Below are 115,343 nucleotides of genomic sequence, written 5' to 3'. Positions count from 1 at the left end.
CCGGGCGTCTCACCCACCCGGCGCTTGCACCAGTGAATAACGCCTTAATCTGCCATAGGTAGGTTAAGGCTGTTTAATCGTCAGCTAAAAACAGCGGCCCCATCGTAGGCCGGGGTAATGCAAACGGCTCCGGATAATCGACGGCCACCAGATACAGCCCTTCTGCCCGCGCCGTAGCGGCCGCCAGATTGCGATCTTTCAACGCCAGCAGCTCGGCCATCCAGTTCTCATCCTGATTGCCACAGCCAATCTCCATCAGGCTGCCTACGATATTGCGCACCATGTGGTGGACAAAAGCGTTGGCCTTAATATCCACCACGATATATTCACCAAGGCGCGAAACCTTAACGTGTTTAACGTTACGCCAAGGCGTGCGCGATTGGCACTGCACGGCACGGAATGAGGTGAAATCGTTTTCCCCCAGCAACGCCTGTGCGGCGCGATGCATACGATCGGCATCCAGCGGGTGATAAAAATGGGTCACCCCTTGCTGCAATACGGCCGGACGATAGCGATGGTTATAAATGATGTATCGGTAACGCCGCGCGGTAGCACTAAAGCGAGCATGGAAATCGCTGCTCACCTCTTTCACCCAGCGCACGGCAATATCCGGTGGCAAATGGGTATTGACCCCCATCGTCCAGGCGGCATCTTTACGACGTGCGGTGGTTTCAAAATGCACAACCTGGCCAGTAGCATGCACCCCGGCATCGGTACGCCCGGCACAGAGTACGCCGATTGGCGCATCTGCCACCTTACTCAGCGCCTTTTCCAGACAAGCCTGCACGCTGGCCACTTCCTGCTGGCGCTGCCAGCCATAATAGCGGCTACCGTCATACTCGATCCCCAGCGCAATTTTCATGGTTGGCTGGGTTGGTAAATCCACCTCGGACATCAGTACATCTGCTCCTGCAACAGGCGTTCAGCGGTTTCGATCGCCATCAGCGCGCCACCAAAACGCACGTTATCGGCGACCGACCAGAACTGCAGCATTTCGGGAATGCCATAATCATTGCGCAAGCAGCCTATGCTCAGCATATCACTGCCGGAAGCCTCCGTTACCTGAGTCGGGTAGTCGTCTTCTTCACTCAGTTGAATATCTTCTGCCTGCTCCAGTTCGCTACGCGCCTCTTCTGCGGCGATAGGGCGTAACGCCTCCAGATGCACCACCTGCGCGTGACCGTAAAATACCGGCGACTGGACGCAGCTTACCGAGATCGGCAGCCCCTCGTCCTGCAACACTTTACGCACCTGATCGACGATCAGACGTTCTTCGCGCACGCTGCCCTGCTCGTCTGTCATCAACGGTAACAGGTTAAAGGCCAACTGTTTGGCAAACACGCCCGCTTCGGCAGGAATGCCGTTCAGCAAACGCGCACTTTGGCCAGCCAGATCATCCACCGCCACTTTGCCGCGTGCCGAAACCGACATCAGGGTAGTGACGTGCAAGCGGGAGAGCCCTGCCTGCTCCGTCAGGGGTTTGATGGCCGTTAACAACTGGCTCACCATGCTGTCGGCCACCGCCACAATATTACGATTGCGGTAATCCGCCAGCACCTGTGGATTGACGCCAGGCACCACCAACGGCACGTCAGGTTCCAAGGCAAACAGACCGCTGGTGTCGATGACCAGGCACCCCATATTGCCGGCATCTTCCGCATAGCGGGCTGCGGCCTCGGTACCCGCAACAAAGAAGGCTAATTGCGCCTGAGACCAATCAAATTCCTGTGCATTCTGCACTAACAGAGATTTGCCGTTAAACCGCACCGTCGCTCCAGCGCTGCGTTCACTGGCCAGAGGAAAGAGCTCACCCACCGGGAATTGACGTTCCTGCAACAAATCCAGTAACGCTTCACCTACTGCGCCAGTGGCACCGAGAAGAGCGATATTCCAGCCGTCAGACATTGGGGTTTCTCCAGAGTATTTCATTCAAATGCAGACGGGCGCTGCACTCACCGCCCGATAAACTGTGCCGCTCACTATACCTTATTACTTGAAGTTGCCGCGTTGCTGGCGGCGGGAGCGACCCCCAATCACTTACCTTGGTAAGCGCCGAGGGTTACTTCTGTTGCCGTCTGGCTGCGTCGTACCAGGATGTACATATGCCGCGCACGCATGAATGCGCAAGAGCGGCCAACGCCAATGACTTTAGGTTTATAGCAGCGATTGCTTAAGGCAACCTTACGTTTACAGAACGCAGAAGCCCAGTTTGTGGAGTAGCTCCGCGCTGGTGCTGTTATCACACTGCACCCGTAGCGAAGACCATTCACGACGTTCCTGATAATGCTTGCGCAGACGATCAAACTCTCCCGGTCGCCCGGCGACCTGACGTAATGGCGCATCATCGCGGCGCACATCATACACCAAGTGCATCAATCGTTTTAATCGGCCTTCATCCAGCGGCCCATTGATGCGGATTTCACTGAACTCCGGCACAGGCAGCAGTGAGGCCAGCTCGATCTTTTGCGGCTGCCCGAGATGTTGGGCAAAGGCTTCAAACACCTGCGTGGTGCCGCGCGCTTTACCTTCCAGCGTATAACCGGCGATATGGGCGGTGCCGATATCCACCAGATCCAGCAACGGCACGCAAAGGTCTGGCTCCGGCTCCCATACGTCCAGCACCGTACTCAACCTTTTCCCTTGTTCCAGGACCTTAAGCAGCGCGGCGTTATTTACCACTGCGCCACGGCAGGCATTGATCAGGATACGGTCGTCTGGCAAGGCTTCCAATAGCTCTGCGTTGGCCAGATGCAGTGATTTATACGGGCCGCTTTTGTTTAACGGCGTATGGAAAGTCAGTACGTCCGCTTCCGCCACCAGCTTCTCCAGTGGCCAGAACTCCCCGGCATCACCCCGATCGGCACGCGGTGGATCGCACAAAAGCGTGCGAACACCCAAGGCCTTCAAGCGCGCATCAAGACGGGAGCCGACGTTGCCGACGCCAATAATCCCCACGGTTTTATCACGCAGATGGAAACCGTCACGTTCCGCCAACAGCAGTAATGCAGAAAACACGTACTCTACCACCGCAATGGCGTTACAACCGGGCGCGGCAGAAAAACCAATACCGGCCTGTTGCAGCCACCCTTCATCGACATGATCGGTACCCGCCGTTGCGGTGCCTACAAAACCGATCCCCGTCCCCGCTAACAGTTCCTGATTCACTTTGGTCACGGAACGCACCATCAGCGCGTCAGCATCGGCCAGCGCATCGCGTGGAATTGGGCGGCCAGGAACGGCCTGTACTTCACCCAGACGGCTAAATAGTTCCACCGCATAGGGCATGTTTTCATCAACCAGGATTTTCACGTTACTCTCCGAGGATATGCCCGCCGCCTTGCAAGCTGTGGCCAGTTGCCCGGCTGCGACTTGAAATTCATAGGCCATAAGTATGCTATATCTGCAAAATAGTTTGCCACCGACTGGCCTGAAACCCAACGTTGTTTTACACCGCGAAAACGTTCTGGCCTGGTGCCTGCGATCTGCTGGCACATCACAAATGATTATTTTCCCCTAAGTTTTGTTGCCATTTCTCCGATAAAGCATAAAGCACGGCAACAGTTCCTGGCGTTAACTCCTGGCTCCCGACGTTATCTGGTTATACCTGAGCCAGCAGAAATAACAGAGCGTGCCATATTTAACGAACGAAAAATCGAAAATCAAAGGCGTTTTCCATGAAAAAAGTGAAAGTTGCTCTATTGATGATTTCAATATTCACAGCAGTGGGCAGCGCCCATGCCGAAGAGAACACTGCACAAGCATTAGCCACCTGGTCCGCAACTGCGGTGAAAGACACAAGAAGCAAGCTGGTGATTACGCCAGTTGGCAGCCTGTATTTCCACTATGCCAAAGGCACTAAGAGCTTCAACAGCCAGCAAGGCCTGTTCAATGTCGCTATCGAAGGCGGAGAAACCCCAACCGACTTTAAACTGACCTCCAAGCTGGTCACCAATACGCTGACGCAGTTGGATCCCCCGGTTCGACCCTGGAAGTGGGGGTTAAGTATCATGGCGCCAAGGTAACAAAAACTGCTGAAACCGTCATGATCGATACCCCAGCCAACATTGCACGCGGCAATCTGAAGTCGCTATCCAAGGATGACAAGCAGCCTGGCCGCAACAGCGCGCAGGACCAGTTCGATTTCAGCATCATTGGCGCGACGATGGATGGCACGACCGCCGTGACCGACTTCAGCACCCTGCCTGAAGGTATGTGGAGTGGCGATGTGAGCGTTCGGTTTGACGTCTACTGGACCAGTTGATGATCGCGTCATACCCGGCGAAAGCGTTCGGGCGTGGTGCCAGCAATCTGCTGAAACATCACAATAAACGCCGAAGCTGAGCTGTAGCCTACATCGAGCGCTACATCCTGCACGGTTTTACCTTGCTCCAGCAAAGAAAGCGCATGCAAAAACGCAGGCGCTGCCGCCATTCACTGAAAGACATCCCCAGTTCCTGCTGGCAACGGCGCGACAGGGTTCTTTCTGTGGTGTACACCCGCCCGGCCCAAACCGCCAGTGAAGTGTTATCTGAAGGGCATCGCTCCAGCGCCTGCAATACCGGCCCCAGGAATTTATCTTGCGAAGTCGGCAAATAAGTCTGCTGGATCGGTGAGATACGCAGTTGGTCGATCAACACCCGGCACAAACGCAGATCCTCTTCGGTGTGCGGTTCCAGCATCTTGCGCGCCAGGCAGTCTTCAACAATGGCATTAAACACCGCTGACACATTGACCAGGCAAGCCTCTTCCGGCAAGCCTGCGCATAATGATTTGGCGATATTAATGGTACGGAACAACGCCGGTTTACGGTTATGGCTGGAATGCTCCATACCGGTGGGCAACCAGACGGCAAATTCTGGCGGAGCCAGAAATCGCTGGCCGGCAATATTCAGGGCGATCACCCCGGTTTTGACACAAATCAGTTGCCCCCAGTCATGGCTATGCGGCAGATACTCGGTATCCGCGTTGGTCTCTTCGCAGCGAAAAAACAGCGTGCGCGGTGCAGCGACATCGTCAGTGGGATAATTACGGGTTTCAGCCATAGAAAGTTGTCTTGAATTCGCGAAATGCTGTCTGATTATCACTATATATAATAAACCGGACACAGGTAGACTAGCCATCTGTAATAAGTTGTTGAGAATAATTATCATGAACGCACTTTTCCCTCTGCTGGCAGTTCTGATCTGGTCGATTAACGCCGTGGTCAGTAAAGTTTCGGCCACCGCCATCGATCCTGCCGCCATCTCGTTTTATCGCTGGCTACTGGCGCTGATCGTCCTGACCCCGTTCGCGCTACCGGGCGTGATCCGCAACTGGCCAACCGTGCGCGCCAATTGGTGGAAACTGATGATCCTGGGCCTGCTGGGCATGGTGCTTTACCAGAGCCTGGCCTATTACGCCGCCCACAGCGTCAGCGCGCTGTTTATGGGGATCCTCAACTCCCTGATCCCACTACTGACGGTTCTGATCAGCATTGTCGTTCTGCGTGTGGCCCCGACCGTTGGCATTGCATTGGGCAGCATTTTGTCTCTTGGCGGGCTGGTATGGCTGGTCAGTGCCGGGCAACCGGGGCTGTTATTGCAGCACGGTATCGGCAAAGGCGAGCTGATGATGTTTGGCGCTTCGGCGTCTTATGCCTTGTACGGCGTGCTGACCAAGCGCTGGGCGATCGCACTGCCTAACTGGCAATCGTTGTATGTGCAGATTGTATTTGGTGTGGCTTTGTTGCTACCTAACTTCCTGATGGCACCCGATGTGCAGCTTAATAGCCAGAACATCCCGCTGGTGCTGTTTGCCGGTATTCCTGCCTCTATCCTCGCCCCTTTCCTGTGGATCCTCGGGGTTATGCGCCTAGGAGCCAATACCGCCTCAATCTTTATGAACCTGGCGCCGGTATTTACGGCAATCATTGCCGTGCTGTTCCTGCATGAACACTTGCAGAGTTACCACCTGATTGGCGGTGGCATTACCCTGTTGGGGGTGATTCTTTCACAGCGTCTGCGCACGCCATTGGGGCGAAGAACAGCGGTTGAGCCTGCGCCAGCTGCGTGTAAAGAGTCATAATCCAGCGATATCTCCCCCTCACTCTACTCTCCCCTTGGGGGAGATCAGGGTGAGGGAGAGCGTCTCCCTTTCATCGCCTTATTGTCAAGCAAGCAGCTTAAAACGCACCCGCACCAGCAACCCACCCAACTCGCAGGCATTCAGCAACTCCGGGCGGGTGCCATGATAGGCAGAGATATCTTTCACCAGCGCCAGCCCCAGGCCCGCGCCGGGCTGTTCGCCCACGTTATCTAACCGGCGAAACGGTTGCAGCGCGGCCACCGCCAGCTCCTGAGCAATACCAGGCCCGCTGTCTTCGATTTCCAGCAACCCCAGCTCCGCCGTCATAAGCAAACGCGCGGTTACCACCCCGCCTCGGGGCGTATATTTCAGGGCGTTATCCAGCAGATTGGCACAAAGCTCGGCCAGCAGCAGCCCCTCACCGGACACCCAGCAAACCCCCACTCCTTCATAGCCAAGATCGATCTGCTTGCTGCGCGCCTGAGGCAAACGCGAAAAACAGGCATCCCGTAACACCTGAGCCAGATTAACCGGCTGCAGTTTACGATCGGCATTATGCTCATGCGCCTTCAGTCGCGAAAGATACAAAAGGCGGTCGGTTAACGCCACGGTGCTGTCCAATGTGGTGCTCATCCCTTCCAGGCTTTCACGCCATTGCTCTGGTCGATCGCTGGCCAGCGCCACCCCGACCTGGGTTTTCAGTACCGTCAACGGCGTTCGCAGTTGATGAGAGGCATCGGCGCTGAAACGTTCCTGGCGTGCCACCATCAACCGCAGCCGTTCGATATAACGGTTGAATGCCAGCAGCAGCGGCTGCATTTCAGACCAGGGCAATACCATCGGCAGCGGCGTTAACTCCCCCGGATCGCGTCGCAGCATCATACCGGAGAGCTTGCGCAGCGGTTTGAGCAGTTTTTTCAGCAGGATAAAAGCCAAAACCAGCGTCAGAACCACCACGGTGCCCTGGCTGAGCAGTGCCGCCAGCAGCATCTGCCGCGCCAAATAACGGCGTGACTCCAGCGTCTCCGCCACCAGAATAGTCGCCATCCCCATTACGCCAGCCTCATTGACCGGCTGAAACAGCGCTGCCACACGAATCGGGTGGCCCCGGTAATGCGCATCATAAAAATGCACCAACGCCGGGTAGAGATTGGAGCGAGGAATATAGGGCGGCATTGCAGGCAGATCGCTATAGCCTGAGATATTTTTCCCCTCCGGGGAGATCACCTGATAATACAGCCGATCGTTCATATTACGTTCAAAGCTGTCCAGCACCACGTAAGGTACGTCCACCTCCAAGCGCTGATTGCGCACCACCAGCCTTTCTGCCACCGTGCGCGCCGAAGCCAGTAAGGTGCGATCGTAGGCCAACGTGGCCGCACTCATGGCGCTGAAATAGTGGGTGTAGATCGAGATCCCTCCCAGCGCCAACAGCGGCAAGCCAAAGAACAGCAGCAACTGATAAAACAATGATCGCGGAGCCTTAAACCACTTCATTGCATAATTCCAGGCTGTAACCCAGGCCACGCAGCGTGATGATTGCCACATTGCTGCCCTGCAGTTTCTTGCGTACACGATGGACGTAAAGCTCGATGCTTTCCGGGTTTGCCTCATCAGACAGCGTAAACACCTGCTCAAAGAGCTGCTGTTTGGCCACCGGGCGACCACGACGATGGATAAGCGTTGTCAGCACCGCAAGTTCACGCGGCGTCAGTTGCAGTGGTTTGCCCTCCAACTGGAAATAGCCTTCGTCATGGTAGGTCAGCGCACCGTATTCCAGCGCCTGTTGCGTAATGCCGACGCTGCGGCGCAGCAGAGCCCGGATACGGGCCTCCAGCTCGTCGAGTTCAAAAGGTTTAGTGAGGTAATCATCAGCCCCCAGATTCAGCCCCTTCACCCGATCGGCCACGTCCGTTCGTGCTGTCAGCAGCAGCACCGGCAACGTCTGCCCCCGCTTGCGCAAACGGGCCAACAGTTCCAGGCCATTCAACCGTGGCAACGCCACGTCCAGCAACACCAAAGCATATTTTTCGTTTAATAACAGATGATCCGCCGCCAGGCCATCTATCGCGATATCCACGGCAAACCCCAGCCCGGTAAGCGCTTTTTGTAACCAATGAGATAACTCGGGGTGATCTTCCACTAACAAGAGACGCATATCACATCCTGTAAACTTTCCCACGCACTGAAAGGTAAATGAAAGGTTGTTGTTTTAACAATTCAGCAACCCCTTGTCAGCGGAGGGTCTCACAAACTGAAATAAAATCGATGGGGAAGGCCATGAAAAAAATAATTACCCGTACGCTTACCGCAACCGCCCTGCTGCTCGCCGCCAACCAGGCATTTGCCATAGATGCACCAGGCCGCACCGAATGTATCGCCCCGGCCAAACCCGGTGGCGGCTTCGATCTCACCTGCAAACTGATCCAGGTTTCCCTGCAAGAAACCAACGCCATCGACAAACCGATGCGTGTTACCTATATGCCCGGCGGCGTGGGTGCCGTGGCCTATAACGCCATCGTCGCCCAGCGGCCAGCCGAATTTGGCACCGTAGTCGCGTTCTCGGGGGGTCATTGCTCAATCTGTCGCAAGGCAAATTTGGCCGCTACAACGTGGATGATGTGAAATGGCTGGCGGCAGTCGGTACCGATTACGGCATGATTGCGGTCCGTTCCGACTCGCCTTACAAAACGCTGAAAGACCTGATGGACGCCTTCCAAAAGGATCCTAACAGCGTGGTATTTGGTGCCGGGGCCTCCATTGGTAGCCAGGATTGGATGAAAACCGCCTTGCTGGCCCGTGAAGTCGGCGTCGATCCTCACAAAATGCGCTACGTAGCGTTTGAGGGCGGCGGTGAGCCGGTTACTGCGCTGCTGGGCAACCACATTCAGGCGGTGTCCGGCGATCTGAGCGAGATGGTGCCGTATCTGAAAGGCGACAAGCTGCGGGTATTGGCCGTGTATGCCGAAGAGCGCCTGCCGGGCGAACTTGCCAGCGTACCCACCGCCAAAGAACAGGGCTTCAATCTGGTCTGGCCGATCATCCGTGGCTTCTACGTTGGCCCTAAAGTGAGCGAAGCAGAGTATCAATGGTGGATCGACACCTTCAAAACCATGATGGCGAGCGATGAGTTCAAACACCAGCGTGACCTGCGCGGCCTGTTTGAATTTAACCTGAGCGGAAAAGAACTGGATGCCTATGTGAAAAACCAGGTGACTCAGTACCGCGAGCAGGCAAAAGCGTTCGGTCTGGCCAAATAACCCAGGGGCTTACATGAGCGATCGTATTTTTGCTGGCTTATGGCTACTGCTGTGCCTCGGCGGCCTGTTTATCGGCTGGGGCATCCAGAGCGAGTACAGCTACGAACCGTTGGGGCCACGCCCCTTTCCACTGACCATTCTGAGCCTGATGGCCCTGTGTGCCGCATTGCTGCTGTTGCGTCGGCCACAGTTGATCGAATGGCCACATCGAAAAGTGCTGCAACGCCTGCTGGTATTGGTGATCACGCTGGTGCTGTACGCCTGGGGATTTGAGTGGCTTGGCTTCCCGCTGGCTACCGCCCTGTTGACGTTCAGCATTGGTCTGCTGTTCCAGGCAAGTATCCTGGCAGCTTCAGTCTCGGGTCTGGTGATGGGCGTTGCGCTGTTTTACGCCTTTGACTATTTACTTGATGTCACACTGCCACTCGGCGTTTGGCTGAGCTAACGGGGGCGATAATGGAAACCTGGATGTATTTATCTCAAGGGTTCGAGGTGGCGCTGGTGCCGCAGAACCTGATGATCGCCCTGATCGGCTGCTTCGTAGGCACCATCGTCGGGCTGCTGCCCGGCCTGGGCCCGATCAACGGCGTAGCAATCTTGCTACCGCTGGCTTTCGCCCTGAAATTACCCGCCGAATCTGCACTGATCCTGCTGGCTACAGTCTATATCGGCTGTGAATACGGCGGACGTATCTCCTCAATCCTGCTTAACGTTCCGGGGGATGCCGCCGCGATCATGACTGCGTTGGATGGCTATCCGATGGCCCAGCAAGGGCGTGCCGGAGTTGCGCTGTCAATCTCCGCAGTCAGTTCCTTTACTGGCTCGCTGATTGCCATTATCGGCATTATTCTGTTCGCCCCGATGCTGGCCCGCTGGTCACTGGCGTTTGGCCCGGCAGAATACTTCGCGCTGATGGTGTTCGCCATCGCCTGCCTTGGCAGCATGATGAGCCAAAACCCCGTAAAATCCCTGTTAGCCGCCTTGATCGGCCTGGGGTTGGCTACGGTGGGGGTCGATGCCAATACCGGTGTTTACCGTTTTACCTTCGACAGCGTACATCTCTCCGACGGTATCCAGTTTATCGTGGTGGTGATTGGCCTGTTCTCGGTCAGTGAGATCCTGCTGATGCTGGAAAGCACCAGCGGGGGCCAGAAGTTGATCCGCAAAACCGGCCGCATGCTGTTCAACCGCAAAGAGGCCGCCGAGTGCGTTGGCCCAACCCTGCGTTCATCATTCGTCGGTTTTTTTGTGGGGATTTTACCGGGTGCCGGTGCAACCATCGCCAGCGCGCTGACCTATATGACCGAGAAACGGATCAGCGGCAACAGCGAATCCTTTGGTAAAGGGGATATCCGGGGCGTTGCCGCACCGGAGGCCGCCAATAACGCTTCGGCCTGCGGTTCGTTTATTCCGATGCTGACGTTAGGGGTGCCGGGTTCGGGGACCACTGCGGTAATGATGGGGGCCTTGACGCTGTATAACATCACGCCTGGCCCGGCGATGTTTACCGAGCAGCCGGATATCGTCTGGGGGCTGATTGCCGCGTTGCTGATCGCCAACGTGATGCTGTTGATCATGAACATCCCGTTGATCGGCCTGTTCACCCGCATGTTGACCGTGCCGCTGTGGTTCCTGGTCCCAGCGATTGCCGCCGTCTCCGCCGTGGGGGTTTATGCAGTTCACAGCACTACCTTCGATTTAATGTTGATGGTCGGGCTGGGGGTATTTGGCTACATCCTGCGGAAAATGCACTTCCCGATGTCACCGTTGATCCTGGGTTTTGTGTTGGGGGAGATGCTGGAGCAGAACCTGCGTAGAGCGCTGTCTATCAGCAACGGGGAGTTCAGTATCCTATGGAGCAGCAGCATCGCACAGTGCCTGCTGGTGCTGGCGGTTGCCGTGCTGGTGTTGCCGCCGTTGCTGCGTAAACTTCGCAAACGCCGCCGCATTACCGTGGAGGCAACAGAAAACAAGTGATAACAGACCACCTCCAGAAGAGGTGGTTTTCCACGGTATAGATCCGCGTAACCTGGGTATTTCACGCTGCAAGGAGTGAAAAAGAACAGGTAATCAGTTTTAGTAATTTTACTGTCGAAAAGTCTGCTGGCTTTATTAAAGATAGCGTTGAGATAAAAATAACGCTGAAGCATCATCCATATCTGACTATTGAGAATTTCAAGTAATTTTGTCACATCCCGGTATCAACAAAGAAAACACGCACAGGTGAAACCGGGTGGGGTTATCCCACCCGGTTTATGATTAACGCATCATTGCAATAGCCTGCTCCAGAGCCGCAATGTCATCGTTGGTCAGTAAAGGTTGAATACCGGCAAACGCCTCGGCAGGTAGATCATAAATCTGCAACCTAAGCAAACGCGCGATCGTTTCTGGAGTGAACCGCCGTTTAATTATCCGCGCCGGGTTGCCGCCGACGATAGCATAAGGCTCAACATCCGCAGTCACTACGCTACCGGCAGCAACTATCGCCCCTTCACCAATTTTCACCCCCGGCATCAGCATTGCCCGCATCCCTATCCAGCAGCCATCGCCAAGGTAGGTATCCCCTTTCGGCTGATAGGCGGCCTGAATGCTTTCCATAAAGGCATACAAACTCAACCAATCGATGCGGTGCGTATGGTTGCCGCCCATCAGGATCACCACTTCGGCGGCGATGCAGACATAATCGCCAATCCGCAATTGGTCTACTTTCCCCAAGGGTTGCCACTGTTGGCTAACCGCATCGCCATGCAAGTAACGCACCACGGAACGTTCAAAACCTTCATCCCAGCAATGGCTGTAATAGCTGTGGGTTCCTTTAACCAGAATATTGGGGTTGGTCACCGTCTGGTGGAGTAATTCTGTTTTTGACCAGTGTTTATCTGTCATGGCACATACCTTATTCACTGTAAGAGCCACGGAACGTATTGTCTGTGGCAGTATTTTCCGTTCAAAAAACACTGCCCGATCAAGCGATAACCGCTCGTTTTAACCGTATATTGATCGCCATTGCTTCCACCTTTTATTTCGGCGCACAGGGTAACAAACCCACAGCAAAAGCCAAGCCTAAGTGGTTTTTCTCAGCATCAGGACCCCGCCCATCACCAGCGCACTGCCCAGCAGTTGTAGCTGATTCATATTCTCCCCCAGCAAGAAGTAGGCAACCACCGCCGTAAACACCAATTCCAACGACAGGATCAGGTTGGCGACGGCCAGCGGCAGGGTTTTCAGGCTAATGTTGTACAGGCCAAAGCCCAACAGCGTAGGTCCGGCGGCCAACGTCAGCAACAGCAACCAACCACTCCACTGAATGCCTTGGACCCCCTGCGAAAGGAACCACAGGCTGCCGGTCATCCCCTGAAATGCCTGTATAGGGAAAAACGCCAGTAGGGAGTTAAACAGCCATTGGTATACGGCAGAAAAACCAAACACGTACAAAATGGTGTTCCACACCGGGTAGCGCCGCTCGGTGGCAATGCGCCCGCCGAGGGTATAAAGGGTGTAGCCGATGCCGGAGAGCATGCCGACCAGCAGCCCCAGCATATCAAAGCGGCTATTGCCCATGCTGTCACCGTTACTGACCAGGAAACAGCCACCCAGGCTGATCACAATCACCAGCAGTTCACGCAGGCTCAGGCGCTCGCTATACATCACCCAACCGAGGAAAACGGTAAAACCGACCGAGCAATAGGTCAGAATGGTGGCCACCGAAGCGCCATTCAGCGCTACCGACAGCGTCCACAGGCCGTTAAACAGCGCCAGTAGCAAGCCGTATCCGGCATAAAACGCCACCTGCTCCCTGCGCAGGCTGGCCCATTCTGGTTTGAACAACAGCAGCAACGGTAACAGCACCAAGGCCACCAGAGCCGCACGCCAAAAGGCCAATACGAAGGTTGGCAGGTGATAATACTCGGTCAAGGCCCGGATAATGATGGCGGTAAATGCCAGCAGTATCGCGCTGAGAATGGCGATCACATAGCCCTGGCTACTGCCTTGTAAAATGCCTGTGCTGGCAACGACCGTTCCAGATGGTAATGACATGATGCCCTCAGAATCCCGTAGCCAAATAGTCTGACGGCGATTCTAACAAGGCCAGATTTTGCCACCATAGCCACTTTCCCCCGATGTTATGCAGGCCACTTTTATTCATGCAACACCCCGCTATCATGGGGTAAAGTGAAAACCTAACTCTGTGAGCAGGCCAATTCCATGCATATTCCGTTGGATCGCCAACAGGACATTCCTCTCTATCTGCAAATCGAGGAGGCACTGCGCCGTGCCATCCTCGCAGGCGCTTTTGCCGATGGCGACAAATTACCTTCAACGCGCAGCCTGGCGGCGGAACTTTCTGTCAGCCGCCTGACGGTGGAAAATGCCTACGCCGAACTGACGGCCAAAGGGTTTCTGCAACAGCGCCGGGGCAGCGGTGCCTATGTACGCCACCAGCAACCCGTACCCGCACAGCTTCGGCCACAATCCAACGCCCCCTTTCCTGCCGACCGCTTCACCACCATCACGTCGCGGCTGGACGGTTACCCGGATATTCCGCTCCCCGAGCACACCATCAATTTTGCCGCCGGTGTCGGCAGCCCCAAGGTGTTCCCTCTGGAGGAGTTTCGCAAAATTCTGCTGTCAATCCTCAGCCGTCATGCGGAAGAAGCTTTCAGCTACGGTGATTATTGCGGTTACTACCCGTTGCGCGACACCCTGGGGCGCATCCTGACTGCGCAAGGCATCCCCACCCGTGCCGAGCAGGTGCTGATCACCAACGGTTCACAGCATGCCATCAGTCTGATTTTCCAAACGCTGCTGCAGCCGGGCGATACGGTGATTGTCGAAGAGCCCACCTATGCCGAAGCATTGGGGCTGCTACGCCTGTACCAGATCAACATCGTCGCGGTTCCCAGTGATCGCTACGGAATGTGTGTAGACCTGCTGCCGGAATTGCTTGCACGGCATCAACCGAAAATGATCTACACCATTCCCAATTTCAACAATCCCACCGGGCGTTGTATGAGCGAGGCCCGCCGCCGCCGCTTGCTGGCTTTGGCACAGCAGGCAGGCGTGACCATCCTGGAGGATGATTTTGTAGGCGATCTGCGTTACAACGGCAAAAGTCTGCCTTCGCTGCGCGCGATGGCCCCGGCAGGCACGGTGATCTATGCCAGCACCTTTTCCAAAATGTTGCTGCCCAGCATGCGCATCGGCTACCTGGTAGCCGACAGCGAGCACTATTTGCGCCTCTCCAGGCGCAAACATGTCGATAGCCTCACCAGTTCCAGCCTGATCCAGCGCGCACTGGACGCTTTTGTTACCGTTGGCCGCTACGACAAACAGCTACGCCGGGCGGGAAGGGTTTATCGCCAGCACCGCGATGCCATGGTGGCGGCATTACACCAGCACCTGCCGCCGGATTGCCAATTTGAGACGCCCGAGGGCGGGTTGTTTATCTGGCTGCAATTACCAGCAACGCTCAGCACCGCAGCCTTGATGCCAGCCGCCTGGCAGCAGGGTGTCACCTTTGCCCGGGGCGAATGCTTTTATGCCGATGAACATCGGGGAGCGCACGGCCTGCGGCTGAATTTTGCCGCCAATACGCCGGAGCTGATTGAAGAAGGGATCGCCCGGCTATGCCGGGCGATTGTAGAAGTGACTGCGAGTGATACCCAAAGTCATCGGCGTTGACCGCTCAAGCGCATCCCTGCGCCTGCGGTATTTATCCATCCTGGTACGGCACAGCCAGACGGCAAGAGGATTAATCCCCTGGCGCCTACTCCGGTAAGCGACAGGGGCTCACTCTCACCGCCGATAACGCGGCAACTTCACGTCAGAAGAGGTAAAGGCTGGCCCACCAGAGCCGTAGCTTCATCCCCCAATAGCTGGTCCAGCCGGTGGTACTCTGTACCACCTCTCCTTTGGCGATCACTACAATGGTCGGGGTTACGCCAATCTGCCACTGCGCCGCAAGTGCGCCCCGCTCATCGTTAACTACCGGCAACCGCAGCTTTTTATGCGCCAGCCACTGCTCGACCTGCTGGTTATTACCCGAGCGCAGCGCCACGGTCAGCACATTGCCACCATTGGCGGCCAGTCTGGCAACGTAAGGCGTGGTGAAACGGCATACGCCACACCAGCTCGCCCAGAAATAGACCAGCAGAGGTTTATCCTGGCTGAGCTGTGCCAGCGATACCGGCTCCCCATCCAGGAGCTCCAGCATCTGCTGGCTGAAAGCAGCCGGTGCCTGCGGTGCTCGCCACCAATCCATGACAAAGGTTGCTGCCAGCAAGATCAACAGCAAAACCGACAGCTCGCGCGCCCAGCGCTTCAATCTAGCCATTTTTTACCTTTGCCAGCTGTTGCTTCACCACCGCGTCCAGATCGTCATAGGATACCGCCCCTGGCAGCATCTGATCGCCGATCAGGGTTGCCGGTGTCCCCTGCACACCAAACTGTTCCGCTAACATCATATTAGTACGCAGCGTGGTCATACTCTGTTCGCTGGGAGCGACCTGTTTGACTCCGGTTTTATCCTGAGCGGCGGCAATGCTGGCATTGTCATGGTTGCCCTTTTTAGCCATCAGGCGTTGATGCAGCGGCCAGAACTGATCCGGGTGCTGTTCCCAGGTGGTGAGAGCCACGCGTGCGGAACTGACAGAGCTTTCCCCCGGAACGGCAGCAGTTTCACCACCACGGCGACGTCCGGATATTGCTGGACTACCTTCTCAAGCAGCGGATCAAACTGCTTGCAGTAAGGACAGTTGTAATCCGTGAAGCTCACCAGCGTCAGCTTGGCATTCCTGGCCCCTAACCTAGGGCTGGCCGGGTCTTCGAACAGGATTTTACTGTTCTGTTTGATCGCCTGGCCAATTTGCTGGCCAGAGGTCTGCTGCTGCCAGGCGTCGACGGCTTGTGCCAGAATATCCGGGTTAGACACCAGGGTTTCGCGGATAATCTCTTTTATGCGGGCTTCCTGCTCAGCGGTAAACGGGGCGGCGGCCCAAACGGGGGTAACTATCAGCATCAGTAAGATTAATAACTTTTTCATTGTTCGTTTCCTTTGGCTGCGGACAGGGCTTTAAGTACCGCTTCACGGGTTAACAGCGGTGACAACACCTCGCCGTCTGGGGTGCCGGGGCCATAAATCTGGTTGAAGGGGACGGCTACGCTGCCACGTCGCAGCAGGAAAGCAGAGATTTCCGCAGACGGGCGGCTCCAATCGCCGCGCAGTGCAACCACATCATCGGCACTGAGGGCCTTTTGCACGTCATCACGCAGCAATACGTTGAATTTATTAGCCTTGCAGGTTACGCACCAATCGGCAGTCACATCGACAAAGACCCGTTTATGTTGCGCCAACGCCTGCGTGATTGCCTGCTCAGAGAGCGGTTGCCAAGCGATATTGTCATGTAAGGGTTTGCGCCACTGGTCGGCAGTCAGCGAACTTATCAGTAACGCCAAGCCCCCCACCAGCAGCACGCTGGCAGCAGCGATACCCGCAGTGCGTCCCCCTCGTTGTTTCCATAGCGCCAGCAACAGGCCTACCAGCAGAATGGCCCCAACGATCAGGGTCGGTTTCGTGCCGATATGGTTGGTCATCAGGCTAAGCAGCCAAAGCGAAGAAACCAGCATCAGCAGGCCCAACACCAGCCTCATGCTGTTCATCCAGCGGCCCGGGCGCGGCAAGCGCAAGGCCAGTGCTGGCCAGGCGGCGATCAGCAGCCATGGCAAACTCATGCCAATTCCCAACGCCACAAACATCGCCCACAACACCGGCAATGAAGCGGCCAGCGCAAACGCTACGGCGGTTCCCAGGAAAGGCGCCGAGCAAGGCGTTGCCAACAACGTGGCAAATGCCCCTTGCCAGAAATGGCCGCTGAGCCCCCGGCCATTGTGGGTAGCCAGCCTGGTGTTCAATGAGGAAGAGAGTTGCAGGTGGAACAAACCAAACAGGTTGGCGCTAAACAACAGCGTCACCAGCACCATAAAGCCGATAAACCACGGGTTCTGGAACTGAATACCCCAGCCTAGCGCCTGGTTGCTCAGGCGCAGCAACGTCATCAGCAAGGCCAGAACCATAAACGACACAACGATGCCTGATGACGATGCCAGAAACTGCCATCGCACGCTGCGCCGATCGCGCTGTTCAACCTGTAGAATGGAACCTAGCTTCATCCCCAACACCGGCAACACACAAGGCATCAGGTTAAGAATAAAACCCCCGGCCAACGCCATCAGCACCGCCTGCCATAACGGGAAACCTGAGTCGGCAGGCAGGTTGAGCGGCCCGCCGATGGTCAGCGTGGTTTCCTGCGCCAGGCCACCATCGCTGACAACCAGCCGCAACTGTTTGCCTCGCAGATCCGGGGCAGCGTCACCCCAACCATCGCTGACCGGGATGCGTGCCTGCATGCGTTCACCGTCGCGCTTGACCGAGGGCTTGCCCAAATCGGCGCCCGCCAGCGTATCAAAGAACAACTCCGGCTGTTGCCAACCCGCCGTACGTTCGGCACTGATCTGCAACTCGCCATTGTGATAACCGGCACGGATGCTATCCACCAGCCCACTGGCTATAGGCACCTGCCCCATTGCCTGAGCAAAGTCATGATTGAACTGCGGATTGCTGGGAGAACTGAGATCCAGCGTGAACGGATAGTCGGTCAGGACGCAGACGTTACTGCAGGTAGATAAGGTAAGCGTCCCCGCCAATTGGCGTGCCGCCCCTTTCAACACCATGGGCAGGGCCACCTTGTCGTGATAGCCCTGTGTGGAAATGCCGGCAACGTCGAAACGCTGCGGTGTCGGCCAGAACCAGGTAGCCACCGGTGGCGGGTTGCCCTGCCAGACGATAGTTGGCGCAATGCCGCCTTCTCCCGGCGAGCGCCAATAGGTTTTCCAGCCCTTTTCCAGCTCGACAGTTAACAGCACGCGGGTTTCGTCACCTTTGCTGGTGTCGGCGCGTAGCCTGATTTTAGCGTGATCGTTTTGCGGGCTTTGCAGCCAGCCGCTGTCCGCGGCCTGTGAAGCAGGAAGCCACAGCAGTAACAGGCAAGCAAAGGTCTGCCTGATGAAATTCAACATGTTTTTTCTCCATAAAAAAATTAATCACCCAATTCGACGCGGGATTAACTCATTCACGGAAAACGCATAATCGTAGATGCACCCTCAGGGTGGGCGGGGAAACAACTCGCAGAGGGGGAAAGCGTAAGCGCGGAGCGATGACCGGAGCCAGCAGCGCCAGCAGCATGCCCAGGCCAAACAGCACGGTTTCAAACATCACGGGGGGAGCCGCCAGCAGCGATTTGGCACTCAGTTCACACGGGGTGGAGGCGCTTTCCGGTTCATCATCGCTGGCCGCAGGTTGGCTGAAACTGACATTCGGCAAACCAAGCGCCAGTTGCAATGCATGCAAACCCGCCATGCGCTGCGTGATGCAGGTCAGCATCACCAGGCAAGCCAGGTATAAAAACCATTTTGCAATCCGCTGCCGATTGATCATCACGTCCCCAATACCGTATCTGCGCTTATCTTAGCGGCGCAAACAGGATAAGCAACGATTAGCCTGTAAAGAAATGTCTGGCAGGCGGTATTGATGGCGCAAAATTACAGGTATCATGCGCGATTAAGCCTGTGCTTTTCGCCGGGTATGCCCACTTTCTACGTAGCGAAGGACTGGTGAAATGCAACCTTTGAGTGGACCAGGCGCTCCCAGCGCCCTCGAGAGCACCCCGACCACGGGCAAAAATCCGCTCCCCGACCACCAGCCGCTCTCCCCGGCCCAGCGAACCCAGTTGGAAAAACTGATCGTAAAAATCATGGCGCTCAGCCCGGCCAAATCCGCAGAGATATGGGCCACGCTACGCCATGAGCTTGGAGCGGAAAATAACAGCGAACTCCTGGCACGCCATTTCCAACCGGCTGAACAGTTGCTGCAAGGCCGCCTGGCGGTGGCGCAACAGAGCCATGCCAGCCGTCAACTGCTGCAACAGCTTACCGAGCTATTACCGCAGGGCAACAATCGCCAGGCCGTCAGCGATTTTATTCGCCAGCAGTTTGGCCACACGGTATTGAGCCAATTGAGCCACCCACAGTTGCAGCAGGTGTTGAACCTGTTGCAGACCGGCGCATTGACCATTCCTCCCCCACTGCAAAGCACCACCAGCGATCGCCCGTTGCTGCCTGCCGAACATCAGCATTTGCAGCAACAGGTGACCAAACTCAGTGCGGCTACCGGTGAAACCCCAGCCAAGATCTGGCAGGCACTGTTCGATCTGGTCGGCGTTAAAGTCAACGATCCCCTGCCTGCACGCCATTTTCAGTTACTCAGCCAGTTCCTGCAGGTGAAAGTAGCGCTCAGTCCGCAAACTGCGCCGACCCTGCATAACCTGCTGGCGGTGTTGAAACAACCGGCAGACCAACAAGAGCAGCAACAGCTTGGCGACTATTGCCAGACGCGCTTTAACGGCAGCCTCACTACCCCTTTGACCCATGCGCAGTTGAACGATGTTATCCAGCAGTTGTTCGCCCGCCGTCTTGACAAGGCTGGCCATGCGCCACCACTTTATGGTGAAAACCGGGAGCCTGCGCCGCTGCTCAATCCGCTGATTGCCGCCCTGCCGCAATCATTGCAGACCACGCTCAGTAAACCTCTGGTATGGGTTGCTCTGGTTATCACGCTGGTCTTGCTGCTGCTGTGGCTGTTTTAACAACCGCACTCCGGCGTGTTTTCCTGCCCCAGCATCGAACCTCTTTCCTCGCCGATGGCCAGTGGATGGCCATCGCGCTGCCAGAAATCTAACCCGCCGATCAGCTCTTTAACCCGGAAACCCAGTTTTGCCAGCTTATAAGCTCCCCGGGTGGAGCCATTGCAGCCGATACCGTCGCAGTAGGTCACATAGACTTTGTCACGTTCAAGCTCTCTGGTGCTGCTTTCATTCATCAGGCGATGGGGAAACTCACCGCCCCCGGAATATGTCCGGCAGCGTACCCGGCTTCAGCACGGGTATCGATCACCACAATGTCCTGGATACCGTTGCGCAGATCTTCTGCCAGATCTGCAGAATCGGTGTAATAGCTCAGTTTTGCTGCCAGATACGCCAGACTTTGCTCCGCCTCTGCTGGCGGAAAAGCCAAAACCAATGAAGATACGCCCATCCTGATACTCCTGTTCATTTAACGTCTGAAGACAGCATCCCACCTTTTCACCGTTGCATTAGCGCAATAACAGCCAGCCAACCAACGCCGCCCAAGCCAGAAACGGCAGTGAATAGTAATGGAAACGTAGCCAAATCATGCGCTCGCCCGCCATGCGCAAGGCAATCAGGTTGGCCAATGAACCTATCGCCAGCCCGAAGCCACCCGCATTCACCGCATAAGCCACCATCGCGCTGGAGGGGACATAGTTGAGCAATAAAATCGTGGCGGGTACGTTGCTGATCACCTGCGACAAACCGATACCTAACACATACACGCTATTATCTGGCAGCGAAGCAATCCCGGTCAGCAACGGCTGGACTGCCGGTAATTCGGTCAGCAGCCCGATATTGATAAACATGGCGAGAAAGACAAAGATCAAGCTCCAGTCGATCTGCAGCAAGACCTGCCGGGCCAATAGCAGAAAACAGGCAAATACCAGCAACATACCGTATAGCGGTATATCAAACTCCAGGCAGATCAGAAATGCCACATACAGCACTACACAGCTCAGCAGCAGACGCATCTGATAGGGATAAGCCTGGGTGTTAGGCATTTTGATAATGTCGTGAGCCGGAAAACTGAACCAGGTCACAATCAACAGGCTTAACATCATCACCGCCCCAAAGGGGGCCATCTGACCGATAAACTCCAGAAACGTCAGCGATGACTTGCTCCACAGCAGAATATTTTGTGGGTTACCGATTGGCGTCAGTAACGAGCCGGCGTTAACCGCCAGCGCCTGGAAAATAATCAACCGCCCCACCGGCAGTGAAGAGAGCTTTTTCAGGGTGATGGTCAGCGGTATTACGATAAATAGCGCGACATCATTAGTGAGAAACGATGAGAGCAACGCGGCGGAAAACACCAGAAACAGCGCCAACCTGCGCTCGCTGTGTAAGGTGTTAATGATCTGGCGGCCAATAAAATCGAAATAGCCGCTCACCTCGACACCCTTGGTCAACAGCATCAATCCCAATAGCGTCATGATGGTACGCCAGTCGACAAAATCAGCAATAACGCCCAGCGGTTGTGGCTCAAGGGCAAACAACAGCATGCCGATCAATAACAGCATATGCAGAAAGCGGTCATGCAGGAATGGCCTCAACAGACCGGTTACAGCATTTGAACCCATGTTATTACTCTCATTACCAATAACGGCTTGAATTGAGCCAGGAATACTGGCAAATGACGTTAGCTGAAGCTCTCAATTAACGCCAGCAAAATAGCATTTGTTAACTATTAGCCCTTTTCATTTGGCGTACTTTGCTCTATTTGTAGCGCCTGTTTTTATTTCTAAGGATTTTCCATGGCTCATTTTATTGCCAAAGGGTTGTTACTGATCACCACATTGATGCTGCTGGCTGGCTGCAACGATAATGAAACCCGCCCGCAGATCGATATTGAAGGCAAAACCATGGGCACCTACTACAGCGTGAAGATCAGCGGCGCTATCTCGCAAAGCAAGCAACAATTGCAGCAAGAAATTGATGTGCTGATGGAGCAGGCCAACGACGATATCTCGACTTACCGCCCCCATTCGGTGTTATCGCGTTTTAACCAGAACCACAGCAGTGAACCACAACCCATCCCGCGCGGTATGGCAGATATTATCCTCACCGCCCAACGCATTGGTCGTGATACCGCCGGAGCGATGGATATCACCGTTGGCCCGCTGGTTAATCTGTGGGGGTTCGGCCCGGATAAACATGCCGCAAAAATCCCGAGCCAGCAGGAGATCGATGCGGCCCGCGCCAATACCGGATTGCAGCATCTGAAATTGCTCAGCGACAGCCGGGGGGAATGGCTACAAAAAGATTTGCCAGAATTGTATGTGGATCTTTCCACTCTGGGGGAGGGCTATGGCGTGGATCAGTTGGTGCAACTGATGGAACGCAAAGGTATTACCAACTACCTGGTTTCGGTGGGTGGCGCTGTCTCTTCACGTGGCGTTAACGGCCATAACAAGCCTTGGCGGGTGGCCATTCAAAAACCCACTGACAAGGAAAATGCGGTACAGGCGTTGGTTGACTTGCAAGGCTATGGGGTCAGCACCGCTGGCAGTTACCGCAATTATTTCGAACTGGATGGCCCGCATTATTCCCATGTGATCGATCCCACTACCGGGCGGCCAATCACCCATAAGCTGGTTTCTGCCACGGTGATTGCCCCTACGGCCTTGGAAGCTGATGGCTGGGACACCGGGCTGATGGTGCTGGGTGCCGAAAAAGCGCTGAAACTGGCGGAGGAGAAAAACCTGGCGGTGTATCTGATCACCCAAACCGACAACGGTTTTATCGCCGTGATGACACCGCAATTTAAAGCTTTTCTGGTTAAGTAATTAATGCGCTTCCCCTCTTCCCAAGGGAGAGGGGAAGCCGTTAAAAAATGATTAGCCTTCCTTTTCATCCTTGCGATGCAGCAGTGAATATACCGCAGGGATCACCAGCATCGAAAGCAATGGCGCACTGACCATACCACCAATCATAGGCGCGGCAATACGCTGCATTACTTCAGATCCCGCGCCCCCGCCCCACATAATCGGCAGTAACCCCCATAATGGTCGCCACAGTCATCACCTTTGGCCGCACACGAAGCACTGCACCTTCGCTAATTGCCGCCATTAATTGTTGATGGCTCAACGGCTGGCCGGGTTGCCGGTGTTTCGCCAGCGCCTGGTTAAGATACAGCACCATAATGACGCCAAACTCGGCCGCCACCCCGGCAAGAGCAATGAACCCCACGGCACCCGCCACCGACAGGTTGTAATTGAGCAGATACAGCAGCCACACCCCGCCGATCAACGCAAACGGCAGCGTCGCCATAATCAGGAGCGCATCACGCACGCTGCTGAAAGTGACAAACAGCAATACGAAGATGATCCCCAACGTCACCGGCAATACGATCTTCAACTGGGCGCTGGCGCGTTCCAGATATTCAAACTGCCCCGACCAACTGACGGACACCCCGGCAGGCAGTTTCACCTGCTGAGCAACCATTTGCTGCATCTCCTCCACTGCCGATTTCAAATCGCGCCCGCGCAGATCGACGTAGATCCAATCAGAAAGCCGGGCATTCTCACTTTTTAGCATCGGTGGCCCTTCGGTGATACGGATATCCGCCAGTTCTGCCAGTGGCACCTGGCCCCCTGCGGCGGTCAGTACCGGCAACTCACGCAACTTCTGCACCGAATCACGGATCTCGCGTGGATAGCGAACGTTGATCGGGTAACGTGCGCGCCCTTCAATCGTCTCACCAATGTTCTCTCCTCCCACCAACGTGGCGACCATGGATTGCAGTTCTTTCACCGAAACGCCATAACGCGCCGCCCGCTGGCGATCGATATCAATATCCACGTAGCGCCCACCGGCAAGGCGCTCCGCCAGGGCAGATGTCACACCGGGTACCTGTTTAACCACCTGTTCGATCTGGCTGGCCGCACGCTCGATATCGGCAATATTGCTGCCGTTGACCTTGATACCGACCGGGCTTTTGATGCCGGTGGCCAGCATATCCAGCCGGTTGCGGATCGGCGGTACCCAGACATTGGCAATCCCTGGCACGTTAACTACGCTGTCCAACTCAGCCACCAGCTTGTCCATCGTCATCCCTGGCCGCCACTGTTCACGCGGTTTGAAGCGGATGGTGGTTTCCAGCATGGTCAGCGGCGCGGGATCGGTCGCCGTCTCCGCACGCCCGGCTTTACCGAATACCGTGTCTACCTCCGGCACGGTTTTGATCAACCGGTCAGTCAGTTGCAGCAAACGGGCCGCCTCACGGGCAGAAATCCCCGGCAAGGTCGAAGGCATATACAGCAGATCCCCCTCGTCCAATGGCGGCATAAACTCGCTGCCCAGACGGCTGAGTGGGAACAGGGTCAGCACCAGCAGCAGGGCCGAAATCCCCAGAGTGGTTTTAGGGCGCGCCAGCACCGCCGCCAGCAGCGGCTGATACATACGGATCAACCAGCGGTTGAGCGGGTTGGCATGTTCATCCGGAATGCGGCCACGGATGAAATACCCCATCAGCACCGGCACCAGCGTGATCCCCAATCCGGCGGAGACCGCCATGGCATAGGTTTTGGTAAATGCCAGTGGCGCAAACATCCGCCCTTCCTGCGCCTGTAGGGAAAATACCGGGATAAACGACAGCGTAATGATCAGCAGGCTGCAAAACAGTGCCGGGCCAACTTCAACCGCCGCCTGCTCTGAAATGCGCCAGTAATCTGTAGAGGTGGGCTGTTGGCCGGGGTGGCGCTGGCGCCACTGCTCCAGCACCTTGTGCATGTTTTCGATCATCACGATCGCCGCATCCACCATCGCGCCAATAGCGATAGCGATGCCCCCCAACGACATAATGTTGGCATTCACGCCCTGGTAATGCATCACCACAAAGGCCCCCAGGATCCCCAGCGGCAAGGTGACTATCGCCACCAGCGCCGAGCGGAAGTGGGACAGGAACAATGCACACACCACCGCCACCACCAGAAACTCTTCCAGCAGCTTGAATGACAGGGTATCAATGGCGTGCTCAATCAGTTGCGAGCGATCATAAACCGGGACAATCTCCACTCCCGGCGGCAGAGTTTGCTGGAGCTGTTGCAGTTTAATCTTCAACGCATTGATGGTTTCCAGCGCGTTCTTGCCATAGCGCATCACCACAATGCCACCGGCAACTTCGCCTTCACCGTTCAGCTCTGCCATGCCACGGCGGATTTCTGGCCCTTCGCGGATTTCCGCTACCTGTGAAAGCAGGATCGGTACGCCTTCCCGGGCGGTGATCACCACGTTATTGAAGTCGGCCAGCTTCTTCAGATAGCCGGAGGTGCGCACCATATACTCCGCTTCCCCCATCTCCAATAACGAACCGCCGCCTTCCTGGTTGGCATCCTGAATGGCACTCACCACCTGCTGATGGGTGATATTCAGCGCCCGCATACTCTGCGGGTTCAGCACCACCTGATATTGACGCACCATGCCACCAACGCTAGCCACTTCCGCTACGTTGGGGACGGTTTTCAACTCAAACTTGAGCGTCCAATCCTGCAAGGCACGCAGATCTGCCAGGCTGTGCTTACCAGAGCGATCTACCAGCGCATACTCGTAAACCCAGCCAACACCGGTCGCATCCGGCCCCAGCGCCACCTTCACCTGCGGCGGCAACGAGGATTGCACCTGGCTGAGCGATTCCAACACCCTTGAGCGGGCCCAGTATGGATCGGTGCCATCTTCAAACAGAATGTAGACATAGGCATCGCCAAACATTGAGAAGCCACGCACCGTGCTGGCCCCTGGCACCGTCAGCATGGTGGTGGTCAGTGGATAGGTGACCTGATCTTCGATCACCTGCGGTGCTTTGCCTGGGTAAGTGGCACGCACGATCACCTGCACATCGGAGAGATCGGGCAACGCATCCAGCGGCGCCTTCTGCAACGCCCAGATGCCCCACCCCGCCAGCATGATCGAAGCCAGTAACACCAGCAGGCGGTTACGTATCGACCAGCGGATCACGGAGGCGATCATGGGTGGCCTCCATGTTCTGCGGCCTGCGGCATGATCTGGCTGATGTGTGAGCCATTTTCATCCACGCTAAAGTGGAAAGTGACCTTGCTGCCAACGCTTATCCCTGCCGGTAATCCGCCCGGTGGCAAGGTGAAATCCATGGTCATCGCTGGCCACTGCAACTCAGGAACCGGTTCGTGCGTCAGCGTCACGCTTTTGTCGTCCAGCGCCTCTACCACGCCCTGAGTGAGATACTGTTTTACCCCCGCTTCTGCTGCCAGCTGTGGCAAGGCACTGCGCATACTGGCTTCGGAATCAATCAGGAACTGGCCGGACGTCACCACCTGCTGCCCGGCTTGCAGCCCCTGTCTGATCTCTACCCAGCCGTTCTGCGAAAGGCCAGCCACCACCTCGACCGGGCTAAAGTGACCGTTACCTTCTGCCACCAGCACCCGGTTGCGATCGCCACTGTCGATCAACGCCTCCTGCGGGATGGCCAGCACCGGCCTGGCCCTGCCAGCCTGGGCCAGCTGCACCTGCAGGTACATACCCGGTTTCAGGCGCTGCTGTGGATTTTTCAGCACGATGCGCGCTTTGAAAGTGCGGGTTAGCGGATCAACATTCGGCAGCAGCTCACTCACCTCGCCGGTAAAACGTTCCCCAGGCCAACTGGCCGAACTGGCCGCTACCGCGTCACCTGCCTGCAACAGACCGGCCTGGGCCTGCGGGTAATCAATCACCATCCACACCGGATCGAGACTTGCCAGTTCAAACAGGCCCTGCGTAGCGGTGACCTGCATCCCTTCGCGCACATCCAGCTTATTAACAAAGCCGTTCTCTGGGGCGGTAACAGTAATGCGGGTTTGGGGTTTACCACTGCGCTCAACCTGGCGGATGATGGCTTCCGGCATAAATTGCAGGGCCAATCGCTGACGGGCGGCGGAGGTTAATGCCCCGTCACCGAGTTTGCGGATCGCCAGATATTCCTGCTGTGCCGCACTCCAGTCCGGGATCCACAGCTGCGCCAGCGCTTCTCCCTTTTTCACCTGCTGCTGGCTGGCACGGACAAACAGCGTCTCCACCAACCCATTAGCCCGTGCGGCAATCACCTGCACGCTTCGTTCATCGGTTGCCACGCTGCCATAGGCATCCAGTTGCAGATTCAGTTCACGCAGTTGCGCGGCTGCCGTGCGTACCCCAAGGTTTTGCTGCTGGCGGGCGCTGATGGTGACGCCACCATCCTCCTGCTGCTCATCCGCGTAACGCGGCACCAGTTCCATATCCATAAAAGGCGACTTGCCCGGTTTATCAAACCGCTGGCCGGGCACCATCGGATCGTACCAATACAGCACCTGCCGTTCACTGGTGTCCGCCGTCTGTGCGACGGCAGGTTGTTGTTTCACGGCAAACCAATAACCGCCCATAGCGCCACCTAATAGCGCAGCTAACAGCGTCAGGCTGAAACGCATGTTCATAATGCAGTCTCCTGCGGGGAGAGATAACGGATGGCGGCCCATAACTGCGCCAGGTCGCGCGCGGCTTTACCGGCACTCAGGCGGCTATCGAGCAAAGCCCGGCGAGCCTCCAGTACGGAGGAAAGATCGCTTTTGCCACTGCGGTATTGCGCCAGTTGCAGCGTTACCCGTTGCTGTTGCAGCGGGATCGCCTGTTGCTGCTGGCGCTCCCACTGCGCCTGCGCGGCCTGATACTGTGCCAGCAACGTGTCCAACTGGGCCTGGTGATCGCGGATCAGCAGCGTCAGTTGATCATTGGCCTCCATCGAGCGGGAAACATCGGCGGCATAGTTTTTATCCTGGCGTTGCGCCCGGAACAGCGGCAGATCGACAGTAAACATCACCCCTGCCATATCTTCGTAACCATCGGCTCGTTTGCCGTAATACACCTCAACGCCCACGTCAGGGATGGCGGCGATTTCCGATTGTGCCGAACGGGCTTTGGCCACATCGGCCTCACGGCTGGCCTGCACCACTTCCGGGTGCTGCCTGATGGCTTGTTGCAAGATGCCCGTTTCCGCAGGCAGGCGTTCAAAGCGCGGTAGCGAGCCGCGGATCCCTTTAACCTGCTGCCCGGTTAACTGCGTCAAGCGGGCCTGAGCGATGGCGACATCACGCTGCGCTTCACTGAGCCGATCCTGCATGCTCAGCAGCGTCAGACGTGCATCGATGACGTTAGCCGCAGGAGAACTGCCGCTGGCAACCCCGGCATGTTGAGCCGCGATCTGACGCTCACTCTCACTGAGCAAGGCCTGCGCATCTTTTAACGTCTGTTGGCTTAAGGCCAGTTCCAGCCAGGCCTGCGCCGTTTGCTGCTGCAGGCGGGCGCGGATGGTCGCACTCCCCGCTTCGGTTTTACTTGCCTCGGCACGCAGAGTGTCGGCCTTGCGCTGGCGTTTGGTGCTGCTGACGTAATCCTGCATGATGCCCACCCGCTCCATTGTCATTCCCTCGCGGGTCAAACGCCGGGCGTTGCTGCCCTGCACTGGAACGTTTTCGATGCCGAACTTCAACTTGGGATCGGGCAATTCCATCGCCGAATCCGCCATGCTTTGCAAGGCATTCACCTGGTGCTGATTGGCCGAAAGCTCGGCGGAATAGCGCTCCGCCGCTGCCAGCGATTGCTCCAGCGTCAAGCCCGCCGCCTGCGTGTTAGCCGCCCAACAGGCGAGCAGCAGCCAACTCACCCGTAATGGGTGAGAAAGTAATCTGGACATAAAGCCCCCGTTAGTCTTGGCTGGCGCTGATGGCGGTCAGTTGATAGCCACCGTCAACCTGACGGAAACTGAAATCCACCTTGGTGCCAGCGGCCAGTGCAGGCAACGGCGGTTGGGGCTGAAGGAAATTCATGGTCATTGGAGGCCAGCTCAGCGCGGCAATAGCCGGGTGTGACAGCGAGACTTTCTGCTCACCCCAGGCTTTTACCACGCCTTTGGTGTGATAGACGGTGGCGCTTGGCATGGCATGTTGATGGTGTTGCATCTCCTCGGCGGAGACGAAAGAAGAGAAAAACAGAGAAATGAAAATGGCAGTGATCAGATTACGCATAACGATAGCTCCATGAGCCCGTCGCCTTTCAAGCTACAGCGTTGGTAGCAGCAACTTGAAATTCGCAGGACAGAAATTAGACCATATACCCTATGAGTTTCCAGTTGCAGCCAGGCGACCAGCTCGTTCATCCCCTGGCACTTACTTCAGTCAGTGACGGGATAAACGAGTGCAGGTAACAGCGCTGCAGCTTGAAAGACGACGGGTATAAACAACACGAGTCGCCGTTCTCGACGGCAAAGCGGTTGGTTTGGCTATTCACGGAAGCGGCAAAAGACGATCTCTGCCGGAGGGCCTGCTATCGGAGGGGTTTGCCAATCAAGGCGGGAAATCTGGGCCTGGGGCTGAGGAGCCGCCACCAGCAGCTCACTGTTGGCAGGCAATACCGCCGCCAACACCAGGTTGCCATGATCCTGCTGTGCCGTGTCGGGAACACAGTGCTTTTCACACAGCGGCCCTTCGGCCTGCATTGAGTGGGCTGGCGTATCGCTTGCCTGCCTATGCATCATATGCTGCGCAGTTGGCGCTGCCGCAGTCAGTTGCAGATTACAACCGTGGCTGGCGATAGCCAGTTGGCTGTTTAGCAGTAGCCAGCAGACGGCCAATAGCCACGCCCCGGCCCGCTTCTTGGCGAAGCGCAGCTGATGCATGGATAAAGAGATGGACGCCAAAGCCGACATGCAACGATCCCGGTGAAATTAACTGTGCCGAGTATATCGGCAGAAAATCACCGCAGGAACCAGATTTACATCCGCTGACAAAGCAAATCAAGAACAGTCCTGCCAACAGAAAATACTTTGATTTCAGTCAACTACTCTCACTAAAAAAACAGAGATTGGTGCTCAGGCCGAGCGGTTCATAACGTTAGGATGAGGGGAAATGTGGTGGGATTGAGCCTGCAAAAAAATCGGGCACGGCAAGCCGTACCCGATTATTAGCCATGTGTCTGCGAAGCTTACTTTTGCAGCTTGCGCATCACCAGCGTGGCGTTGGTGCCGCCAAAGCCGAAGCTGTTGGACATTACGGTGGTCAGCTCACGCTTGGTTGGCTCGGTCACGATATTCATGCCCACCGCCTTCTCATCGAGGTTATCGATGTTGATACTTGGCGCAATAAAGCCGTGCTCAACCATCAACAGGCTGTAGATCGCTTCCTGCACGCCCGCAGCACCCAGTGAGTGGCCGGTCATGGCTTTGGTGGAAGAGATTGCCGGGGTGTTATCGCCGAACACTTCACGAATGGCACCCAGCTCTTTCACATCGCCCACTGGCGTGGACGTGCCGTGCACGTTCATGTAGTCGATCGGGGTATCGACGCCCTGCATTGCCATCTTCATACAGCGCACTGCGCCTTCACCGGATGGCGCAACCATGTCGGCACCGTCAGAAGTGGCGCCGTAGCCGATGATTTCCGCATAGATATGTGCGCCACGAGCCAGAGCATGCTCCAGTTCTTCAACCACAACCATACCGCCGCCGCCAGCGATAACGAAACCGTCACGCGCTGCGTCATAGGTACGGGAAGCTTTTTCCGGGGTGTCATTGTAGCTGGTAGACAGCGCCCCCATGGCATCGAACTCACAGGCCATTTCCCAGCACAGCTCTTCGCCGCCGCCAGCAAACACCACGTCCTGCTTGCCCAGTTGGATCAGTTCAACCGCGTGACCGATGCAGTGTGCAGAGGTTGCGCAGGCAGAGCTGATAGAATAGTTCACACCACGAATTTTGAATGGGGTCGCCAGGCAGGCTGAAACGCCGGAGGCCATCGCCTTGGTCACCATATAAGGGCCAACGCCACGCAGGCCTTTGGCACGCATACCGTCAGAACCCGCAACCTGATTGCGCGGGGAGCCGCCACCGGAACCGACTACCAGGCCGGTACGATCGTTGGAAACCTGCTCGGCTTGCAGGCCGGAATCTTGAATCGCCTGTTCCATGGAGAGATAGGCATAAACCGAGGCATCGCTCATAAAGCGCATCACTTTGCGGTCAATCAGACCCGTGGTGTCCAGTTTAACATCGCCCCATACGTGACTACGCATGCCGGAATCTTTCAGCTCCTGAGAGAAGGTGATCCCAGAGCGGCCTTCCTGCAGGCTTGCCAGGACCTCCTGTTGGTTGTTACCAATGCTGGAGACGATTCCCAGGCCAGTAATCACTGCACGTTTCATTCAAGTACCTCTTCCACAATTTTACATTCGGGATTTTGCAACGCACTTTAGCGTACAGATGTACGCCGAACAAGTCCGATCAGAATAATTCCACATAATCTTCATCTTGTTTGCACCACGGGGGCACCCCCGTTAAAATCGCCTCACCCCTTGAGTTACGAGCATTTCACCTTGAGCCATACCCCCATCCAAACCGCAGCGTTAAGCTGGAATGAACAGGGTACACCTGTTTCGAAACAGTTTGATGACGTCTATTTTTCCAACCAGGATGGGCTGGAAGAAACCCGCTACGTATTTCTTGGCGGTAACCGATTACCGCAACGTTTTGCTGAACATCCTCGCCCACTGTTTATTGTGGCAGAAACCGGCTTCGGGACCGGGTTGAATTTTCTTACCCTGTGGCAGGCTTTTGCCCGCTTTCGCCATGAGGCTCCGGTGGCTAACCTGCAACGCCTGCACTTTATCAGCTTCGAAAAATTTCCTTTGCAGCAGGCCGATATGGCGGCGGCTCATGCACAATGGCCGGAACTGGCCCCATTTGCCGAGCAATTACGTGCCCAGTGGCCACTCCCGCTGCCAGGCTGCCACCGGCTGCTGCTTGACGAAGGGCGCATTACACTCGATCTGTGGTTCGGTGATGTCAATGCCTTGCTGCCGCATTTTGACGCCAGCATGGATGGCCAGATCGACGCCTGGTTCCTTGATGGTTTCGCACCGTCGAAAAACCCTGATATGTGGAGTGAGGAGTTGTTTGCCGCCATGGCTCGCTTTGCCCGCCCGCAAGGGAGCTTTGCCACTTTCACTGCCGCAGGCTTTGTGCGCCGTGGGTTGCAGCAGGCTGGCTTTGAGGTCACCAGATGCAAAGGCTTTGGTCAGAAACGCGAAATGCTCACCGGCCAGTTGCCCGCCAACGCCCCGCAGCCCGAGCATGCGGCCCCTTGGTTCCTGCGCCCGGCGGCAAAAAACACCGATGACATCGCCATTATCGGCGGTGGTGTAGCCAGCGCCCTCACCGCTCTGGCCTTATTGCGACGCGGTGCCAAGGTGACGCTGTATTGCGCGGATGCCCAGCCCGCAGAAGGCGCCTCGGGCAACCGCCAAGGTGCGCTGTACCCGTTGCTGAATGGCCGTGGCGATGCGCTGGAAAATTTTTTCAGCGCCGCCTTCCCGTTTGCCCGCCGCCAATACGACGCGCTGTTGCAGCAAGGGGCTGAATTTGATCATCAATGGTGCGGCGTTAGCCAGTTGGCCTATGACGAGAAAAGCGCAGGCAAAATTGCCAAAATCCTGGCCGTTGACTGGCCATTACCCCTGGTGCAGGCATTCGATCGCGCCTCGTTAAGCGCCTTATGTGGCGTAGATAGCGGTTTTGGTGGCGTTAATTACCCACTCGGGGGCTGGCTATGCCCCGCAGATCTGACGCGAGCCGCGATTACGCTTGCCGAGGGCCAGGGGTTGGTGTGTCACTATCACCATAGGCTTGCCGATCTGGCGCATCAGGCTGGAAGCTGGAAGCTGCAATTTGCCACCGGGGAAACCCGGCAGCATGCGACGGTGATCCTGGCCAACGGACATCAGCTCGCGGATTTGGCACCCGGCGCGGCGCTACCGGTGTATGCAGTGCGTGGGCAGGTTTCGCATATTCCCACCACCCCGGTGTTAAGTGAACTGAAACAGGTGCTGTGTTACGACGGTTATCTGACGCCAGTAAATCCCCATAATCAGCAGCACTGCATCGGTGCCAGCTATCAGCGCGGGGAATCCGGCACGGAATATCGCGAAGAAGAACAACAGGAAAACCGTGCGCGCCTGCTACGCTGCCTGCCAGAACAGAGTTGGCCGTTGCAGGTGGATATCAGTGGTCAGCAGGCTCGCTGTGGTGTGCGTAGCGCTACACGCGATCATATGCCAATGGTTGGGGCAGTAGCGGATTATCAAGCCACCCTGGTGCAATACAGCGATTTGCAGCAGCGGCGGCAGCGGGGTGAACCGATTGCCGATGCGCCGGTATGGCCGGAGTTGTTTATGATCGGTGCATTGGGTTCGCGCGGCCTATGCTCGGCACCGTTGGCCGCAGAAATTCTGGCCGCTCAACTGTTTGGCGAACCCCTGCCGGGGGATGCACAAATGCTGGCTGCGCTGAACCCGAACCGCATGTGGGTCAGGAAATTGCTGAAAGGACGAGAGGTTTAACGCTTGGTTGCAAGGGCGAAACCATTCGCCCTTGCCAGAACAGAGACAGGCAATTACTCGGCAGTTAACGCAGCCTGGAACAGATTTTCCCACATGCCCAGCACCAATACCTGGTCTGGCGGAGATAACTCACCGGCGTGGATGGCTTTATTCAGGCTGTTCTCCACCCGCGCTTTAAGCTGCTCGGCGCTGTGTTCACCGTTTTCCTGCGCTTCAGCCACCGCTAAAGTCAGATGACCGCACAGGTAGCCACTGGCAAACAGCTCATCATCGCTGGCGTGCTCTACCATGTTATCAATCAGCGCCAGAATGTGCGCCTCGAATTCTGCGATCATCAAATTTCCTCGTTATAAACAGACTGTGGCGTCAGTTGAGATCTTCCGGGTAGGGGAAGTGCTCAGCCGCCAGTGGGGGCGTATTGTAAAACGATCGTAACGCCTGAATAAAGCGCGCAGGTCGTGTGGGTATTCCCTTCTCCAACAATTCCAGTACTCTGGCGCGAACTTTACGCTGGAAACCAATACGATCCGGCTCGCAATCGCCACTGAGATTGTCGCAGCTTACGTTGAATGGGAAACCGGCCGCCACGCAGAACATCCACTCCAGAGCCTGTGGATTGATCTCAACCACTTCAAACTCACTCTGCGTTTGAGCATCGCGGCCGTCCGGGCAATACCAGTAACCAAAGTCCACCCGCTTGCGGCGCTCAGCGCCAGCAATGCACCAGTGAGAAATCTCATGCATCCCACTGGCGTAATAGCCGTGCGCAAAGATGATGCGATGATAGGAAAATTGTTCATCAGCGGGCAGGTAGATTGGCTCATCCTCGCCTTTTACCAGGCGGGTATTAAAATCATCGCTGAAGCACTGATTAAAAATTTCAATCAGTTGCGGATATTGATGCGTGTCTGTCATAGCTGGCATAGAAAAGAAACTCAAATAACCACAAAATTAAGGCGGCAATTATACCCGATATCTTCCGGCTTGCCGCCCCTAAGCTCATTAAAAATGCAGCGACAGCCATTGGTGGATTTCCACCCCGTGATTGTCGTACAACAGTTTGCCGCTCATGATCAACGACACCACGACGATCATTGGCCGGATCAGCTTCTGGCCCTTGGTCAGCACCATGTGCGCACCAACGCGGGCACCAATGACCTGCCCCACCAACATCACCAGGCCAAGGCTCCAGATCACTTTTCCGCCAAGCGTAAACAGCACCAGGCTGCCCAGATTGGAGGTGAAATTCAACACCTTGGCGTGTGCCGTCGCTTTGGCGAGGTTGAAACCGCATAAAGTCACAAATGCCAGTGCGTAAAATGAACCGGCACCTGGGCCAAAGAAACCGTCGTAGAAGCCTACGCAGCCCCCGGCCACCAGGCCAAACGGCAGCGCGCTTAACCGGCGCTGGCGGTCATTTTCCCCCAGCTTGGGCGTCAGCAGGAAATAAACACCGATGCCAATAATCAGCAGTGGCAGCATCTGGCGCAGCAGATCGGCACGTATATGCTGAACCAGAATGGCGCCGATCACCGACCCTATCAGCGTCAGGAAAATGGTCAGTTTCTGGGTATTCAGATCAACGGCCCGGCGGCGGATAAAATAGAGGCTGGCAGAAAACGATCCTCCAACCGACTGTAACTTGTTGGTGGCCAGCGCCTGGGTAGGAGGAACACCGACAGCCAGCAGCGCCGGTACGGTCAAAAGCCCGCCCCCACCCGCAATCGAATCAATAAACCCAGCCAACATGGCCACAAAAAACAATATCCCAAGTAACTCGGGACCCAATACCAGACCATCCATATTCGCGTGCCTGCAAGAGAGGAGCTATCTCCGGTGAATTTCGTATTTCCCACCAGCAACCACGCCGGGGCATGAAAACGACGGACATATCAATTTTTTATTTGCCGCACAGACTACGCTTTGTGACACAAAAAATAAACGCCTCATCAGAGGCGTTAGCATTTGGCGATTAGCGGTTGGCGAAATGATCGTCCAACAGTGCCTGGCAGGTTGGCGGGAGCGGTGGTGGCGCCTTCTTGACCGGATTGGCATTAGGCTGATGAGGCTTGAACCAACTGGCCAACTCGGCACCACAGCCGTCGCCTGCTGGCGGTGAGTCCTGATCCAGGCATTCCAGGCTACCCGCTGGGCAACGCAGGCGGACATGCATATGCGCCCGGTGCCCGAACCAGGGACGAACCTTATGCAACCAGCCACGATCGGCCCCCGCATCCTGGCACAAACGCTGTTTGATCGCCGGGTTGACGAAGATGCGCGTCACTTCGCTATCCTGCGCGGCGATCTTGATCAGCGATTCAATCTGCGGCTGCCACTGGCGATCCACCACTTGCTTGCCGTCGCCAGAAACCAGATCGATCGGTTGTGGCTTGAGCAACTGTTGTGCCGTCCAGCGTTGGCGCGGCAGCTGAAGCCAGATATCCACATCCAGCCCAGATTGGTGGCTGGCGTGGCCGCTGCTGAAACGCCCGCCGGCTGGCATGGCCATATCACCGATCAACACCGTACCCAGCGCTTTCTGGTTGGCCTGGCTGCTCAGACGTTTGATAAACGCCAGCAGATCCGGGTGGCCAAAATAGCGCCGCTGGTCGGTGCGCATCACCTGGTAGTCTGGTGAATTCAAAGGCAGCGGTTGCGCTCCGATAACACAGCCATTGGCAAAACCACCGATAGCGCTGGGCGTGCCGCTGACCGGATGATCGATTTTCTGCCAGGGGGTTAACGCCGTGGCTGAGCCCGAAGCGATCAGGGCAACGATGCCTAACATCCATTTTTTCATCGTAAATACCCTTACCAGCGTGGAACGTCAGAAATCACATCACCGTTTTGCGCGCGCTGACGCAGCAGATGATCCATCAGCACAATCGCCATCATTGCCTCGGCGATCGGCACCGCACGGATCCCCACGCAGGGATCGTGGCGGCCACGGGTGATCATCTCTACCGCTTCGCCCTGACGGTTGATTGTACGGCCCGGCACCATGATGCTGGAGGTGGGTTTCAGCGCCAGATGCGCGATCACCGGCTGGCCGCTGCTGATCCCGCCCAGAATGCCGCCAGCATGATTGCTCTGGAAACCTTCCGGCGTGATCTCGTCACGGTTTTCACTACCACGCTTGGTGACTACGGCAAAACCATCGCCGATCTCCACGCCCTTCACCGCATTAATGCTCATCAGCGCATGCGCCAAATCAGCATCCAGGCGATCAAACACCGGTTCGCCAAGGCCTACCGGGACGTTTTCAGCCACCACGGTCACTTTGGCACCGATGGAATCGCCTTCTTTCTTCAGCGCACGCATCAGCTCATCTAATGCTTCCAGCTTGCCTGGGTCCGGGCAGAAGAACGGGTTTTGCTCAACCTGCTCCCAATCTTTGAGCTCGCAGCTTACGTCACCCATCTGCGCCAGATAGCCACGCACGATAACGCCGAATTTTTGTGCCAGGTATTTTTTGGCGATAGCGCCTGCAGCCACGCGCATTGCGGTTTCACGCGCAGAGGAACGGCCACCGCCACGGTAATCGCGCACACCGTATTTCTGCTCGTAGGTATAATCTGCATGGCCCGGGCGAAACACGTCTTTGATCGCGCTGTAATCTTGCGAGCGCTGATCGGTATTTTCAATCATCAGACCGATGCTGGTCCCGGTGGTCACGCCTTCAAATACACCGGAGAGGATGCGCACCTGATCCGGCTCGCGGCGCTGCGTGGTATAGCGTGAGGTGCCTGGGCGGCGGCGATCTAAATCGTGCTGCAAATCGGCTTCCGTCAACGGAATACCCGGTGGCACACCGTCGACAATACACCCCAACGCCACACCGTGAGATTCACCAAATGTGGTGACGCGGAAAAACTGCCCAATACTGTTCCCTGCCATCACGGCTCCTTACCGTTGGTTGTCATCCCGTTCGGCGAGCAAACGGGGCTATGCAAGGCCCGACATTGCGGGCCTGGGTGGGTGGTTAGCTGCGGTAAATACTAAAGTGTTGTTTACAGTCAATCAGTTGCTGTTTCGTCAGCATAAATACGCCGTCACCGCCGTTTTCGAACTCCAGCCAGGTGAATGGAATATCCGGATACTGCTCCATCAGATGTACCATGCTGTTGCCCACTTCACAAATCAGCACGCCTTCATCACTCAGGTAGTCAGGCGCACAGGCCAGAATGCGGCGAACCAGTTTCAGGCCGTCGCTACCGGCGGCCAGGCCCAGCTCCGGTTCAAAGCGGAACTCTTGCGGCAGGTCGGACATGTCTTCCGCATCCACATAAGGCGGGTTGGTGACGATCAGATCGTATTGGATCGCCGGGACTTCGCGGAACAGATCGGAACGGATCGGGATCACCTGATGTTCAACACCGTGCGCCTGAATATTGCGCTCTGTCACTGCCAGCACGTCGGTTGAAATATCCACCGCGTCTACTTCCGCCTCTGGGAAGGCGTAGCCACAGGCGATGGCAATACAGCCACTGCCGGTACACATATCCAGGATATGGCGCGGAGGGTGCGGGATCAGCGCCCTGAAACGATCGTTGATCAGCTCTGCAATTGGCGAACGTGGCACCAGCACGCGTTCATCAACATAGAACTCCATACCGCAGAACCAGGCTTTATTGGTCAGGTAGGCAACCGGAATACGCTCGTTAACGCGGCGGATGACCCGCTCCACAATGCGGTGACGCTCGCTGGAGGTCAGGCGTGCGGTGTGCATGTCTTCCGGAATATCCAATGGCAGGAACAGGCTGGGCAAAACCAATTGTACCGCTTCGTCCCACGGATTATCGGTTCCGTGACCATAGTAGATATTGGCCGCGTTAAAACGGCTTACTGTCCAGCGCAGCATATCCTGAATGGTGTGCAGCTCATTCACTGCTTCTTCGACGAAAATTTTGTCCAATTTGCCCTCCGGCAGGCGCGATGATTCATGATTTAGCGGCATAGTTTGCCATGAAGCCGGTGACAAATCAGCAGCAATAGTGGTGTAGACCCTATGAATTTCACGTTGCAGCCAGACAGCCCAGCGATCTCATCCCCTGGAGCTGACTTCAGTCAGTGACTGGGTTGGGATAGTGCAGGCAACAACGCTGCAACCTGAAAGACGACCGGTGCAGAGACCATTCGGACTCAGTTTTACTTCGACAGAACCTTTTGAGCAGGTAAACTAGGCGCGGTCCTACAACCCTAGGGCATTTTCCTGCAGTGTACACCCGTGGTTTTTCAAGCTGCCAGGCTATTGTCTGCAACGTGAAATTCATAGGGTAAAAATAATATCCGGTGAGAGAATAATGAAGAATAAGCACCCGCTGAGCAAAGATGAATTACAGCTCTTCAGGGAGACGGTGGCCGGAGCAAAGAAGTTGCGGCAGGACACAATCGTCCACCCAAAACCTAAAATGAAAGCCAGGCAGATAGCGCCGCAGCGCTTGCTCCAAGAACAGGTCGACGCCAGTTTTTATTTTTCCGACGAATTTCAGCCACAGTTGGATGATGAAGGGCCGACGCGCTATGTGCGCCCCGGCTATAGCCATTATGAACTGAAAAAGTTGCGCCGTGGGGATTACGTTCCGGATCTGTTTCTCGATCTTCACGGTTTGACCCAGTTGCAAGCCAAGCAAGAATTGGGGGCGATGATCGCTGCCTGCAAGCGCGAACACGTTCATTGCGCCTGCGTGATGCACGGCCACGGCAAACATATCCTCAAGCAGCAAACCCCTCTTTGGCTGGCGCAGCATCCGGACGTGCTGGCATTTCACCAGGCCCCTAAAGAATGGGGTGGCAACGCGGCGATATTATTGCTGGTAGACCTGCCGGAGTAGAAATGACAAAGGGCGATGATCGACATCGCCCTTTTGTTCAGTCTGACCTGCTTTAAACCTTGGCCATCACCTGCGATGGGCCGACCTGCCATTCAAACTTGCCGCTGCTGCCATCTTCAGCCAGGCTGACATTGGCGATGGCAGAGGTCGCAAACATTGGCGGGCACTCGCCCGGGCACAGTTCAGCCACCAGGTAGCCGACCAACGGCAGATGAGAAACCACCAGCACCGCCCCGACCCCCTCTTTTGCCAGCGCCTGCAGATAGCAGCTCACCAGCCCGGCATCACCGCCCGGTGTCAGTTCAGGCAATACTTCTTCGCCTTCCGGCAGCGTTAACGCTTCGCGCACCGTATCCAGCGTCTGTTCGGCCCGCAGATAGGGGCTGACCAGCACTCGTTCAATATCCACTGACTTGGTATTCAACCAGGCCGCCATCTGACGCGACTCATCACGGCCACAAACAGTAAGAGGCCTTACCGAATCGCTAGCGGCCTCTAGTGCCGCCTCTCCGTGACGCATAATCAAAACTTGCATATTGCACCGCTGTTGTTGACAAAATAACGCTATACAGAAACGCCGAGCGTGCTGTATCGCCGAGTTGTACTCAAGAGCACAGGCCAGCTTCATACGATAACGCGCCGTCTCTTTATGGCGGCCGGGCATTTTGCCTGAAAGTTCGCGTAAAGAAAACGCTGTTTTTTACATCAGCTGCGCCCTGACACAAATCCATCGCTTACATAACAATCGATTCAATGGGTTAAACTTTAACCAGATTGCCACGAAATTTTTGGTAGCACTGCCAATTCGCTACGTTACCCCTCACCTACCTTCCTGTACAGACTCCAGGATTGCCCTTATTGCAAGGAGTGATGGCGATCACAATGCGGCCCTGATCAAACTGTAGCGTAAACCGGGCCGCCATGCTGGCTAACTGCCCTGCGGATAGAAGCGTTCCCCTTGCTGAGCCATACGCAGCAAGCGTTCACAGGGGGCGAAATTTTCACCATATTGCTGTTGCAGATATTGCAGGGTTTTCACCACTTTCTCTGCGCCAAGCTCATCCATATAACGGAATGGGCCACCGAGGAACGGCGGGAAGCCGATGCCAAACACCGCGCCGATATCCCCATCACGCGCACTGCGGATCACACCTTCATCCAGGCAACGAGCCGCCTCATTGAGCATCATCATCACGCAACGTTGGGTTATTACCGCCGGTTGGAGATGCGCTTTGGCGGTAATGCCCAGCAATGGATAAATACTGCTGTCCGCATTTTTGCGCTTCTGCCGTGATTTGCCTTCTGCCGGGTACAGGTAGAAACCACGGCCATTCTTGCGCCCTTTACGGCCATCGTTCAGCACCGCGTCGAAGGCTGCCGGGGCGGCAAAACGCGGCCCCAACTCCGCCGTCAGGATCGGGATAATCTTGGTACCAACGTCGATCCCCACCTCATCCAGCAGCATGATCGGGCCGACCGGGAAACCAAAATCAACCAACGCCTTATCCAGCGATTCGATCGGTTCCCCTTCCAGCAGGCAGCGCGCTGCCTCATTAATATAAGGAGCAAGAATGCGGTTAACATAAAAACCGGCGCGGTCGGCCACCACTATCGCCGTCTTGCCCTGCTTATGCGCCAAGGCAACGGTGGTAGCGATGGTTTCCTCACTGGTGGTAGCATGCGGGATCACTTCCACCAACGGCATTTTATCCACCGGGCTAAAATAATGCAGGCCGATCACCTGCTGCGGCCGCGCCGCTTTGGCCGCAATCTGGCCGATCGGCAACGATGAGGTGTTGGAGGCAAACACGGTATGCGGCGCGGCATATTGCTCAATATCCGCCACCATCTGCTGCTTGAGCGTAATCTCTTCGAATACCGCTTCAACCACGATATCTACGCGCTCAAAACCGCTGTAATCGGTTGAGCCGGAGATCAGCATCATTTGCTTTTGGCGCTCTGCTGGGCGCATACGCTTGCTGCGTACCCGCTTGCCCAGCAGATCCCAGGTGTATTTCAGCGCATGGTTGATACCCTGCTCATTGACATCTTTTATCCGCACCGGCAACCCGCCGCGGGTAGCAGTAACACAAGCGATACCGCCGCCCATCAGCCCACCGCCAAGAACACCCACCCGGCGCAGTTCGCGCGGCGGGGCATCCCCTCCGCGCTCTTTCTTCAAAGCAGTTGAAGCAAAGAACAGGCTACGTAATGCCCCAGACTGGGGTGACATCGCTAACTCACCAAAAGCGCGGGCTTCAGCTTCATAACCACTGCCACTCCCTTGATCCAGCCCGGTGCGCACTACCTGAATGATGCGCTCCGCAGCCGGATAGTTGCCGTGGGTTTTCTCCAGGGTTTTCTTGCGTACGATGCTGAACAGCAGGCTTCTGCCCAACGGGCCGTTGAGCAGGCGCTCCTGCCACGGCAGCGTACGGCGCGATTTCCAGCCTTGCTTAACCCGCTCAATGGCGGTTTGCAGCAGAATGGATTGCGGAACGGCATCGTCCACCAACCCCATTCGCAAAGCCTGACGGGCGCGAATATGCCGACCTGTCAGGATCATATCCAGCGCTTTGCTGGCGCCTATCAAGCGTGGCAAACGCTGGGTTCCGCCAGAGCCTGGCAGCAAACCGAGCTGCACTTCCGGCAGGCCAAGCGCCGTTTTATCATCCAGTGAACAGACGCGGCTATGGCACGCCAGCGCCAATTCCAACCCGCCCCCCAGGCAAGCACCGTGAATAGCCGCCACCACAGGCACAGGGAAAGCGGCAATCTGCGCCAGGGTACTCTGCCCTTTCTTCGCCAGCGTCTCGGCCTCTTTGGCACTTTTGCAGGCAGCAATCATGGTGATATCTGCCCCGGCAATAAAAGAATCGGGCTTGCCGGAGAGGATCACCAGGCCTTCCAGGGTGGTGAGTTGCTGCGCCTTCAGCAGAACGTCGTTGATCTGCTCGATAAACTCGGCCTTCAGCGTGTTGACCTTCTCCCCCGGCACGTCGATGGTGATAACACCAATATTGTCCGGGCGAAGCTCCAGATGAAATGCGGAAGGTTTGGCACGTTGCTCATGTAATGCGTTCTCAAAGCTCATTATCCACCTCCACGATCATCGCCGCGCCCAATCCGCCGGCAGCACAAGCCGTGGTCAGCCCAAGGCCACCGCCGCGCCGCTTAAGCTCATGCAGCGTCTGGATGATCATACGCGCTCCGGTAGCGGCGAACGGATGGCCGTAAGCAATCGAGCCCCCCAACACGTTGAATTTTTCCATATCGACTTCACCAATCGCCTGCGAACGGCCCAGTTTCTGTTGGGCAAATTCAGTGCTGGCAAACATTTTCAGGTTGGCCAGCGTTTGTGCCGCAAAGGCTTCGTGCATATCAATCAAGGTAAGATCGGCCAGAGTGATACCTGCGCGATCCAGCGCCAGCGGAGTGGCATAGGCAGGGCCAAGCAGCATATCCTCCCAGACATCAATGGCGGCAAAGGCAAAGCTGCGCAGGTAACCCAGCGGCTCCAGGCCCAGCGCTTTAGCACGCGATTCGCTCATCATCAGCACGGCGGCCGCGCCGTCGGTCAACGGTGTGCTATTGGCGGCGGTAACGCTGCCATGCTTGCGATCAAAAGCAGGTTTCAGCCGGGCATAGGACTCCAGGCTGGAGTCTTTACGGACGTTGTTGTCTGCAGAGACAGGCGTTTTATACGGCGGCACATAGGCGGTCATCACTTCGTCGTGCAGCAAGCCCTGTTCCCAGGCTTTGGCTGCCAACTGGTGGGAACGGTGCGCCAGCGCATCCTGTTGTTCGCGGGTAATACCGTGGGTTTTAGCCATCTGCTCGGCGGTGTCCCCCATGCGTAACCCGGTAGAGTATTCCGCTACGGCCGGAGGCACTGGCATCAAATCGCGCAATTTCAGCCTGCTGAACAGCTTCAGGCGCTGTGGCAATGTACGAGCCTTGTTCACATCCACCAGCGTACGAGCCAATGCCTTGCTCACACCGATTGGCAGCACGGAAGAAGAGTCCGCGCCACCGGCAATGCCGACGCTGATACTGCCAGCCAGGATGCTTTCCGCCACGTTGGCGATCGCCTGAAAACTGGTAGCGCAGGCGCGGGAAACGCTATAGGCATCGGTATGCACACTCATGCCGGTACCCAGCACAATCTCCCGGGCAATATTGGGCGCTTCGGGCATCTGAACCACCTGGCCAAAAACCAGTTGTTCGATTAAAGCCGGATCGATGCCACTGCGGGCCAGCAATTCACTCACCGCAAACTTGCCCAGTTCGACTGCAGGAATGCCGTGATAAGCGGTCGCCTGTTTGGCGAAAGGTGTACGTAACCCCTGGACAATGGCGATACGGTCACCAAGACGGGTAACCAGCGGTAATGCCTTACTCATAAACACTCCTGAAGAGAAGCTGTTATTACAACGGACAAAAAGAGGTCTGACCTGACGAGGTCATTGTTAACCAAATGTTTACATTTGGCAAACCAGCAGAAGTGAAAACTGAGAGCAGGAGCAACTTTCGGGCGAGGCAATATGACCAAAATAATTCGCGTTGCATCAAGGCGGCAACCGCACGATCCCCGATGCGTTGACTCAACGGGTGAGAGGGACAACCAACAAAGAGGCGGTTTGAAGTATGACGGGTATAAACCTGCGCAGCGATAACCGCGCAGGTTTGAATTGGGATTAACGCAGGCCGAGCTGGAAGATCATCGTTTCTGCCTGGCAGGCAAAAGTGAAATCGATATCCAGTTGCACGCCACCGTCAACCGGTTTAATGCTACTGCTGATGTCACAAGGATCAGATTCCACGCTCCGCGCTTTTTCAGACAGGGCCGCCAAGGTTTGCTCTGCATCCTGCTGATTTGCAAATACCTGGCTGTAGGAAGCGGTGCAGTCGGTGTTATCCATCACGGTGCCGACATCCACACAGCAGCAAACAGCAGTTTCTTGAGCGCTGCACTTATTAATTGCATCTGACATAATTGAAGTCTCCTCACGGGCCGCGATTAAGCTCGCCCAAATAGCCATTTATGATCTGGCGCAAATAAACAAAATTCTTTGCTTATTTTACTCTCCGAACTTGCCAAGCACTAGCCATACTTTCTGTAGGCGTTTTAAGTGATGGATATCACAGTTAAAAATCGTCACCTGCTAATGAACAGTAAGAATTTTGTTATTAACCAGTAGGTTTTTGTTATGCAGATCTCCTTTTTGATATCAATTTAGAAATATATCAAAAACAAACTTGCAACATTTTAACAGGTCAGACCTATAATTCAGCCACTGGTCTGATTTGTCAGAATGATAACGGACCCTACAATCGCGCGCTCCATGTTACGTTATGTAACATTGTTTAAATAATAAACACATAAAATGAGGTTTTGGTCATGAGCCAGAAAAACCTATTCACTAAATCAGCTCTCGCAGCTGCAGTGGCAATTATTTCTTCAAACGTGTACGCCGCAGGATTCCAGCTGAACGAGTTCTCGGCAGTGGGTTTAGGGCGAGCCTATTCTGGCGAAGGCGCAATGGCGGATACCGCGGCCTCAGGCAGTCGTAACCCAGCGACCATGATGATGTTTGACCGCCCTTCTTTGACAGCTGGCGCTGTATTTATCGACCCTGATGTTGATATCAGCGGCACGTCACCTACGGGCCAGAGCCTGAATGCGAAAAATATCGCGCCAACGGCCTGGGTACCGAACCTGCACTATATCCAGCCGCTGAATGACCAGTGGGCGATTGGTGCTTCTGTGACCAGCAACTACGGTCTGGCTACTGAATACAGTAACAGCTACCCGGCAGGCTCTGTTGGCGGCACTACTGACCTCACCACCGCCAACCTCAACCTGAGTGCTGCTTACCGTTTAAACCAGCACTTCAGCTTCGGTCTGGGGTTCGATGCGGTTTATGCCAAAGCCAAAATTGAGCGCTACGCTGGTGACTTGCCATTAATACTGGCAAAACAAGGGAGCCAGACAGGGAAATTAACGCCCCAGCAAGCCGCAGCAATTGCTGCAATGCCATCAGATACTCAGATTTCCCACCTAGAGGGCAACGAATGGGGCTATGGCTGGAACGCGGGTATCCTGTATCAAGTGGATGATAATAACCGTTACGGCTTAACCTATCGTTCAGAAATCAAAATTGATTTTGAAGGTGATTACCGCAGCAGCCTGCCTTCCGCTTACAACGGCCTTCTTGGTCAGTTTGGCCTGCCAACCGGTACCGATGGTAATACCGTCCCAGGGGCTCTGACGCTGAATCTGCCAGAAATGTGGGAGATCTCCGGTTACAACAAAGTGGCGCCACAGTGGGCTATCCACTACAGCATGGCCTACACCAGTTGGAGCCAGTTCCAAGAGCTGAGAGCAACTGACAACAATGGCAATACGCTGTTCCAGAAGCATGAAGGCTTCCGTGACGCTTACCGTATCGCGTTAGGTACCACCTACTTCTACGACGATAACTGGACCTTCCGTGGCGGTATCGCCTTCGATGACAGCCCAGTACCAGCAGAAAACCGTTCGATCTCAATCCCGGATCAGGACCGTACCTGGCTGAGCGCAGGGGCGACTTACGCCTTCAACAAAGATGCTTCTGTTGACGTAGGTATTTCCTACATGCACGGTCAGAAGGTGACGATTAACGAAGGCCCATACACTTTCCAATCTGAAGGTAAAGCCTGGTTGTATGGCGCTGGCTTCAACTACAAGTTCTGATTACTTTTCCTGAATGCAGAAAAGCGCCTTCCGAGGCGCTTTTTTTATGGGATGAGTACAGCCCCGGACATAGTTTTATTATCAGGATCACGGCCAGCTACCCATAATAAACCAGCGGTATAAAAGAACGGAAACCCTATAAATCATTGGCTAGCCGCGTTATAACCCATTGAAATAACCACAATAATACTATCTTCGAATCGCTCAACAGCGTGTTCCGACAGGCGACTCAATGCGAGAAGTGATTTATCGGGCGATCCGGAACTGCGGTTGGCGATGGGCCGTTCTGTTATCGAGTGCAGTGCCCCTCTAAACGGTCACCTTTAATAGGCGGACCGTTACACACTATAACGGGCAGGCTCAAAAAATAACGTGCTTAAATCTGTTAAAACAACCCGTTACCTAAAAACTTACCGTGAAACGATAGCAACATAAAAGGCCCATGAAACATCATGGGCCTCAAATTTCTGCAACCTGACTCTATCTGCAAATCAGGCAAGATTTACCGTTGTGATGCCGTGCTCCACCGAGGGTTCAAATGACTCAGTTATTTTCTCCACGTTTTCTTCTGGCACCGACACAGCGGCAACAGGTTGCACCTGGGGCAAAGCGGCAGTCAGCGCTTGCAGGGAGCTGCCATTAATACCGATTTCTTGCAGCAGGGAATCAATAATCGGTGCGTGTGTGCGGTAAGAGAGCGCAGCGGATAACGCCTGCTCTGCCAGATTGCCGTTACCCGCTGAAGATGCCAGCGTAGCACCCGCGCCGCCAACTGAGCGATTCAACCCGTCAACCTGCACAATCTTGATGCCGTCGATAGCCTTCATCGGTTCAACTGATTTCTCAATGATTGCCGGCAGTGCCTGCAACAGCGCCAGCTTGAACTTCAGGCTGGTCTGATCGCTGGAGAGCATGTTAACCGCGTCGTTAAACGCGCGTTGGGCTTCCGCCTCGGCAAGGCCTTTCTTGCGCGTCGCCTCTGCCAGCTCAATGATGGCAGCAGCTTGCATTTCGGCGGCTTCTTTTTCTGCACGGGCTTTTAGCGTCAACTGCATCGCTTCGGTTTCCGCCCCTTGGCGGGCTTCGATCAGGGCAACCTGTTTGGCACGATCGGCCTCAGCGGTCTGGCGGGTGGTTTCTACGTTTTGCTCTGCTTTTACCGCTTCCGTCAACGCATCGTTGGCGCGTGCCTGAGCCTGAGACTGCTGTTCGGACTTGGCGGCGATGGCGATGGCCTTATCCTGCTCGGCGATCTCCGTCACTTTCTTCTGCTCGATAGCCGCCATTTCAGTGACTTTACTTTGCTCGATCTCTTTGACGCGAATTTCACGATCCGCCTCAACCTTACGGGTACGAACCGCCTGCTCGCGCTCGATTTCCGACTCTTCGATCTGGCGATCGGCGGAGATACGGCTCTGCTCGGCCTCACGGCGACGTTCCGCTTCGAACGTGGCAATTCTGGAGCTCTGTTCGGCGCTGCGGGTTTTTACCTGCTGCTCCTGATCCAGCGACATAAAGGCTTCCTGCTGCTCGATCTCCAGCTTACGTGACAGCGCATCACGGTTCTTCTCACGAACCGCCACTTCCACGTCCTGTTCCACCTCGTTACGTTCACGGCGACGGCGTTCGGTTTCCTGCGTCAGCTTGGTCAAACCTTCCGCATCGAAGGCGTTATTGGGATCGAAATACTCTTTCGAGGTCTGGTTGAAGTTAGTCAGCGACACGCTTTCCAACTCCAGGCCGTTTTTAGCCAAATCCTCAGCTACCGTGCTCTGCACGCCCTGCACAAAGTTTTCGCGCGTGTCCTGCAGATCCTGCATAGTCATCTGCGCAGCAGTGGAACGCAGAGCATCAACGAATTTGTCCTCGACCAGTTGGCGCAGGTCTTCCGGCGACATCGTGCGCTGGCCCAGAGTCTGTGCTGCGGTGGAGATGCCCTCAATGGTCGGCTGCACGCGGACAAAGAACGCCACGACTACGTCCACACGCATACGGTCTTTGGTGATCAGGCTGTCTTGCATGGCCCGGCTGACTTCCAGCTTCAGGGTCTTCATGTTGATTGGCACAATCTCATGAAACACCGGCAGGGAAATAGCGCCACCGCTCAAAACCACCTTGAGGCCCCCCAGGCCGGTACGCACCAGGGATTGCTCCGCAGAAGCACGCCGATACAGGCGTGAGAAAATCAGCCCAATAACCAGTAAAACCAGCAGAGCGCCACCGGCAATCGAACCCCAAAACGTAAGACCATCATTAATTATCACGCAGCTTACCTCTCCATAGAGTTGTCAAAATAATTCCGTTAAACACCGATTGTCACAGCAGATCCGGCCAAGGGTTGGTGCTGCCGCTAAAGCGAGAGCCGGAGATGCGTGCCGTGACCAGCACTTTTTCCCCACGTGTGAAACTGACGCCCGCTTCATCCGGCTCGATCAGGATGTAATGGCTGCGCCCGTGCTGGTCTGCCAGCCGGGCCTCCGCCGGGGAACCGGCCTTGGCCGTCGCGCCGGTCATAGTTGCCATCCGGCCAACAAAACTGTCCGTAGAGACGGCGTTACTTTCATCACGCGGTAGATAACGTGCGATACCACGGCCACACCAGCGCACGCAGAAAACACCAATCATAAAGGCGCCGATCGTTGCCAGCCAGACCGGCAACCCACCGCCAGCCAGCCACTGCAACACCAGGCCACTCAGGGAAAAACCACCGAGAAACAACACCAGGATGACAAGAAAAGGCAGGCGCCCGATATGCAGCCAGCTCAGGCTGTGGGCGAAAATGTTTTCCCCGAGAGTGATATCCGGGTGGGTGTCGATAGCGGCGTCGATATGGCCAGAAAGGGAAGCGCCAAGCAGCACTGCCAGCATCTCCAGCACGCCGATAGTCAGCAACAGCAGCAGGGCTACCAGGAACGGGGCATTGCCTGAAGAGAGTATGTCCATAATGGCGTCTCCATGCGCATCACAGCGAAAAATATCGCGACCGCAGAGAAACCTTGGGGTGGGTAAGCAAGAGAACAAAACGGGGATGATGGCCAGTGAGGCAACCCGGTACACAACGTTCCCTGTTCCACACACGCAGGCTCCCTGACCGCGAGCTCTCCCGCCAAAATGAGCGGAAGTAGGATCTTGCCGCAGATTTTAGCATTCTCCGCCAAGAAAATCCTCAGTAACCCTTGCGGTGAATCATTGGATTAAGCAGGCATCCTGAGAATGCAATAAAAATGAGGATACCAATTGGCATCCTCATTTCTTTACAGCGAACAGGCTGTTTGAGCTTGCAGACAAACGCCTCAGTTGGCGGAGTCGATCTCGCCCAGTTCATCCTGAATTTCCTTGGCATTTGGGTTTTCTGGCGCCTGGAGCCTTCCCCCTTCGCCAAGAAGTCATGACGCTGGAAGTAAGTTTCACGCATCATCAGGTACGGATCGGAGGAATTACGCAGCAACGCGTCCGAATCCAGCAACTGTGCTCGGGTCTCAACGCCTTCCACCACCCACTTACCGGCCGACATCCAGAAGGTGAGATAACTCAACACCGGATACACGGTATCTGCCCAGTCACCGCCATCTTCACGGATGGTGAAACTGCCGTACACCGGTAAGTGCACATACGGGCCGTAGCCAACGCCGTAGTTCCCCAGCGTGCCACCAAACCGGCGTGGCTCTTCACGCGCCAGTTTCGGGTTCGCCATGCCAGCCACGTCGATCAATCCCCCCATCCCCAACAGGGTGTTCAGGAAGAATCGGTTGAAGTGGATCATGCCTTGATACGGGTTACCACGCAGGAATTCGTTCACCATGCTGGCTGGCTCTTCCAGGTTGGAAGTAAAGTTGCTCAGGCCATTACGCGCAGGAGTCGGGACATAATCTCGCCACACAACTGCAACCGGACGGAGCACATAGGGATCCATCACGTTATAGTTGAAGTTAAACATCGCCCGGTTGAATCCTTCCAGAGGGTCGGAACGCCCTTGTGGATCGTTACCAGACGAGCTGGCGCACCCCACTAATAGCACCGTTGCGAAAGCCAGCCCTGTCAGGCGAAAATTCATATCATTCTCCATGAAAACCCATTGATTTTTTATCAGGGAACCTGTTTGTCTAGCTGAACGCTGACCTGCTCCTTGCCGCTGAATGTTTGCAACGCGCTATCACCAAACCAGTCCCCCGCCTGCGGTGTCGCCAGGCCATCCTGGGAGATCCGGACGTGAACCTTGACCTGTTTCTGCGTCGAAAGCAGGCGTTCCGGCATCATGGCATTGCTGTCATCCAAAGTGAATGACAGTGGAAAACGACTCAGAGGCAATTGTTTGACCGCTATTGGCACCGGGTTTACCCCATCGGTGACCGAAACAACCAGCGTTCCCTGTTGCGGTAATGCTTTTGCCGCTTCTGGCGACAGAGTGACATTAACAATAAGTTTAACAGTTTCTGCGCCTACCTGAACTTTTGCTTGTTCAATACTGCGCTTTATCACTTCAATTCGCTGATCGTCGGCGGGCAGCAGTTTCAACATCACCTGCCAGGCACCGATTGCCTGCTGAAAATCGCCTTGCTCGAAGGAGTTAAACGCCAACAGGCTCAATACCCGCAGATTGGTATGATCTTCTGCCACCATCTTGCGCAGCATTTCTGTCGCCTGCTTGTTATCTTCTGGATCGCCAGAGCGCGTCAGTACTTCGGCATAACCCAGACGCACTTCCATATTGCTCGGATCCAGGCGGTAAGCCTGCGCAAAAGCCTGCGTAGCCGTGGTGGCGTTATTGAGCGCCATACCGACGCGGCCAAGCATCATCCAGTCATTAATATTCCGGTCATCAGCCTGCAAAGCGGTACGTAACCCCAAGCCCAGGCGAGCGATCTCTTCCATGCTGAGCGGCGCGGCGCGTTCATTAGCCACCCGCGCACGCAGCTCCGGCATTTGGGATTCTACCTGATGCCAGGCCGTAACCTGAGCCAATCCGCCAGTTTTCAGATAAAAGCCTACTGCTACCACCACCAACACCACCACGCCAGGCAGCAAAGCCCAACGGTTGATTGGCCGGGCAGGCTCTTGCTGTTGCCCCGGAATATCATTTAACAGGTTTTGCTGCAGCTCTTTCACCAGCTCTGGGCGCTCTGCAACCACGCCCTGCTCTTCATCCTGCTCCAGTTCGCTGAGGCGATCCTGATAGAACGCCTTGTTCAGCGTATCCCGGCTAGCCGCTTCACTCTCTTTGCCTTGGCGCATAGCAGGCACCACCAGCAGAGCGGCAGCACCAACCAGCAGCACAATAATAATCAGCCAAAAAGCCATTAGGGTTTCTTCCTGTCAGTCTCTTTCAGCAGCGCCGCAAGACGCTGTTGCTCCTGCTCGGAGAAGGGTTCGTTACTGGCACTCACCTGGCGACGGCGGGTTCGCAATATCACCACCGCCCCCCAATCAGCACAAACAACAGCGGCCCGATCCACAGGATCAGGGTTGCTGGCGTCACCGGTGGCTCATAAGTCACAAAATTGCCATAACGCGCCACCATATAATCGATGACCTGCTGCTTGTCTTGCCCCTGCATCATCAATTCATACACCTTGGCACGCATATCTGTCGCAATGATGGCGTTAGAATCGGCAATGCTGTTGTTCTGGCATTTCGGGCAGCGCAGCTGTTCGGTCAATTCACGGTATTGCTGCTCCTGCTCTACCGAGTTGAACTGGTAGGTGTCGATCGCCGCAGCAGCACTCCAGCTCAGCAATGCCGCCAATAGCAAGGTTATCAGCCTCATGCATCCCCCCGTATTTGCGATACAGCGGTAACACTTCCTGCTGCCAGACACGCTCGTTCATATCCCCGGCATGGCGGTAGCGAATGATGCCCTCGCCGTCGATCAGGAAGGTTTCCGGCGCGCCATAGACACCCAGATCCAGCCCCAGCATGCCGTCACCGTCATACAGACTCAGCGCATAAGGGTTGCCCAACTGATTCAGCCAGAGCACTGCCTTTTCACGATCGTCTTTGTAGTTCAGGCCCACCACGCGGATCCCCTTGGCAGCCAGGGTATTGAGGTATTGGTGTTCTGCGCGGCAGGTAGGGCACCAGGTCGCCCAGACGTTCAGCAATATCGGTTTACCGTCATGCAGCACTGCCTGATCGAAAGTTTTACCAGGGTGCTCCAGCGATTCCAGCTTGAAGGCTGGCACCGGTTTGCCGATCAACGCAGACTCCAGCATGGTAGGGTCTTCACCCCCGGCGTTGCGCGTCAGTTGTACCAGCAAGGCCACCACCAACAACAGGAACAGCACTAGCGGGATAAATAACAGCTTGCGGCTCATGCCTGTTCCCCTTTTTTGGCTTCACGTTTGAGTTTTTTGCTCATGCGGTAGCGCGGGTCGATAATACACAGCACCCCGCCAATCGCCATAAACACCCCGCCATACCAGATCCAGCGGACAAAAGGTTTGTAGTAAAGGCGTACCGCCCAGGAACCATCATCCAGTTCTTCGCCCAGGGCCGCGTACAGATCGCGTGTCAAACCACCGTCAATGGCGGCTTCCGTCATCATGCTACGTGCCACGTTATAGTAGCGTTTCTCCGCATGCAGCGTAGCTTCCGGCTTGCCGTTGCGGGTAACGTCGATGATACCAACGCCGCCGGTATAGTTTGGCCCACGGATATCATGCACATCACGGAACACGAAACGATAATCGTGAATTTCCACGCTATCGCCAGCCTTCATGCGCACATCGCGCTCTACGCTGTAGTTCTGGCTGAAAGCGATGCCGATCACCGTCACCGCTACGCCAAGATGGCCCAACACCATGCCCCAATGGCTACGGGAAAGTTGCTTAAGGCCGCTCCAGAAGCCGTGGCGATGGGTGGCACGCTCATGCAGCTCCATCAGGGTCAGCACAATCACCCAAATAGCCATCATCAGCCCAACGACCGTCATCCCGGCAATGCTGTCTTGCATCAGCCAAGGCAGCAGAATCGACAGCACCAAAGTGACCACCAACGCCACGCCCAGGCGGCGCCAGAGTTTGGACGGCTCGTCACGGCGCCAACGCACCAGAGGCCCGATGCCCAGCAGCAGCGCCATAGGTGCCATCAACCAGGTAAACATCGTGTTGAAGAAGGGCTCACCGATAGAAATACTGCCCAGCCCCAGCTGTTTATGCACCAGCGGCAGCAAGGTGCCCAGTAACACCACCAGCATGGCTGCAATCAGCAAGACGTTATTCCCCAACAGGAATGTCTCGCGCGAGAAGGTTTCGTGCTGCACGCGGCTGCGCACCTGGGCCCCCTTCACCGCATACAACAGCAGCGAACCACCGATGACGAGCACCAGATAGGCCAGGATAAACATGCCGCGCGCCGGATCGGAGGCAAAGGAGTGCACCGAAACCAGCACCCCGGAACGCACCAGGAAGGTACCCAGCAGGCACAATGAGAAAGCGGTGATTGCCAGCAGTACCGTCCAGGCTTTGAAGGTGCCGCGTTTTTCGGTCACCGCCAATGAGTGCATCAAGGCCGTCCCGGCCAACCACGGCATAAAGGAGGCGTTTTCCACCGGATCCCAGAACCACCAGCCGCCCCAACCCAGTTCGTAATAGGCCCATGCAGAGCCGAGCACGATCCCCATGGTCAGGAATACCCAGGCGGCAGTGGTCCACGGGCGCGACCAGCGTGCCCAGGCGGTATCAAGCCGCCCGGCCATCAGCGAGGCAATGGCGAAAGCGAAAGCTACCGAGAAACCGACGTAGCCCATATACAGCAAAGGTGGATGGAAGATCAGCCCGATATCCTGTAGCAGCGGGTTAAGATCGCTGCCCTCAATCGGGAAGTTTGGCAAGGTGCGGGTAAACGGGTTGGAGGTCATGATAATAAACAGCAAGAACCCGGCGGTTATCATCCCCATCACCGCAAGCACGCGAGCAACCGCATCCTGCGGCATGGTGCGGCTGCACAGGGCAACCGCCAGCGACCAGCAACTCAGCAGCAGCACCCACAACAGCAAGGAGCCTTCGTGCGCCCCCCAGGTAGCCGCGATTCGGTAATAGACCGGCAAGTGCGTATTGGAGTTGGCCGCCACGTAGGCGACCGTAAAATCATTGGTGACAAAGGCGTGCACCAGGCAGAAAAACGCCAGCGTGATCGCCACAAACATGCCGTAGGTTAGCGGGCGGGCAACCGCCATCATGCGGGTATCCTGACGTGCAGCACCCCATTGCGGATATATACTCAGCAACAAAGAGATCGCCAACGCCAGACACAGCAGAAAACTCCCAACTTCCGGCATCATGACTTATTGCCCCCGTCCTGCGGGTTGCCATAGTTAGCCGCTGGGCCCTTATGGTTTTCTTTCATGGCGTCCGCAACCTCAGGTGGCGTATATTTTTCATCGTGTTTGGCCAGCACTTCGCGGGCATTGACCACATTGCCTTCAGCAAACACCCCTTGCGCCACCACGCCCTGCCCCTCACGGAACAGATCCGGCAAGATGCCGTCATAGGTCACTTCAATCGCCCCACTGGCGTCATACACTTTGAAGCTTACCTGTAAGCTTTGCTGGTCACGCTTGACCGAACCCGGCATCACCATGCCACCAATACGCAGGCGCTGACCAATCTCTGGCTTTTCATGTTTTTCGCCCTTGCCCTGCAAGATTTCACTTGGGGTATAAAACAGGTCGATATTGGAGCGCAATGCATACAGCAGCAAGGTGGCAGTCAGCGCTACGCCAATCAATACGACAATGGCCAGGTAAAGGCGGCTTTTACGACGTGGGTTCACAATGATTTCTCCCGCGGGTTAACAGACTGCGGTGTGGCTGCTTGTTGTTTTGACTTTTGTGATTGACGGATGCGCCGCTCACGCGATTCCTGGCGGCTGACTTCGGCCAGCAACTGCTTGCGCTGCCACAGGGTATGAAATAGCAACGCCAACAGCGGTAACAAGGTGGCGGCCACCGCCAGCCAGACGTAGAACGCATAACCGCCCATGGCAAAGAACGCCTGCCAGGAATTGAATGCCACACTCATGATTGACGCTCCTTGTTAACCAGCTCAGCAACCCAAGGGCGTTGACGTTCCTGGATCAGGATCAGGTTGCGCATGCGCATCAACGTCAGCGTGATAAAGAACAGTAAATTGCCGAAGATCGCCCAACGCAGCGGCGTGCGCATGCTTGGCGCAATGCTTTGCTGCATATTGGTCGACCCCTGATGAAGGGTGTTCCACCATTCAACAGAGAAATGGATAATCGGAAGGTTGATCACCCCCACCAGCACCAGAATACCGGCGGCGCGCCCGGCAAGGCGGCGATCGTCGAATGCGTTATACAGCGCAATTATGCCCATATAAAGGAACAGCAACACCAGTTCCGAGGTTAAGCGAGCATCCCAGACCCACCAGGTACCCCACATCGGCTTGCCCCAGGCAGAACCGGTGACCAGCGCAATAAAGGTGAACACCGCACCAACCGGAGCCATGGCCGCCACGACGGTATCGGACATTTTCATCTGCCAGACCAGGCCAATAAACGCCGCTATCGCCATTGAGCCATAAATGCCCATCGACCATATTGCTGCGGGGACGTGAATGTACATGATACGGAAGCTGTCACCCTGTTGATAATCCTTGGGAGCAAAGCCAAAGCCCCACACCCAGCCAACCAACAGACACAGCGCTCCCGCGATCCCCAGCCAGGGGACGAAGCGGCCACAGACATGGTACAACCGCTCGGGTCGGGCAAATTGATGTAACCATTTCCACATTGTCGTCATTGCTCACGGTAAGAAAGCCAATCGGTGGCCGCTCTAACCTCAGCCAGAGCGACGAAAGTCTTGCGTGCGGAAAAGGCTCTAAATGGCATTCATCCGCATTATTCTTTGCAGCTAGTGTACGCTTACACGCAACGCAGCAGCGGTAGCAAAAGGCGCCAGCGTTACGCTACCCGCCAGCATGGCACCCAGAATGGCCAGGTAACCATCTATCGGCATCCCCATCGACGCTGCATCGATGGCGGCGGTGGCAAATATCAGTACAGGGATATACAGCGGCAGCACCAGCAGGCTCAACAGCACACCGCCCTTACGCAATCCCACCGTCAATGCCACGCCGATAGCGCCAATCAGGCTCAGCGTTGGCGTACCCAACAGCAGGGTCAGCGCCGTCGCCATCCAGGTATTCACATCCAGCGACAATAACAATGCCACCAGCGGTGAGAGGATCAGCAGCGGTAATCCCGTCACTACCCAGTGAGCACATACTTTGCCTAACACCGTCATTGGCAGTGGCGCTGGCAATAACAACAGTTGCTCCAAAGAACCATCCAGAAAGTCGTCACGGAACAGACGTTCCAGCGAAAGTAACGACGCCAATAATGCTGCCACCCAGATAATCCCTGGCGCAATGCGTGCCAACAATTGTGGCTCTGGCCCAACGCCCAGCGGAAACAGGGTGATCACAATCAGAAAGAACCACAGCGGGTTCACGATCTCAGAGCCTTTACGGAAAGCTATTTTCAGCTCCCGACGCAGTATGATGAGGAACATCAGGCAATCTCCACGCTGGTCTGTGCCAGGCGGATCTTGCGTATCGCCTGATGTGTACCGGTTAAATCCTGATGCGTGGTCAACAATACCAAGCCACCCTGCTGTGCATGTTGCTCAAAGAGCGCGATCAGTTCCACCACGCCCTGCTTATCTATTGCCGTTAACGGTTCATCCAGGATCCACAACGGGCTGTTGCTGAGCCACAACCGGGCCAGCGCGACTCGCCGCTGTTGCCCGGCAGAAAGCTGTGCCACCGGCACGTCTTCATAACCGACCAGCCCCACCTGCTCCAGCGCCTGCCAGATAGCCTGGCGATTGGGTTGTTGCCCCACGGCCTGATAAAACTGCAGGTTTTCAAACGGAGTCAGCATCGATTTAATCCCTGGCTGATGCCCCAGAAACAGTAAATCCTGATGATAACGATCGCGGTGTTGCCGCGTGTTTTCCCCCTGCCACAGCACTTCACCGCTGTCTGGCTGCGCCAATCCGGCCAGGATCCGCAGCAGGCTGGTTTTACCTGCGCCATTTGGCCCTTCGACCTGAATAATGTCGCCCGGATTTACCAAAAAACTCAACCCGTCAAACAAGGTTCGTTCGTCACGGATACAACGCAGACTTTTGGCTTCGAGCATGGAGGACTCATTTTTTCTTGGGAATGTCGCATCATAGCATAAGCCGCAGGTCGCTCGTAGCCTGCGGCCCACCTAGGATGTACTCCATTAGGGGTAATATTGCGCACCAGATCAAAATTACGTAGAAAAAACCGTCAATGTAAAAATTTGGTTACTTTTTTTACATTTATCTGTTGCTCTTCCTATCGTGATATCAGCGGCTACGCTTAGTTATCAACCTACAGGAGATGCAACGTTGAGCGATAAACCAGACATCCCGGCTGAAGATAGCGTCAAAGTCGAAAGCAAAGAGCACGATCGTGGTGAATCGAGCATAGAGGTGGACGAGGAAAAGCTGCCTTCACGCGCCGCCGCCGTGCATGAGCAAATCCGTATGGAGGGTGAAAAAGAGCTGGAGCGCGATTGGCTGGCATTGCTTTTGTCTGCCTTGGCGGCGGGCCTTTCGATCGGGGCCTCACTGATGGCCAAAGGAATTTTCCACGCACGCCTGCCAGATGATCCGAGCCGTTTTTTTATCGAGAACATCGGCTACACCTTTGGTTTTATCATCGTGATCATGGCTCGCCAGCAGTTGTTTACGGAAAACACCGTCACTGCCGTGCTGCCAATCATGCAAAAACCGACGCCGAAGAACTTCATCATTCTGTTCCGCCTGTGGGGCATTGTGCTGCTGGGCAACCTGATCGGCACCGGCCTGGCGGCGCTGGCATTTATCTATATGCCTCTTTTTGATGAGGAAACTCGCGCTGCCTTTACTGAGCTGTCACAAGAAGTGATGCACAACTCCCCTGGCGAGATGTTTGCCAACGGCATTCTGGCGGGTTGGATTATCGCCACCATGGTCTGGATGTTCCCTTCATCTGGTGCCGCCAAGATCTGGGTGATCGTGCTGATGACCTATCTGGTGGGAATTTGCGATCTCACCCATATCGTGGTCGGCTCGGTCGAGATCCTGTATCTGGTGTTTACCGGCGCAATCCCGTGGCATGCGTTTATCTACCCGTTCGCCATACCGACGTTGGCCGGCAATATTATCGGCGGCACCTTTATCTTCGCCCTGATCAGCCATGCACAGATCCGCAATGACATGAGTGACAAAGCCAAAGCCGAACGCCTGAAGCTGCAAAAGGAGGCGGAGAAGAGATCAAAAAGCTGAGGTAAAGCGGTTGACGGCATAAAATTCACCGCAATTTGGTGATGGAATGAGCAAACGCACCGCTAAGCGCTTATTCTGCCGGTAAAAAAGGGTATACTGCCGTGGCGTCCCCTTAGTTAAATGGATATAACGAGCCCCTCCTAAGGGCTAGTTGCAGGTTCGATTCCTGCAGGGGACACCATTAGCACCCTCCGTCTTAAGCCTGCCGTTTATTACTCGTTTCGCTGGCCAAACACCCGTTAAAAATCACCGGATGAAGTGACAATCAGACGATAAAATGCCCAATACTTGAGCATAAGATTAATGATTGTGCCACCTTACCCCCTGCAAGGGTGAGGCGGTAAAGATAATGACCAACCATTTTGTAGTAGCGAAAAACTACAAGAGAAGTGGTTAGCCTTAGTCGTTACAAGGCAAGAGTCACGCTTGTTTAATCCGTAAATTAATTGTTTTTTATAATCATTTCTACCGGGTAGTGATCTGAGTATTGATCGGTAAAATCATCTTTAAGCACTTTCACGTCAACAACGTCTTTTTCCATAACCGGAGAGACATAAATATAGTCGTAGCGCAGCGGCGTCTTAGCCTGGTCATAGAATATCTTGGTCGGTGCCGTGGCCATAAAGGTGTCTGGATATTTATGTTTCAGCACATCAATATAACCGCGATCCAGAATGTTCTGCTGGACGGTATAATCCATTTTCCCATTGACCAGATTATGCAGAATCGGTCTTTCTTGCTCTTTTTTTGTCAGGTCCTTGACCATCACGCTTTCGTTATAACCGCTCTTATCCAGCGGGGAGAACGAATTAAGATCCCCTGCGATAATCCATTTCCCCTGAGGATCGTTGCCGTATTTGATCGAATCCAGGATCAGTTCCATTTCATCGATTCTTTTCGATGTCCAAAAAGGATTCATATGGGTAACGACAAAATGGTATTTACCTACATCGGCAAATAGCGCCCCGTGCCACAGGTTATCCACCTGCTTCCTGACATTGACGATCGGGTATTTGGACGTGATCGCCGTTGGGAAGAATTCGTCATCCTTCGGATCTATCGACTCTTTGAGTAGCACCGCATATTTATGCCCATAGGCAGCGGCAAATTTTTCTAACGAATCACGGGTAAAGTGGTTCATTTCCTGCCAGGCGATAATATCGGCGTCCTGCTTTTTAGCCCATTCAATAAACTTCTGCTTGCCTTCTGATTTATCTGACTTCATTCCCCAGTAAGCATTATAACTGATAACCTTGATCTCTTTTTTCGTCTCCAGTTTTTCTTGAGCACAGGATAATGATGCATACCCCAACAGACTCATACCGGCGATAACAGCAAGGGAGAGTAATCTTGGCTTATTCATTGTAATGTCCTTATACGGTGCCTTAATGGCATCCTATTTATATTGCTAAATGAATAACTTATAATCTAAAAGCCACCGACATTTAGGCTTTTGTGCTAACACCAGGCTGAGTGTATAAAAAAACGGCACCCTTATTGTAGCAGCCGTTATATATGCTTTAAGTTTCGAACTATTGCGCATAAACCGGCTGGAAGATGCCGCACCCAATATGTCGCGCAGCATCAAGGCAAGCCTTCGGCTCGCCCAGTTCAGGCATCAGTAACATTTCGCATGTCACAACCGGAGCGCCACAATAATCAAAAATACCGTGCACTATCTGCGCGTTAAAGGCGTCAGTAAAGCCGTGACGATCATAAACGCCTTTACCTGCGGCCCCCAAAGCAACAAGATGCACCGGTAAATGCCCCAGTTTCTTTATCGTGCTGCCATCAGCCGTTTCCTCGTAGGCCCAGCCATTTGAAAACACGCGATCTATCCACCCTTTAAGCAACGCAGGCATAGTCCACCAATAAATCGGGAACACCAAAACCAAGGCGTCAGCACCGCCAATACGTGACTGTTCTGCCAGAATATCCGGCGGAACCTCGCTTATTTTTTGAAAAGCGTCGAAATCCGGGGCAGAGAAAACCGGATTAAACCCCTCGCGAGTGAGATCGGCAATTTCAAATGTATTGGTTGGATCGGCCTTGGTTATCCCTTCAGAAATGGCCGTTACAACGCTATGCGTCAATGAAGTGCCAAGGGGATGGGAAAGAACAATTAACGCGTGCATGTTAGACACTCCTATTGTCATAAACGGGTGTAAGACGTACTCTATATACCAACAGTAAGTTACCATCGGTAAGTTACCTTTAGTATATAAGTCTGTCAACGGGTAAAATTGCTATGGTGTCCAAAACACTTTCGCGGGTTCGTTTATCAAGAGAAGAGCGTTATGCACAGCTTGTGGAAACTGCGTGGAAGATAATCGATGAGGAAGGAACGGAAGCGTTGACGCTCGGCCATCTGGCTGAGCAGTCGGGGGTAACCAAACCTGTGGTTTATGACCATTTCACCAACCGTTCTGGGTTGTTTGCTACGCTTTATCAAGAATTTGATCGCCGCCAAACCGCGCTAATGGATGATGCCATCCAAAAAGCCAAACCTGAGCTTGAAGCATTAGCCTCTGTTATTGCTACGTCCTACATTGAGTGTGTCTTGCTTCAGGGGCGTGAGATGCCCAGTGTGATTGCAGCTCTAGCCGGTACGCCCGAGCTGGAAAAAATCAGGAATGATTACGCAGTCATTTTTACCGAGAAATGCCGCAAGATATTTGCCCCATTCTGTGGCAAAAACGGCATTTCAGATGCTGCACTCTGGGCAATGCTCGGCGCTGCGGAGGGGTTGTCCTACGCCACTGCCTGTGGCGCTATTACGGCAGCACAGGCGAAGGATGAGCTATTCCACATTATTATATCTATGGTTCAGCGGAGTTTTTAATTGGTGAGGTGGGGATAGGTGAGAGAATGATTGCAGCTCAGTTCTGGGGAAATGATCTCTTTGATCTTTCGGCTGACTCAGATTCACAAATATTGGGTGTATAGATCCGAATCACCGTCGCATTTTCATAGTTTGGCAGCCAGATATTATGGGAGAAAAATCCGGACGCCTCGACTCTTTCATTGTTATAAATCGCCACCCTCCTTTTATTACATATTCGAGATAAATGAACAACATGGTCGTCGAATCTCTGGCAATCCCCTTCCATTTTTAACGGAGGTGATAAGTAGAATCAGGTTGTAGTCCCCCTGAATTTAGTCTTACCGCTTAATGGAGTTCTCTGGTTAAAATACAACCAACGGAGGCTCATCATGAAGAAAGCGCGTTTCACTGAAACTCAGATCCTGAGGGTCCTGAAAGAAGTTGAAGGGGGTCGGCATGTGAAGGATGTGTGCCGTGAAAACGGTGTGTCGGAAGCCAGCTATTACAACTGGAAATCTAAATACGGCGGCATGGAGTCCTCTGATATCAAACGAATGAAAGAGCTGGAAGAGGAAAACCGTCGGTTAAAGCAGATGTATGCTTCCTTGAGCTTAGATCATGAAATTCTTAAGGATGTTGTTTCAAAAAACTTTAACGGTACCCGAAAAGCGTGAGTTGGTGCGTTACGTCATGACGGAACATCAGGCCAGCGAACGACGCGGGTGCCGGATTATCGGTATCAGTCGAAGCCTGTTGCATTATTGCCCGAACACAGTACGGGATCTGCCTGTGGTCGAGGCGCTACAAAAACTGGCACATCAGTATCCGGCCTATGGTTTTGGACTTATGTTCAATAAGTTACGCCAAGCAGGATTACTGTGGAATGCAAAGCGGGTTTACCGGATCTATCGATTGTTAAAACTCAACTTCCGACGCAAAGGAAAAAACGCTTACCGAACAGGCATCCACAGCCGTTGGTTATTCCACATAAAATGAACCACTGTTGGTCAGTTGATTTTATGAGTGATGCCTTGAGCGACGGGCGGCGATTCCGGTTATTTAACGTAGTTGATGACTTTAACCGGGAAGCACTGGCAATCGAAGTTGACTTGAATATACCGGCTCATCGTGTTGTGCGCATTCTGGAGCGATTAAGTGCAGAACGCGGCTACCCGACTTATATACGAAGTGATAACGGGCCAGAACTCACTGCCGCGGCCTTATCCGAGTGGGCAGAGATGCATGGAGTGATACTCGATTTTATTCAGCCCGGAAAGCCGATGCAGAACGGATTTATCGAGCGATTTAACAAAACGTTGCGAACAGAAATACTTGATATGTATCTGTTCAGAACATTGTCTGAAGTACGTGAACTAACAGAAGACTGGCGCACAGAATATAGCGAGGAACGCCCGCATAGCTCACTGGGTGATATGCCACCGGTTATCTATGCGAGGCAAAAACTGGCCGGAGATCCTCATTGGCGGTGGTACTAAAAACTGGAGGGACTACAGATCACCCTCGTCACCGATGCAGCCATCTGGAACGCACTGTGCGAAGCCAGCCAACAGCGGCAAGATTTAGGGGCGGATTGGGTACGCGAGAACGGCGAGCTGATCATCGGTGGCACCTGGATCATAGAGTCCGGGATCATCGACGTGGCACAACTGGAGATCACCGCCGCACCCGGAGTGATCCGGTTACGATGGCGGGACCATGGGAGATTTCAGGCGTAGAAGCAAAGATCCCGGCCAGTGAGACTGTAATTTAAATTGTGTAATTGCCTGTTTTTGATATGTTCTTCCTGACAATGGAGACAGGCAAATTATGGACGAAAAGAAACTTAAGGCACTGGCTGCCGAACTGGCTAAAGGCCTCAAAACCGAAGCCGATCTTAATGCGTTTTCTCGTATGCTGACCAAGCTCACCGTCGAAACGGCGTTGAATGCTGAGCTTACCGAACACCTTGGTCATGAAAAAAATGCCCCTAAAACAGGTTCGAATACCCGCAACGGTTACTCATCAAAGACGCTGCTCACTGATGATGGCGAGGTCGAACTGAATACACCCCGTGATCGCGAAAACACTTTCGAGCCTCAGTTAATCAAGAAAAATCAGACACGTATCACGCAGATGGACAGCCAGATTTTATCCTTGTATGCCAAAGGAATGACCACAAGGGAAATCGTTGCCACATTCAAGGAGATGTACGATGCCGATGTGTCACCCACGCTAATATCCAAAGTCACTGATGCCGTCAAAGAACAGGTCACCGAGTGGCAGAATCGCCCCCTCGACTCACTGTATCCCATTGTTTACCTTGACTGTATCGTGGTGAAAGTGCGTCAAAATGGCAGTGTCATCAACAAGGCCGTCTTCCTGGCTCTGGGGATTAATACCGAAGGTAAAAAGAACTGCTGGGCATGTGGCTAGCCGAGAATGAGGGAGCAAAGTTCTGGCTCAACGTGTTGAGCGAGTTGAAAAATCGGGGGCTTCAGGACATTCTGATTGCCTGCGTGGACGGCTTGAAGGGCTTCCCAGAGGCGATAAACAGCGTTTATCCGCAAACCCACATCCAGTTATGCATTATCCACATGGTGCGTAACAGCCTGAAATACGTTTCGTGGAAAGACTACAAAGCGGTGACTAGCGTGCTGAAAACGGTGTATCAGGCCCCGACAGAGGAAGCCGCCCTGATGGCATTGGATAAGTTTGCAGGTATCTGGGATGAGAAATACCCGCAAATCAGCAAAAGCTGGCGTACCCACTGGGAAAATCTCAACACGTTCTTCGGTTACCCTGCGGATATCCGCAAGGCCATTTACACGACCAACGCTATAGAATCGCTGAACAGCGTAATCCGGCAGGCGATAAAGAAACGTAAGGTGTTCCCAACAGACGACTCAGTGCGAAAAGTGATTTATCTGGCGATCCAGGCAGCATCGAAAAATGGAGTATGCCAATCCAGAACTGGCGGTTGGCGATGAGCCGCTTTATTATCGAGTTTGGTGACCGTCTAAACGAGCACCTTTAATACGCTGGCAGTTACACAGAATTATGGACAGGCTCCAGCCAGTTGGCCGGGATTCATCACAAGATTTAGATTAGGTCTTCACCATTTAAAAGCACAATAATATTTCCTTCTCCTAACTCTTGCCTGAACACATCTGCTATTTCAGCAGTGTTCAACGCAGGGAAGGATTTATCATTGACTGCAATCAAAAAATAAGACATTGGTTCTTTTAGACCGAACTCTTCAGCAATTAATAGCTTAGTCTCTTGATTGTATTTTTCAACACGATCATCAATCAGCGCAAGCTGTTGGCGACTTAAAATTGTATGTGGATCAAACATAAGATACGGGCCATCAAAGAGATGGTCGTACTTTGCTCTCACCGCACTTAACCTTTCCTTCAGCTCATCAATACTTATTGATGTGTAACACGCTATATCAATTGACATTTTTTCACCTTACTTAATTCGAATTGGCTTTCCTGACTGGTCGATAACGATAACCTTATCTAATCCTTTGATTGGCCAATCACTAAATTGTTTTTGCAAATCACTAACGCTTGCTTTTGTATCTGCCAAGTTGATAACAACATTGTTTGTTTGACCACTATTCACTTTTTCTAAAGCTCGGTCATAAATATTACGAACTGAGTTTGTTTTAGGGGCAATGTTATCGAACACCTCACCATTGATTTTATAGTCTGGATTTTTAACTCCTGGTGTTACAGGGTTCTGCTCAACATGATAGCCATTTTGAGACAGGATCGCTGCCCCCTCATTTTCTCGTTGCAATGAACGTATATTTTCTGCTGAAGCATTTGGTGGCAGTTTAGTTGGTTGGCCGCTTAAAGAACCTGTTGTACCCTTTCCTGCATTCTTAGCGGCATTAGCCACAACAGCTTCTGCTTTCGCCGCCGCCGCCTCTGCGGCCGTTTTACCAACCCCAATAGCACCCGCTGCACCTACACCACCAGGTGTAACTCCTTCTGCTACTTGCAACCCCGCGTTATTCAGACAGATTGCCGGTGCCGCTTTACAACCTTCCAGTGCCGCTTTGGCTGCCGCCACTATTTCCGGTGTTGCTCCTATTATCAGTGCACCGCCAGCCACTCCAGCAACGCCTGCTGACACCACCAGATTTCCTTCAGCAACGCCTTTCGCAATGCCGGTCTTACAGGCCGTATCACAGCCTGGGGTATTGCCCAGCCAGAAACCAAGATCTGAGCCTGTACTCAGCGCATTATTCTCCACCGCATTCTTACCAGCCTGAGCGCTTGCCAGAGCGTTGGCCGTGCTGTCACCCACAATACCACCAGCCAACCCCGCCGCCAATGTTCCCAGTGCACTGATGGTCTGACGCTGTTCTTCCGTAAGATCTTCACGCTTGATGCCGGGGTACATCTGCTGGGCAATATATTCCCCCATCACGGCGCCGCTTGCTCCTGCTAATGCGCTGTTGCCATTCACTGCTGCCGTCACCGCCCCCAGAACCGCGTGGGCCATCAGGTTGGCTTCGGTATTCACTGTCTTGCCGTCTGCACTGGTAGTCATCTTGTGAATGACTTCAGCCAGATACGGTGCACTGGCACCCGCCAGCGCTTTCGCCATATCACCGCCTGCCAGCCCCTGGATCGCCGCGGTGGCCGCCTGGATCCCCTGCTGCAACGCGCTCCCAGTGCCGTACTGCTTCATGGCATCTTTATATTCCTGGGTTTCACGCAGTTTATCTACTGGCAGATCGCCATGCTTATCTTTCGCCGCCTTCAGCCCATTGATTTCACCCTGGGTTCGGGCAACATCCGCCACCTGGCTGCCGATTTCACCTATCAGCTGTGCTTCTTTCAACCGCCGTTGCTCTTTCTCTTTATCAAAGATCGGTTTAACAAGGTCCGACGTCCGACCCTCAGACGAACTCACTTTTTCCCTGTGCTCTCCGTCAGTTACAACCGGTTTTGCCCAGTATTCACTCCCCGGCCAGGTAAAAAGTCCCGATACGCACTTTTCACCCACAGACGCACCTGACCCGGTGATGTTTATCACCAGGCTGAACAATAAGCTCAGTACCAGGAACAGGGATTTTTTCATGTCCGACAGCATACCAGCCGTTTTCCGATTTGCCATTAGCTGACGGTTTTTCGGGACACCTCAGCGCCGTGCAGCGTCTTTTGGCTGCACGGCGCTGAGGTGTCTGCCGGGCGTGGGCTGGCGAGGTGCGCCAACACTTCAGCCCCGCTAACCACAAGCAACTAATAGAGGTAGTTACTATGGCTGAGCAACATCATAAGTCAGAACCCGCCACACCCCAAGCCCGCAAGAGCATTGTTGGCTACCGCCCCAACGGCGGCAGGCCCAACCCAACACCGCAACTGACCATCAAGGGAAGATGGCTGGAACAGCTGGGGTTTACCAAAGGTCAACCGGTGAGCATTACCGCCGAACACGGCCAACTGATTATTCGCACCGCGCCAACCACGGAAGGGAACGTATGAACATCACCTTTATCCCTGAACCGATCCCGGAGCTGACACTGGCAGGCGGCGCGTTGCCCGCATTGGGATTTACCACCGGCACGCCGCTGCAACTGACGCTCCAGCATCACACACTCTGGATCACCACCGTCACCGATGAAGCCACCTGGAATGAACTCTGCGAGCTCAGCCAGGACCGGCAAGATTTGGGCGCGGACTGGGTACGGGAGAACGGCGAAGTGATTATCGGCGGCGACTGGCTCACCGAGTCCGGCATTGCCAGCGCCGAACAACTGGAAGTGGCCGCTGTGCCCGGAGTGCTTCGGTTACAGCGGCGGGAAGTGGAAGGATTTAGGGCTTAAAATGCGACAAGCCCGGCTTATTCACCGAGCTTGTTATTAAAAACTAAGATAGTGGTTCTAAGGTTAAAAGATGTTTTTTTGCTTTTTCTATAACCTGTAAAAAATCCTCATAATTAAACTCTAAAATACTGTCAGAATCAGGGTAAATAATGATATTTACTGATTTCCTATCTTCCGATAAACATATTTCCCCCCACTGAACCCTATTGAATGATAATTCAGCATAAAGGTCTTCCCGATCTACTGAGCTTCCCACGCTATACTCTAACATAATGTAATCCTTATCATTTTACTGGCGGCTCTCTAAAACCAATTAATCTTGAACCATCAGCATTAAAGCGTAAAGCTCGTCCATCAGGAGCCGTTGCTTCAACCACAGTGATTTTTTGCTTATTTTCGAATACAACTCTAGTTTCAACTTTAGTACTAGGGTTATTCAAAATATCGTTGACTATTGCTTGAGCCTCTTGGTTTAAAACAGAAGCCTTTTGGCTTGTATAGGAATAAACAGAACCCTCCCTTCCTCCATGCTTCTGCAAAGCACGGCCTGCATCAGTCAATCCATTTCTATTGGGGGCTGAAGCAGCTTGATTAAGTTTATCCTTCGAGAAACTATTTTGCAGGGCTTCCTGGTTCCTCGCGTTTTCCTCATCTTGAGGCTCCCAGCCACCCGGTGTTCCTGAACCTGAACCACCCAACTCGGCTTTCTGCTCATCCGTCAGATCTTTGCCGAGATTCGGGTTCTGGCTGCCGTTCGAGTCTGATTGGCTCTGCGCCCCGACGATTGCCAGCAGCACACAGCTTGCATTTTGCAGACACGCTGCGTCCAACCCTTCCTTCACTTTCTTGGTCAGGGCCAGCGCCGCCTGCTCATTGGCTCCGCCTTTACCGGCTTCGGCCATCGCTGCGGCGTTCAGCGTTTCCTGCGCCAGCATTTGCGACAACATGCCAGCACCCGCCATATTATTGCTGAGTTCGTTCTTCCCGGCCTGCGCCCCGGCCATCGCGCCAGCGGTATCACCACCGGCCAACCCGCCAGCCAGACCCGCCGCCAGGCTACCCAACGCAACCAGCGTTTGCTTCTGCTCTTCACTCAGTTGGCTTACCGGGATATCACCGTACAGCGATTTCTTCAGGCTTTCCCCGATCATCGCCGAGGTTGCCGCACCCGCAGCCCCAGCCGCTGCACTGTTACCACTGGCCTGCGCCACCACTGCGCCTAACACCGCGTGAGCCATAACACGGCTGGCTTCATCTGGGGCGGTCTGTTTGATGATTTCCGCCAGATACGGGGCGGCTGCGCCAGAAAGTGCCTGGGCCAGATTGCCACCCGCCAGCCCTTGCAACGCCGCCGTCGCCGCCTGGATACCCTGCTGGATCGCGCTGCCGGTGCCCCATTCCGCTTGCGCGGTTTTGTAGGCTGAAGAACTGGTCAGTAGCTTGTCATACGCCGCCCGCTCTTCCGCTGTCGCATCCGAGCCTAGTGCCTTGATGCCTTTCGCTTCCAGCTCGGCACGACCTGCATTTGTCGCCAGGATCTTGCCTTGCGTCGCCGCAATGTCTATCGCTTGTGCACCGATTTCACCTATCAGCTGTGCTTCTTTCAACCGCCGTTGCTCTTTCTCTTTATCAAAGATCGGGCTTAGCGTCTGGTTGGCATGCTCGACATCACGGCTCAAGTCGTCGACGTTCTGAACCTGTTTGTCCTGATCGCGGACGATAATGGTGCCTTCACTTACCGCCGACTGCGTGGTCGAACTGGCACTGCCACTATCGTTGACCCCCGCCAGCATCCCGTTGGCCATATTGCCCGCAAACTGGCTGCCAATGCTACCGCCCGAGCTGATACCCACACTCTGGTGTTCTACTTGATAGTCGGCCTGGTTTTCAATATTACCAAAGCCCAGCGTGCCCGTGTCGAGTTTATTCTTGTCCGCACTGGCCGTCGAGCCTATCACCGCACCATTAAGCTGGGTATGCTCACCCACCGTGATATCAAAACCACCTTTACCCGCAAAAATACCCGTCTGTTCCTGCACCGAATCATAGTTGCTGTGCATCTTGTCCTGGCTCAGATTGATACTCCCTGAACCCGACATCGAACCAAACGTAAAGCTGCCACCCGCGCTGGCGTTCTGCTGTTTCGCGTCGTAATTGTCGCTGTCTTGCTCACTGGTCAGCGTCAGGTCACGGCCCACGTCCATCGTCACCTTGTCGCCATTGACCTGTGCCCCGGTCAGGGTGGTGTCGCGTCCGCTGGTGATATTCAGGTTATTACCCGCATTCACGATGGTTTCGCTATGCGTTACCCCGTTGCCTGTCTCGTTACCTTTGCCCTTGTTCACGCTGGCCGATATGCTGATACCCCATCCACCCTGGCCCGCACCAATACTGACCCCAACGCTGCCCCCTTTACTCTCGTTTTTGCCATCGAGCTGCTGGGTATTCTCGGCGGAAACCAGGTTCACATCCCGCGCCGCATTCAGGGTGATATCCTTCCCGGCCTGCAGTTGGCTGCCCTGCACGTTAATGTCGGTGCCGGAGGCGTGAATATTCAGGTTATTACCCGCCGTCAGTTGGCTGCCCTGGCTTTGTGTCTGGCTGCTGGTCTGTTCTGATTTGGACGACTGGCTGCCGTAAGAGAGACTGACACCGATGGCGTTCTGATCAGCCGCATTTTCATTGGCCAGCACACCACTCTGCGCCGCCTGCACACCGCTCAGCGCCGCTTTCATGCCCTGCAGCGCCGCCAGGCGACCATCGCTTTCCTTGCTGGCTTCATTGGCCGTCGTGACTGCGGTATTCACCGCACTGCCCACCGTACCTGACAGCGCCAGCGTCAACCCGCTCTTTTTCTGTTCGACCACATGTTTCTGGCTGCTATGGTTCTCCGCCGCCAGGATATTCACCTCTTTCCCGCTCAGGGTGATATCTTTGCCTGCCAGCACATCCGAACCCTTCACCTGCAGGTTATTGCCCGCGTTCAGGGTCACATTACCCAAGGTGCTGCCAACGGTGCTGCCCGTGCTGGTCACGCTGCTCTCGGTATCGGTGGTTTTCAGGCTGTCGGTGCCGTAGCTAAAGCCAACCCCGCCGGTACCAGAAAGGCCGGATTTCTTACTCTGGCTCGCGGCACTGCTCTGATGGGTATTTTCCGCTGTCCCTACCTGAATATTGTTGCCCGCCGTCAGCGAGATATCCTCAGTGGCAACAATATTGCTGCCCATCACATTGATATCTTTACCGCTCTGCAGAATAACCTCCTGCCCACTCAGCAAGCTGCCGTTGGCCGTGCTGCCGTGTTCTTCCCGCTGATAAGCGCTCTGCTTGTTGCTCGCGAGCCCTTTACTGTTGCTACTCCCCTGTTGCACCAGGTGCTGTTCATCCTGGCTGGCATTGATCGAGATGTCCCCGGCCGCCTTAAGCCCGATGGTCCCTTGCTCACTTTGCAGCGTGCTGCCCTGCACGGTGATATCGCCTTGTTCGGCAATAGCCGTGATCCCCTCTTTGGCGCTGAACACGCTACCTAAGGAGAGATCACTTGAGCTCTCGGTCTGGCGCTGGCTTTGCGTATTGCCAACCTTGTTCTGCTCGCTATCACTTTCATTCAGTTGTTGACGGGCTTCCTTGATGGTCACCTCTTGGGCACTCAGGCCGATGCTGCCTGCGGCGCTGTCCACCTTTGCCCCTTCGGCAACAAAGTTGCCCCCCGCCAGGATGGTGACGCCGTTATCCCCTCCTAGCGCGCTGGTGTGCAGAGTCTCTTCCCGGCGGCTGTTACTGACCGTCGAGGTGCTGCTGTCAGCCTGCAAATGGGTGTCATTGGTGGTGGTATCGGCCAGTAACGAGACATTGCCCCCGGCCTGAACCTGCGTTTTACCACCGGCTTGCGCCTGGCTGCCTTGCAGGGTGATATCCTGGCCTGCTTTCAGGCTCAGATCGCCCCCGGCGCTCAGGCTGCTGCCCAACGCCTGTTGCCATTCACCGCTGACCTGAGCCTTGCGCTCGCCGGCTTCTTCCAATCCTGCGCTGGTACGGTTGCCCATTGCTCCAGAAATTACATTCACATCTGCGATGGTACTGCTACGGGCAGTGGTGATGTTCAGGCTGTTGCTGGCACTCAGGCTGAGGTTCTCGCTGGCGCTGAGTCTGGCCCCTTGCAGGCTGATATCGCCACCACTCAGGCTGAGCTCACGCGCATTCATGCTGGCCTGGCGTAATGCATCCTGCAGATTGGTGCTCAGGCTGATGCTATCGGCCTGCACGTTGATAGTATCCGCAAGAATATCGCCCCCTTGTTGCAGGAACTGGCTGGTATCAATACTCAGCGCTTTATCGGCGAACAGGTTACCCGCATTAGTGAGGCTATCGGTCGACAGTTGAAGGTTACCCCCGGCAATCACCGCGCCATCACCGGTTACGCGCACCGTGCTGTTGGCCAGATAGACTTTCGGCACCCATACGGTCTGCGGCCCTTCCGCCGTCTCAACCGTTTCACTCACCAGCCAGACGATATCCTGCTGCAATGCGGCAATTTGCGCTGGAGTGAGGGCGACGCCAGGCACCAGCTGGAAATCTGCCGCCACCTTGATACCGTTATTCATCAGCGCCTGATATTCCGCCATCGCATCATCACCCTTCGATGACGGGCGGCCAGTCAGCATCAGCAGTTGTTCACGTACCAACCGCTGTTCGTAATAACCATCCCCCAGGCGCTTGTGGACCTGGCCCGGGTCATAACCGACCCGCTGCAACAGATAATCACTGCTCAGGAAATTCCCTTTGTTGGCAAAACGCGGGTCAGTCACCACCAGGAACGGGCTATTTGCAGAGGTTTGCTGGCGGAACAAGCCATTATCAGGAATCGTGGTCGCCACGCTGGCCAGGTGCTGTTTGTCGGTTAACGCCAATTCCCCCGGCGTCAGCGGCCGGCTCCCGGCTCCCATGCCAGTATCTGCGGCCTGCCAGTCTCCCCGGCAATATCGACCGCTAACGGGTTGCGTTCCCATTCTGCCCGCTCGGCGGCAGCGGCGTTCTGCGCGGCGTCTACGCTGCTGATCTGTGCCTGGTTGACGGTGGTGTTTTCAAGATGTGCGCCGTCGATCGTGACGTTGCCATTACCGCCGAGCACGCCGTCAATAGTGGCCAGGGCAGTGGTTTCATCAAGGTTGTAGGTTGGGTACCAATGCCCTTCAGCCCGATCATAGTGATCGACAATAACTTCCTGGCGCCGCTCATTCACCGAATAGCCACGGTTAATAATGTTGGCGGTGCCGTCGATGGTCAGGTTGCCATTGCTGCTGATAGTGCTGGCGTCATTCTGGAGTTGCTCGGCAATATGCAGAAACATATTCCCCCCGAGAGCAGGTTCGCACCAATGCCGGCAGAAATCAGCTTGTCTTGGGTGACCGTGCCCGTGGCGGTGCGTTCACGCAGGTTGTTGTAATCTGCGATAAACGGCGCGTTGGCAATATCAATAAAGCGATCGGGGCTCCATAACTCTATCTTTTCGCTATCGGTGGCATTCCACCAGACCGTGTTCTGATAAGGGGTAGGGACAGATCTTTGCCGATGACCGCGTGTCTCATAGAACGTCATGGCATAGCTGCCATCGGCATTCGGGATCAGAGCCAGGTAGTTGACCCACAGGCTGATCAACTGCCCCTGTCTGTCTTTTACCTGCACTTCCACCCGCTTGGAGGCAGCATCGATATTCAGCAGGGTGCCATAAGGGTTATTCGCCGCCGCAGCGTCATCACGGAAGGTCAACTGTTGGGTGGTCGGTGCCATGGTGCTGACATCGGTATTGACGTCTTCACCATAGGAGCGCCAATAGTAGTTATAGCGGTGCCAGCTGTAATCGCTGGTTTGTGCGTCACGCTCAATCTCCAACCCTTCACGCAGGTTGTCAAAGCGTTTGGCCGTCAGGGTGAGATCCCCTTCCGCTTCAATATTGCTGGCGCGGTTCTCAATCAGATCGTCGCTGGACAGCTCCAGGGAACCCGCGCTGTAAATCAACGCGCCATCGCGGTTGGTCAGCCGTTTACCGGTCATCAGGCTGATATGCTGCGTGGCGGCAATCAGGGCTTCTCGGCCACGGTTGTCAATGGTCTGGCTATTGATTGTGAGAGTGTCTGCCATCAGCGTTGTCTGGTTATCCAGGCTGTCGGCTTGGATGACCAGCGTATCGGCCTCAATACGCCCCTGGTTGAGTAGCGCTCCGGTGGTCAAATGCAGCGTTTTACCTACCAGCGTGGCCAGGTTATTCAAGTTGGTGCTGTAAAGGGTGAGATCGCCCGGCAATAGCCAGTCTGCCAGATTGGTCATCATGCCAGCCACCCTCAGGGTGACGGCGCTGTTGCTGCTTAGGGTATCCCCGGCCCGGTGGGTGTAATCCTGTTGAACGGTGAGTTGCAACTCCTGCTGGCTGAGCAGCGTACCCCCTGATTATCAAGCGACTGGGCCGTGACCGTTAACGCCCCGCCGCTTTGGATCATGCCGCTTTGGTTCAGCAGCGCCAACCAGGGAACACCGCCGATGCTCAACGTATCATTAGATAAAATTGCCCCTTGGCGGTTATCCAATGAGCTTAATTGTGACAGGGATAAAGTGCCCGCACTCTGTACTCGCCCGGCGGTGTTATCCAGCGTTTGCGCGTTCACTTCGGTCTGCGTGGTGCCCATCAGCAGGCCGCCATTGCGGTTGTTCAACTGCCCGGTATGCACGGTTAATGCCCCCTGGCTGCTGATGATCCCTTGGTTGCTGTTATCCAGGTTCTCGCCGTTAAGCGTCAGCCCCTGGCTGGCGACCAATTGACCAGCCTGGTTATCCACGGAATCGCCTCGCAGTAAGAGTGCGCCGCCGCTGTGGATTTTACCCTGCTGATTATTAAGAGAGCTGAAATGATAATCGCCCGCGCCCTGGCTAATTACCGCCCCAGCCTGGTTATCCAACTGGTTGGCGGTGAGCTCGATAGCGCCCTGGCTGCCGATCATGCCTTGGTGGTTCTGCAACCGATCGGCAACTATCTGCTGCGCCTGATTGGCGCGCAGCGTGCCTTGGGTATTATCCAGCAAACCGAGGATGTGCAGACCGAGCTGCTGTTGGCTATCCACAGCCCCCTGCGCATTCAGCAACCGGGCGGCACGGATCTGCATCTCTTCACCACTTTGCACTTTGCCCAAGCGGTTATCGAGCTCGCCGTTTAAGGTCAGTTGCAGTTGCTTCTGGCTATAAAGCAGGCCACCTTGCTGGTTATCAATGCTCTGCGCCTGGATCTGTAGCCGTTCCCCCGCCAGTAGTTGCCCACCCGCGTTATGTAAGGCACCGGCGGGGTCCGTGTCCGTTTGCCCTTGCAGCGACAGCTGCGCTTGTGCACTGATTTTCCCGCTCTGGTTGTAAACGTCTTGCGCCACACGCAGCACCAGGTTGGCAGCAGACTGTAATATGCCGTACTGGTTATTCAAGCTGGTGACCGCAAGATTGGCATCCTGCTGGCTGACAACTTCACCCTGTTGGTTATCGAAGCCCTGGCTGAGCACCGTCAGTGTACCCAGGCTGCCTATCCACCCTTGGTGATTAACGATATTTTCGGCCTGCAGGCGCTGTGCCCGCTGGCTGATAATGTTGCCACCGTGGTTGTCCAAGGCGCGGGTGAACTGCATATCCAGGGTATCCAACGCCTGAATTTCCCCCTGCGCATTAAGCAGAGTTTGCGCACGCACCGTACCGCTGCCCCCACTGGCCAGCTTGCCGCCCTGGTTGTCCCATGCTCCACTGAGGTTCAGCGTCAGCGCCTGCTGGCTTTGAACCAGCCCTTGCTCACGGTTATTCAACTGCCCGCCATTGAGGGACATTGCCCCGCCGCTTAACAGCTTGCCCCCATCATTATTGAACGAGCCAGGCTCGGCATTAAACAGATTAAGTGCGCCACCTTGCCAATAGAGATCCTGCTGCGCGGTAAGGATGCCCGCCTGATTATTAACATTGCCAAAGGTGTTAAGGGTCAGGTCGCCACCCGATTGCAGCTTGCCTGCCGTATTATCCAGGCTTCCCGCCGCAATCTTGGCCTGCTGCCCACCCAGCGCGTTGCCTTTACGGTTATCCCAGTTTCCTTCGGTGCTGACGTTCAGCACATCGCCAGCCTCTATCAGCCCCTGTTGATTATCGATCCCCTGCCGGGCGTCCAGCTGCAATCCCCCTGGCTGACCAGCATGCCCTGGGCGTTATTCAGCGCCTGGGCTTCGAGCTGCAAATTCTGGCCACGGACCTCACCGGCCTGATTACTGACGGTTCCCTGACTGCTCAGGGTCAGGTTGCCACCGGACAATAACTTGCCCTGCCCGTTGTTCACCCCAGTTTGTGCCTTGACGATCAGATGTGACTGGCTTTGCAAGGTACCCTGCTGGTTATCCAACGCACCGGTATCCAGTTGCAAACTGCCATTGCTGCCCACTACCCCGCCCTGGTTGGCAAGCAGGCCGCCCACGCGCCAATGCTGGGCCGTGCCGTCCAATGCCACCAGCCGCCCACGCAGATTATTGAGGGTAGCGGTATTGAGGTTGAGTTGTTGCGTTTCGATGCTGCCATCGGTGTTATCCAGCGCGCCAGTCAGGGCAAAACGGCTTTCACCTGCCCCGATCTGTGACCACACGCCCGCCTGGTTGAACAGGCTATCGGCAGTGATTTGCCAGTTTCCGGCGCGGATTTGGGCCTGCTGAGTGTAAAGGTCGCCCTGGCTGTTAACGGTAAACTGCTCGCTGTCTACCTGCGCCTGTTGCAGGGCGACATTCCCCGCCTGCGCAGTCAGCACTGCCTGCCCGGCGGCCAGCTGGCTCTGGCTCAGATCCACCTGGCGGCCAGTAACGCTAACCTTTTTCTGGCTCAATAAGCTGCCACTGGCACGGATATCCGCCTGGCTTTCAAGCGTTAAATCCGCCGCGCGGATCAGGGTACTGTTGGCATCACTGCCCGCCAAAAGGTGCCCGCTGCTCTGGATCCCCTGCCTGGCACTCAGCGTGACGTTACCTGCCGCCGCCAACGTGCCGGATTGGCGGATTTCGCCCTCGCGGCTTTGCACGCTGAGTTGACCACCGCTGTAGAGTTTGCCCTGATGCTCAACGCTGTCTCTGGCGGCCAGAGTGATATCGCCCCCGGCCTGGGTGTAAGGTTCCGTCGTGTCAGCTTGCCAGGTAAGCTTACCTTCACTGTTCACCACCAGGGTCTTTTCGGCCTGCAGATGCCCGCCCTGATTGCGCACGCCAACCCCAGCCTCGGTGCCGATCATACGGATATGGCCGCTATACATGCCGCCCATCTGGCCCATATCAATCGCCAACTCAGGCGCGTTATCACCGGTGGCCGCCAGCGCGGTGGCTGTCTTGCCATCTGCGCTAATCTGGTTGCGCCCAGCAACGACAGAAACGCTTTCCCGCGCCCATATACCGGCGTTCACCTGCACCGCACGAGCGAGGATATCGACATATTCGGTATCATGGCGTGAGTCGCCATTCAGGCCGCCGCCTTCAACCCGGATCAAACCACGTTCGACCTGATAGCCCGCCATGCTGCCATCCGCATTCAACTGCGGTTTACCGGTGGTGAGCGTCATACGCCCGGCGTTGATGGTGCCGCAACCGTCACACACAATGCCTGCGGGGTTGGCTATCACCACCTGGGCCTTGCCACCGGCTACTTCCAGAAAACCCCGTAGCTGGCTTGGGTTGTTGCTGTTGACTTCGTTGAGGATGACTTTGGCTGGCGCCGCATTGGGATTAAGTTTGGCATTACCCTGGATATACCCCGCCAGTTGGGTGGAGGTCATTACCGCCGAGTTATTGAGGATCGCCCCCTGCTGGCCAACATCAAACTGCTTATATTGGTTGTGCGATATACCTGCCTGATTCGGCGCATTGATATTAACCTGCTGCAACCCGTTCTGGGTGTTGATCACCTCAGGGCGCAGCGCGGGCGCCGCCTGGTTGTCGGCAACGATCCCATTCGCCAGCACCGGCCCGGTAAACAGCGCCAGCCCAATCAGCCACATGGCGCGACGCAAGGTCACCCACAGACGGGCCCCTCCAGCGCTGCGGCTTTGCCCTGGGTGGGTGCTGCAACTGCGGGCCAGTTCTGATACCACTCTCAACTCACCTTGAGTGCGGCTGAAAATGATACGGTAGCAATGTTTGTTCATGCGCAAAATCCCTGATAAAAAGCCATCCAATCCATTGAAAATCTTTAGGTATTGTTTTGGTGTTCGTCGTTAAATTTGCAGATTGATGCTGAAACCGGCACTTGCCCCCGAGGTATGGAAGTTTTCCGGTTTGTAGAGCGGAACGCCTGCAAACAGGTCATAGCTGAAGCGTTGCCATAATGCCCCCCTCACCCCCAATACGGTGCCTGCCAACTGGTGCCCGGCCAGATATTGGCTGCCAGGGCCATCAACACGGCCATAATCCACGCCCCAATAGAGTTCATGACCCCGCGAGAACACATTCCAGGCCAGTTCGTTGCGCCATATCAGGCCTTTCTCACCGGATAAATTCTCTTCACCATCAAACCCACGCACGGTGTAGCGCCCGCCGATCGCCAGACGATCCTGTGGGATCAGCGGATCGCTGCTCCATTGGCCGCGTAAGCTGGTGTTATATCGCCAGGATTGGCTGGCCCATTGGAAAGGCAGGTTCAGGCTGATATCCCCGGTCATCAGACTCGGGCGCGATGTGCCCGTATTGCTGTCTTCTTCCGGTACACGCAGGGCACCAAACGCGCCGATCCCTCGCCGCCAATTGATGTTGGCATCCAGGGTTGCATCACCCAGATAGCTGCGCTGGTTCAGCCCGAGCTCCCAGCCTGTTGCACGACGCTCCTGTTGCGTAAGCGCAATGTCGTTGACAGCGTTGGTTGAGTGACGGCGGTAACCCCGCAGATTCAGCGTGGTTTTATGGATCTGGTTACGGAACAGCAAGCGGGAAACCGTGAATTGCGCATTTTCGCTTTTGCCGCTGTAGCGGAGGATCTCGTTGGCATTGGCGATATTCTGGTGATAGTCGTAGTTGTTATAGTTGGCGGAGAAGTTCCAGTAACCCACAGGGATGCTGTAGTTCACCGTATTGGAACGGCTGTCATAAGGCCCGTCGCGGAACAGACTTCTGCCGATGTTGGCATAGAAGAGATCGTTCTGGGCAAAGGGGGCGTCAATCGACAGTGTGGCTGACCCCTGATACTTACCGGTGCTTTTAGAACCGCTGTCATCCATCCCAAGGCTGAGGTGGATCGGGCGGCTTTCTTTCCAGGCTATCAGCAGATCGCTGGTGGCCTCATCTGCCCCCGGCACAATCTTGATATCAGCCTCTACATTAGGCACCCGCTTCAGGTTCTCCAATGCCTGTTCGATATCGCGCAGGTTCAGGATCTCCCCAGAACGGGCTGGTACCGCGTTCCATAATCTGGCGCGATAAGATACCGGCTCCTCAAAACGGACATTGGCGATACGCCCAGGCTGAAGCATAAGCGTAAATACGCCTTGGGTGAGATCTTGTTCCTGAGCCATGACACGCGTGGTGACGTAGCCTTTTTCCAAAATGGCATTCTGGACTTTGTTGATTACCAACAGGATCCCTTGCGAGCCCAGGCATCGGCCCTGAGCGCTATTGACGGCCTCAAGCGCCCATTGGAATTGGCTGGCGGCATCCCCTGCCAGTTTAAAGGTATTAATTGTAAAGCACGGGGACTCGTTAACAGGATAATCTGGCAATACCGTACTTGGCCGGGCAAGGCGCACATCGGTTTGTGGGTTATTTTGCTGCTGTAAAGCCCGTTCCCTTTCCTGCTGGCGTATTTGTTCCTGGGCATCAATGGCCGCTGCGCTCTGTGGCAAGGAAGGTGAGAGCATATTGGCTGAAACCTGCGCCACGGATTGTGTAGCCAGGCAGAAAAGGCAGGCATTGAAAAACAGCGCCAGAAGGCGATCGTTATTACGGTTCATCCCTGTAACCCTTGATAAATTAGACTTGGCGCATATGGATGTGAATGGGCAGCAATGGCGTAACAAACCATTGCGCATCATCAAACAGTCCTTGTCATATTGACGAAAGGATCGGCCAAAAGTCTGGACGAATCCTTTTCCGATAGTAACAGATAGAAACCAATGCTAACAATCACTTATGAAAAATAATATTTTTACAAACTCACCTGAACCAGGTTACTGAAACGCCTAAAAAGGCGTAAAAAAATCTCTGCAACCTAATAACACAGCTTAAAACTGTGTCTGCAAAAATGGCGTGATTATATTAAAAATTAATTAATATCAATAAATACGAACACTGTATTTTTACTATTTTCACACCAGAATTAAGTGAATAAAAATGCCAATAAAGGCGATAAAAATATAACTAAAAATAGTATAACCCAGGCCTAAACAGCCCAAGAAAGCAAGAACAATAGCTAAAAAATAATCAGATGCAGATCTCAAAAAATGAGACAAAAGCCAGCGCAACCATTACAGCGCTAAGATATTAACCTCAAATAACTCAGAAAAAGCGAGAAAAATCTCAACAGCCATTAATTATTTAAAATATATTTGACACGCATGAGAGGGATAGTTTCTAATCACTATGCGTTAATTTAAATAAATTCAGAATATAAAGACGGAATTACGGTGTAATACCAAATAATACCTAGAGGCTATTGTGAAAATACGGATTTCGCCGCTACTGTTTTCAGCCCTACTGCTTTGCGCCTGTACGCCACGCTCTGAGCAGGCGATCACTGATGACACCTTGGTTAGCCATCAGGTTAACGGGGTGATGCTAACCCATCGCGCTATTATTTCCTTACCGGAACAATTCCAGCCTATTAATGAGCAATACCGCAGCCTGTATAGCGCCAGTATCATGAGCACACCCAGCTATAAAGGCAAGTTGCTCGGTCAACTGGAAAATGCCACCCCCTTCTTTGCCTTGGGCGAAGTTGAAAACCAGTGGCTAGCCATCTCAATGGAAGATCGGGGCGAGCTTATTGGTTATATTCAGGGTAATGCCGGGGTCATTGAAAACCAATACCGGGCTACGGTGCGAAAAGATCGTCTTCGCGTACGCCGAACCAAGACCACCAACAGTGCTGGACATTGTGTGTCCGTAGGCAATAACAGTAAAGCCTGTAAAGAGACTAAATCCGATACCTGGATACTTGAATAACCGCCCTCTAAGTTGCTCCCAATGCCACATGTAATTTCAAATATGCCAAGGTCAACGATGAAATATTGGATGCTGGGGATAATTGCCCTGACGATGACACCTGCTGTGCAAGCTGAAAATTATCGGTTGGCGTACTCCCCAACACTGAAACTGGAAGTCTATATTGACGATGTCACTAATAGTAAGCCAGAAAGCTGGTGCGCAGGCAGTATCCCCCTACGCATCACTTCAACGCAGAACACCGACACTTACGCTTTGAGCAACTTTCTGCCAAGCGTGGGGAACCTATTAGAAAAACAGTGCCCCAAAGTGGTCGAACTCCCCTGGATATTGGCCGACCAACAGGGAAATAAAATAGCGTCAGGTAACGTAAGAAAAGACCAAAAGTGGCAGCCGGTTATCCCCCCGTCGGAAGCAACAAACTCATCTGCCGCCACCACGCTGCCCGTGGTTGCCGTAACGTCCCCCTTAGCCACCCCGGACAACACCATGGTGTCTTTTTCACTCCCACAAGGCTGCCAGTTCCGCACCTACTGGAATGACAACCTCGGCGATAGCACCATTTTTGTGCCCAGTAGCGATGCATTTCACTGCGATCCCGAGGGCTTATTGAATGGTCATGGCACCATTGTCACTTCGATTGAAGGGGTCAATCAAACTCACAATGTGGTCTTTTATCGGGGATACCCACTGCTCAATATTGAGACTGGCAATCTGCCGTTGAAGGTGGTCAGAGCTAATGCCCAACGCCTGATCCTCGGGGGGCAGGCAGTTTCCTGGTGTTGATCTTTGACCCACAACTACACGCCTGGGCCTTCCGGGGGAAGTGATTATTGAAATGGCACGTGAACAGGCGGCCGATCAGGTTGAAGTCAGCCAGGGGGTAACCCGAGCGCGGGAAACCTGGCGGCCATTAGTGACCAAACAAGGAATGCCGCTTAAATTCCGCCTGGTAGAAACACTGGCTGTGGATCATGTTGATCCCGGTAGCGGCAGCTATCTGTCTGTTGATGATGTTATCTATTAACCAGCTTGCTGCCAATTTCAGGCATGACATCGGCCACGCGTATTGCTCATTGATTTCAGGGAACGATCCTTATGTCAGAAAAAGGAATAATAAAACCAAATTCAAACAGCCTGCCCATCGGGCATCGTTTCAACGAATTTGAGATCAGGGAAGTCATTGGTGAGGGTGAATATGGCATTGTGTATCGAGCCTACGATCACCAGCTAGAGCGCATGATCGCCATTAAAGAATATTTTCCCTCCACGTTGGCCATACGCCATGAAGATCTAACGCTCAGCCTGCGTGATGAGCGCTTTGACCAGACTTTTCAAGCCGGGCTGAACAGCTTTACCCAAGAGGCGCGTCTGCTCGCCCGCTTTTCTCACCCGGCATTGCTGCAGGTGCTGCGTTGTTGGGAACACAATGGCACTGCCTACTTGGCAACACCGTTTTATAGCGGCACCACGTTAAAAAAGTTCTGGGCTCAGCACCCAGAGAAAATCAACGAAACCTGGATACGTAATTTACTGCCCAGCTTGCTTGATGCGCTCAAAACCATTCATCGGGAAGGTTATCTGCACCGTGACATCTCACTGGGTAATATCCAGATCCAGGAAAACCAATTGCCGGTGTTGCTGGGTTTTGGTTGTGCTCGCAAAGAGATCGGTAACCTGTCTGCTGAAACGGAGCTGGTGCTCAAACCTGGTTTTGCTTCTATGGAGCAATACCAGGAAAACAGCAATAGCGAGCAGGGGCCGTGGACCGATATCTATGCCCTCGGCGCCGTGCTGCATAATCTGATCGTGGATACTCAACCCCCGTCAGCGTTGTGCGCAGCATTGAGGATCGCTACCAACCGCTGACAGAGCGCCTCCCGAAGGGATATTCGTTAGGCCTGCTGGGTGCCATTGATCGTGCATTAGCCCTGAGGCCCGAAGATCGGCCGCAAACTATCGATGAAATGGCTGAGCTCTTGAGTCTTTCCGCCGCCAGTAAGAGTGAAATCATTGGCAGCAGGCCTGCCACAACGAGCCCGAAACTCGTTTCTATAGCGCAGCCGCAGGCCGTTAACGAAACACACATCAGAAAGCCCTGGCGCCCGATAATGATCGGCGCAGGGGTGGCCGTGGTAGTTATCGCCGGGATCATTACCTGGTTAAACAGTGGCCCCTCTTCCGCCCCCGTGCCGGTGGTGAACAACTCGGTTAGCGCTGTTGCCACAACGCCAGCGCCTGTAGCCCCAGCTCCGGCATCGGTTGCCATCGTGTATTTTAAACTTCAGCCGGGTGAGGAGTTGAAAATCAATGGCAATAAACAAAATGTTACGCCAGATAAAAACGGCTTTGTTGCTCTGAATATGGCTCCTGGTAATTATAAGGCAGAGGTGATCACCGCCAAGCACCAGTATCAGGAAAAGTTCACGATTGAAACGGCAGGGACATGGTTGATTAATCCGCAAAACCGAGTGCAGACGAGCTGATCACCCAGGCCAGACCAGCAGCTCGCAGGCATAAAAAAGCCCCGATGTTCTCTCGAGGCTTTTTGCTGTGTTAGGCGGATTCAGTCTGCTTTCTATAAATTGAACGGTAGTGATTCAGCCGTTTAAAGAAATTATCACTCTGTTCGCGTGACATATTACCCGCCACGTTATTCGCATTCACCTCACGCCCTTGAAACTCTAAGAATGCCACCGTAGAAGCGAGAAAATCCATGTTGCTGGTGTTCTTTGCATACACATAGCACTTTTCAAAGGTTTCCATAGCCTCCTCCTGAACGTTTCACAATAAAATGACGTGCTACAATCAAGATACCGGCAGTTCATTTACTGAGCTACCCAATTCAGGATACACCAGAAGATTAAAAAATATACACTCTATGTGCTCTAAAAGATAAAAACTAACAAGACTGCAACTTCGCTGACGATTCGATAAGGCGGCCCCCCTTTTTCTTCACGGCGCCAGGGGTTGTTCAGCCGTCACCACTGAACCAAAATCGTCCAACACGGAATAAAACACCTTCATACCGCTATTGACTGCCCCCTTGGTTGGCCCCAAGGCAAATTCAGCCTGCCCTTTGGGGGCAACCATGCCATCTTCCGGTACCAGACTGGCGGCGGCCTGATTTTTATCGCGCCCCAGGGAAATTTCGAGCAAAGTCTGATGGAAAGGCGTTGGGTTATTGACCACCAACACCTGGCCATTGGCGCGTTTAGCCAGACTAAAGCGCAGTTGATCCTGAATATGAGCAGTGATGACCTTCTGCAATGCCAGAGGCCGATAGAACAGTTTGATCCGGGTCCTGAACGCCATTTGCATCTGGCTGGCCTGGCTGTTGGTTACTTTTTGCGGGATCTCCAACACGTTAAGCCAGAAAACCGATTCACGATCGTCCGGCAGCGGTGAACCTTTACCGGTAAACAGCACTCTCAGGCGCTGCGAACGTTTGCCATCCAGGCGCAAAATGGGGGAGCAACGGTAAACGGTGTGGAAATTTTCTCTGGCGCGGCGTCGCTGTCACCGGTATCCACCCAGGCTTGCAGCAATACCGGGGCCCGCCCCTGGTTGCTCACCCGCAGCGTCGCCTCCTGGTCCTTGGCATTCACAATCAGCCGCGTAGCCCCAAGGTAAATCTCGGCCTGCGCTGGGGGTATGAGCATGGCCATGACAACGGCCAGTACCAGGCTGTAAAACCTGCGCCAGGGCAGGCTCAGACCACAACAATAAATAGCTGCCATAGCAAGTAGCCCTACTTATAGTTCAAGGTAAAAGTGATTGCGGTATTGGCAGTACCAGCGGTGACAGAACTCCCGGTCTGGAACAACCGGGCCTGCATCGGCACGCTATAGTTGGCCTTTGCCGAAGCATCGTAGTTATCCAGCAGATAGACGGTGCCAAACGTCACGGGCACATTATTGCCACGTAACAGTTGGATCCCCACGCCGCTGGCGGTAGAAGTGTCATTGGGTGCCACAACCCCGTTGGTGGCATCCAGGACCTGAGTGGTGGCTGCAAAACTGTAACCAATACTGGACAGGCCTGCCGGGCACTGATTAAACGCCAGATTGAACGCCCTCTGCCCTGCAACGGTGCCCACACCGGTAAACTGGCTGACGCTGGCTTCTGGCAGATCGACGTTCACATTGGGCGTGGTGCAGGTGCCGCCGCTGCTTATGGTTCCACCGCTTTTAAACTGGGCAATCATATAGGTGAGATCACCCGGTGCCGAGCTGCCGTTATAGGTTTGTAGATGTCGCAGATAAATCGGGTCGAAGAGCGGGATGGCACCGCTGGTCAGGCCGGTAGTGGTTTTAACAAAACGAACCTGGGCATCCACGCCCAGATAAAACCGGCTGCCGGTACCGTAGTTGACCGTGATTGACTCGGCGTGGGTCTGCTGCCCACCGGTGGCAATAGTCAACGGCTGCCAGGCGGTCGTTTTACCATTGAGGGTATAGCGCCAGCGCACAATATAACCCAGCCCGGTTTTCACCGTGGTGTTATACAGCATGTAGGTTTGCCCATCGACCACCATCGTATTGCGTGTGGTATAAGGCGGGTAGCCCTGCACGCTGAACTGTACCGGTTGCTGATAGCTGCTGTTCGGCGTGCAATTCCAGGCGGTAGCGTTATTTGAGCTGATCCAGGGGCCGAGGACATCACCTACGGCGCTGTCTTTGCCGATCTCGATGGTGGCGGTATCAAAAAACTGGTAATAGCCACTGTTGCGCGCGCAATTGACATATCCCCCTTCGGCGAGGGCAGAACCGCTATAACCCAACACCAGCAGTAAGCCCAATGACCAGCTCTGGAACCCGGTTTTTGTGGTCTGCCACACTGAGCAAAGATCCCCATTAGATTGTTGCATCATCATCGTTTTCCTGTTCACTGGCACACCGCATCCAATCGGCGATAGTCCCGCTCATCGCTGGGCCCGGAGGTTGGCAACTGATAATCGAACCGGCAGCTTTCGCCTATGCCTTCCCCCATTTCACCGTCAGTTGGCCCTTGGGTTGGCTTACACGCAATAAACCCTCCCCGACTTGGGCGATATACCCCACGCTGCGCTGTTGATCATCAAGCACGTTCGCGCCAAAAGGCAGTGGTTCGCCGCTAATATTACGTACCGTCGCCAGCACCGAGTAACCACTTTCGGTTTCATAGCGCAGCAACGCCACTGCGCCTGCGGTAGGAGCGATATCCTGGCTGGTGTATTTAAGCTCGACGTCGTGAGAAATCCCCTTAGGATCCAGCTCCACGGTATTCTGGCGATAAGGGCTGAGATAAGGCACCACCGCCTTGCCGCGATTATCCAGGCGTAACCCGCTGTAGTTGGTCACACGGGCACCCTTGGCATTCTCTGCCTCAACGATTGCCGAAGTTTCACCCAGCATTGGCGTCAAGACCACACCACCTTGATAGGCCACTACGCCACCGGATAAGGTGGCACCATATTGCTGATAACCCTGCCCCGCAGAAAGACTGCCCCCGACGGAGGCATAAGGCGCTGACCAGGATGCGTTAACACCGCCGCTGAACGTGTTGCTGCTATTTTTATAATAGTCATAGTTGGTAAACGCACTGTAATTGTACTGGCGTTCATCCCCCAGGCTACCGGACAGCGAGTTCTGCAAACCCTGATGATCTTTTTGCTGAATATAGCTGGTGGTCAGATAAGGAGCGCGTGCGCTGGAGCCTAGCGGGATCGACAGGGTGAGCATCGCCTTGTTGTCCCAGCTACCGGTGATCAGATTGCGTGTACGGGCAAAATTCACCCCGTAATTGAGCTTCTGATAGTGGTTGTTGTAACTGAACTGATATTCGCTGTCGGTCTGATTATGATCCCAATAATCCTGCACGTTGGCGTTTAGGGAAACAGAACCAAACCCCTCTGGCAGCGACTGGGTAGCGTTAATCTGAAAGCGGTTACGGCGCTTCCAGGTGGTGTAGGAATCAACGTTGCTGTCATATCTGTCGCGCTCGCGCAGCAGCATGGCGTCATCCACATTATAAAATCCCGAGCTGGAATAACGGTAGCTGGCTAGGGTGACGTTAGTGTCCACCACCGGTAAAATTTTGGCATAGGTAAAACGCACGCTTTGCCCTTGCTCGCTGGGGCGGTTATCAAACTGCGTCTGTGCCTGGGTAATATCCAGCGAGATCGCACCAAAATCGGTATTAAATGCCAGGCCACCCGAAGCGGCCGCATAGCCATCGGCACCAATCACACCGGTATAGCCGGTGAGCAGGTTGGTAAAGCCGTGCCTTAATGTGCCAAGGGCAATGGGCGGCTCTTCATTCACCGAGTTATTGCGGTATTTGCCCGCCATCAGGGAATAATGAGTCACTCCGGGCCGCAACAGTTCTGCGATTGAAGCGTAGGTGACGGTAAAGCTGCGCTCGGTGCCGTCGGCTTCAGTCACGGTAACAAGCAGATCCCCCCGCTGCCGGTAGGATAAAGATCGTCAATCACAAACGGCCCCGGCGGTACGGTGGTTTCATAGATCTGGCTGCCACGCTGGCTGACGCGGACCAGCGCGTTGGTATTGGCAATGCCACGCACCACAGGGGCAAAACCACGTTGCGAATCGCTGTACATACGATCGTCAGAACTTACCTGGGCGCCAATAAAGCCTACGCTGTCAAATACCTGGCCATCGGTAGTCGATTGGCCAAGCACCAGTCTGCTGCGCCAGCCCACCAACGGCCTTTCCAGGAAGGTTTGATCGCTTTGATAGTGGAAGCCCTGGTCTTCACTCCAGTTGGCAGAAGCACGGTAGCGCAAGCGCCACACATCCCAGTTCAACCCGCCACGCAGCCCCAGAAACTGGTTGGTTTGCGAACCCGTACCCGAATGTTCGGCGCGGTAGGCGTTGTAGTCATATTGCAAGGTAGCGGCCGTAATGCCGTGGTCCCACAGTTCCGGGCTGACATAACCTCTGGCCTCATGCTGTAGCAAAGCCTGAGGCGCACGTACATCCAGCCGCTGGCCACCGCTGTCAAAATCAGCCTCTACGCCCGGCACCAATTCACCTAAATCGCGGCACTGCTCCCCTGCTGCAAGCTGGCCAGCACATCTTTGTCCAGCTTATCCAGCGCAATGTTGAAAACACTCAATAATTTCAGATCGTAGCAAGGGCGGGCTACGGCAGTTTCTGACGAGGGCAACGAGAAATTAACGTCCTGCCGCCCCTTCCATTGATCGTTAAGATAGAGATCAATGCGGTGAACGCCGGGAGCAACCGGATTACCGCTGGTGAATTGGCTGACATCGACAGCAGAACGAAGAAAAGACTCGTTGAACTCGATAACCTCAGGATCCTCTGCATAACACAAGGTTGCGGGTGCCAGAAAAATGGCCCCCGCAATATAAACCAGATTGAGAAATGGGGGCGCCACTCAAGGCTTGCTACTACCCGCCAACGTCCGCTCATTTTTATTATCTCCACCAAAATCATCTATCAGGCTGTAAAACGCTTTTACGCCTGCCGGTGCAGATTTCATCCCTTGCACCTTCATAGCCAATTCGCCAAACGGCGCGACCATTCTTTCCTGTGTTTTGCCCAGGTTGCCCAGCACCGGCGCATCTTTGGCGCTGCGTAAATCAATCTGGCGGAAAGTGAGGTAATAAGGTGATGGGTTCTTGGCGACGATTTCATATCCCGAAGCCCCTTTTCTTAAACTCAGTTCCAGCTTCTCGTAGGCCTGAGCCGGGGTCATCGGCAGGTTATCCGGCCGGTAAAACATTTTGATGCGGGTACGGAAAGAGAACTGCATCAGGTTGTCACCTGCGGCTATCTGCTGAGAAGCCTTAGGTGGGATTTCCAGCACGTTGAGCCATAGCAGTGATTCGCGGTCGGCTGGCAGCCCGCCCCCAGAACGCGCAATACGTAATGCCTGCCCTTTACCCGCATCAATACGAGCAACAGGAGGTGTCAGCGTAAAGGGAACTTTGACGGAGCCAGGTTTCGCTTTTGCATCACCATTATCTAGCCAGGACTGCACCAGAACGGGGCTGGAACCTTGATTGCGCAACTGCGCAACGGCCTCACCGCTCTTCTCATGGTAAATGATGCGCGTGGCGTTAATAACAACGCCAGCCTGAGCGGCAGCTGTCCATGCCAGCACCAAAGTGATAGTGGAAGCCACAATAATTTTACTTAGCATGGAAACTGCCCTCAAAAAGGGATGAGGCTGGCCCATCCCGCAGATTGGTGTTTTACAGGTAGATAATGGTGTAATCCACCTGAGTGGCAACCGTCCCTGGTGTGACGACTCCGTTTGCATAGTAACGAGCAAGGTAGTTCATTACGCCGCTACCGCCAGTGATATCGACACCGATATCACCTTGATTAAAGTCACCGCCTACCATGATTTTGCTCTGGGCAGCGTTCAATATTTCAACCTGAACGTTGGATGCCGTAGCAGAGGCCGAGTTGTTCAGGCGACCGGAGCTCATATCGACGTTTGCACCCGCTTCAAAGAAGGTGCTAGCGGTATTCAGTGTGGCGCCAGCGCAGTTGCTCAACACAATGGCAAAGCTGGTTGTACCGGCAGTCGCTCCTGGGGAGGCCAACGCCGAGGTAGAAACGGTCGGCAGCGTTACTGTGGCATTTTTTGACTGATTATTGACTTCGATATCGCAAGTGGTATCCGTAATGGTTCCATTGATAGTAATGGTGCCATCAGCCGCCATTGCAGAGCTCACAAACGTCATACCGATAACAGCAGCCAGCAGGGTAGTTTTGGTGTTGTAAAATTTCATAATAGATTCCAATTCCATAGAAGATAACTGTATTTAACTGAAGTACATTGCTGGCTGGCGCATCCGAGAGGCTATCAGGTCATCGGTTTAATGCTTACCTTCCTGCTGTACTTATCCACCCCTTGTAGTCAGTAGCTTCAATGCTCTACCAAGGTGTAATGTCTTTCAGCCAGTTATTTAAGAATGATCCTAACCAGCCTGCCGACGAGAAAAATCTTATCTCCTAACAACAAAAAAAGAATCATTAACTATCATTATTAAATTATTTAGGTTTAAAAGCTGAATTTAATATTAACCAGGTTTAATTTAATGCATTAACACTGCACAAAAAATTTGCAAAGCACGAAAAACTTGTTTGTTTTATGTTCAAAATAAACAAATTCTAAACAATCGGCAGAAAAACCCCATCAATTGCTGGCCAACGCTCACCCTGGCTCACAACAATAAAGGAGAATTATCATTTTCCATGCCAGAACAGAACTCTATCCTATGCTCGCGCACGATGGTGCAGCGCACAAAGAACATGCGGTTAACACCGGAGATAAACGAGCGCACCTGATTGCTACGCACCACCAGCAGGTATTCATCTGGGCGGCACACGGTCTTTTTTTGTTCTACATAACTCAGCATGTCCTGATTCAAACTGGCGCCGGGAACGCTAGACGAGGTTGAAGTCGACATAAACACTTTGCAGGTACCAGCCTTGCCAAGAAACACTTCCTGCCTGGCAAAAGAGTTGGTGGTGTACATCGTGGTGCCGATCCCCAGGACAAAGATAAACCCGGCAAGGGCGCAGATAATGCCCCACCCCCAACGTTTCTTGTCGGCAGAAATCGGGGTTTCCACATCAGGTGGCTGGTGTTCCTCCTCCTCAACATCGATTTCCAAATCAATTTCATCATCGTAATCGGCAGACATTTCCAATTCCGCGTCACCTACCGCTAGTGGATATGGCATATCTGCGCTTTCCGAGGTCGAAGAAAGCAGGGTAAATTCCTCATCCCCTCCCTGCCTGAACTCCACCAGGATTTCCCGGCGCAACATAAATCCCAGCTTGGGGACGGTGGCAATGAGTTCATCATCGATCCCCATGACCTTGATTATCCGGCGCAATTTACTTACGCACTGATTAAGGTTGTTATTGCTGGAAATCATGCCGTAGTCGTCCCACACCTTTTTGAATATCACCTCCCGATTGATCGGCATCCCGTAGTGGTCAATCAGCAACAGCAATAAACGCTTTGAAGGATTGGAGATAGGAATGGGTTCCCCAGATAAATCACTTGGTGACAAGGTTCCGATGTCAGCATCAAACAGAACACGGTCATTAAATCTATATTCCATGTTATTCCCGATTATTTTTAGGGAGATATCCTAATTCTGGCAGGAATTGCTAATAAATCATCAGCCATTAATTAAAAAAAATGGCATCCGGCGCCTGTCCGATTTAACGGGATTGTTGGGTGATGATCTGGCATTGTCAGCCTCAACCGGTCACAATGCCGCTCCGCCCTCTTCCCAGCAGGAAATACGATGCTTTGCCACTACCCCGCCCATTACTTCTTTGATAGCGAAAGCGATGCCTGGCAGATTACCTTGCGCGATTTTCCTCAGCAGCAGGCTGCCTGCTATAAGCGTGAAGATGTTGAGCTGGAGGCGCAGGAAAGCTTGATGACGGCTATCGCCATTGACATGGAAGAAGGCCGCCCGGTGCCAACCCCTTCCGCGTTGCAGGCCGATGAGATAGCGATCCCTCTGCCGGTATTGGTCAGATTGAAGCTGGAGTTACATAACCAGATGCTAATCGCGGGTACTTCAAAAGCCGTCTTGGCCCGCCAAATGGGGCTAAATGGCGCACAAATCGATCGGCTGCTGGATGTGGCCTATGCCTCGAAGGTTGAGGCACTTGAGCAGGCTCTGTTCCTGTTAGGTTTTGAGGTCCACACACAGATCGTGGCGCTCCGCCAGCCATAAAGTTATATGGTCTGATTACCGCTCTGAAATAGTGCTTATAAAACAGCAATGGCAGGCTAAAAAACCGGCGAAAAATGTGATCAAAAACACAGTATTGAAATCGGTACAATATTGGGAGTACATTAGCGCCGATCCTGTTGTGATTCCTGTTTATCCTCAAGGAACTTGAATCGCAACGACCGGTGAATCAAAGGTTGAGGATGTTGTTCTTGCTGATTGAAGAACCCGCCGAGAGCCGCTGATTTGCCATAAAATACTCAGCACAACAATCGGGATCATTGGCTTGCGAGGACTCCACAAGGAGTTGTTCCGTGAAATATTTTCTGATGGGCGTTTCATTCATGCTGGTTGCATGGGTAGGCACTTTCATGCTGATGGTTGCCTAACCGCAACCTCACCAGGCAGATCGACAAAAAGAGCGCTGATGCGCTCTTTTGTTGTTTATATCACCGGCTTATTTACCGGGCATCATGCGGCGCAAGGTATCATCCCCCGGAAATAGTGATGGTAAATGGCGGCCAGCGCATGCATGCCGACCACGAAATATCCCACCGTCGCCAAGCTTTCGTGAACGATTCTCAGCGTTCTGCGTATCCCCGGATCGGGCGTTACCCATTGTGGCATCTGCCACCCCAGCAGCAGCCACTGCTTACCGCTGTATGACAGCGTCAGGAAGCCTAACACCGGTAACGATAAAAACAGCAGATACAGTAGCCAATGGAACAGCTTTGCTCCAAGAGCCTGCCATTCCGCCAACGCAGGCGTGATCGGTGGCACCGGATGGCGGCGGCGTAACCCAAGGCGGATAAACATCAATACAAAGACCGACAAGCCAAAGTTAAAATGGAGATCCTTTACCAGCGCCACGCTGTCATCCGGCACCGAATCTTTCAATAACATGGCACTGTAGGTCAGGATAACCATCACCAGCGTCAGCCAGTGCAGGATGATTTGCGATTGGGCAAAGCGAGCGCTCATAGAGTTCCCCGATAAATTAGCACCATGATCATGGTAACGCCCCCTCTCCCCGAAGGAGAGGGGGCGGATCAAGTATAAACCTTGGCAGTCAGACTGTGGCTTTAGCCGGTTTGATCAACCCATCGGTGCGGAACATCGCCTTGATACCACGCACCGCCTGGCGGATGCGATCCTGGTTTTCAATTAACGCAAAGCGCACATGGGTGTCGCCATAATCACCAAAGCCGATCCCCGGCGAGACACAAACCTTGGCGTCTGCCAGCAGGCGCTTGGCGAACTCCAATGAGCCCAGATGCGCATAAGGCTCAGGGATTTTCGCCCATACATACATTGAGGCTTTCGGGTTCTCCACCATCCAACCCGCTTCGTGCAACCCTTTTACCAAAACGTTACGTCGCTGGCGGTATTGCTCGGCGATATCCAGCACGCATTGCTGATCGCCTTCCAACGCGGCAATAGCGGCCACCTGCAGTGGGGTGAAGGTGCCATAGTCGTGGTAGCTTTTAATACGCGACAACGCATTGACCAGCTCAGCGTTACCCACCATAAAGCCAATGCGCCAACCGGCCATGTTGTAGCTTTTCGACAGGGTGAAGAATTCCACCGCGATATCTTTGGCGCCAGGCACCTGCATAATCGACGGCGCTTTCCAGCCGTCATAGACAATATCGGCATAGGCCAGATCGTGGATCACCAGCACGTTGTACTGTTTTGCCAACGCAATAACCCGCTCAAAGAAGTCCAGCTCTACGCACTGAGCCGTCGGGTTTGACGGAAAACCCAGGATCATCATTTTTGGCCGGGGGATGGTTTCACGTATGGCGCGCTCCAGCTCACCAAAGAAATCCACCCCGTCCACCAGCGGTACCGAACGCACCTGCGCACCGGCAATTACCGCGCCGTAAATGTGGATCGGGTAACTTGGGTTTGGCACCAGCACCGTATCGCCATGATCGAGCGTGGCCAGCATCAGATGCGCCAACCCCTCTTTCGATCCGATGGTGACAATGGCTTCGCTTTCAGGGTCGATATCTACCTGATATCGCTCCTTATACCAGTGCGAAATGGCTCGGCGTAAACGTGGAATGCCACGCGAAGTGGAGTAACCATGCGTGTCTTCACGCTGCGCCACGGTGCAGAGTTTTTCCACGATATGCGGCGGCGTTGGGCCGTCTGGGTTACCCATACTGAAATCGATAATATCTTCACCGCGACGGCGCGCAGCCATCTTCAGCTCAGAGGTGATATTAAAAACATAAGGAGGCAGGCGTTCAATGCGCGTAAAACGGCGCGGGTTATTATCAGACATAGATCCCTCGAGAGACGTCAGCGCCCAGACCATCCGAGCGACGCTGGCCACTTTGTGGCCGAACATCGAACATATCGCAGCCTGACAAAACTGTCGAGCCCCCTCAAGAACAATATTTTACCCCCTGATTGCTGCAAACTCCGGTGCCAATAACCCCAACTGCCAATCATTGCACCATCGCCCTGCCAGGCGATAATTGTCACGCAGCGTTCCTTCCAGTTGGAAACCACAGCTCTCCAGCAGGCTCCGTGAAGCGATGTTGCCCTCGGTAACGGTGGCCGTCATTTTATGAAAGCCACAGGCGCTGAAGGCAAAATCCAATACTGCCCGCAGCGACTCTTTGCCATATCCCTTTCCTTGCCCTTCCGGCAGGCTGCCAAAACCCACCTCAGCCTGCTGGAAAGGCAACCACTCCGGGCGAAAGCCGGTGATACCAAACGCTTTACCGCTGATTTTTTCTCTCATCACCAGGCACAACCAACGTTCGCCATGTTTATCCCACTGCGGCAAGCGCGCCTCAAAGCGGGCACGGATTTCACATTCAGCCAGGGGATCGGCGATATAACGCAGGACCTGAGGATCCTGATACAGACGCAAGAATAACGGCCAATCCTCCGCAGTGATCGACTGCAACAACAAGAGTGGTGTTTCCAGTTTCATCAGCTAAATCTCCGAATAACGAAAAAGAGGAAGTTACGAATGAAAGATATCCCTTTATTTTCCCCTATTAAATCCAGATAATCATTAACGTCATTACAACAAAACAGCAACCTTATTTCTGTACCTAACCACTGACTATCCTCGCCCAACGGCGGCCCAAGGAGAACACCATGGCTTCCTTACTTATTGATAATGTTCCTGCCGCAATCAAAACCGTCAAACAACAACTGCGCCAAGCGCTGCCCAACTACCGTGAAGTGTTCCTGGCACTGGAAGACAACATTCGCCAGCAGGTTGAGCAAATCCGCCTGGAGCTGGCCAACGGCCAGGATCCGGTACCGCAAGTGGATGCCGATGACATTCTGCATAACCGCGTCAGCGAGCAACAGAAATCCCTGATCAAACAACGTGGAACCTGCGCCATCCGCGGTGTCTTCCCACGTACCCAGGCCGAAGCCTGGAACCAGGAGATCGGCAACTATCTGGATCGTAATAACTTCGTCGAGCGGCTGAAAAATGCCGCTAAAGATGATTACTTTGGCAAACTGGCAGCCAGCAAACCACAGATATATGGGATCTACTGGTCGAAACCGCAGGTGGAGGCCCGTCAGGATCGGCGGATGCATGCGGTACAGGTTTTTCTCAACGGCCTATGGGAAACCGAGAGCAACGGCAAGCAGCACTTTGACCCGACGCGCGTTGCCACCTATGCCGACCGCACCCGCCGCCGCCCGCCAAACTCCTCTTCGCTCGGTCTGTCCCCCCATGTGGATAGCGGCACCATCGAACGCTGGCTGGATGAGAACTTCCGTTACGTTTATCGGCACGTTTTCTCCGGCAATTGGCAGCAATACGATCCCTTTGCCGCCGATGGCCGCACCGAAGTGCGAGAAATCGCCTCGCCCGCGGTGTGCTCCATGTTCCGTACTTTCCAGGGTTGGACAGCGCTGACGCCACAGCGCACCCATGCAGGTACGTTGAATGTGGTGCCGATCGCCAACGCGATGGCCTATATATTGCTGCGTGCGCTGCAAGACGATGTCGCCGATGACGATTTATGCGATGCGGCCCCGGGCCGAGCCTTATCGATCTCAGAGAAATGGCATCCCCTTTTACTTGCTGGGTTATCCCCTATTCCCGATCTGGAGCCGGGAGATACGGTATTTTGGCATTGTGATGTGATCCACTCGGTAGAAAACGAGCATAACGGCGAGTTTGACAGCAACGTGATGTATATCGCTGCCGCACCGAGCTGCGACAAGAACGATGCCTATTTGCAGCGGCAGTTGCCAAGTTTCCTTTCGGGCAAAACGCCGCCAGATTTCGCAGCAGATGATTTCGAAGTGGATTTCAAAGGCCGCGCCACCGTCGAATTACTGACTCCGCTGGGTAAAGCCCAGCTAGGTATCAAATAGTGCCAAACTTCCGCGGTGTGCCCCAGCCACCGCGGATCCTTTAACCGCTGTGATATACTGCCCTCTCCTGTCTGCCGCAGTGAGTAGCCGTTGTGCATCCTGTTTTTGAAATGTTGTTAGCGGTATTCGATCGTGCCGCACTGATGTTGATTTGTCTGTTTTTCCTCACCCGCACCCGGTTGTTCCGCCAGTTGTTGCAAAAGAGGATCACACCCCGCTGGAGCTGGCGGCTGTGACGGCAATCTTCTCCCTGTTCGCGCTATTCAGCACCTATTCCGGCATTAACGTCGAAGGCTCGTTGGTAAACGTGCGCGTGATCGCCATTATGGCGGGTGGGATCCTGTTTGGCCCCTGGGTTGGCATCATTACCGGCATCATCGCCGGGCTGCACCGCTATCTGATCGATATTGATGGCATCACCTCGGTTCCTTGCCTGATCACCAGCATCATCGCCGGGATCGGAGCCGGTTATATCAATCTGAAGGTAAAGAAAGCGCAGCGCTGGCGCGCCGGGATCCTGGGCGGGATGCTGTGTGAATCGCTGACCATGATGCTGATCGTGTTTTGGGCCAGGCCCACCGCTCTAGGCCTGGATATCGTTTCGAAAATCGCCCTGCCGATGATCCTCGGCACGGTGTGTATCGGCCTGATCGTGTTGCTGGTGCAAAGCGTCGAAGATGAAAAGGAAGTGATCGCGGCACGCCAGGCCAAGCTGGCTCTGGACATCGCCCGTAAAACGCTGCCCTATTTTCGCAACATCAACAGCGAATCACTGACCACCATTTGTGAAATTATCCGCCACGATATCAATGCCGATGCGGTAGCCATTACCGATACTCATCATGTATTGGCCTATGTTGGCGTGGGGGCAGAACATTATCCGCTGGGGCGCGAAGGGCTGAGCAGCGTCACACGGGAAAGCCTCCAACACGGCAAAATCATTATCAAAAACAACCTCGAGAATCAGACCGCGCCACAGATCCACTCCCAGTTGGTGATCCCGTTATGGGAAAAGGGTGAAATCACCGGCGCGCTGAAAATCTATTACTGCCACGCTCACCAGATCACCAATACGCTGAAAGTGATGGCGGTTGGCCTGTCGCAGATTATCTCCACCCAGATGGAGGTCTCACGTATTGAGCACTTGCGCCAAATGGCAGATAAAGCCGAAATGCGTGCCTTGCAAAGCAAAATCAACCCGCACTTTCTGTTCAATGCCTTGAACGCCATCTCCTCTTCAATTCGGCTCAATCAGGACACCGCCCGCCAGTTGATTATCAATCTGTCGCGTTATCTGCGTTATAACCTGGAGCTGAACGATGAGTTGATCGATATCCGTAAAGAGTTGCATCAGATCCAGGATTATATCGCCATCGAACAGGCGCGTTTTGGCAACAAACTGACGGTAATTTACGACATCGACGACGATATCTCGGTGCGTATCCCCAGCCTGTTGATCCAGCCGTTGGTGGAGAACGCTATCGTGCACGGCATTCTGCCCTGCAAAGGTAAAGGCGTGGTGGTCATTGCAGTGAAAGATCGTGGCGATCGGGTCGATATTTCGGTTAAAGATACCGGTAATGGTATCGATCCGACGGTGATCGAGCGCGTGGCACGCAATGAAATGCCGGGTCACAATATTGGCCTGCTCAACGTGCATCACCGGGTTTCACTGCTGTATGGCGAAGGGTTACGCATCCGTCGGCTGGAGCCAGGGACAGAGATTGCCTTTTACGTCACCAAGAATGACGGCAAACTGCCTACGAAAAATAACTCTCAGCCTGCCGGGGAGCAGCCATGAAAGCCATCATTGTCGAAGATGAGTTTCTCGCCCAGCAAGAGCTGGCGTATCTGATCAACAAACACAGCCAGATCAGCATCGAGGCGACCTTTGAAGATGGGCTGGACGTGTTAAAATACCTGCAACATCATCAGGTAGATGCCATTTTTCTCGATATCAACATCCCTTCGCTGGACGGCGTGTTACTGGCGCAGAACATCAGCAAATTTGCCCACCGCCCGTCGATCGTCTTTATTACCGCCTATAAAGAGCATGCGGTGGAGGCGTTTGAAATAGAAGCGTTTGACTATATTCTCAAGCCCTATCATGAGGCACGCATCGTCACCATGCTGCAGAAACTGGAGGCGCTGCATAACCGGCCAGCTAGTCCGCCAGGGCCAACCCCCGCGCTAAACCGCAGCAGCCACAGCATTAATTTGATCAAAGATGAGCGTATCATCGTGACGGACATTAACGATATTTACTATGCCGCCGCCGACGAGAAGGTGACACGGGTTTATACCCGCCGTGAAGAGTTTGTGATGCCGATGAATATCACTGAATTTTACCAGCGGCTGCCGGAAGAGTTTTTCTTCCGCTGCCACCGCTCATACTGCGTGAACCTGGCTAAAATCCGTGAAATCGTTCCCTGGTTCAACAATACCTATATCCTGCGGCTGAGCGATCTGGATTTTGAAGTCCCGGTCAGCCGCAGCAAGGTCAAAGCGTTTCGCCAGTTGATGCGCCTGTAATTACCAACGTGGGCCCGGTGGGCCACGATGATAATACCCTGGTGGTGGCGGCGGCATACGATCATAATGTGGCCGCCCACGCCATTCGCGTGGCGGTGGCCCGTAATACTCCACTCTTCGTGGTGGCCCATAATGATATTCACGCGGGCGGTAATGTTCATGCCACCAGCGTGGCTCACGCCAGCGGTAACCATCCCAGTAATGACCACGATCGTCACGATCGCCCAGATGCAGTGACAAACCGGGCATATCCACACCGATCGACACATCAGCATGGCCCACCAGCGGCAGTGACAGTGGCAACAGCGCGACCCACATCAACAGTAATTTTTTCATTGGTTAAACTCCCACAGAGCGGAACCGGTCTGTTCATAGATAACAGTAGTTCCACGTCAGTTCGCACTCTATAGGACGAAAGCCCAATTACATTTTTCAGACGTATCCTTCACAATCCCTACACATTTATAACCCGTCAATGCGCAATAAATCGTTGATATATTTGATGTAGATCACATCAGCGCCCCCTATTGACCAGGCCATTCCGCACTTATTCGGCAACTCATGCAGCCTGGGAGGCATTTCATTCCCTCACAGCGGCAGCTCATTCCCAATCCGCCGCTGGCCGCTACCGCCAGCTTTATAATAAGCCCATACCGCAGGGTTTTGGCACCTTGCCTATTTTTGCCACCAGGCACTTATTTACAGGAAGGAGACCGGCCATGAATTGCAAACCGGCGAATCGCAGCTTGATTGTTCTCGGCACCATCATCTGCCAGATGGGCCTTGGCACTATCTATACCTGGAGCCTGTTTAACCAGCCTCTGGTCGACAAGTTCCATTGGGGTCTTGGCGATGTTGCCACCACTTTCTCAATCACCAGCTTCTTCCTGGCCTTCGCTACGCTGTTCGCCGGCAAATTGCAGGAGCGTTTTGGTATCCGCAACCTGACGCTGGTTTCTGGCGTGCTGGTCGGCCTGGGGTTGATTGCCAGCGCTCACGTCAAATCGCTGGATATGATTTATCTGCTGGCAGGTGTCGTGGTGGGTTTTGCCGTCGGTATTGCCTATATCTCTACCCTCTCCAACCTGATCAAATGGTTTCCAAACCATAAAGGACTGATTTCCGGTATCTCCGTCGGGGCTTTCGGCAGCGGCAGCCTGTTGTTCAAATACGTCAATGCCGCGCTGATCGCAAACGCTGGCGTCTCCGCCGCCTTCTTCTACTGGGGCGTGATCGTTATGGCATTGATAGTGCTGGGCTCGATATTGCTGAAAGAACCGGAGCCGGTTAACCCACAGACCCTCTCCGGTATGCTTGGCAACGACTTCACCGTGCGCCAGATGCTGGCCAGCAAAGAAGCCTACCTGCTGTTCGTGATTTTCTTCGCGGCCTGCATGAGCGGCCTGTATCTGATTGGCATCGTCAAAGACATGGGCGTGCAACTGGCCGGGATGGATCTGGCGACGGCAGCCAATACCGTTTCCGCCGTCGCCATCTTCAATACCGCTGGCCGCATCATTCTGGGTACGTTGTCAGATAAAGTGGGGCGTATGCGCGTTATCAGCTTCACCATGCTGGTAACCATTCTGGCGATAGCGGCACTGAGCTTCCTGACGCTGAGCCATACGCTGTTCTTTATCTGTGTCGGCGCGGTCGCCTTCTGCTTCGGCGGCAACATTACCGTCTTCCCGGCGATTGTCGGTGACTTCTTCGGCCTGAGAAACCACAGCAAAAACTACGGCATTATTTATCAGGGCTTCGGTTTAGGCGCTCTGGCAGGATCGTTCATTGCCAACCATTTTGGTGGCTTCCACGCGACCTTTATGGTGATGGGTGTGCTATCGGTGATTTCACTGCTGATCACTTTGTTTATCAAGGCACCGAAACCGGTGGAGATGGAAGAAGAGGCCCAGGCACAACCGATGCTGGCAAAAGCCAACGGCTGATAGTTTGGCAAAGGGAGTAGCCGTGCGGGGTGAGCGAGTTTCGCCATAGCGAAAACCCTCACCCCGGCCCACGCCTAAAAGGAGTGGGTGCAGAATAGTCGTGACAAAAAACCTACAGATGCATCCCCAGCGTCTGGCGCAAGTGAGCACCAGCCCCCAACAACCCAGGTTGAGAATGGGTGATCATAAACACCGGGATTTCGCGAACGTAGTCTTTAAACCGACCTTTATCTTCAAACGCCGTGCGGAACCCGGAAGCTTTAAAGAACTCCATAAAGCGTGGGACGATACCCCCGGCAATATAGACACCGCCAAACGTCCCCAGATTCAACGCCAGATTACCGCCAAAACGCCCCATAATTACGCAGAACAGTGAAAGTGCACGGCGGCAATCGGTGCAGCTATCCGCCAGCGCCCGCTCGGTAATATCTTTGGGTTGCAGCTTTTCCGGTAGCCGGTGATCGGCCTTGACGATAGCGCGATACAGATTCACCAACCCAGGGCCAGACAGCACTCTCTCAGCAGAAACATGCCCTACTTCGGCACGTAACACCTCCAGAATAACGTCCTCCTCCTCACTGTTCGGTGCAAAATCCACGTGCCCGCCTTCTCCCGGCAGGCTCACCCAACGGCGATTGACATGCACCAGATGGGACACCCCCAGACCGGTGCCAGCACCATAAACGGCGATCGGTTTATCTTTATGCGCTTTACCGCCACCAAACTGCAGAACATCGGCTTCTGACAGCATTGGGATAGCCATCGAAACCGCAGTGAAATCGTTAATCACTTCCAAATGCTTCAGACCCAGGCTGTTTTGCATCGCTTTGATGGAGAAAGCCCAGGTGTGGTTGGTCATGGCAACCCAATCGCCGGTTACCGGGCAGGCGATGGCGATACAGGCATCCTCAACCGCCAACTGTTGCTCGGCCAGGTATTGGCGGATGACCGCCTCCAGGCTATCAAACTCCAGGCCGGAATAGGTTTTGGCCTGGGTGATATCACCCGTCTCGACAGTGCACAGCGCCAGGCGGGCATTGGTGCCGCCAACATCACCTACGAGGGCATAGGTCATTGGTGTTTTCTCCATAAAATGAATAATGCGAAATTACTTACACTGTAAAATCACGCCGCTAAAACAACAATCGCCATTCTGCTGCCCACTGCTCAATAGCGATCCCGATCACACTAAATGTTTCAACTCATACACTTTCTACCGATTCATACCGGCCGTTACAGATTGGCGCAAAAAACGCCGGGCAAAAACGCTGAGCCACCAGCGCAATTGGCGCGATGTTTGGTACGCCCGTCGCCGCCGCGCTGATTTTCTCGCTGGTGCTGGGGGCAATAACGAAGTACCGTTGTGGGATCGGTTGTTCACCCCGCTGATGGCCGCCGCTGCCGGTGCCGTTACCACCCAGATGTTCTTTACCCCTGACTTTACCCTGCAACTCGATGCTTATGAGGTAACCCGGCTGCGCGATATCTTCAGCGGCTCGGTGGTCGCCCTGATCGCCATTGCCCTCGGCATGGTGGCGGTCTGGTGTTTCCCGCATGTCCACCGTCTGTTCCATTCATTGAAAAACCCGGTGGTGACGCTCGGATCAGGTGGTCTGGTGCTGGGGATCCTTGGCGTGACAGGCGGTGATATTACCCTGTTCAAAGGCCTGGAAGAGATGAAACTGTTAGCGGTTACCGGCAGCTTTACGACCGGCCAATTGTTGGTGATCACCTTGACCAAACTGGCCGCACTGGTGGTGGCGGCGGCTTGCGGGTTCCGTGGCGGACGTATTTTCCCTGCGGTATTTATCGGGGTGGCGCTTGGGCTGATGTTGCATCAACATGTGCCAGCGGTCCCTGTGGCAATCACCGTTTCCTGCGCCATTATGGGGTTGGTGTTAGTAGTGACTCGCGACGGCTGGCTGAGCCTGTTTATGGCCGCAGCGGTAGTGCCAGACCTGTATCTGTTGCCGGTGCTGTGTATCGTGATGTTGCCCGCCTGGCTGGTCCTGGCGGGCAAACCGTTAATGCTGGTTATAAAATACCAGCCTCCACATAGAGATTAGGCCAGTGCGTACTCGGCAGCGGCGCGTGCATGAATTGCTGTGGTGTCGAAAACCGGCACCGAGGCATCCTGTGCGCCAACCAGCAGACCAATCTCGGTACAGCCAAAGATAATTCCCTGTGCCCCTTGCTGCTCCAGGTTACTGATAATCCGCCGATACTCATCACGCGAGGCATCACGGATCTTGCCTAGGCAAAGCTCTTCATAAATGATGCGATGCACGATATCGCGATCGGCGGCTACCGGAGTGACCACTTCGATGCCAAATTTTTCCTGCAGACGCCCACGGTAGAAATCCTGCTCCATGGTAAAACGCGTCCCCAACAGACCGACACGGCGGATATCTTGCTGGCGCACCTGCAACGCGGTGGCATCGGCAATGTGGATCAATGGCAACCCACTCGCCAGTTCTACCGCGTCCGCCACCTTGTGCATGGTGTTGGTGCAAATAACTATCGCCTCGGCGCCAGCGGCACGCAATGAGGCGGCAGCTCCCGCCAGCAGACGACCGGCGCCGTCCCAATCCCCCTGAAATTGCAGGCGTTCAACCTCATGGAAATCCACGCTGTAGAGCACGATCCTGGCCGAGTGCAGCCCCCAAGCCGGTCTTTCACCTGCTCGTTGATCATTCGATAATAAGGAATGGTTGATTCCCAGCTCATACCGCCCAGTAGGCCCAGCACTTTCATCCGTTTCTCCTCGACATTGCTTACCCGGTGAACCAAACATTACCTGAGAATACCCCGCCTGACGACGCAATTATTGCACGCGCGAATTGCTGGCCTGACGCGGTTCAAACCAACGTTGGCGCAGGGTGTCGTACACCCAGTTATAGAGCATGGTATAAGGCAGGAAGAACAAGAAGAAACCGATTTCCAGCATGAACGCCTGCCACAAAGAGATATTTAGCATAAAAGCGGCCAACGGCAGGCCGATCAGCACAAACCCGGCCTCAAAACCGAATGCATGGCAAATACGAACCTTAAGGTTACGCACCACGCGCCTGACCGGCCAAAACCGGTCAAAAATCGAGTTATAAATAATGTTCCACACCATCGCGACGGTGGACAGCATAATCGCCAGCGCCCCAACCTGTGCCATGGAACGGTTAAGCAACCAGGCTCCCAAAGGGGCACAAATCATCACCGCAATAGCTTCGAACCCCACGGCGTGGACGATACGCTCAACGAAAGACTTGTTTTGCAACTGCATAACTTCACCTGTTTCTGACTGTTTTTGAAAATGTCAGGTGATTATCATCGCTTTTTTGCGTAAATTAAAAATAGGTTCCATCGATAAAGTAGATACATCATGCGCTATTCACCAGAAGCTTTACTGGCCTTTGTTGAGGCTGCGGCATTAGGTTCATTTTCTGCTGCGGCCCGCAAGTTACGCAAAAGCCAATCCACCGTCAGCACTGCCATTGCCAATCTGGAAGCCGATCTGGGGTTGACCTTGTTTGACCGGCAGGCACGCCAGCCGATTCTGACCGTGGCAGGCCGCAAGGTGCTCGGCCATGTACAGGAAATACTTGCCGCCAGCGAGCGCCTTGACGCGCTGAGTATACGATTAGGGGATAATATCGAGCCCCGGCTGACCATCGTATTTTCTGATACTTACCAGCCCAATCATCACGACAACCTGCTGAAACATTTCGAGCGGCGCTATCAGGACATTGAGCTGGAATGCATGATCGCTGAGGATGGCGATGTGCTGGATTTGCTGCAAACTGGCCGTGCGCATCTGGGGATGCTGGCGGTACAGCCTGGCTATCCGCCCGATATCGCGGTTGCCCGGCTGCCAGAACAAACCGAAATGGCGCTGTTTGTCGCCCATGATCATGCGTTGACGCAGATCCCGCAACTCACTCAGGCACATCTTGCCAGCAGCCGCCAGCTCTACCTCAATACCTATACCAGCAATAATTCCGCCAAACCCCAAGGGCGAGTCTGGTCGGCACCCAGCTATCTGATGCTATTGGAAATGGCAGAACAAGGGGCTGGCTGGGCGGTATTGCCTCGCTGGCTGGTCAATCAGTACGGGCAGGAACGGTTGACTGAGCTGAAAATGTGCGGCTGGCCCAAACTGATTTCGGTCGATGCCGTATGGTCCAAACTTACCCCGCCGGGGCCAGCGGGGTTTTGGCTGTTGGATCGTTTATTGGAAAACGCGGCCGTTCAAGCCGCTGCATTGCGCGACTGAATCGCCCGGGAGATGGTATCCAGCAGTTCAGGGATATCCATCTTCGGTAATATCACTTCGATAAATACCAGTTGCTGATTATTGCCACACCCCTCAAGCGCCTGGCGTAATTGTTCAGGATCGCTCACATGCAGGCATTTTACCTGTTGGTCAATGGCCAAGGCCTGCGGCAGCAACGTCCAGTTCCATTGTGCGATGTCGTTATAGCGCTGCGCTGGCCCGTGGATCGCCCTCTCCACGGTATAGCCGTCATTATTGAGTAGGAAAACCACCGGTTTTTGCCCATCGCGCAGCATGGTGCCCAGCTCCTGAGCGGTCAACTGCGCGGCCCCATCGCCAATCAGCAAGACTACCCGGCGATCGGGCTCGGCAGTCTGCGCGCCAAACGCCGCTGGCAAGGTATAGCCGATCGACCCCCAGAGCGACTGCACGATAAACCGGCATCCCCGAGGCAGCTGCAATGCCGCGGCACCAAAGCATGAGGTGCCTTGTTCGGCAATCAGGATATCCCCCGGCTGTAGGAAGTTTTGTATCTGCTGCCAGAAAGCATGCTGATCCAGACCGCCGCTGCTCGAATCTGGCAGCGAAGGCCGTTGAATGGCCGGCAATTGCCAAAACCTGGCGAGTGATAATGTCAGTTGATGCAGAGCCTTGACGGCGTCACGCATCGGGATCTGGCTGAATACCTGCTGGCCAACCCTGGCTTCGAACGGCTGGATATCGATACATTTATCGACAGGTAAATTATGGCTAAACCCGGCGGTGATGGTATCGGTAAAACGCACACCGACGTTAATCACCACATCCGCGCCTTCAATCAGCTGTTTTACCTGCGGATCGCTGGCGGCAGCGGCATAGGTACCGGTGAAACAGGCATGGCTTTCATCCAGTACGCTTTTACCGAGCAGCAACGTTGAGTGGGGAATATTCACCTCATTCATCCACTGTTCCAGTACGGTTTCTGCACCAAAGCGCTCGGCAAGAAAATCCGCTAACAAGGATACGCGGTGAGCGGCCTGCAGTTTTTCCGCGCTGCGGCCACAAAAGCCTGCAAAGATACGTCCGAGAGATTGGGTTGGCGCAGTATCAGCGGAGCCGGGCGCGAAGCCAAAGGAGCTTCTGCTACGTCACTCGGCAGCAGCAGGTACACCGGCCGGCGTTCAAACAGTGCGGTCGTCAACAGACGATCAATTTCCGCTTCGGCATTACTGGCGGTGAGGCTAGCCTGGGCAACCGTGACCTCTTTCGCCATGCGGGCGAAATGGCCGAAGTCCCCATCCCCCAGAGAATGGTGCAGTAAATCCCCGGCACGCTGGGCGCGAAGGGCCGGAGCCCCGACAATATGGATAACCGGCAGATATTCGGCATAGCTTCCGGCGATACCGTTTACCGCACTCAGTTCACCGACGCCAAAAGTCGTCAGTAATGCCGCCGCCGGTTTACAACGTGCATAACCATCGGCGGCATAGGCGGCATTTAATTCGTTGGCACAGCCCACCCAGGTGATTTGCTGATGATCGATGACATGATCAAGAAACTGCAGGTTGTAATCCCCCGGTACGCCAAAGAAATGCCGGATACCAATCTGGGCTAAACGATCGAGGAGGTAATCTGCCACCGTGTAGCTTTTACTCATGATTATCACCTGCAATTAGGTAGGAATATTAGTGTTAAGTATTAGAGGTGTTGTGCAAATTTCGAACTTTATCAGTAAAAAGGCACTGGAAACCTCGCTTTACATCTGCGCACCTGCATCAGGCAAGCTTGATAACCCATAAGTAGTATTAATAAATCTGGCGTGATTAGCGTGATCGGGCACTCTGACAGGCCGAATGGAAACGCATACACTGAATATCGTTTCCTGCCGTTGATAAGGATTTGTATGGTTTATCAAGCTGACTCTACCCGCTACCAAAATATGGAATATCGCCGCTGTGGTCGCAGCGGGTTGAAACTGCCTGCGGTTTCTCTTGGCATGTGGCACAACTTTGGCGACAGCACGCTGTTTGATAATGCGCGCAGCCTGGTACATCGCGCCTTTGACCTGGGGATAACCCACTTTGATCTGGCTAACAATTACGGGCCACCCCCAGGTTCTGCCGAAGAGAATTTCGGCCGTATCTTGCAGCAGGGTCTGCAGCCTTATCGCGATGAGCTGATTATCTCCTCAAAAGCTGGCTATACCATGTGGCCTGGTCCCTATGGCGATTGGGGATCGAAGAAGTATCTGGTCGCCAGCCTGAACCAAAGCTTGCAGCGTATGCATCTCGATTATGTCGATATCTTCTACCATCACCGCCCAGATCCGGATACACCGCTGGAAGAGACCATGGCAGCGCTGGATCTGCTGGTACGCCAAGGCAAAACGCTGTACGTCGGATTATCCAACTACCCTGCGGCTCTGGCCCGGCAGGCATTTACTATCCTGCAACAGCTCGGTACCCCCTGCGTGATCCACCAGCCAAAATACTCAATGTTTGAACGTTGGGTGGAACCGGAGCTGCTGGACACTTTAGAAGAGCACGGCGTGGGTTCCATCGCTTTCTCACCGCTGGCCGGTGGCGTGCTGACGGACCGTTATCTGCAAGGGATACCGCAAGATTCCCGGGCAGCAAGCAACAGCCGATTCCTTAACCCCGAACAGCTCACCGAAGAAAAATTGCAAAAGGTTGGCCGCCTGAACGCGTTGGCTGAGCAACGCGGGCAAAAACTTTCACAGATGGCGCTGGCCTGGGTGTTGCGTAACGATCGTGTCACTTCGGTGCTGATCGGCGCCAGCAAAACCAGCCAGATTGAAGATGCGGTGGGCATGTTGGCCAACCGAACCTTCAGCGCTGAAGAAATCGCCATGATTGAACAGATCTTGATGTAATCGCTTACAACCCGCCGGTGCCTGGCCGGCGGTTTTTTCACCCTCTGGTGCAGATAAATCCCAATTGCCCGGTATCCCGTCAATTTTCGGAATTACGCTGAAAGGCAGCCTCTTCCTGCAGCGCTAACATGGCGTCAAATACCCGTGGATTTAACCTGGCGTTAAAAACACCCTTATATATCCGGCCAGTTTAAATACTGATGAACGCGCTTCTTAATCAGTATTCGGCCAAGGAGCCTGCATGTTTAAACCTCTGTTCGTCGCCGCCATTCTGGCAACGCTTATCATGCCAATGGCACCAGCAGCCTACGCCGACAGCCTCAGCATTGATCTGATGCCGGGAGTTTCTCTGCGGATAGGAGATCGGGATAATCGGGGCAATTACTGGGACGGTTATGACTGGCGCGATCGCGACTGGTGGTATGACCACCAAGGGCGTGATTTAGGAGAGCGTAACCGCCATGGTTATTACTGGGATGGTTACAGATGGCGTGATAACGATTTCTGGCGCAAGAATTACTATTTCCATGATGGCCGCTACCGTAAATACGACAAGTATTATTACAAACACGATAAAAAGCACCATAGGGGAAAACACCATCACAAACATCATGATCATGATGATTAAATGCGCAAGGCCAGCATAACTCTGGCCTTTCTTATGGAGCAGATTAGAGAACGCTGCTAATCAGCAAATAGCCATTCAGGCCCACCACCACCAACACAATCAGCTTACCGGCGTTCTGAATGGTGCGGCTGTTGACCATATCCCCCATCAGCTCACGGTTACCGGTAAATGCCAGCAAGGGGACCAGCGCCAGGGCGATACCAAAACTCAGCAGCACTTGGCTCAACACCAGAATACGTGTTGCGTCCATCCCCAGCATAATCACGATAAATGACGGCAGCATGGTGACCACGCGGCGCACCCAGAGTGGAATATAAAAGCGGACAAACCCTTGCATGACAACCTGCCCAGCCAGCGTCCCTACCACGGTGGACGACAGGCCTGCGGCTACCAGGCTCAAACCAAAGATAGTGGCCGCCCCATTACCCAACAAGGGTTGTAACGTCAGGTAGGCTTGATCGAGATCGGCAATGCCGCTGTGGCCGTTAAAGTGGAAGGCGGCAGCGGCGGTTGCCATCATCGCCAGGTTAACAAAACCGGCAATGGTCATGGCGATCGCCACGTCCAGTTTGGTTGAGGCATAACGCTCGGCCTTGGAGTCTTTACCTGCGGTCTGTGTTAAAGAGGAGTGCAGATAAATCACGTGCGGCATAATCGTTGCCCCCAACACCCCCGCAGCCAGGAAGACCGCATCACCGTTGGGCAAATCCGGGACTGCCATACCTTTAAGCAAACCACTCAGCTGTGGCTGGGAAAATACCAGTTCGACGATATAAGCCGCCGCGACAAACAGTAGCAGGCCACCAATCACCAGTTCCAACGGTTTCTGGCCACGCTTTTGCAACATCAGGATCAGGAAAGTGGCGATACCGGTGAGGATCGCCCCTTCCAGCAAGGTTACGCCCAACAGCAGTTTGAAGCCGATCGCCGCACCGATAAACTCCGCCAGATCGGTCGCCATGGCGATAATCTCTGCCTGCACCCAATAAGCCCAGACTGCAGGGCGCGGGAAGCGATCGCGGATATGTTCAGCAAGGTTTTTACCGGTGGCAATACCGAGCTTGGCAGAAAGCAGTTGGATCAACATCGCCATGACGTTGGCCCATACCACCACCCAGAGCAGTGTATAACCGAAAGAGGCACCGGATTGAATATTGGTAGCAAAGTTACCAGGGTCGATATAACCGATGGCCGCAATAAAAGCGGGCCCCATCAGAGAAAGTTTAATCTTTCTAGACGGGCGGCTGGAGGTAGTGTTGTTAACCGCGCGACTGTTCAGCATATCGTGAAACCCTTACTAATTTTAAGCTCACCTTCATCTTTACCTAAATGATAATGATTATCAAGTGCATTTAAACATGATAATGCTTATCCCTGTGATAGCCAGCGACGAAGGTTTTATCGAACAGATCGCGTGAAATCTTGGCATTTTCTCTTACTCTATTTAGTAAGATTCAGAGCGTAATACGCTTAATGATCAAATTAGCACAATAATGCTACGAACGCGCAAATTTATTAACATCTTGATCTTTGGTGTTTTGGCGTCAAAGTTTAAGAGTATCCCCACTATGATTTTCTAGATTTGCAATGAATGTCTCGTTTTTAAACTTGGCGTTACATAAAATGACAGCCGAAATTCAGCCTGCCTCAAATTTGGAGCAAACATGTCCCATATCGCGCACTTTGCGTTGGCGTTAGTGGTGGTAGCGATCCTGGCATTACTGGTATGCCGCGACCGCAAAAGTATCCGCATTCGCTATGTTATTCAGTTATTGGTTATTGAAGTATTACTGGCCTATTTCTTCCTGCATTCAGAAGCAGGATTAGGTTTTGTAAAAGGGTTCGCAGCGCTGTTTGACAAGCTGCTCGGGTTTGCTGGGCAAGGGACTGATTTTGTGTTTGGCGGGATGGGTGATAAAGGCCTCGCCTTCTTCTTCCTGAAAGTACTGTGCCCAATCGTCTTCATCTCTGCGCTGATCGGTATTCTGCAATACATCAAAGTACTGCCCTTTATCATCCGCATCATCGGCACCGTGCTGTCTAAAGTGAACGGTATGGGCAAGCTGGAATCCTTCAACGCCGTCAGTTCACTGATCCTGGGCCAGTCTGAGAACTTCATTGCCTATAAAGATATCCTGGGCAAGATGTCTGAAAAACGCATGTACACCATGGCAGCAACCGCGATGTCGACAGTTTCCATGTCCATCGTGGGTGCATATATGACCATGTTGGATGCCAAGTTTGTGGTGGCCGCGCTGGTTCTGAACATGTTCAGCACCTTTATTGTACTTTCGCTGGTCAACCCATACGACACCAGTAAAGAAGAAGAGCTGCATCTCGGCAACCTGCATGAAGGCCAGAGCTTCTTTGAAATGCTGGGTGAATACATTCTGGCCGGCTTCAAGGTGGCGATTATCGTTGCTGCCATGCTGATCGGCTTTATCGCTCTGATCGCTGCGCTTAACGGCCTGTTCAGTGCCATCTTTGGCCTGAGCTTCCAGGAAATCCTCGGTTACTTCTTCTATCCGTTTGCCTGGATCATGGGTATTCCTAAGCACGAAGCGCTGCAGGTCGGCAGCATAATGGCGACCAAACTGGTTTCCAACGAGTTCGTGGCCATGATGGAATTGCAGAAGATCTCTGCTGAGCTGTCTCCACGCAGCCTGGGTATTCTGTCCGTGTTCCTGGTTTCCTTCGCCAACTTCTCTTCTATCGGCATCGTTGCCGGTGCGATTAAAGGGTTGAACGAACATCAGGGCAACGTGGTTTCCCGCTTCGGCCTGAAACTGGTTTACGGCTCTACCCTGGTCAGTATCCTGTCCGCTTCCATCGCCGGTCTGGTATTGGGCTGATAAGGTAACGATTTGCTCTACATCCCAAAACGCCCGGTGATATTCATCGGGCGTTTTGCGTTTTAGGCGGGAGGAGGATGCTGCTCGTTGTTGCGAAAATGAGGATGGCCGATTTCGTTTTAAGTTGCTGACAGTTTGTGTCTTTGCAGACTTTTTGCGCCAGCAGAATTTTGCACCAGCAGAATGCAAAAAGCCGACCCAAGGGTCGGCTTTTCAGAATGGTGGTGGAGCTAGACGGGATCGAACCGTCGACCTCTTGCATGCCATGCAAGCGCTCTCCCAGCTGAGCTATAGCCCCACAAAAGTGGTACGCTTTAACCGGCGTTACGGTATCCCCAACCTTTACTGAGAAAAAGGTTGGTGGAGCTAGACGGGATCGAACCGTCGACCTCTTGCATGCCATGCAAGCGCTCTCCCAGCTGAGCTATAGCCCCAATCCACAATCACAAAATCCTGTGAACGGGGCGCATGATATGAAACCCCCGAAATCCTGTCAACGGCTAAATTGAATTCCTCGATCAAGCGCTGAAAAAGCCGCCAAATCAGCACGTTTAAAGCTAAAAAATCGCCTTCCCGGGTAAAAATAAATCCCCCACAAAAAAAGCCCGGTGAATTACGCCACCGGGCTTTATCTCTCGCAAGGCGGGTTAATTCGTTTAAGCCTGCGCTTCGCGCTCCGCGATGTAAGCCAGGGCCTGATCGATACGTTTGAGAGAACGCGCCTGGCCAATGGCATGCACGGTAACGTCCATACCCGGCGACTGGCCGGCCCCGGTGACCGCCACGCGCAGCGGCATGCCCACCTTGCCCATACCTACACCCAGCTCATCCGCAGTGCCCTGAATGGCATCGTGCACGTTCTCAGGCGTCCAGGTGGTGATTGCAGCCAGTTTGGCACGCACGGCTTCCAATGGCTGGCGTGCTACCGGGCGCAGGTGTTTTTTCGCTGCGTCTGCGTCAAACTCGCTGAAATCCTGATAGAAGTAGTGGCAGGACTCCGCCATCTCTTTCAGTGTCTTGCAGCGTTCACCCAGCAGTTTAACGATATCTTTCAGTTCCGGGCCGTTACGGGTTTCAATCCCCTGCTGCTCAATATGCCATGCCAGATACACGGCCACTTCTTCAGCTGGCATATGATTAATGTAATGGTGGTTCAGCCACTGCAGCTTTTCGGTGTTGAAGGCGCTGGCAGACTTGTTGATTGCATCCAGAGTGAAGAACTCTTTCATCTCATCAATAGAGAAGATTTCCTGATCGCCATGGGACCAGCCCAGACGCACCAGATAGTTGAGCAGTGCCTGTGGCAGATAGCCGTCATCCCGGTACTGCATCACACCGACTGCGCCATGGCGTTTGGACAGTTTTTTGCCGTCATCACCCAGGATCATCGACACATGCGCATATTCCGGCACTGGCGCGCCCAAGGCTTTCAGGATATTAATCTGGCGCGGCGTGTTGTTGATATGGTCCTCACCTCGAATCACATGGGTGATTTCCATATCCCAGTCATCGATCACCACACAGAAGTTATAGGTTGGCGCACCGTCGGTACGGCGGATGATCAGATCGTCGAGTTCCTGGTTGCTGAATTCGATCGGGCCACGAATTTTATCGTCGAAAATGACCGAGCCTTCCTGCGGGTTACGGAAACGCACCACATGAGGTTCATCATCGGTATGGCTGCACTGGCTATCGCGGCAGCGCCCGTCATAACGTGGCTTTTCGCCGTTTTCCATTTGCTTTTCGCGCAGCGCTTCCAGACGTTCTTTAGAGCAATAACATTTATAGGCGGTGCCCTGCTGCAGCATCTCATCGATTACCGCGTTGTAGCGATCGAAACGCTTGGTCTGGAAGTACGGGCCTTCATCCCAATCCAGATTCAACCAGTTCATGCCATCCATAATTGCGTCGATAGCATCCTGGGTTGAACGTTCGAGATCGGTATCTTCGATACGCAATACAAATTCACCACCGGCATGGCGGCTGAACAACCAGGAATAAAGCGCAGTACGGGCACCACCAACGTGAAGATAGCCGGTCGGGCTTGGGGCAAAACGGGTTTTGATTTTCATTGGGTTCACTGCCTTATTACGCAACGCGGGTCGGCAGGGTGCCGACGATTGCTCGGAATTTAAAAAGTGGACGACATTCTACCACTCCATGCTAATTCCTCAACGCTGACGCGCTATCGCCCTGGCCGATTTCGTTACCCTCGCGACTCATCGCGCCTGCTTATGAGTAAAGAATCATCGTGGTCGGCGAGAAATATCGCATCCTGTTTAAATTTGCGGCGAACGATTGAAATCATTTTAAAAACCGTTGACTCACTTTCAACTATCCCTATAATGCGACTCCAACAAGACGGGGTGATTAGCTCAGTTGGTAGAGCATCTCCTTTACACGGAGGGGGTCGGCGGTTCGAGCCCGTCATCACCCACCATCTTGTCAAGCAGTAAGAAATGAGAACAATGAGGGTGATTAGCTCAGTTGGTAGAGCATCTCCTTTACACGGAGGGGGTCGGCGGTTCGAGCCCGTCATCACCCACCATCATTCTCTCATTTAGCAGTAACCTGGAAGTCCTGAAGTGGGTGATTAGCTCAGTTGGTAGAGCATCTCCTTTACACGGAGGGGGTCGGCGGTTCGAGCCCGTCATCACCCACCACTTCTGCGGGTCGTTAGCTCAGTTGGTAGAGCAGTTGACTTTTAATCAATTGGTCGCAGGTTCGAATCCTGCACGACCCACCAATTCAGAAAGAAGCGCCTTTAGGCGCTTTTTTCGTATCTGCTCCACACACTCTCTGCCATCTTCAATTTTACCCGAGCAAAGAAGTCGTGTTGGATGAGAACCTGCGTTCAGGTTCGAGCCGAGCGTAGCGAGACGACAACGCGACGCGTTGCCCGCAGGGTGAGGCCAAAGGCCGAATCTATCCTGCACGACCCACCAATTCAGAAAGAAGCGCCTTTAGGCGCTTTTTTCGTATCTGCTCCACACACTCTCTGCCATCTTCAATTTTACCCGAGCAAAGAAGTCGTGTTGGATGAGAACCTGCGTTCAGGTTCGAGCCGAGCGTAGCGAGACGACAACGCGACGCGTTGCCCGCAGGGTGAGGCCAAAGGCCGAATCTATCCTGCACGACCCACCAATTCAGAAAGAAGCGCCTTTAGGCGCTTTTTTCGTATCTGCTCCACACACTCTCTGCCATCTTCAATTTTACCCGAGCAAAGAAGTCGTGTTGGATGAGAACCTGCGTTCAGGTTCGAGCCGAGCGTAGCGAGACGACAACGCAACGCGTTGCCCGTAGGGTGAGGCCAAAGGCCGAATCTATCCTGCACGACCCACCCATTCAGAAAGAAGCGCCTTTAGGCGCTTTTTTCGTATCTGCTCCGCACACTCTCTGCCATCTTCAATTTTACCCGGGCAAAGAAGTCGTGTTGGATGAGAACCTGCGTTCAGGTTCGCGCCGAGCGTAGCGAGACGACAACGCAACGCGTTGCCCGCAGGGTGAGGCCAAAGGCCGAATCTACCCTGCACGACCCACCCATTCAGAAAAAAGCGCCTTTAGGCGCTTTTTTCGTATCTGCTCTGCGCACCTTAGCCTGGTGATTATCCCCTCCCCCCAACAGAAAGAGGACTGAGCATGTCACATTGTTACTCCCGTAACAGGATATGAACGCCCACGGCCAGAAATAACAAGGGAGCCTAATTGGCCCCCTGAAACAAAATTAATCACATCAAGCTCAAGCAGCCAAGGTGGCCCCACCGTCAATCACGATATCCTGCATAGTGATATGACCAGCCCGGTCAGAAGCCAGGAATAAAATGGCATCGGCAATTTCCTGCGGTTGGGCAATCTTGCCCAGCGGGATCCCTAACTTAAACTGTTCAGGGAAGCCATTGATGGTGTTGCGTTCGCCACTTTCATCCTGCCACATCCCACGTTGCATCGGGGTATTGGTCGAACCGGGGGAAACCAGATTACAACGCACGCCGAAAGGTGCCATCTCCAGCCCCACGGTCTGGCACAGGCTGCGTAAAGCGGCCTTGGAAGCACAATATGCAGCCATGCCTACACGAGGCACATGGGCCGCGTTAGAGGCTACGCTGACGATGGCCCCACGCCGCTGACGGCGGAAAACCGGCAAGGTCTGGCGGAACATATTAAATGCGCCACCGGCGTTGACCGCCATACAGGCCAGCCAGTCTGCGCTGCTGGTCTCATCAGCCAGCCCCATACGCAAAATACCGGCTCCGTTAACCAGCACATCCAGTTGCTGATGCTCGGCCAGCAAACGCTGGCAAAGGCTATCAACAGCGTCCCCATCGGCGATATCCAGCACTTCTGTCTGGAAGGGGTAGTCCTGTTCGTCAAAACGCAGGTCGAAACCGATAACTTCCGCACCGCTACGCAAAAACGCCAACGCGGTCTGATAACCAATCCCTGCCCCGGCACCGGTCACCCAGACCCGTTTACCTGCAAAATCATGCCCAGTCGTCATCAGGATTTCCCCTCGGACAGCAGCACCCACCAGCTATCGATTGTCGGTGATCTTGCCAGCGCGATAAAATCGATATCTTCGCGGATTTTCCGCCAACGGGTTGCCAACTCCATAATACGTACTGAATCCAGACCGTAATCAATCAGGTTTTCATCATTACCGATCTCTTCGCTGTCTTCATCAAGCAGCGGGATAATCTGCTGGCGCAGCGCATCGATGCTAGCCATGCCAGGTAACAGATCTGCGGTCATCACCACGCGTCCACAACGCCCGGCGGTGTAGCGCAACGCCATCAAGTGTTCATCACGCGAGAAATCCGCCAGACCATCGGCCACCATAAAGGGTTTGATATTTCTCATAAATGCGTCGATAGCGGTGGTCATACAGCCAATATGCGCGTAAACGCCACAGATAATCAGCTGATCGCGACCACTCTCCTGCAAAATTTCCTGCAACGG

General features: G+C 54.3%; 89 protein-coding genes, 7 tRNA genes, 4 other RNA genes and 20 pseudogenes (1 of these 120 only partly in view). 43 read left to right on the top strand and 77 right to left on the bottom strand.

Annotated features, from left to right (window positions below):
* Positions 1-73 precede the first annotated feature (73 nt).
* The 3 genes from truA to pdxB form a co-directional block, all read right to left on the bottom strand.
* On the bottom strand, positions 74-895 hold the full coding sequence (gene truA / locus ACQ86O_RS13605) for a tRNA pseudouridine(38-40) synthase TruA (RefSeq protein ID WP_431221566.1): 822 nt from the start codon (positions 893-895) through the stop codon (positions 74-76).
* A complete protein-coding gene (locus ACQ86O_RS13600; RefSeq protein ID WP_431221565.1) occupies positions 895-1,905 on the bottom strand; it encodes an aspartate-semialdehyde dehydrogenase in 1,011 nt (336 codons plus the stop codon). The genes truA and ACQ86O_RS13600 overlap by 1 nt, the downstream gene beginning before the upstream one ends.
* Positions 1,906-2,187: 282 nt before the next feature.
* On the bottom strand, positions 2,188-3,309 hold the full coding sequence (gene pdxB, locus ACQ86O_RS13595) for a 4-phosphoerythronate dehydrogenase PdxB (protein ID WP_431221564.1): 1,122 nt from the start codon (positions 3,307-3,309) through the stop codon (positions 2,188-2,190).
* A gap of 365 nt (positions 3,310-3,674) precedes the next feature.
* On the opposite strand from pdxB, the pseudogene ecpA reads away from it, so the two are divergent.
* A pseudogene (gene ecpA / locus ACQ86O_RS13590) lies at positions 3,675-4,261 on the top strand (common pilus major fimbrillin subunit EcpA).
* A gap of 8 nt (positions 4,262-4,269) precedes the next feature.
* On the opposite strand, the pseudogene ACQ86O_RS13585 reads toward ecpA, so the two are convergent.
* Positions 4,270-5,042: pseudogene (locus tag ACQ86O_RS13585) on the bottom strand (AraC family transcriptional regulator).
* A gap of 106 nt (positions 5,043-5,148) precedes the next feature.
* Here ACQ86O_RS13585 and ACQ86O_RS13580 point away from each other — a divergent pair.
* Positions 5,149-6,063, top strand: coding sequence for a DMT family transporter (locus tag ACQ86O_RS13580; protein ID WP_431221563.1), 915 nt, complete (start codon positions 5,149-5,151; stop codon positions 6,061-6,063).
* An 84-nt stretch (positions 6,064-6,147) separates the two neighbouring features.
* On the opposite strand, the gene ACQ86O_RS13575 is transcribed toward ACQ86O_RS13580, so the two are convergent.
* Together ACQ86O_RS13575 and tctD are read right to left on the bottom strand one after the other, a co-directional pair.
* Complete coding sequence (locus ACQ86O_RS13575) at positions 6,148-7,560, bottom strand: sensor histidine kinase (RefSeq protein ID WP_431221562.1); 1,413 nt, start codon at positions 7,558-7,560, stop codon at positions 6,148-6,150.
* Positions 7,547-8,221, bottom strand: coding sequence for a transcriptional regulator TctD (gene tctD / locus ACQ86O_RS13570; RefSeq protein ID WP_431221561.1), 675 nt, complete (start codon positions 8,219-8,221; stop codon positions 7,547-7,549). Before tctD ends, ACQ86O_RS13575 begins: the two co-directional genes overlap by 14 nt.
* Before the next feature lie 122 nt (positions 8,222-8,343).
* Between tctD and ACQ86O_RS13565 the strand changes: the two are divergent.
* The 3 genes and pseudogenes from ACQ86O_RS13565 (at position 8,344) to ACQ86O_RS13555 (ending at position 11,300) form a co-directional block, all read left to right on the top strand.
* A pseudogene (locus tag ACQ86O_RS13565) lies at positions 8,344-9,323 on the top strand (Bug family tripartite tricarboxylate transporter substrate binding protein).
* A 13-nt stretch (positions 9,324-9,336) separates the two neighbouring features.
* The gene (locus ACQ86O_RS13560) at positions 9,337-9,768 is read left to right on the top strand and encodes a tripartite tricarboxylate transporter TctB family protein (protein ID WP_431221560.1); all 432 of its coding nucleotides are present in this window, start codon (positions 9,337-9,339) and stop codon (positions 9,766-9,768) included.
* Positions 9,769-9,779: 11 nt separating this feature from the next.
* Positions 9,780-11,300, top strand: coding sequence for a tripartite tricarboxylate transporter permease (locus tag ACQ86O_RS13555; RefSeq protein ID WP_431221559.1), 1,521 nt, complete (start codon positions 9,780-9,782; stop codon positions 11,298-11,300).
* A 282-nt stretch (positions 11,301-11,582) separates the two neighbouring features.
* Here ACQ86O_RS13555 and ACQ86O_RS13550 read toward each other — a convergent pair whose 3' ends face one another.
* Complete coding sequence (locus tag ACQ86O_RS13550; protein ID WP_431221558.1) at positions 11,583-12,209, bottom strand: CatB-related O-acetyltransferase; 627 nt, start codon at positions 12,207-12,209, stop codon at positions 11,583-11,585.
* A gap of 177 nt (positions 12,210-12,386) precedes the next feature.
* Positions 12,387-13,361, bottom strand: a complete 975-nt coding sequence (locus ACQ86O_RS13545; protein WP_431221557.1) for a DMT family transporter — start codon at positions 13,359-13,361, stop codon at positions 12,387-12,389.
* Positions 13,362-13,529: 168 nt separating this feature from the next.
* On the opposite strand from ACQ86O_RS13545, the gene ACQ86O_RS13540 reads away from it, so the two are divergent.
* A complete protein-coding gene (locus tag ACQ86O_RS13540; protein ID WP_431221556.1) occupies positions 13,530-15,005 on the top strand; it encodes a PLP-dependent aminotransferase family protein in 1,476 nt (491 codons plus the stop codon).
* A gap of 142 nt (positions 15,006-15,147) precedes the next feature.
* Here the strand turns inward: ACQ86O_RS13540 and ACQ86O_RS13535 are convergent, their stop codons facing one another.
* The 4 genes and pseudogenes from ACQ86O_RS13535 to ACQ86O_RS13520 form a co-directional block, all read right to left on the bottom strand.
* A complete protein-coding gene (locus ACQ86O_RS13535; RefSeq protein WP_431221555.1) occupies positions 15,148-15,657 on the bottom strand; it encodes a protein disulfide oxidoreductase in 510 nt (169 codons plus the stop codon).
* Positions 15,650-16,365 (bottom strand): annotated as a pseudogene (locus ACQ86O_RS13530) (DsbA family protein). The gene ACQ86O_RS13535 and the pseudogene ACQ86O_RS13530 overlap by 8 nt, the downstream one beginning before the upstream one ends.
* A complete protein-coding gene (locus ACQ86O_RS13525; protein WP_431221554.1) occupies positions 16,362-18,398 on the bottom strand; it encodes a protein-disulfide reductase DsbD family protein in 2,037 nt (678 codons plus the stop codon). Before ACQ86O_RS13525 ends, ACQ86O_RS13530 begins: the two are co-directional and overlap by 4 nt.
* Positions 18,399-18,447: 49 nt before the next feature.
* Entirely contained in the window at positions 18,448-18,816 is a 369-nt protein-coding gene (locus tag ACQ86O_RS13520; RefSeq protein ID WP_431221553.1) for a copper resistance protein, read from the bottom strand.
* Positions 18,817-18,997: 181 nt separating this feature from the next.
* Here ACQ86O_RS13520 and flk point away from each other — a divergent pair, with 181 nt between their 5' ends.
* Positions 18,998-20,023 carry a flagella biosynthesis regulator Flk gene (flk, locus tag ACQ86O_RS13515; protein WP_431221552.1) on the top strand — a complete coding sequence of 342 codons (1,026 nt, stop codon included), beginning with the start codon at positions 18,998-19,000 and terminating at the stop codon, positions 20,021-20,023.
* Here the strand turns inward: flk and ACQ86O_RS13510 are convergent.
* Both ACQ86O_RS13510 and ACQ86O_RS13505 read right to left on the bottom strand, forming a co-directional pair.
* Positions 20,020-20,471: pseudogene (locus ACQ86O_RS13510) on the bottom strand (rhodanese-like domain-containing protein). The gene flk and the pseudogene ACQ86O_RS13510 sit on opposite strands and share 4 nt — an antisense overlap.
* 58 nt (positions 20,472-20,529) lie before the next feature.
* Positions 20,530-21,645 (bottom strand): SLC13 family permease, encoded by a 1,116-nt coding sequence (locus ACQ86O_RS13505; protein WP_431221551.1) that lies wholly within the window; start codon positions 21,643-21,645, stop codon positions 20,530-20,532.
* Positions 21,646-21,819: 174 nt separating this feature from the next.
* On the opposite strand from ACQ86O_RS13505, the gene apbE reads away from it, so the two are divergent.
* Positions 21,820-22,851 carry an FAD:protein FMN transferase ApbE gene (gene apbE, locus ACQ86O_RS13500; RefSeq protein WP_431225611.1) on the top strand — a complete coding sequence of 344 codons (1,032 nt, stop codon included), beginning with the start codon at positions 21,820-21,822 and terminating at the stop codon, positions 22,849-22,851.
* Positions 22,852-22,902: 51 nt separating this feature from the next.
* On the opposite strand, the pseudogene ACQ86O_RS13495 reads toward apbE, so the two are convergent.
* The 6 genes and pseudogenes from ACQ86O_RS13495 to fabB form a co-directional block, all read right to left on the bottom strand.
* Positions 22,903-26,032, bottom strand: a pseudogene (locus tag ACQ86O_RS13495) (efflux RND transporter permease subunit).
* Positions 26,029-27,486: an efflux RND transporter periplasmic adaptor subunit gene (locus ACQ86O_RS13490; protein WP_431225610.1), complete on the bottom strand. Its 1,458-nt coding sequence runs from the start codon at positions 27,484-27,486 to the stop codon at positions 26,029-26,031. The pseudogene ACQ86O_RS13495 and the gene ACQ86O_RS13490 overlap by 4 nt, the downstream one beginning before the upstream one ends.
* Entirely contained in the window at positions 27,483-28,742 is a 1,260-nt protein-coding gene (locus ACQ86O_RS13485; RefSeq protein ID WP_431225609.1) for a TolC family protein, read from the bottom strand. The genes ACQ86O_RS13490 and ACQ86O_RS13485 overlap by 4 nt, the downstream gene beginning before the upstream one ends.
* Positions 28,743-28,752: 10 nt before the next feature.
* Positions 28,753-29,073, bottom strand: a complete 321-nt coding sequence (locus ACQ86O_RS13480) for a copper-binding protein (RefSeq protein WP_431225608.1) — start codon at positions 29,071-29,073, stop codon at positions 28,753-28,755.
* 254 nt (positions 29,074-29,327) lie between these two features.
* Entirely contained in the window at positions 29,328-29,753 is a 426-nt protein-coding gene (locus ACQ86O_RS13475; RefSeq protein WP_431225607.1) for a hypothetical protein, read from the bottom strand.
* Between the two features lie 275 nt (positions 29,754-30,028).
* On the bottom strand, positions 30,029-31,243 hold the full coding sequence (fabB, locus tag ACQ86O_RS13470; RefSeq protein WP_431225606.1) for a beta-ketoacyl-ACP synthase I: 1,215 nt from the start codon (positions 31,241-31,243) through the stop codon (positions 30,029-30,031).
* Between the two features lie 171 nt (positions 31,244-31,414).
* Between fabB and mnmC the strand changes: the two genes are divergently transcribed.
* Entirely contained in the window at positions 31,415-33,436 is a 2,022-nt protein-coding gene (mnmC, locus tag ACQ86O_RS13465; RefSeq protein WP_431225605.1) for a bifunctional tRNA (5-methylaminomethyl-2-thiouridine)(34)-methyltransferase MnmD/FAD-dependent 5-carboxymethylaminomethyl-2-thiouridine(34) oxidoreductase MnmC, read from the top strand.
* A 53-nt stretch (positions 33,437-33,489) separates the two neighbouring features.
* On the opposite strand, the gene ACQ86O_RS13460 is transcribed toward mnmC, so the two are convergent.
* From ACQ86O_RS13460 to prmB, 6 genes are all read right to left on the bottom strand, one after another.
* The gene (locus tag ACQ86O_RS13460) at positions 33,490-33,771 is read right to left on the bottom strand and encodes a YfcL family protein (RefSeq protein WP_431225604.1); all 282 of its coding nucleotides are present in this window, start codon (positions 33,769-33,771) and stop codon (positions 33,490-33,492) included.
* Between the two features lie 31 nt (positions 33,772-33,802).
* The gene (locus tag ACQ86O_RS13455) at positions 33,803-34,351 is read right to left on the bottom strand and encodes an elongation factor P hydroxylase (protein WP_431225727.1); all 549 of its coding nucleotides are present in this window, start codon (positions 34,349-34,351) and stop codon (positions 33,803-33,805) included.
* Between the two features lie 87 nt (positions 34,352-34,438).
* Complete coding sequence (locus ACQ86O_RS13450; protein WP_431225603.1) at positions 34,439-35,239, bottom strand: sulfite exporter TauE/SafE family protein; 801 nt, start codon at positions 35,237-35,239, stop codon at positions 34,439-34,441.
* Between the two features lie 169 nt (positions 35,240-35,408).
* Positions 35,409-36,236, bottom strand: coding sequence for a penicillin-insensitive murein endopeptidase (mepA, locus tag ACQ86O_RS13445; RefSeq protein WP_431225602.1), 828 nt, complete (start codon positions 36,234-36,236; stop codon positions 35,409-35,411).
* Positions 36,237-36,247: 11 nt separating this feature from the next.
* Positions 36,248-37,333: a chorismate synthase gene (gene aroC / locus ACQ86O_RS13440; protein WP_431225601.1), complete on the bottom strand. Its 1,086-nt coding sequence runs from the start codon at positions 37,331-37,333 to the stop codon at positions 36,248-36,250.
* Between the two features lie 85 nt (positions 37,334-37,418).
* Positions 37,419-38,351 carry a 50S ribosomal protein L3 N(5)-glutamine methyltransferase gene (gene prmB / locus ACQ86O_RS13435; protein ID WP_431225600.1) on the bottom strand — a complete coding sequence of 311 codons (933 nt, stop codon included), beginning with the start codon at positions 38,349-38,351 and terminating at the stop codon, positions 37,419-37,421.
* A 388-nt stretch (positions 38,352-38,739) separates the two neighbouring features.
* Here prmB and smrB point away from each other — a divergent pair, with 388 nt between their 5' ends.
* Complete coding sequence (smrB, locus tag ACQ86O_RS13430) at positions 38,740-39,270, top strand: endonuclease SmrB (RefSeq protein WP_431225599.1); 531 nt, start codon at positions 38,740-38,742, stop codon at positions 39,268-39,270.
* A 52-nt stretch (positions 39,271-39,322) separates the two neighbouring features.
* On the opposite strand, the gene sixA is transcribed toward smrB, so the two are convergent.
* From sixA to ACQ86O_RS13410, 4 genes are all read right to left on the bottom strand, one after another.
* Positions 39,323-39,805: a phosphohistidine phosphatase SixA gene (gene sixA, locus ACQ86O_RS13425; RefSeq protein ID WP_431225598.1), complete on the bottom strand. Its 483-nt coding sequence runs from the start codon at positions 39,803-39,805 to the stop codon at positions 39,323-39,325.
* Positions 39,806-40,198: 393 nt separating this feature from the next.
* Positions 40,199-42,364 carry a fatty acid oxidation complex subunit alpha FadJ gene (gene fadJ, locus ACQ86O_RS13420; RefSeq protein WP_431225597.1) on the bottom strand — a complete coding sequence of 722 codons (2,166 nt, stop codon included), beginning with the start codon at positions 42,362-42,364 and terminating at the stop codon, positions 40,199-40,201.
* On the bottom strand, positions 42,354-43,673 hold the full coding sequence (gene fadI / locus ACQ86O_RS13415) for an acetyl-CoA C-acyltransferase FadI (protein WP_431225596.1): 1,320 nt from the start codon (positions 43,671-43,673) through the stop codon (positions 42,354-42,356). Before fadI ends, fadJ begins: the two co-directional genes overlap by 11 nt.
* A gap of 294 nt (positions 43,674-43,967) precedes the next feature.
* Positions 43,968-44,264 carry a YfcZ/YiiS family protein gene (locus ACQ86O_RS13410; protein WP_431225595.1) on the bottom strand — a complete coding sequence of 99 codons (297 nt, stop codon included), beginning with the start codon at positions 44,262-44,264 and terminating at the stop codon, positions 43,968-43,970.
* Between the two features lie 407 nt (positions 44,265-44,671).
* Between ACQ86O_RS13410 and fadL the strand changes: the two genes are divergently transcribed.
* Entirely contained in the window at positions 44,672-46,006 is a 1,335-nt protein-coding gene (fadL, locus tag ACQ86O_RS13405; protein WP_431225594.1) for a long-chain fatty acid transporter FadL, read from the top strand.
* Between the two features lie 491 nt (positions 46,007-46,497).
* On the opposite strand, the gene ACQ86O_RS13400 is transcribed toward fadL, so the two are convergent.
* The 12 genes and pseudogenes from ACQ86O_RS13400 to ccmA all read right to left on the bottom strand — a co-directional run bounded on the left by ACQ86O_RS13400 (position 46,498) and on the right by ccmA (position 57,169).
* Positions 46,498-48,270, bottom strand: a complete 1,773-nt coding sequence (locus tag ACQ86O_RS13400) for a flotillin family protein (protein WP_431225593.1) — start codon at positions 48,268-48,270, stop codon at positions 46,498-46,500.
* 52 nt (positions 48,271-48,322) lie between these two features.
* The gene (locus ACQ86O_RS13395) at positions 48,323-48,949 is read right to left on the bottom strand and encodes a YqiJ family protein (RefSeq protein ID WP_431225592.1); all 627 of its coding nucleotides are present in this window, start codon (positions 48,947-48,949) and stop codon (positions 48,323-48,325) included.
* Positions 48,950-49,299: 350 nt separating this feature from the next.
* Positions 49,300-50,060: pseudogene (gene mlaA, locus ACQ86O_RS13390) on the bottom strand (phospholipid-binding lipoprotein MlaA).
* Between the two features lie 32 nt (positions 50,061-50,092).
* Positions 50,093-51,304: a c-type cytochrome biogenesis protein CcmI gene (ccmI, locus tag ACQ86O_RS13385; RefSeq protein WP_431225591.1), complete on the bottom strand. Its 1,212-nt coding sequence runs from the start codon at positions 51,302-51,304 to the stop codon at positions 50,093-50,095.
* Positions 51,304-51,770, bottom strand: a pseudogene (locus ACQ86O_RS13380) (cytochrome c-type biogenesis protein). The gene ccmI and the pseudogene ACQ86O_RS13380 overlap by 1 nt, the downstream one beginning before the upstream one ends.
* A 4-nt stretch (positions 51,771-51,774) precedes the next feature.
* Positions 51,775-52,317, bottom strand: a pseudogene (locus ACQ86O_RS13375) (DsbE family thiol:disulfide interchange protein); the annotation flags it as partial.
* Positions 52,314-54,284: a heme lyase CcmF/NrfE family subunit gene (locus ACQ86O_RS13370; protein ID WP_431225590.1), complete on the bottom strand. Its 1,971-nt coding sequence runs from the start codon at positions 54,282-54,284 to the stop codon at positions 52,314-52,316. The pseudogene ACQ86O_RS13375 and the gene ACQ86O_RS13370, both read right to left, overlap by 4 nt.
* A complete protein-coding gene (gene ccmE, locus ACQ86O_RS13365; protein WP_431225589.1) occupies positions 54,281-54,775 on the bottom strand; it encodes a cytochrome c maturation protein CcmE in 495 nt (164 codons plus the stop codon). Before ccmE ends, ACQ86O_RS13370 begins: the two co-directional genes overlap by 4 nt.
* Positions 54,772-55,023 carry a heme exporter protein CcmD gene (gene ccmD, locus ACQ86O_RS13360; RefSeq protein ID WP_431225588.1) on the bottom strand — a complete coding sequence of 84 codons (252 nt, stop codon included), beginning with the start codon at positions 55,021-55,023 and terminating at the stop codon, positions 54,772-54,774. Before ccmD ends, ccmE begins: the two co-directional genes overlap by 4 nt.
* On the bottom strand, positions 55,020-55,757 hold the full coding sequence (locus ACQ86O_RS13355; protein WP_431225587.1) for a heme ABC transporter permease: 738 nt from the start codon (positions 55,755-55,757) through the stop codon (positions 55,020-55,022). Before ACQ86O_RS13355 ends, ccmD begins: the two co-directional genes overlap by 4 nt.
* A gap of 120 nt (positions 55,758-55,877) precedes the next feature.
* A complete protein-coding gene (gene ccmB / locus ACQ86O_RS13350) occupies positions 55,878-56,537 on the bottom strand; it encodes a heme exporter protein CcmB (protein ID WP_431225586.1) in 660 nt (219 codons plus the stop codon).
* Positions 56,537-57,169: a cytochrome c biogenesis heme-transporting ATPase CcmA gene (gene ccmA / locus ACQ86O_RS13345; RefSeq protein WP_431225585.1), complete on the bottom strand. Its 633-nt coding sequence runs from the start codon at positions 57,167-57,169 to the stop codon at positions 56,537-56,539. Before ccmA ends, ccmB begins: the two co-directional genes overlap by 1 nt.
* Before the next feature lie 235 nt (positions 57,170-57,404).
* On the opposite strand from ccmA, the gene ACQ86O_RS13340 reads away from it, so the two are divergent.
* Together ACQ86O_RS13340 and ACQ86O_RS13335 are read left to right on the top strand one after the other, a co-directional pair.
* Positions 57,405-58,325, top strand: a complete 921-nt coding sequence (locus ACQ86O_RS13340) for a formate/nitrite transporter family protein (protein WP_431225584.1) — start codon at positions 57,405-57,407, stop codon at positions 58,323-58,325.
* A gap of 106 nt (positions 58,326-58,431) precedes the next feature.
* Positions 58,432-58,506 (top strand) — tRNA-Arg (locus ACQ86O_RS13335).
* Positions 58,507-58,767: 261 nt separating this feature from the next.
* Here the strand turns inward: ACQ86O_RS13335 and ACQ86O_RS13330 are convergent.
* Together ACQ86O_RS13330 and ACQ86O_RS13325 are read right to left on the bottom strand one after the other, a co-directional pair.
* Positions 58,768-59,688, bottom strand: coding sequence for an endonuclease/exonuclease/phosphatase family protein (locus ACQ86O_RS13330; protein ID WP_431225583.1), 921 nt, complete (start codon positions 59,686-59,688; stop codon positions 58,768-58,770).
* Between the two features lie 169 nt (positions 59,689-59,857).
* Complete coding sequence (locus ACQ86O_RS13325; protein WP_431225726.1) at positions 59,858-60,460, bottom strand: NAD(P)H-dependent oxidoreductase; 603 nt, start codon at positions 60,458-60,460, stop codon at positions 59,858-59,860.
* Positions 60,461-60,573: 113 nt separating this feature from the next.
* On the opposite strand from ACQ86O_RS13325, the gene ACQ86O_RS13320 reads away from it, so the two are divergent.
* From ACQ86O_RS13320 to ACQ86O_RS13305, 4 genes and pseudogenes are all read left to right on the top strand, one after another.
* On the top strand, positions 60,574-61,167 hold the full coding sequence (locus ACQ86O_RS13320; protein WP_431225582.1) for a TetR/AcrR family transcriptional regulator: 594 nt from the start codon (positions 60,574-60,576) through the stop codon (positions 61,165-61,167).
* 371 nt (positions 61,168-61,538) lie between these two features.
* Positions 61,539-62,645, top strand: a pseudogene (locus ACQ86O_RS13315) (IS3 family transposase).
* A gap of 3 nt (positions 62,646-62,648) precedes the next feature.
* Positions 62,649-62,885: a hypothetical protein gene (locus tag ACQ86O_RS13310; protein ID WP_431225725.1), complete on the top strand. Its 237-nt coding sequence runs from the start codon at positions 62,649-62,651 to the stop codon at positions 62,883-62,885.
* Between the two features lie 91 nt (positions 62,886-62,976).
* Positions 62,977-64,183, top strand: a pseudogene (locus ACQ86O_RS13305) (IS256 family transposase).
* Positions 64,184-64,248: 65 nt separating this feature from the next.
* Here ACQ86O_RS13305 and ACQ86O_RS13300 read toward each other — a convergent pair.
* Both ACQ86O_RS13300 and ACQ86O_RS13295 read right to left on the bottom strand, forming a co-directional pair.
* Positions 64,249-64,611 carry a hypothetical protein gene (locus ACQ86O_RS13300; protein ID WP_431225581.1) on the bottom strand — a complete coding sequence of 121 codons (363 nt, stop codon included), beginning with the start codon at positions 64,609-64,611 and terminating at the stop codon, positions 64,249-64,251.
* A 9-nt stretch (positions 64,612-64,620) separates the two neighbouring features.
* Positions 64,621-66,045: pseudogene (locus ACQ86O_RS13295) on the bottom strand (VENN motif pre-toxin domain-containing protein); the annotation flags it as partial.
* A gap of 380 nt (positions 66,046-66,425) precedes the next feature.
* Here ACQ86O_RS13295 and ACQ86O_RS13290 point away from each other — a divergent pair.
* Together ACQ86O_RS13290 and ACQ86O_RS13285 are read left to right on the top strand one after the other, a co-directional pair.
* A complete protein-coding gene (locus ACQ86O_RS13290; RefSeq protein ID WP_431225580.1) occupies positions 66,426-66,650 on the top strand; it encodes a SymE family type I addiction module toxin in 225 nt (74 codons plus the stop codon).
* Complete coding sequence (locus ACQ86O_RS13285; protein WP_431225579.1) at positions 66,647-66,991, top strand: hypothetical protein; 345 nt, start codon at positions 66,647-66,649, stop codon at positions 66,989-66,991. The genes ACQ86O_RS13290 and ACQ86O_RS13285 overlap by 4 nt, the downstream gene beginning before the upstream one ends.
* A 43-nt stretch (positions 66,992-67,034) precedes the next feature.
* Here the strand turns inward: ACQ86O_RS13285 and ACQ86O_RS13280 are convergent, their stop codons facing one another.
* The 7 genes from ACQ86O_RS13280 to ACQ86O_RS13250 all read right to left on the bottom strand — a co-directional run bounded on the left by ACQ86O_RS13280 (position 67,035) and on the right by ACQ86O_RS13250 (position 78,977).
* Positions 67,035-67,262 (bottom strand): hypothetical protein, encoded by a 228-nt coding sequence (locus ACQ86O_RS13280; RefSeq protein WP_431225578.1) that lies wholly within the window; start codon positions 67,260-67,262, stop codon positions 67,035-67,037.
* A 13-nt stretch (positions 67,263-67,275) separates the two neighbouring features.
* Positions 67,276-71,937 carry a hemagglutinin repeat-containing protein gene (locus ACQ86O_RS13275; protein ID WP_431225577.1) on the bottom strand — a complete coding sequence of 1,554 codons (4,662 nt, stop codon included), beginning with the start codon at positions 71,935-71,937 and terminating at the stop codon, positions 67,276-67,278.
* Positions 71,913-72,341: a hypothetical protein gene (locus tag ACQ86O_RS13270; RefSeq protein ID WP_431225576.1), complete on the bottom strand. Its 429-nt coding sequence runs from the start codon at positions 72,339-72,341 to the stop codon at positions 71,913-71,915. Before ACQ86O_RS13270 ends, ACQ86O_RS13275 begins: the two co-directional genes overlap by 25 nt.
* Positions 72,275-73,408 carry a hypothetical protein gene (locus tag ACQ86O_RS13265; RefSeq protein ID WP_431225575.1) on the bottom strand — a complete coding sequence of 378 codons (1,134 nt, stop codon included), beginning with the start codon at positions 73,406-73,408 and terminating at the stop codon, positions 72,275-72,277. Before ACQ86O_RS13265 ends, ACQ86O_RS13270 begins: the two co-directional genes overlap by 67 nt.
* A complete protein-coding gene (locus tag ACQ86O_RS13260; protein ID WP_431225574.1) occupies positions 73,357-75,186 on the bottom strand; it encodes a hypothetical protein in 1,830 nt (609 codons plus the stop codon). The genes ACQ86O_RS13265 and ACQ86O_RS13260 overlap by 52 nt, the downstream gene beginning before the upstream one ends.
* A complete protein-coding gene (locus ACQ86O_RS13255) occupies positions 75,141-77,183 on the bottom strand; it encodes a filamentous hemagglutinin N-terminal domain-containing protein (protein WP_431225573.1) in 2,043 nt (680 codons plus the stop codon). The genes ACQ86O_RS13260 and ACQ86O_RS13255 overlap by 46 nt, the downstream gene beginning before the upstream one ends.
* A 69-nt stretch (positions 77,184-77,252) precedes the next feature.
* Entirely contained in the window at positions 77,253-78,977 is a 1,725-nt protein-coding gene (locus tag ACQ86O_RS13250; protein ID WP_431225572.1) for a ShlB/FhaC/HecB family hemolysin secretion/activation protein, read from the bottom strand.
* Positions 78,978-79,680: 703 nt separating this feature from the next.
* On the opposite strand from ACQ86O_RS13250, the gene ACQ86O_RS13245 reads away from it, so the two are divergent.
* The 5 genes from ACQ86O_RS13245 (at position 79,681) to ACQ86O_RS13225 (ending at position 82,673) form a co-directional block, all read left to right on the top strand.
* The gene (locus tag ACQ86O_RS13245; RefSeq protein WP_431225571.1) at positions 79,681-80,187 is read left to right on the top strand and encodes a type VI secretion system accessory protein TagV; all 507 of its coding nucleotides are present in this window, start codon (positions 79,681-79,683) and stop codon (positions 80,185-80,187) included.
* Positions 80,188-80,244: 57 nt separating this feature from the next.
* Complete coding sequence (locus ACQ86O_RS13240) at positions 80,245-80,973, top strand: type VI secretion system-associated protein (protein WP_431225570.1); 729 nt, start codon at positions 80,245-80,247, stop codon at positions 80,971-80,973.
* Between the two features lie 52 nt (positions 80,974-81,025).
* Positions 81,026-81,214, top strand: a complete 189-nt coding sequence (locus ACQ86O_RS13235) for a hypothetical protein (protein WP_431225569.1) — start codon at positions 81,026-81,028, stop codon at positions 81,212-81,214.
* A gap of 71 nt (positions 81,215-81,285) precedes the next feature.
* Positions 81,286-82,056 (top strand): serine/threonine protein kinase, encoded by a 771-nt coding sequence (locus tag ACQ86O_RS13230; protein WP_431225568.1) that lies wholly within the window; start codon positions 81,286-81,288, stop codon positions 82,054-82,056.
* Positions 82,023-82,673, top strand: a complete 651-nt coding sequence (locus ACQ86O_RS13225) for a hypothetical protein (RefSeq protein WP_431225567.1) — start codon at positions 82,023-82,025, stop codon at positions 82,671-82,673. The genes ACQ86O_RS13230 and ACQ86O_RS13225 overlap by 34 nt, the downstream gene beginning before the upstream one ends.
* 70 nt (positions 82,674-82,743) lie before the next feature.
* On the opposite strand, the gene ACQ86O_RS13220 is transcribed toward ACQ86O_RS13225, so the two are convergent.
* The 10 genes and pseudogenes from ACQ86O_RS13220 to ACQ86O_RS13175 form a co-directional block, all read right to left on the bottom strand.
* Positions 82,744-82,953 (bottom strand): glycogen synthesis protein, encoded by a 210-nt coding sequence (locus ACQ86O_RS13220; protein WP_431225566.1) that lies wholly within the window; start codon positions 82,951-82,953, stop codon positions 82,744-82,746.
* Positions 82,954-83,142: 189 nt separating this feature from the next.
* A complete protein-coding gene (locus tag ACQ86O_RS13215; protein ID WP_431225724.1) occupies positions 83,143-83,502 on the bottom strand; it encodes a fimbrial biogenesis chaperone in 360 nt (119 codons plus the stop codon).
* Between the two features lie 12 nt (positions 83,503-83,514).
* A pseudogene (locus ACQ86O_RS13210) lies at positions 83,515-83,849 on the bottom strand (fimbrial biogenesis chaperone); the annotation flags it as partial.
* An 89-nt stretch (positions 83,850-83,938) separates the two neighbouring features.
* Positions 83,939-85,063 (bottom strand): fimbrial protein, encoded by a 1,125-nt coding sequence (locus ACQ86O_RS13205; protein WP_431225565.1) that lies wholly within the window; start codon positions 85,061-85,063, stop codon positions 83,939-83,941.
* 100 nt (positions 85,064-85,163) lie between these two features.
* Positions 85,164-85,274 carry a hypothetical protein gene (locus ACQ86O_RS13200; protein ID WP_431225723.1) on the bottom strand — a complete coding sequence of 37 codons (111 nt, stop codon included), beginning with the start codon at positions 85,272-85,274 and terminating at the stop codon, positions 85,164-85,166.
* Positions 85,275-85,415: 141 nt separating this feature from the next.
* Positions 85,416-87,214: pseudogene (locus ACQ86O_RS13195) on the bottom strand (fimbria/pilus outer membrane usher protein); the annotation flags it as partial.
* Positions 87,215-87,222: 8 nt separating this feature from the next.
* Positions 87,223-87,588 carry a FimD/PapC N-terminal domain-containing protein gene (locus ACQ86O_RS13190; protein ID WP_431225564.1) on the bottom strand — a complete coding sequence of 122 codons (366 nt, stop codon included), beginning with the start codon at positions 87,586-87,588 and terminating at the stop codon, positions 87,223-87,225.
* Positions 87,589-88,356: a fimbrial biogenesis chaperone gene (locus ACQ86O_RS13185; RefSeq protein WP_431225563.1), complete on the bottom strand. Its 768-nt coding sequence runs from the start codon at positions 88,354-88,356 to the stop codon at positions 87,589-87,591. It abuts the gene before it with no gap.
* A gap of 52 nt (positions 88,357-88,408) precedes the next feature.
* Positions 88,409-88,954 (bottom strand): fimbrial protein, encoded by a 546-nt coding sequence (locus tag ACQ86O_RS13180; protein WP_431225562.1) that lies wholly within the window; start codon positions 88,952-88,954, stop codon positions 88,409-88,411.
* Positions 88,955-89,389: 435 nt separating this feature from the next.
* Positions 89,390-90,298 carry a winged helix-turn-helix domain-containing protein gene (locus ACQ86O_RS13175; RefSeq protein ID WP_431225561.1) on the bottom strand — a complete coding sequence of 303 codons (909 nt, stop codon included), beginning with the start codon at positions 90,296-90,298 and terminating at the stop codon, positions 89,390-89,392.
* Positions 90,299-90,487: 189 nt separating this feature from the next.
* Here ACQ86O_RS13175 and ACQ86O_RS13170 point away from each other — a divergent pair, with 189 nt between their 5' ends.
* Both ACQ86O_RS13170 and ypdK read left to right on the top strand, forming a co-directional pair.
* Positions 90,488-90,928: a hypothetical protein gene (locus ACQ86O_RS13170; RefSeq protein ID WP_431225560.1), complete on the top strand. Its 441-nt coding sequence runs from the start codon at positions 90,488-90,490 to the stop codon at positions 90,926-90,928.
* 311 nt (positions 90,929-91,239) lie between these two features.
* Complete coding sequence (gene ypdK / locus ACQ86O_RS13165; protein ID WP_099782600.1) at positions 91,240-91,314, top strand: membrane protein YpdK; 75 nt, start codon at positions 91,240-91,242, stop codon at positions 91,312-91,314.
* A gap of 68 nt (positions 91,315-91,382) precedes the next feature.
* Here the strand turns inward: ypdK and ACQ86O_RS13160 are convergent.
* From ACQ86O_RS13160 to ACQ86O_RS13150, 3 genes and pseudogenes are all read right to left on the bottom strand, one after another.
* Positions 91,383-91,906: pseudogene (locus ACQ86O_RS13160) on the bottom strand (cytochrome b).
* Positions 91,907-91,994: 88 nt separating this feature from the next.
* Positions 91,995-93,215 (bottom strand): alanine transaminase, encoded by a 1,221-nt coding sequence (gene alaC / locus ACQ86O_RS13155; RefSeq protein WP_431225559.1) that lies wholly within the window; start codon positions 93,213-93,215, stop codon positions 91,995-91,997.
* 117 nt (positions 93,216-93,332) lie between these two features.
* Positions 93,333-93,875, bottom strand: a complete 543-nt coding sequence (locus ACQ86O_RS13150) for a GNAT family N-acetyltransferase (RefSeq protein WP_431225558.1) — start codon at positions 93,873-93,875, stop codon at positions 93,333-93,335.
* 170 nt (positions 93,876-94,045) lie between these two features.
* On the opposite strand from ACQ86O_RS13150, the gene ACQ86O_RS13145 reads away from it, so the two are divergent.
* The 3 genes and pseudogenes from ACQ86O_RS13145 (at position 94,046) to ACQ86O_RS13135 (ending at position 97,822) form a co-directional block, all read left to right on the top strand.
* The gene (locus ACQ86O_RS13145) at positions 94,046-95,290 is read left to right on the top strand and encodes a DUF1479 domain-containing protein (protein WP_431225557.1); all 1,245 of its coding nucleotides are present in this window, start codon (positions 94,046-94,048) and stop codon (positions 95,288-95,290) included.
* A 92-nt stretch (positions 95,291-95,382) separates the two neighbouring features.
* Positions 95,383-97,091, top strand: a pseudogene (locus tag ACQ86O_RS13140) (LytS/YhcK type 5TM receptor domain-containing protein).
* On the top strand, positions 97,088-97,822 hold the full coding sequence (locus ACQ86O_RS13135) for a LytR/AlgR family response regulator transcription factor (RefSeq protein WP_431225556.1): 735 nt from the start codon (positions 97,088-97,090) through the stop codon (positions 97,820-97,822). Before ACQ86O_RS13140 ends, ACQ86O_RS13135 begins: the two are co-directional and overlap by 4 nt.
* Here the strand turns inward: ACQ86O_RS13135 and ACQ86O_RS13130 are convergent, their stop codons facing one another.
* Positions 97,823-98,158, bottom strand: a complete 336-nt coding sequence (locus tag ACQ86O_RS13130; protein WP_431225555.1) for a DUF2502 domain-containing protein — start codon at positions 98,156-98,158, stop codon at positions 97,823-97,825.
* Positions 98,159-98,541: 383 nt separating this feature from the next.
* On the opposite strand from ACQ86O_RS13130, the gene ACQ86O_RS13125 reads away from it, so the two are divergent.
* Positions 98,542-99,768: an L-lactate MFS transporter gene (locus ACQ86O_RS13125; RefSeq protein WP_431225554.1), complete on the top strand. Its 1,227-nt coding sequence runs from the start codon at positions 98,542-98,544 to the stop codon at positions 99,766-99,768.
* 112 nt (positions 99,769-99,880) lie between these two features.
* On the opposite strand, the gene glk is transcribed toward ACQ86O_RS13125, so the two are convergent.
* Positions 99,881-100,843, bottom strand: a complete 963-nt coding sequence (glk, locus tag ACQ86O_RS13120) for a glucokinase (protein ID WP_431225553.1) — start codon at positions 100,841-100,843, stop codon at positions 99,881-99,883.
* Between the two features lie 197 nt (positions 100,844-101,040).
* Between glk and ACQ86O_RS13115 the strand changes: the two are divergent.
* A pseudogene (locus ACQ86O_RS13115) lies at positions 101,041-101,834 on the top strand (ion channel protein); the annotation flags it as partial.
* On the opposite strand, the pseudogene ACQ86O_RS13110 reads toward ACQ86O_RS13115, so the two are convergent.
* Together ACQ86O_RS13110 and ACQ86O_RS13105 are read right to left on the bottom strand one after the other, a co-directional pair.
* Positions 101,831-102,522 (bottom strand): annotated as a pseudogene (locus ACQ86O_RS13110) (aspartate/glutamate racemase family protein). The pseudogenes ACQ86O_RS13115 and ACQ86O_RS13110 sit on opposite strands and share 4 nt — an antisense overlap.
* A 70-nt stretch (positions 102,523-102,592) precedes the next feature.
* Complete coding sequence (locus ACQ86O_RS13105) at positions 102,593-103,045, bottom strand: multidrug/biocide efflux PACE transporter (RefSeq protein ID WP_431225552.1); 453 nt, start codon at positions 103,043-103,045, stop codon at positions 102,593-102,595.
* 99 nt (positions 103,046-103,144) lie between these two features.
* On the opposite strand from ACQ86O_RS13105, the gene ACQ86O_RS13100 reads away from it, so the two are divergent.
* Positions 103,145-104,035 (top strand): LysR family transcriptional regulator, encoded by an 891-nt coding sequence (locus ACQ86O_RS13100; protein WP_431225551.1) that lies wholly within the window; start codon positions 103,145-103,147, stop codon positions 104,033-104,035.
* Here ACQ86O_RS13100 and ACQ86O_RS13095 read toward each other — a convergent pair.
* Positions 104,011-105,671: pseudogene (locus ACQ86O_RS13095) on the bottom strand (alpha-keto acid decarboxylase family protein). The gene ACQ86O_RS13100 and the pseudogene ACQ86O_RS13095 sit on opposite strands and share 25 nt — an antisense overlap.
* A gap of 246 nt (positions 105,672-105,917) precedes the next feature.
* Between ACQ86O_RS13095 and mgrA the strand changes: the two are divergent.
* Positions 105,918-106,907, top strand: a complete 990-nt coding sequence (mgrA, locus tag ACQ86O_RS13090) for an L-glyceraldehyde 3-phosphate reductase (protein ID WP_431225550.1) — start codon at positions 105,918-105,920, stop codon at positions 106,905-106,907.
* A 241-nt stretch (positions 106,908-107,148) separates the two neighbouring features.
* Entirely contained in the window at positions 107,149-107,535 is a 387-nt protein-coding gene (locus ACQ86O_RS13085; RefSeq protein ID WP_431225549.1) for a DUF2502 domain-containing protein, read from the top strand.
* A gap of 43 nt (positions 107,536-107,578) precedes the next feature.
* On the opposite strand, the gene ACQ86O_RS13080 is transcribed toward ACQ86O_RS13085, so the two are convergent.
* Positions 107,579-108,817 carry an Nramp family divalent metal transporter gene (locus ACQ86O_RS13080; RefSeq protein WP_431225548.1) on the bottom strand — a complete coding sequence of 413 codons (1,239 nt, stop codon included), beginning with the start codon at positions 108,815-108,817 and terminating at the stop codon, positions 107,579-107,581.
* A gap of 382 nt (positions 108,818-109,199) precedes the next feature.
* Here ACQ86O_RS13080 and ACQ86O_RS13075 point away from each other — a divergent pair, with 382 nt between their 5' ends.
* Complete coding sequence (locus ACQ86O_RS13075) at positions 109,200-110,387, top strand: NupC/NupG family nucleoside CNT transporter (protein ID WP_431225547.1); 1,188 nt, start codon at positions 109,200-109,202, stop codon at positions 110,385-110,387.
* 222 nt (positions 110,388-110,609) lie between these two features.
* Here the strand turns inward: ACQ86O_RS13075 and ACQ86O_RS13070 are convergent.
* The 3 genes from ACQ86O_RS13070 to gltX all read right to left on the bottom strand — a co-directional run bounded on the left by ACQ86O_RS13070 (position 110,610) and on the right by gltX (position 112,459).
* Positions 110,610-110,685, bottom strand: a tRNA-Ala gene (locus tag ACQ86O_RS13070).
* 60 nt (positions 110,686-110,745) lie between these two features.
* Positions 110,746-110,821 (bottom strand) — tRNA-Ala (locus ACQ86O_RS13065).
* A gap of 222 nt (positions 110,822-111,043) precedes the next feature.
* Positions 111,044-112,459 (bottom strand): glutamate--tRNA ligase, encoded by a 1,416-nt coding sequence (gltX, locus tag ACQ86O_RS13060; protein ID WP_431225546.1) that lies wholly within the window; start codon positions 112,457-112,459, stop codon positions 111,044-111,046.
* Positions 112,460-112,751: 292 nt separating this feature from the next.
* Between gltX and ACQ86O_RS13055 the strand changes: the two genes are divergently transcribed.
* The 8 genes from ACQ86O_RS13055 (at position 112,752) to ACQ86O_RS13020 (ending at position 113,929) form a co-directional block, all read left to right on the top strand.
* A tRNA-Val gene (locus tag ACQ86O_RS13055) sits at positions 112,752-112,827 on the top strand.
* A 32-nt stretch (positions 112,828-112,859) separates the two neighbouring features.
* Positions 112,860-112,935, top strand: a tRNA-Val gene (locus tag ACQ86O_RS13050).
* Between the two features lie 39 nt (positions 112,936-112,974).
* Positions 112,975-113,050, top strand: a tRNA-Val gene (locus ACQ86O_RS13045).
* Positions 113,051-113,057: 7 nt separating this feature from the next.
* A tRNA-Lys gene (locus ACQ86O_RS13040) sits at positions 113,058-113,133 on the top strand.
* Positions 113,134-113,206: 73 nt separating this feature from the next.
* Positions 113,207-113,332, top strand: a non-coding RNA gene (locus tag ACQ86O_RS13035) — RtT sRNA.
* Between the two features lie 73 nt (positions 113,333-113,405).
* A non-coding RNA gene (locus tag ACQ86O_RS13030) (RtT sRNA) lies at positions 113,406-113,531 on the top strand.
* A gap of 73 nt (positions 113,532-113,604) precedes the next feature.
* A non-coding RNA gene (locus ACQ86O_RS13025) (RtT sRNA) lies at positions 113,605-113,730 on the top strand.
* Between the two features lie 73 nt (positions 113,731-113,803).
* Positions 113,804-113,929, top strand: a non-coding RNA gene (locus ACQ86O_RS13020) — RtT sRNA.
* A gap of 197 nt (positions 113,930-114,126) precedes the next feature.
* Here the strand turns inward: ACQ86O_RS13020 and dhbA are convergent.
* Together dhbA and ACQ86O_RS13010 are read right to left on the bottom strand one after the other, a co-directional pair.
* Positions 114,127-114,885 carry a 2,3-dihydro-2,3-dihydroxybenzoate dehydrogenase gene (gene dhbA, locus ACQ86O_RS13015; protein WP_431225545.1) on the bottom strand — a complete coding sequence of 253 codons (759 nt, stop codon included), beginning with the start codon at positions 114,883-114,885 and terminating at the stop codon, positions 114,127-114,129.
* A pseudogene (locus tag ACQ86O_RS13010) lies at positions 114,885-115,343 on the bottom strand (isochorismatase family protein); it runs 395 nt beyond the window's last position. The gene dhbA and the pseudogene ACQ86O_RS13010 overlap by 1 nt, the downstream one beginning before the upstream one ends.

The organism is Serratia sp. L9 (genome assembly GCF_050632285.1).
GTDB lineage: Bacteria > Pseudomonadota > Gammaproteobacteria > Enterobacterales > Enterobacteriaceae > Chania.
The sequence above is the reverse complement of the archived record's forward strand: the minus strand, read 5'-3'. Positions and strand labels throughout refer to the sequence as shown.

Coding starts and splice junctions, on each gene's coding strand:
- truA (WP_431221566.1), bottom strand. CDS start 895: ATGTCCGAGGTGGATTTACCAACCCAGCCAACCATGAAAATTGCGCTG.
- ACQ86O_RS13600 (WP_431221565.1), bottom strand. CDS start 1,905: ATGTCTGACGGCTGGAATATCGCTCTTCTCGGTGCCACTGGCGCAGTA.
- ACQ86O_RS13580 (WP_431221563.1), top strand. CDS start 5,149: ATGAACGCACTTTTCCCTCTGCTGGCAGTTCTGATCTGGTCGATTAAC.
- ACQ86O_RS13575 (WP_431221562.1), bottom strand. CDS start 7,560: ATGAAGTGGTTTAAGGCTCCGCGATCATTGTTTTATCAGTTGCTGCTG.
- tctD (WP_431221561.1), bottom strand. CDS start 8,221: ATGCGTCTCTTGTTAGTGGAAGATCACCCCGAGTTATCTCATTGGTTA.
- ACQ86O_RS13560 (WP_431221560.1), top strand. CDS start 9,337: ATGAGCGATCGTATTTTTGCTGGCTTATGGCTACTGCTGTGCCTCGGC.
- ACQ86O_RS13555 (WP_431221559.1), top strand. CDS start 9,780: ATGGAAACCTGGATGTATTTATCTCAAGGGTTCGAGGTGGCGCTGGTG.
- ACQ86O_RS13550 (WP_431221558.1), bottom strand. CDS start 12,209: ATGACAGATAAACACTGGTCAAAAACAGAATTACTCCACCAGACGGTG.
- ACQ86O_RS13545 (WP_431221557.1), bottom strand. CDS start 13,361: ATGTCATTACCATCTGGAACGGTCGTTGCCAGCACAGGCATTTTACAA.
- ACQ86O_RS13540 (WP_431221556.1), top strand. CDS start 13,530: ATGCATATTCCGTTGGATCGCCAACAGGACATTCCTCTCTATCTGCAA.
- ACQ86O_RS13535 (WP_431221555.1), bottom strand. CDS start 15,657: ATGGCTAGATTGAAGCGCTGGGCGCGCGAGCTGTCGGTTTTGCTGTTG.
- ACQ86O_RS13525 (WP_431221554.1), bottom strand. CDS start 18,398: ATGTTGAATTTCATCAGGCAGACCTTTGCTTGCCTGTTACTGCTGTGG.
- ACQ86O_RS13520 (WP_431221553.1), bottom strand. CDS start 18,816: ATGATCAATCGGCAGCGGATTGCAAAATGGTTTTTATACCTGGCTTGC.
- flk (WP_431221552.1), top strand. CDS start 18,998: ATGCAACCTTTGAGTGGACCAGGCGCTCCCAGCGCCCTCGAGAGCACC.
- ACQ86O_RS13505 (WP_431221551.1), bottom strand. CDS start 21,645: ATGGGTTCAAATGCTGTAACCGGTCTGTTGAGGCCATTCCTGCATGAC.
- apbE (WP_431225611.1), top strand. CDS start 21,820: ATGGCTCATTTTATTGCCAAAGGGTTGTTACTGATCACCACATTGATG.
- ACQ86O_RS13490 (WP_431225610.1), bottom strand. CDS start 27,486: ATGAACATGCGTTTCAGCCTGACGCTGTTAGCTGCGCTATTAGGTGGC.
- ACQ86O_RS13485 (WP_431225609.1), bottom strand. CDS start 28,742: ATGTCCAGATTACTTTCTCACCCATTACGGGTGAGTTGGCTGCTGCTC.
- ACQ86O_RS13480 (WP_431225608.1), bottom strand. CDS start 29,073: ATGCGTAATCTGATCACTGCCATTTTCATTTCTCTGTTTTTCTCTTCT.
- ACQ86O_RS13475 (WP_431225607.1), bottom strand. CDS start 29,753: ATGTCGGCTTTGGCGTCCATCTCTTTATCCATGCATCAGCTGCGCTTC.
- fabB (WP_431225606.1), bottom strand. CDS start 31,243: ATGAAACGTGCAGTGATTACTGGCCTGGGAATCGTCTCCAGCATTGGT.
- ACQ86O_RS13460 (WP_431225604.1), bottom strand. CDS start 33,771: ATGATCGCAGAATTCGAGGCGCACATTCTGGCGCTGATTGATAACATG.
- ACQ86O_RS13455 (WP_431225727.1), bottom strand. CDS start 34,351: ATGACAGACACGCATCAATATCCGCAACTGATTGAAATTTTTAATCAG.
- ACQ86O_RS13450 (WP_431225603.1), bottom strand. CDS start 35,239: ATGGATGGTCTGGTATTGGGTCCCGAGTTACTTGGGATATTGTTTTTT.
- mepA (WP_431225602.1), bottom strand. CDS start 36,236: ATGAAAAAATGGATGTTAGGCATCGTTGCCCTGATCGCTTCGGGCTCA.
- aroC (WP_431225601.1), bottom strand. CDS start 37,333: ATGGCAGGGAACAGTATTGGGCAGTTTTTCCGCGTCACCACATTTGGT.
- smrB (WP_431225599.1), top strand. CDS start 38,740: ATGAAGAATAAGCACCCGCTGAGCAAAGATGAATTACAGCTCTTCAGG.
- sixA (WP_431225598.1), bottom strand. CDS start 39,805: ATGCAAGTTTTGATTATGCGTCACGGAGAGGCGGCACTAGAGGCCGCT.
- fadJ (WP_431225597.1), bottom strand. CDS start 42,364: ATGAGCTTTGAGAACGCATTACATGAGCAACGTGCCAAACCTTCCGCA.
- fadI (WP_431225596.1), bottom strand. CDS start 43,673: ATGAGTAAGGCATTACCGCTGGTTACCCGTCTTGGTGACCGTATCGCC.
- ACQ86O_RS13410 (WP_431225595.1), bottom strand. CDS start 44,264: ATGTCAGATGCAATTAATAAGTGCAGCGCTCAAGAAACTGCTGTTTGC.
- fadL (WP_431225594.1), top strand. CDS start 44,672: ATGAGCCAGAAAAACCTATTCACTAAATCAGCTCTCGCAGCTGCAGTG.
- ACQ86O_RS13395 (WP_431225592.1), bottom strand. CDS start 48,949: ATGGACATACTCTCTTCAGGCAATGCCCCGTTCCTGGTAGCCCTGCTG.
- ccmI (WP_431225591.1), bottom strand. CDS start 51,304: ATGGCTTTTTGGCTGATTATTATTGTGCTGCTGGTTGGTGCTGCCGCT.
- ACQ86O_RS13370 (WP_431225590.1), bottom strand. CDS start 54,284: ATGATGCCGGAAGTTGGGAGTTTTCTGCTGTGTCTGGCGTTGGCGATC.
- ccmD (WP_431225588.1), bottom strand. CDS start 55,023: ATGAGTGTGGCATTCAATTCCTGGCAGGCGTTCTTTGCCATGGGCGGT.
- ACQ86O_RS13355 (WP_431225587.1), bottom strand. CDS start 55,757: ATGTGGAAATGGTTACATCAATTTGCCCGACCCGAGCGGTTGTACCAT.
- ccmB (WP_431225586.1), bottom strand. CDS start 56,537: ATGTTCCTCATCATACTGCGTCGGGAGCTGAAAATAGCTTTCCGTAAA.
- ccmA (WP_431225585.1), bottom strand. CDS start 57,169: ATGCTCGAAGCCAAAAGTCTGCGTTGTATCCGTGACGAACGAACCTTG.
- ACQ86O_RS13330 (WP_431225583.1), bottom strand. CDS start 59,688: ATGAATAAGCCAAGATTACTCTCCCTTGCTGTTATCGCCGGTATGAGT.
- ACQ86O_RS13325 (WP_431225726.1), bottom strand. CDS start 60,460: ATGCACGCGTTAATTGTTCTTTCCCATCCCCTTGGCACTTCATTGACG.
- ACQ86O_RS13320 (WP_431225582.1), top strand. CDS start 60,574: ATGGTGTCCAAAACACTTTCGCGGGTTCGTTTATCAAGAGAAGAGCGT.
- ACQ86O_RS13300 (WP_431225581.1), bottom strand. CDS start 64,611: ATGTCAATTGATATAGCGTGTTACACATCAATAAGTATTGATGAGCTG.
- ACQ86O_RS13290 (WP_431225580.1), top strand. CDS start 66,426: ATGGCTGAGCAACATCATAAGTCAGAACCCGCCACACCCCAAGCCCGC.
- ACQ86O_RS13285 (WP_431225579.1), top strand. CDS start 66,647: ATGAACATCACCTTTATCCCTGAACCGATCCCGGAGCTGACACTGGCA.
- ACQ86O_RS13280 (WP_431225578.1), bottom strand. CDS start 67,262: ATGTTAGAGTATAGCGTGGGAAGCTCAGTAGATCGGGAAGACCTTTAT.
- ACQ86O_RS13275 (WP_431225577.1), bottom strand. CDS start 71,937: ATGGGAGCCGGGAGCCGGCCGCTGACGCCGGGGGAATTGGCGTTAACC.
- ACQ86O_RS13270 (WP_431225576.1), bottom strand. CDS start 72,341: ATGTTTCTGCATATTGCCGAGCAACTCCAGAATGACGCCAGCACTATC.
- ACQ86O_RS13255 (WP_431225573.1), bottom strand. CDS start 77,183: ATGAACAAACATTGCTACCGTATCATTTTCAGCCGCACTCAAGGTGAG.
- ACQ86O_RS13250 (WP_431225572.1), bottom strand. CDS start 78,977: ATGAACCGTAATAACGATCGCCTTCTGGCGCTGTTTTTCAATGCCTGC.
- ACQ86O_RS13240 (WP_431225570.1), top strand. CDS start 80,245: ATGAAATATTGGATGCTGGGGATAATTGCCCTGACGATGACACCTGCT.
- ACQ86O_RS13235 (WP_431225569.1), top strand. CDS start 81,026: ATGGCACGTGAACAGGCGGCCGATCAGGTTGAAGTCAGCCAGGGGGTA.
- ACQ86O_RS13230 (WP_431225568.1), top strand. CDS start 81,286: ATGTCAGAAAAAGGAATAATAAAACCAAATTCAAACAGCCTGCCCATC.
- ACQ86O_RS13220 (WP_431225566.1), bottom strand. CDS start 82,953: ATGGAAACCTTTGAAAAGTGCTATGTGTATGCAAAGAACACCAGCAAC.
- ACQ86O_RS13215 (WP_431225724.1), bottom strand. CDS start 83,502: ATGGCGTTCAGGACCCGGATCAAACTGTTCTATCGGCCTCTGGCATTG.
- ACQ86O_RS13205 (WP_431225565.1), bottom strand. CDS start 85,063: ATGATGATGCAACAATCTAATGGGGATCTTTGCTCAGTGTGGCAGACC.
- ACQ86O_RS13185 (WP_431225563.1), bottom strand. CDS start 88,356: ATGCTAAGTAAAATTATTGTGGCTTCCACTATCACTTTGGTGCTGGCA.
- ACQ86O_RS13180 (WP_431225562.1), bottom strand. CDS start 88,954: ATGAAATTTTACAACACCAAAACTACCCTGCTGGCTGCTGTTATCGGT.
- ACQ86O_RS13175 (WP_431225561.1), bottom strand. CDS start 90,298: ATGGAATATAGATTTAATGACCGTGTTCTGTTTGATGCTGACATCGGA.
- ACQ86O_RS13170 (WP_431225560.1), top strand. CDS start 90,488: ATGCTTTGCCACTACCCCGCCCATTACTTCTTTGATAGCGAAAGCGAT.
- alaC (WP_431225559.1), bottom strand. CDS start 93,215: ATGTCTGATAATAACCCGCGCCGTTTTACGCGCATTGAACGCCTGCCT.
- ACQ86O_RS13150 (WP_431225558.1), bottom strand. CDS start 93,875: ATGAAACTGGAAACACCACTCTTGTTGTTGCAGTCGATCACTGCGGAG.
- ACQ86O_RS13145 (WP_431225557.1), top strand. CDS start 94,046: ATGGCTTCCTTACTTATTGATAATGTTCCTGCCGCAATCAAAACCGTC.
- ACQ86O_RS13135 (WP_431225556.1), top strand. CDS start 97,088: ATGAAAGCCATCATTGTCGAAGATGAGTTTCTCGCCCAGCAAGAGCTG.
- ACQ86O_RS13130 (WP_431225555.1), bottom strand. CDS start 98,158: ATGAAAAAATTACTGTTGATGTGGGTCGCGCTGTTGCCACTGTCACTG.
- ACQ86O_RS13125 (WP_431225554.1), top strand. CDS start 98,542: ATGAATTGCAAACCGGCGAATCGCAGCTTGATTGTTCTCGGCACCATC.
- glk (WP_431225553.1), bottom strand. CDS start 100,843: ATGACCTATGCCCTCGTAGGTGATGTTGGCGGCACCAATGCCCGCCTG.
- ACQ86O_RS13105 (WP_431225552.1), bottom strand. CDS start 103,045: ATGCAGTTGCAAAACAAGTCTTTCGTTGAGCGTATCGTCCACGCCGTG.
- ACQ86O_RS13100 (WP_431225551.1), top strand. CDS start 103,145: ATGCGCTATTCACCAGAAGCTTTACTGGCCTTTGTTGAGGCTGCGGCA.
- mgrA (WP_431225550.1), top strand. CDS start 105,918: ATGGTTTATCAAGCTGACTCTACCCGCTACCAAAATATGGAATATCGC.
- ACQ86O_RS13085 (WP_431225549.1), top strand. CDS start 107,149: ATGTTTAAACCTCTGTTCGTCGCCGCCATTCTGGCAACGCTTATCATG.
- ACQ86O_RS13080 (WP_431225548.1), bottom strand. CDS start 108,817: ATGCTGAACAGTCGCGCGGTTAACAACACTACCTCCAGCCGCCCGTCT.
- ACQ86O_RS13075 (WP_431225547.1), top strand. CDS start 109,200: ATGTCCCATATCGCGCACTTTGCGTTGGCGTTAGTGGTGGTAGCGATC.
- gltX (WP_431225546.1), bottom strand. CDS start 112,459: ATGAAAATCAAAACCCGTTTTGCCCCAAGCCCGACCGGCTATCTTCAC.
- dhbA (WP_431225545.1), bottom strand. CDS start 114,885: ATGACGACTGGGCATGATTTTGCAGGTAAACGGGTCTGGGTGACCGGT.